This window comes from Legionella pelazae (assembly GCF_052527395.1).
In genome coordinates, this window is sequence record NZ_JBNVZS010000009.1 from 1 (window position 1) to 115,343 (window position 115,343).

The window sequence follows — 115,343 nt, forward strand, 5'->3', positions numbered from 1 at the left end:
TAGAATAAGCTATTGTTTAAGTTGATTTCTTTGTTATAATCCTCGCACGTGCCGGGGTGGCGGAATTGGTAGACGCGCCGGATTCAAAATCCGGTGGTGGTGACACCGTGTGGGTTCGAGTCCCACCCTCGGTACCAAGCTAATGCACTAACTTCAAACCAGCTAATTCTAATTCGTTCTCTTGTACTTTAGTGTGTTCCTTAATTTTAATTAAAAAAGGAATAAAACCTAAAGCCAGAAAAAATGACAGTTGATATAAACCTACCCAACCAAACCACATTTGTAATAGAGCAGCAACAGGGCCTGATAAAATACGCGGTAAACTAGAAAGAGCAATGAGTGCTGCAAACTGCGTAGCAGTAAACTGTTGATTAACAAGTCGCATAAATAATGCGACTAAGGCAGTTGATCCCATGCCAGCAGCAAAATTGTCAAATCCTACCGCAATAGCAAACAAAACAAAATTTTTACCGACCATTGCTAAGGCAATAAATAAAAGATTGGTTAGCGCCTGAATTAGACCAAAATAAAATAATGCCTTAAATAAAGATGAGCGCATAAGTACCAGACCTGCTACTAAACCGCCGAATAAAAGAGCGCTGATACCCAGTAATTTATTGACATAGCCAATAGTATCGAGGGAGAAGCCTACTCCCTGAATTAAAAAAGGCATTACAATACCACTTGTTGTTGCTGTAAATGCCTCTCCTAATTTATAGAAAAAAATAAACCATAAAAGAGAAATAATATTAGGACGATGCATTAAATCTTTAATGGGCTTAAGGCAAGATGATAGTAAATTATCAAGCTTATTAAATCGATTAGCTGGCTCTTTGCTCCACAGCGTTGTGACTATTCCTACACCCATTAGCAAGCCCATACAATGATAGGTAATAGGCCAGCCAAAATAGGGAGCCATGATTAAAGCGCCCCCGCCAGTAATAAGTAAAGCTAGCCTATAGCCGAATACGGCAAACGAAGCGCCGAAGCCATGCTCCTTAATAGCAAGATATTCAACCCGATGTGCATCAATAGCTGTATCTTGGGTTGCTGAAAGAACAGCTAAGATTAAGGCTAAAAAAGCTAACGTGTAAGATGAATCTACTGGCTTAAATAAGGCCATTAAATTAAACCCGATGCATAAACCAATTTGAGTTATTAAGATCCAACCTCGCCGCTTACCTAATGGCAGAGGCGTATAGCGATCAAGAAACGGCCCCCATAACACTTTATATAAGTAGGGAAGCCCGATTAAACTTAACATGCCAGTTGCTAATACAGACATGCCACTATCAGCAAACCAGGCTTGTAATGTACTTGTGAGTAAAGCCAGAGGGAGACCGGATGAAAAACCTAATAAAAATACAGTAACTATTCGTTTATTCATCCTAATTAATTTTGATTAAAGTAAGTAAATTAAAAAACACTTATAGCCAAAGCTATAAGTGTTTTTATTGTATTAAGCATCTGTATCAGAAGATTTTTTGACAGAAATTAAATGAATTTTGAAAATTAAAGTTTCATTGGGTCCAATAGCGCCACCAATACCTCTTGGGCCATAGGCTAGAGAAGGTGGAAGATAAACTTCCCACGTTGAACCAGCAGGCATTAATTGCAACACTTCAGTCCAGCCAGGAATAACTTGAGATACTTTAAACTCAGCTGGTTTGCCAGACTTCTCTGTGCTATCAAATACTTGACCATCAATGAGTTTACCTGTGTATTCAACTGTGACTGTATCGTCTTTACCTGGTTTTGCACCTTTACCGGTTTCAAGTACTTTATATTGTAAACCGCTAGGCAAGGTTACCACGCCCTCTTTTGTTTTATTTTGATTTAAAAACGCTTCACCTTTTGCTTTATTCTCATCAGCCTTTTTAGTAAATTCTGCGTTTCTTTTTGTCATTAGATCTTTCTGAAATTTGTTTAAAACATCTTTCATTTGCTCATCAGTTAATTGCAGTTGGCCGCCACTCATGCCATCTTGTAAACCCTTAGCCATAGCGGCTGGACTAATATCAATGCCTTGCTTTTTAAAATTCCGTCCTAAATCAGCACCTATACTATAAGATAGTTTATCCATGTCACTGCTTAGAGTTGTACTAGTGTTAGATGTTGTTGTGGCACTAGTATTAGTACTATTAGCACCAGAATTAGTACTATTAGTAGCATTAGTAGAGTCTGTTGCAGCAAATGCAGTTGAGACTACTAAGCTTATCGCGGCAGCGACTAATTTCATCTTCATAAACAATTCCCCTTGTTAACTTCGTAAGATTTAAAATCGTGAAAAGTGCCTGGTTATTTTGCCTAAATTTAATTTAAATTACCAGTTATAGAAGAATTACAATTATTTAATTTAAAAATACTGTAAATAAAAAACCAAAAAGTAACTTTATTTGACTTGTATGATATTTTTTTAACTTTTTTGCAATCAAAATTTAACTAAATTAAACTTTTTTTACTCTTTTTAGCGTATACTTATATTGTTTATAACACGCTTTCCTTCTACACTTATTATTTTATTCCTCTACTTAAAAAACCATGAGTATCAGTCTCTTTGATTTATTTTCTATCGGTATAGGGCCTTCCAGCTCACACACAGTTGGCCCTATGCTTGCTGCTAACACTTTTATTAAACAAGTTGATTTACAGCAGAGTTTATTAAAAGTTAGGCGAATTAAAATCGAATTATATGGTTCATTAGCCTTAACAGGCAAGGGGCATGGTACTGATAAAGCTATTCTTAATGGTCTTGAGGGAGAACTACCTGACACTGTAGATCCCGAAAGCATGGTTCCAAGGATGCGTGAAATTATTAGTGCTCAAAAAATAAGATTAAATGGCAGTCATGAAATTCCCTTTAATGACACGCTTGATTTCTTGTTTCTGCAAAAGGAACTGCTGCCAAAGCATAGCAATGGTATGCGTTTTACTGTTTATGATGATAAAGATAATATTCTTTTAAGTCAGGTCTATTATTCAATAGGTGGGGGTTTTATCACTACTGAAGAAGAAATGGAGCATGTTTCTTTAGTAAAAAACAATTTACCCTACTCTTTTTCTACAGCTGATGAATTGCTGCGCCATTGCCGAGAGAACAATTTGACCATTGCAGAATTGATGATGATAAATGAACAAACTTGGCGGGACACAGCAACAATTAAGCAGGGTATTTTAAACATTGCCAAAGTAATGAATGATTGTATAGAAAATGGCTGTCATCATGATGGTATTTTGCCTGGCGGCTTACTGCTAAAAAGGCGTGCTCCTGAACTTTATAAAAAATTAACAAATCATCAAGGAATCAAAAGTAGTTTTGAACATGCCGATATTATGAATCGCCTAAATTTATATGCCATGGCGGTTAACGAAGAAAACGCCGCTGGCGGTCGTATAGTCACAGCCCCTACGAATGGCGCAGCGGGAATCATTCCTGCTGTTTTAAAATATTGTCAAGAGGCTCATCATAAGTTAAGTGAACAAGATATCTATAGTTACTTCTTAACAGCAGCGGCCATTGGTATTCTTTATAAGAAGGGAGCATCTATTTCTGGCGCTGAAGTAGGTTGCCAAGGTGAAGTTGGCGTTGCCTCGTCAATGGCTGCTGCAGGGCTTGCAGCAGTCCTTAGCGGTACAATCGAGCAAATTGAAAACGCTGCTGAAATTGCTATGGAACATCACTTAGGTATGACTTGTGATCCTGTTTTAGGACTAGTACAAATTCCTTGTATTGAGCGCAACGCTATGGGTGCAGTTAAAGCAGTCAATGCTGCCCGTATGGCATTAATAGGTGACGGACGTCACTATATTTCTCTAGATAAAGTAATCAAAACCATGAAACAAACCGGTCTTGATATGCAAACTATCTATAAAGAAACCTCTATGGGAGGCTTAGCAGTGAACCTTCCTGAATGTTAATTCCTTACTCAGAGTCAAGTGCACATTCTCCCTGTGCACTCATTGGGTTAGTCTCTAACTAGTAAAGAACCTTTTTTGTATTGATAAACTAACACTAAACTAGTTACAAATATCCATTCGCCAATTAATAACTCTACAAAAGCTAATAATAAATTAGTAGTAAGTCTGCTGATAATCATCACGGCTATTGTAGCACTACCCATGTTAATAAAGCTCATCATGGCAGCGCCACTCGCTTTGTCTGCTAAGGCATTAGAAGCAATAAAAGAGGCGCCAGCTAAAACTACGCTACTAAAAAGATATAAATGGGTCGTGCTTAAGAAAAACCATAAAGCTGAATTAGACTTCATTTCCCACATGAGAAATAAACTTATAATACCCAGTACACTCATACCTAGCCCTATTAAAACGACTTGAATGGGCTTATATGCTGTAAGAAGCTTTCTTGACCATACGCCACCCAAAAGCATGCCAAGCATATTAAGGAAATTCCAACTCCCATATTGAGCAGGCGATAAATACAAATAATCATTAGCAATCTGAGGAGCTACAGCAGCAAAACAATAACCAACAATGGAGCAAAATCCAACAGCTAATGCAAAAACAATAAGTGTTTCACTTTTTAAAGCTTCCTTATAATTATAAAAAATAGTTTTAATATTAATAGACTGCTTTTGTGTTAGTGTTTCGGTAAACAAAAAAGTTCCAATGAACATCACAATATTTTGCATTAATAAAAGTATAAAACAGCCTGACCATAGCCAATATTCTGTAATCATTCCACCTAAACTAACTGCTATACCGATACCTATTGTAAAGGAGATAATTGCATAAGCCATGGCTATTTTTTGTTGCTTAATCGGTAGCAATTCATTAATCAATATATAAGTACAAGATAACCCACTAGCCGCGCCTAGTGCACTTAATAAACGCCCTAGTTCAAATAATTGATAATTAACACTGTAAGCAGCAAAGAGGCAAAATAAAATACCAGCTAAATAAACTAACAAACCTGTCCGTAGAGCAAAAAGGCGCCCAAATCGATTTGCTATTGGGCCATAAATTAATTGGCCTATAACATAGCCTATTAAAAACAAACTAATTAACCACTCCACTTCACTTGGATTTAATTTAAACTCTGCCTGAATAATTGGTAGAGCTGGAGTAATAATAACTGCTGCAATAGAAGGTAGAGATAAATAGGTTAGCAGCAAAGCTAATTTAAAGCGGGATACCATAACAATCTTCCTATAGCGACTTAGGTATACTATAGATAAAACTATTTTTAAGATAAACTCAGTTAATCGTTAATGCATGTTAACTATTAGTTAACAATCTAAGTGAAATTGATAACAGTTATTTCCTGATGATTGATAAAAATCATCACTTATGGCATAGCCAACTACAACTGCTAATTGTTGATTTATATAAATTAATGGAATTTGATCGCGCAGCCACGGTGGAACGTGCCACTCTTGCCATAACTTCTTTAAAGTTTTTGTCTGCTGACGCCAATTAAAACGCTCGCCTCCTTGGCGAAAACGAATAGTAATACGAGCCCCTTTAGGGACCATTACGCCTTCTTGTGCTAAATTGGCTTGCAGAGTACCTAGAGAACCAGGTAATTTTAAATCGTTAGGAAAATTAACCCATTCAATAGAACTTATATTTTCTCGCTTCTTTTTTTCTATTAAATGGAGTGTGTCTTTATAGCGATAAACACAAAAATTTCCCCAAGTAAGTTCAGGTATACTGTCTTTTCTGGCTTCAATTACTTCAGGCAATAATCTATTAAAAAGTTTAGTCTCAGGAAGATGAAAAGTATTTCTCTTAAGCCATACTCTTAAAACATTTTGCTTTCTAGCTTTATTGAGGCCTTGCAAAGGGGCAAGCAAAAGTTTATTACTTGCTTTATTTAAACTTGGGCAATCAAGATAAGCTAAATCATCAAGATTATTCTGGGCTTGCTGGCAATGAAGTGCTGTACGTGCCAAATTAACATTAATCGTTGGCCAACGTGTTTGAATCAGTGGGATAACTTCCTGTCTTAAAAAATTCCTTGCATAAGAGCAATCAAGATTGCTTTCATCCTCAATCCAATGCAAACCATGATGCAAAGCATAAGATTTTAACAAACTACGAGAATAAGCTAGTAAAGGCCGCGCTACATAGCCTTGGCCAAAAGGTCGCCAATCAATCATTGCAGATAGACCTTCAATCCCTGCGCCCCGAAACAATTGTAATAATACAGTCTCAGCCTGATCATCTTGATGATGCCCAAGGACTAGTGCATCATTTTCCTTAACGATTGAATGAAAAAAATCATATCTTGCTTGTCTAGCCCTTCCTTCAACATTAGCATTCTGATTAAAAGTTACTTTGTAAGCTAAAAACGCTGCTTTAAAACGCCGACAAACCGTCTCACAGTGTGCTTGCCAATGCTCTGCATTGGGACTTAAGCCATGATTAATATAAATTGCTGTTACTTTATTAGCGAGCAAAGGCTTATTACTTAAGACATGTAACAATACTGTAGAATCAAGGCCACCACTAAAACCTACATATAAAGCATTACAATACTTAAGTTGATTAACCCAATTAGCAGTTAAAAGCGCGTCAATTAGAAGCTCCCATAGCCATAAATTTTTTGTAGCGCTGATCGAGTAGTTCATTCATTGGTAATTCTTTAAGCGCCTGCAACTCTTCTAAAAATAAGCTTTTTAAACGTGCTGCCATCGCTTCAATGTTACGATGCGCACCTCCTAAAGGCTCTTTAATAACTTTATCAACTAAACCATGCTCAAAAATCTTATCAGCGGTAATACCCATAGCCTTAGCTGCTTCACTCGCTTTACCTGCATCTTTCCATAAAATGGAGGCACAACCTTCCGGAGAAATGACCGAATAAATGCCAAATTGCAACATCATAACACGATCCCCGACGCCAACTGCTAAAGCACCACCAGAGCCCGCTTCGCCTGTTATCGTACAAATAATAGGCGTTCTTAACTTAGCCATCTCTAGCAAGTTTCGAGCTATTGCTTCTGACTGATTGCGTTCTTCAGCACCAATACCAGGGTAAGCACCGGCAGTATCAATAAAAGTAAAAATGGGTAATTGAAATTTTTCGGCCATTTTAAATAAGCGTAAAGCCTTACGATACTCTTCAGGCCTTGCCATACCAAAATTACGATAAACTTTTTCTTTAGTTCGCTTTCCTTTTTGATGACCTAATACTAAAACTGGCTCGCCATTTAAACGAGCAAGCCCACCAATAATAGCAGGTGCAGATGAATAATGCCTATCGCCATGTAACTCTTGAAAATCGGTAAAAATATTTTCAATATAGTCTGTCGTTTGCGGGCGAAGAGGATGTCTTGCCATTTGGGCAATTTGCCATGGCTCAAGGTTTGCAAAAATAGAAGCAGTTAATTCTTCGCACTTCGCTTCAAGTCGGGCAATTTCCTCACTTAAATTGACTTCATTATCATTTCCAACCATGCGCAATGCTTGAATTTTTTGATTTAACTCTTCAATAGGTTGCTCAAAATCTAAAAATTGTAGGCTCATACATTACTCGTTGGCGAATTACTTCTCGTACGCTATGATACCTTTAACTGTCTCTTGATGCTACCTTTGACACAATGAACTCTTCGTTATTTGAAGTCATGTCCATTTATGATTACGAGCTAGCTCCTAATCGTATTGATATTTGGCAATTTTCTCTGACCCAAGTAGCTGATAGTATGGATACTATTTTAAATAAGGAAGAATTAGCTAGAGCAAATCGATTTTATTTTCCTCACCATAAGCGACAATTTTCAATAGCCCGTGCTATGTTACGTCTGATTCTAAGTCGCTACCTGCAAATACCCCCAGAAAGGGTAAAATTTTCATACAATAAATACGGCAAGCCTTCTGTAGTTAATAATCAGCAACTAGAATTTAATATAAGTCATTCTCAGGACTTAGCGCTTTTAGCTGTCGGCCAGCAATTTCCTTTAGGCATCGACTTAGAATTCTTTTCGGCAAGACCATATAAGGGCATTGCTAAAAATTTATTCTCGCTTAAAGAACAAGAAGAATTAGCCACCTTACCCAGCTATCTTCAGCCTCTAGCTTTTTTTAATATCTGGTCTCAAAAAGAAGCCCTTATTAAAGCTTGTGGCATGGGACTTAGTTACCCTACTGAACAAGTTTCAGTAAATGCCATACCATGTAGCCAGAAAATGATATTTGATCCCCTCCATCAACGCTTTCTTACTCTAGTGTCGTTTATGCCTGCCACAGCCTGTTGTGCAGCGCTATGTCATGATCCCAAAATTTCATTACTTCGCAAAACAACCTTAATCCATAACCAAGCTTTTTAGTTTAAAAATTTATTAAAAAGCAATGTAGTAGCCTTATAATTGAGTTATTTGATTATTAAGTCAATTTGTTGTAGACAAAAGTAATGATAAAATAAGCAAGGTTTTATAAATCAAATCATTTCATGAAACGACTTAGTCCCATTCAACATCAATTACTTCATTTTCTTGCTGACGGTGAGTGTAAAAGCGGTAACGTCATAGCAAAAAAGGTTGGCGTATCTCGTACTGCTATCTGGAAACAGATTAGCCAATTAATAGACTATGGCTTAGACATTAAACGTAATGCAAGACAAGGTTATCGATTAACACATCCTTTTATTGCTTTAAATGAAACAGCAATACGTCATTATCTTAAGGAATTAGATTATAAAAAAGAATTAGACTTACATTTGTTTGCCGAGATTGATTCAACCAATCGCTACTTAAAAGACTTACCCAACAACTTAATTACGACTGTTTGTTGCGCAGAAGCTCAAACACAAGGCCGTGGGCGCTTTGGACGTAAATGGGATTCTCCTTTTGGAGAAAATATTTATTTTTCTGGACGCTGGCAATTAAATTGCTGTATATCTAAACTTTCAGGCTTAAGTTTAATCATAAGCTTGGCTATTCTAACAAGCTTAAAATCTAATAACATTCAACAAGATATTTATTTAAAATGGCCGAATGATTTATTGTGGCAGGATAAAAAATTAGCTGGCGTTTTAATTGAAGTGATAGCTGAGGCTAATAGCTGTATAGAGATTATTATTGGAATTGGTATTAATGTTAATACTAAAAATAAAATTTTACCTGAGACACCTTGGTGCTCTTTATATGATATGACGGGTATTTATTTTGATCGTAATCAATTAATTGCATCCTTAGTTAAAACCCTAGACTCATCTTTAAAACAATTTCTAGATCAAGGATTTAAATCCTTTCATGACCAATGGCAGCAAGTTGACTATTTAGATGGCCAGTATATTACAGTTTTTCAGCCTCACTCATCTTTAAGCGGCTATGTGTGTGGTGTAAATGATTTAGGACAATTATGCTTAATTGATGATAAAGGACAGTGCCATTACCTTTCCTCTGGTGATACAAGCTTAACAAATAAATTTGCCCCAAGTTAATCTATTTTACTCGGGGACTGGATGACTGCGAGGAAAATCGGGTTAGACAGATTCTTCGTTATCTGTGGATTCTTTTTCTTGCTGAATGCGCAAATAAATTTCTTCACGATGAACGGAAACATCTTTGGGGGCATTAATACCTAAACGCACCTGATTTCCTTTTACTCCTAATACAGTGATGTTGACATCATCACCAATAATTAACGTTTCACCAATACGCCGAGTCAAAATCAACATGACTAATCTCCCTTAATTGCAGCTATCAACTTTTCCATAGATACATCCATGGCGCTCAATATAACTGCAGTTTGAACAACAAACAATCATTTTTAATTGTTTGATTGTAATTCTACACAATTTTTCTTAACGAAATATTAAGAAATTATGATTTTTATTTAACCGAAAATAGATAAATTATACGTTTTCATTTAAAGTAACAGCCTATGTAAATTCTCTAACTACGGCCAAATTAATTATTACACCTGTAATAAAAGGAATTAACTTAGCATGAAACATTTAACTGAACTAAAAACTTGGTGTGCATTGAAAGAACATGCACAGAAAACCAGCGCTAGAAGTTTTAGTGACTTACAGAGAAGTTCTGTACGAGATAGAAACTTATACATCACTATACCTGAGCTTACTATAGATTTTACACACCAAAAGGTCGATGATACAACCCTTGAATTACTATTTAATCTTGCAAATGAAAAAAAACTTTCAGACAAGATCAAATCATTATTTAATGGTGAAATAGTTAATCAAAGTGAAAAAAGGCCAGCCTTACATACTGCCCTTAGACAGCCAAACGATCAGCCAATTTTGGTTGATGGTTATAATGTTATGCTTGATATTATTGAAACTCGTGAAGAAATGCGTGTCTTATCAGACCAAATCCGCAAAGATCAGTGGCTAGGCTATACACATAAAGCAGTTACAGATATTGTTAACGTTGGTATTGGTGGTTCTGATTTGGGGCCTCGTTTTTGTATTCATGCATTAAAAGATTGGACACTAAAAAAATTAAAGTATCATTTCATTCCGGATGTTGATCCTCATAGTACCAAGCGAGTTTTAGAAAAGCTAAATCCAGAAACCACACTCTTTATTATTTCATCTAAATCATTTAAAACACCAGAGACACTACATACTTTAACTAAAATTAAATCTTGGGGCGGATATAAAGATTTTGACGAGCGACATTTTATAGCCGTTACTGCAAATTCGACGAATGCCAAAGCCATGGGATTTAAAAAAATCTTACGTCTTTGGGACTGGGTAGGTGGTCGCTTTTCTATTTGTTCAGCAATTAATTTTATTACTGTTATTGCAGTAGGCTATGAGTGCTTCATAGAATTGTTAGCTGGCGCTCACACGCTTGATAAACATTTTTATAATGAAGCATTTCCCAATAACTTACCCGTTTTACTTGGCCTAATTGGCATATGGAATAATAATTTTCTAAATATTAACACCCACCTTATACTAGCTTATGCTAGACAACTGGAATATTTTATACCTTATGTTCAACAGTTAGACATGGAAAGTAACGGCAAATCAATTGATAATGATGGAAAACGCGTTAATTATGCTACAGGACCCATTGTCTGGGGCGGACTTGGAAATCAGGCTCAACATAGCTATTTTCAATTACTCTGCCAAGGAACACATCGGGTTACAGCTGACTTTCTAAGTCTTAAATCCTCTCAAGACGAAATGATTAATTACTTTTGTCAGGCAAAAATAAAAGTTTTAACTCACGGAATACGAGATAAACATCATCTTAATAATGATATTCCTGGCAATATGCCCTTAAATCATATTAGCTTAACTTCATTCTCACCATTTAATATTGGTCAATTGATCGCTCTTTATGAACACAAAATATATACGCAAAGTGTTATTTGGGATATTAACCCTTTTGATCAACCAGGAGTAGAAAGCGCAAAAAGGCAATATAATAGCAAATCAACAAAATTAACTATGACGACATCGTCCAATTAAATAACAGTAATAGGCAAGGAAGATCATCTAAAAATTTTTTAAGCTAACGTGAGTTCGATATAAAGAAGAGGAAGACTTCTTATCGTTCAGCCAACGTTTTGCGCCTGTTTTCACTTAAAAATAGAGCCATTAACACAATAAAGAAATAACCTGAACCTGAATAAAATAATAGAGAATCAGATAAATTACCTATTGATATTAAAATTAAAAGAGCAATTGCTGGAAACCGCCATTCCTTTAATTCTAGGGATTTTTTAAATAAACTTAAAAATAAAATTGCAAAGCTTAATAATCCTAATAAGCCAAACTCAGCCGCAGTTAACCAGTATTGACTATGAGGTTCTAATAATTTATGTCCCCAAGCAGGAATAGGATCTTCTTGGCTAAAATAATGGATAAAACCTCCTGTTCCATTACCTACTAGAGGCTTCCTTTTAAAAAGTTCTTTAGCATAATTGTGAAACTGTAAACGAAAACCAATGGACGTATCTTTAGATTTTTGAAAATATTTAAAATCATTACTTAGAGCTGTTAATCCTAATTGCATAGTAGGACTTAATTTATAAGCAAAACTAAATAACAACAAGATGAAGAGAATACCAACTACTGCTTGTCGCTTATTTAACATCTGGATAGCCAAAAGAGACATTAAAACAACATACAGCACATATCCTAACCGCCCAGCATTAATAAACAATATTTGATAGCTATAAATAGCGATCAGGCTGCCATAAGCAAGCCGTATGCGCCCTTGTCGTTTAAAAAATAAATAACCAGCTAAATAAGTAGCGAAAGCCATCATCATGCTAGTCATAATATGATTGCGAAAAACATGATCTGCAACAAGATTTGTTGCAGTTAAAATATTTAACTCTCTTCCAATAGATAAAAAAGCTGTAAGAAGCATAGCTAGTAAAAAAGCATGCAAACCAATATTGCGAGCTCTTTCATTTTGAAAGCCGACTAAGAAAATAGGAAGATAGAGTAACTTACTATATTTTTCGATAACAAATAATTTTATTTTGATACTTGCAGGGCTCCAAAGGCAAGCAAGTAAAACTATGAAAACAAAAAGTAATAAAGCTCTACACCAAGTTTGTGCTAAGAGATTTTTGATCTCAGCACGTAAAGCTGTTGAGGCAAGAATTGCAGTAATAGCAAGGCCTACAAAAATACTTTTTCCACTCGAGCTAATTGGTATTGCAAACACCAATGCAGTTAATAGAAACATTATTGTTTCTTTAGCGAGATATTTAGGCCGAGTAAATTGAGCTATTTCCATATTTTAAGCTTATTAGAATAAAAACCCTAAATAGTAATATAATTAAGGAAATAAACAATATATTTTCTCTTTCACAGCGGTTTAAATTCATTTTACTTAAACACTCGGCACTAGAAAACTTTTTAGTAGCTTTAATTTATGGCTATGATATTGAAGGGAAGGTTTTAAAAACTAGTATCGCCAATTTAAGTAAATTCGAGATATACTAGCTTGATGTTTAGAAGGTGGATTACGAATGCCTTTTAAGGCTCAATACAATAATATTACTGATAACTATGCTACTGCTGACATGTTTAAATCGATCAGCCATAGTCATCAGGAGGCGATTAAACAAATTAAAAAAGCGCATTTAGGCAATCAAGCAGGTTATAAAGTGCTTGATTTTGGCGTTGGTAATGGTGCCTTTTTAGCAAAGTTAAAACCTTATATGCCCAATGCTGACTTCACAGGCATTGATATTTCCAGTAAAAGATTAGCTTTAGCAAGAAAAACATTACCCTTAACGACAATTGAAGCGAGTGCAACAGAAGCAAGTCGCTATTTGCCCCACCACAGTCAAGACTTAGTCCTTGCGCATTTTATAAATGCTTATATTCCTATTCACACTTTATTTAGCCAGGCAGATTTATTAACCCATGAAAATAGCTATTTTTCTTTGATTACGACAACCTATGAATCATTTCCAGTTGCTCAGCAACAGTTAGCTAATTTTATTGCCGAGGATTCATTAGTAAGTACTGTGGTTGGTCATTATTATAAAGCAATGGTCAAAAATACTACTGTTTCTGCTGGTTTAGACGAGTTATTACAAGTATTTAATCAATATCAATTTCAAGTTGTTGAACACAAACGTCTACATATACCAATTAAATTAAATAATGTTGAGGAATTAGCTCGTTTCGGTGTTGAAGGCACTTGGTTTTTAAATAGTATTTCGGTAAGAATGCTACCCAAAAATTTTCTGCTTGAGCGTTTAAAACGTTTATTTAATAGAATATTTACTTTTCCGTATCACGATACGCATATTATTGACATTATTCTGGCAAAGAAGTAATGATTTTAGGCGAGCCATCTTGCTAGGTGGTATTATGTTAGCCTTAGCTTATTATTCGTTAGTTAAGTGGTTATAGATAGCCTAACAAGCTTTGGTGATAAGCTCTTTATTATAAGCTTATGCACTGATCCCCGCTACTAATTCCCGAAAAAGCTTCATCTGTAGTTGAAGCATTACCAACTTATATTCATTATTACCTTTGGTTAGGTTGTTTGCACTAATTTCGGGAACATTCATGAGTTTCGGTGCACAAATTATGCAAAGAAAACTTAAGCGAACAAATATTGCTATTTATTAACAGCTTCTAAGCTTTTAGATAAACTAAATACGGGCATTAAATTGCCTTCAGTATTAGAGATCTAGATTGTTTCTCTTAAATACTTTATCAGCACGATAACTAGAGCGAACGAGGGGTCCTGAAGCAACTTCATAAAAGCCTTTCGCCAAGCCAATTTCACGAAATTCAAGGAATTTTTCTGGTGTTACGTAACGTGCAACGGGTAGGTGATTTTTGGTAGGCTGTAAATACTGCCCAAGAGTGAGTATATCAATATTTTGGGTGCGAAGATCGTCCATGGTTTTAATGATCTCTTCATCTGTTTCACCTAAACCAAGCATTAAACTTGTTTTGGTTAATACATCTGGCCGATATTGCTTAGCAAATTTTAATACATTTAGGGTTCGCCAATAACCGGCTCGGTTATCTCGAACTGGATGAGTTAAGCGTTCCACCGTTTCAACGTTTTGAGCAAAAACGTCAACACCACTATCAAGCAACGTGATAATATCTTTTTCAACGCCCTGAAAATCTGGCGTAAGCGCTTCTACTTTTGTAGATGGACAACGCGCTTTAATTGCTCGAATTGTATCTGCATAATGTTTAGCCCCGCCATCAACTAAATCATCACGATTAACTGAGGTTAAAACAACATAATCTAAATTCATTAAATAAACAGTATTGGCTGTGTTATTAGGCTCATCTTTATCTAACCAACCATGCGGATTACCTGTATCAACAGAGCAGAAACGACATGCTCGGGTACAAATAGCGCCCATCAGCATGATTGTTGCTGTACCATGTGACCAACACTCTCCAATATTTGGGCATTTAGCTTCTTCACAAACTGTTGCCAGACGATGTTTAATAACTTGTTCTTTTACTTTACTGTAGGCAGGTGTTGTTTGATTAACTATCCTTAACCATTTTGGTTTAGGTAATCTCTCTACATTTGTAGCACTCGACTTAATACCATCTTTAATAGCCGTTATACCCTGTTTGGTTTTATATTTATGGCCACTTTCAACTACAACAGGAATATCGATTAACTTACTCATGCTAATACCTATCAATACAAGTGCACTGATAATCCCAAATCGTACTCATAAGATCAAGTAGGAGTTTGTTTATCTTGCTTTTTACGTTCATCAAGTAATCTTAATAATAATTTAGCATGTGATCCATCACAAAAGGGCGGATCTTTTGTTTGTTTACATCCACAAAAGTAAACTACATCGGTAAAAGGAGCATAATATTCAACAGCCAAGTCACAGTCTGTCCGATCGCATAAAGGCTGAGTTTGACTTGCACCACAACCACACCAACGATAGGTTTGTCCCCCCTCTACTTCTACCGCTATCGGAAAGTAATTATGGCCTAAATCATCTTCCATAAAGCATTCCTTAGTTCGCATTTTAATGATTTATCTTAATTACTATAGATAAAATTTTAAAAAATTTCCCTCATAAAGCTTAACTTAGGAAATAACCACGTTATTAAGACACTTAACGCCAAAGCAATAAAAATGAAAAATAGATGATTTAAACTGTAAGGATAAATAACCAATAGAGCTCCAACTATTATGAGAAGAGATTTTTCTAGGCGCTTTAATGCCATTAAGTACTTCTGCCAACGTGTGTGCTTAAATAAGAGAGTTATAAGTAAGGATATTAATGCTAATGATATTAAATAAATAAGAATATAAATTAACTGGTAAATAATTTGATTTCCTATACTCAATTGCTGGCTAATTAACCATTGTTTAACAATTAAGGCGAAATTAGGTAGGCTATTAAGCTGTATATAGCTTTGGATAGCGAAGGCTGTTAATAATGCAGTCATGGCTGTAATGCCTACAGGCAAATTAACAATGGTTTTTTTAAAGAAGATTAAAGTAAAGGTTATTAACCCTAATCCAATTAAAATAGCTGGTATTCGGAACAGTTCCATAAAATGCTGAAAAAGCGATAAGTATGCTATTTGAAAATAATGTGCAAGCCCAGCCCCTAATAGAAAACCAAATAAGATTGGCAGTATTAAACTCTTTTTAGGAAGTAAAATTAAAAACCCAACTAAAGTAAGAATTAAAAAAGTTGCAGAAGGGTTTAATGCATCCATTGCTGCCATTATAAATATAAAGAACGGCGTTGAATTTGTTGTTTTAATACTCTCCTCATACCAATTTGCTAAAGACATCTGTTTTAATGTTTGTATGGTTGATTCAGATAATTTACCGTGCTTGGTAATTTGTTCATAACAATAGTTTAAACCTGCAGCAAGTTGAGCCCCTGATTGTTCAACATTTTTAAAGCCAACCCAGCGGCTATTACAAAAGAAAATAGCAGGAACTGAAAAGTCATCGATATTTTGCTCTTGCAGAAAATTATTAAATATAATTAGAGATTGTTTATCTTTATTAATTACGTAATGATTAATTTTAACCCAGGAATTTTGTTTGGCAAAATCATTGAGAAATGCTTGCGCATGCTGACAGTAGGGACAAGTTGATATTGTAAATAAGTTAACTTGCAGAGTAACTTCTTTACCATTTATTGTAAACCATTGGTTTGGTACGTTATTAGCCCAGCTTAATAACATAAAAAAATAAAGTAAGCAGCTCAAAATTAACTTTTTATACATTCTCTATAGCCCTTAGGTGCTTTACCTAAAATTATAATAATATTTTTGCCTTAGCGAGATTTAAATTTAAAATTAATTACATCTCATTATTTTAATGGTTTTAACTCAATAATTTACCTTCATTTAAATGTTTTTATTTTAAACATACAGATAAATATTGCATAACTTAAAAAAGGCTGAAATAATTCGCAATTTGTATCATCTTGCTACTAATGCAATCTTCATGAAAAACAACAGCAGCTATTACCTGATAGGTATCCTTTTACTCATTTGTGCTCAAACCATGGTAGGTATGAATATCGTTCTGTCAAAAAAACTGGTAGATGCTATCCCTACTCTAGTATTAATCAATATTCGTTTTGCATTAGCAAGTATTATTTTATTACCTCTTCATTGGCTAACGCCAGCAAGGAAACAACGAATATCTGCTCACCTTTCAAATTTGAGCACTAAAGATTGGCATTTTATTTGGGCTCAAGCTTTATCTGCTGGGGTTTTATTTAATCTCTTTATGTTGCTAGGCTTACATACAACCGATGCCAATATAGCTGGAATTATTACCAGTACGCTACCAGCAATTATTGCTATGATGTCATGGGTTGTTCTAAAAGAAAAATTGTCTGCTAAAACTAGCCTATGTATTTTATTTGCCACCTTAGGCCTTTTTGTTATTGCTTGGGAGAAATTTAGCAAACTCAGTAGTGATCACTCATTTTTAGGTGATTTTATTATTTTTATCGCCCTACTTCCTGAAGCTGCTTATTATGTGCTATGCAAAATGCATCATTATCGCTTGCCTGTTTTCTTACTTTCAGCAATTATGAACGGTATTAATGCCCTAGTACTGTTACCCTTTTCGCTTTTTCAGTTTGGTAGCTTGTTTAATATTACATCAGCCAGTTGGGAAGTATTAATCTGCCTGGGACTTAGTACTAGTTTATTTTATATCCTTTGGTATTTTGGCTCTCAGCGTGTTGAGGGGGTTATGGCTTCTCTATCTACCGCTGTTATGCCTATTGGCACAGTTATTTTTGCCTGGGCTTTATTAGATGAACAACTTACTAGATCACAATTTTTTGGTATGGGATTGGTCATTATTTCTATCGCCTTTTATACAAGGCGATAGCTAGGTTATGAATGAATGTAAGCTTCTAGATGCTCTATTAAACGTGATTTATCTTCAATTAATGAAAATAAAACATCCCCAATAGAAATGATAGCCACTAATTTATTATCTTCATTAATCAAAATATGGCGGCGTTTAGTTACTGTAATAACTTCCATAGCTTTCTCAATTGTGTCATTAACATCTAAAACACTTACATTTTTATACACAATATCAGCGGCGGTAGCTTGCCGCGGATCCAAACCTCGATGTAGACAATCACGTACAATATCTCGCTCACTGACTAAACCAAGAAGTTCAGTGCCATCGTGCACAACTAAGGCACCAATATCTTTAGTGACCATTAAGTTAACACAATCCATAACAGTAAAAGCTGGCTCAATATACACAATTGGACGACGTGGTTTTGGTAAAATGGAATAAATTAGATTAGCCATAATATCCTCATAACAAGCCCAATTTAATATCAGTATAGTTGATGAATATGAGTTATGACATTTTGGATAGAGAATTTAAAAAAGGAATACTAACTATAAAAATAATTAGTATTCCTAAAATTTAAAATTATTGAATTACACGCCAAGAACCATCAGCTTGACGACAAGCTTTACCATAAATTTCTTGACTCTTTCCACCAATGATAGCGCGTGTAGTATATTCACGACATGGTTGTTGATTATTAGCGTAATAGGTACGTGTTGTTTTAACAGTATATCTATTACCGTTATCTGGATTTCTCCAAGTTACAGGTCTACCAGTTGGCGCAGTTTCTAGAGCCCTTTGCATCTCTAAGCGATCGAGTCTATCCATAGTGCGGCCAATATTCCCGCCAAGATAAGCACCAAGTAATGCGCCACCAGCCGCTGCAGCTACTTTGCCTGAACCGCCACCAAATTGACTACCAACGAGGCCGCCAACGACTCCACCTGTCAACGAGCCAACTCCTTCATTATTTATTGGAGCACAGCCTGATAACAAAACGGATGTAGCAAGTGTTGCTAATAGTATTTTTTTCATGCAATTTCACCTGTATAACGTTTGAAATCGGTTGGTATTCTAACATCAAGGTTAGATATTATCCACAATTCCTTTAATTTTATTCTGATGCACTCGTGGTGATAATTGGCAAAGCAATTCATAAGGAATTGTATTAGCAGATTTTGCAATCGCTTCTACTAATACATGTTTACCCCATAGTTCTACTAAATCACCAATTTTAATGTTAAAACAATCAGTTAGATCAATTGCTAACATATCCATCGATACGCGTCCTACAATTGGGGCAAAAAAACCATTAATCCAAACAAAAGTATTGGGACTAATGTGGCGGGGAAACCCATCGCCATAACCTGCAGCAACAATACCAATAATTGATGTCCTCGTTGTCTGCCATGTTCCACCATAACCAATTGATATGCCAGCCGGGTAATGATGAATCGCGCTGATTGCAGAAATAAAACTTAAAACTGGCTTTAATCCTAAGTCTTTTGATGTTTGACTAGCGAAAGGAGAAACACCGTATAACATAATTCCTGGCCGAACCACATCTGCTTGGGCCTCTGCAAGAGCAATAATGGCTGCCGAATTAGCAATACTTGTAATAAATTGACCTTTAGGCAGTTTAAGTTCACGATAACTATTTAATTGGGCTTGATTAGCAGGATTATCTGGCTCATCAGCACAAGCCAGATGAGTCATTAAGCCAATTTCAGAGTCTACCCACGAGCAATTTTGTAATGCTTGAATAATGTCGTATACTTGCTCTGGTGCAAATCCTAATCGATGCATGCCTGTATTTACTTTCACCCAAACTTTAATTTTAGACGCGAGCGGGTTATTTAATAACCATTGTAATTGATAAGGTTGATGCAGCACACATTGCAACTTATATTGACTAACCTTAATTAGCTCATCGGCACTAAAAACGCCCTGAAATAAGATGCACTCACTACTTATTCCCAGTTTACGTATAGCAATAGCTTCTTCAAGGCATGCAACGCCAAATGCATACACATGATCAGTTAAAACAGGCACAACTGATCCTAAACCACACCCATAGGCATTTGCTTTAACCATAGCAATTATTTTTTTGCCAGGCGCATAATATTTAACTTGATTTAAGTTGTGCAATAAAGCTGCTTTATCAAATTGGACATAAGTTGGCCTTGTCACTGGTAATTACTCCTGATAACCATTAAAAGCCAAATCCTCAAAGCGTGTATATTTCCCTAAAAAGGCTACCTTAACTCGGCCAATTGGACCATTACGTTGTTTTGCAATAATGATTTCAGCAATACCTTTCTCAGGACTATCCTCATTATAAACTTCATCTCGATAAATAAAGCAAATCACATCTGCATCTTGCTCTATTGCACCAGACTCTCGTAAATCAGACATGACTGGACGTTTATCATGTCGCTGCTCTAAGCTACGATTTAATTGTGACAATGCAACAACAGGGACCTTAAGTTCTTTTGCAAGTGCTTTTAAGCTACGAGATATTTCTGAAATTTCTGCCGTACGATTCTCAGCCTTAAACCCAGGTACTTTCATAAGCTGAAGATAATCCACAACAATGAGTCCTAATTGACCATATTCCTTAGCCACTCTTCTTGCCCGTGCTCTCATTTCAGCTGGACTTAAACCAGGCGTGTCATCCATAAAAAGAGGCGCTTCCGATAACATATGTACTGCAGAAGTTACACGTGGCCAATCATCATCCGTTAACTTTCCAGTACGCAGCCGATGTTGATCAATACGACCTAAAGAAGACATCATACGCATAGCTAAAGAATCAGAGGGCATTTCCATGGAGAAAACCAGCACAGGCTTACCTCCTCGAATAGCTGCATGTTCAGCCATATTCATAACGAGCGTTGTTTTACCCATTGAGGGCCGCCCGGCTACAATAATTAGATCTGATGGTTGTAATCCTGAAGTCAGTTCATCTAGGTCAGTAAGACCCGTTGCTAAACCTGTAATGGCATCACCATTATGATAAAGGGCATCTATTCTCTCCACCGCTCTTACTAAAATTGACTTAATGCTTTCAGGCCCGCCATCACCACCCGTTTGCTCAGCAATAGCAAATACTTTTGTTTCAGCAAGATCAAGTAATTCAGCCACCTCACGACCTGCTGGATTATATGCTGCATCGGCAATATCACCTGCTACACCAATTAATTGGCGCTGGACTGACTTTTCACGAACAATATCAGCATAAGCTAAAATATTAGCAACACTGGGGGTATTATTAGCTAATTCAAATAAATAAGTCTCTCCACCCGCTTGATCAAGCTCATTACTGGTTTTTAATGTATTGAGTAGAGTAACTACATCAAAAGGCTGGCCCTTTCGAGCTAATTCAACAATAGCACGAAAAAGAGTCCGATGTTCAGTACGATAAAAATCTGCTTCACATAATTTAGTACTTATCTTATCCCAAGCTTGATTATCAAGCATGAGGCCACCAATAATTGACTGCTCTGCTTCTGCAGAATGAGGAGGTCGTTTTAAAGGATCTATTGATTGCTTATTATTTTTTCGTGCTAATGCTTCAACCATAATTTTCTAATTTAATTTATATAAGTTATACCTAGAAATACTTTATTTAAGGATAAAATTGGTTTAACGCTGTTAAAATAGCTCTTAACTTTAAGCTGTTTACCTACCCTTTATTTAAAATTTAGTAGATGACACCCTAGTTAAACGCTATTGTAATGCTGAAAAGAAAAAAAGACACACTCTTTGTGTGTCTTTAGTTAAGTTAATTTTATTTAAGTAATCGTTTTATCTAACCCATACTTGAGTACGACCTAGTGCAGAAACACCTACATAACCGCGTACATACAATCTGTTACCTTGCATAGTAATTTTAGCGCGGTAGATTTTTCCTGTTTTAGGATCTAAAATCTGGCCCCCGTCCCAAACACCATTACCTCTATCTTTTAAACCCCAAAGGAAGGTCAAACCTGTAATAGGTTTATTTTTAAATCTTCCTGGGCAGTTCTTGCATACACCAGTATCACCAGGTTGTGGATAAACCTTAACAATAGTTCCGTTTAAAGTGCCGCCTGAAGTTGATAACCTAACAACAGCTCTTTTTTGTCCAGTTTTATCATCAATAGTTGTCCATGTTCCAGCTGGGGATTGAGCAGCTATTGCAAGAGGCATAAATAACGCCATTAATATAATCGCAGCAAAGGATTTCCATTGGCTCATTGTTATTCTCCATAGTGTGTATCCTTAAAAAGAATAAGCTAGTAATTGATGCTTTGCAAATTTAAAATCAATAAGAAGTAAATTACTAAATCTTTGCTTTTTATAGTGAATTAAAATTAATTAAAGTGGGCGAAAAAATTGATCAATATCTTCTTCGGTTAATGCACTTAATCCGTTAAGATTTTCAGTTAAAATTCCTTCAAAGAGTTGTTTTTTCTTATTTTGAATAGTTACCATTACTTCTTCCACGGTTCCTAAAGTAATTAACTTATAAACAAAAACTGTATTTTTTTGTCCAATTCGATGACTTCTATCCGTTGCTTGATTTTCAACCGCTGGATTCCACCATGGATCATAATGAATAACAGTATCAGCTTGGGTCAAATTTAATCCAGTCCCACCTGCTTTAAGACTAATTAGGAAAATAGGAATATTACCTTCTTGAAATTTATTAACTAGGAATAGACGATTTTTTGTTTGGCCGGTCAGTTTAAGATAATCATAGGAACAACCAATTAATTTCTCTTCAATAAGCTTTAACATCGATGTAAATTGAGAAAATATTAAAATACGCCTATTTTCAGCCACTAAATTATCCACCAAAGTCATAAGGGCTTCTAATTTAGCTGAACTATGATAAGCAATTTCTGCTCCGGGCGCTGAAACCAGTCTTGGATCACAACAGACTTGCCTTAGTTTAAGTAACGCATCTAACACAACAATATGGCTTCTTTTTAATCCCAGCTGTGCTATAGCTGAGCGAACTTTTTGCTGCATGCTAATGCGAATTGCTTCGTAAAGATCCCTTTGTGCGCCAAGCAGCTCTACTTTATGCATGGTTTCAATTTTTTCGGGTAATTCCTGTGCGACCTGATTCTTTGTTCTACGAAGCATAAATGGACGAATACGATTCATTAATAACTCAGCACGTTGTCGATTAGATTGCTTTTCAATGGGCACTTTAAAAAATTTACGAAATTGCTTTGCATCACCTAATAAGCCCGGCATCAAGAAATGAAAAAGTGACCAAAGTTCACCTAGATGATTTTCAAGAGGCGTACCTGATAAACATAAACGATAGGAAGCTTGAATTTGTAAAACAATTTGTGTCACTTTTGCACGATTATTTTTAATAAATTGTGCTTCATCAAGGATAAGATAATAAAAATTCGTCTCTGCAAATTTATCTTTATCGCGTTGAATTAAGCTGTAAGTAGAAATAATAAGATCATAATTGGCAAAATTTCTCTGCCTATTACTTCCATGAAAAATTAAAACTTTTAACTCAGGCGTAAACCGCTTAGCTTCCTCACTCCAATTCGTAATAACACTCGTTGGAGCAATAATTAATGATGGGCGTATCATACGCCCTTGTTCTTTTTCTAATTGTAGATGTGCAAGTGTTTGAATAGTTTTTCCTAAACCCATATCGTCTGCTAAAATACCACTAAATTTTCCCGCACGTAATGATTGTAACCAAGTTAAACCTTGCAGTTGATAATCTCTTAGCTTTGCTTTTAAACCATTGGGTACAGTTGTTGTTTTTATAAAATCATTTTGTATAAGTTTCTTTAGCTGCTGATAAACCTCGCTATCTTTTTGCCAGCGTAGAGATACTGCAGACATAGCTTGCTCTGCTTCATACATCAACATAAGCTGATAGCGTGTTATTCGTAATTGGTCTGCATCTGTTGTAATGGCGGTATGATATTGCAACAGAAAGCGCAGGAGAGGTTTAAGGCGGCCTAAAGGAACCTGCAGATGATTTTTGCTAGGTAAAGATAAGATAATTTTTTTATCATCATCAAGCTCTTCTAAATCAACATTTTTTAGTTTAGGTAGCAACTTAGCAACAAGAGGAATAATACTAACAGGCTTACCCTCAATTAAAATACCTAAATGGTAAGAAAAAAAATCATGCTTGTGCTCATTAACTTGAGAGAACCACTCTATAGAGTCTAGTGTCAGAGCCTCTTCAAAAATAAGTTGGTCATATTGAACTAACCAACCTTTATTTTTAAATAAAGAAATAATTTCGTTATATAACTTTGGCAAATCCGGTGCATAAATATCATTTTTAAATAGTCGTAAATTTTTAAATTCTTCACTTGCGGCCAATGTTTTAAAATTTAAATTGCGATTTAAGGTTAAATTAAAATCAGCTAATATTTGTTGCTCTAAATTTAGGTCCCTCTTTACTTCTATTAAAGAAGAATCGGTTTCGTAGAATAAGCTAAGAAAATCTTCCTGCCCGGTAATTTGTATACCGGCATAATCATAAACAAGGTTACATGTAACACGATAATTTTTTAATTCAAATTCATTAAGTACATTTAAAGTATCTGATATTACCTCTTGTGCATTTAGAATAATGACAGGTTTTGGTTTTAAATTCTGAATTACTTTTTTTGCATAAATTTTGGGTCTAGGTAGATTTTCATTAACCTTAGCTATTTCTGCAGCAAGAGACGCTGCTTCATTTAAATTGACAGGCGGTAAGGCAAAAAGCCATTTTAAATGTTCAATTTGAATAAGATTTTCAACTATTCCTAAAGCCTGGTTGAACTTATCATAATACCAAAGCTTATCTAAAAAGAGAGGCCTTAAAGCTGTTTCTTTTTTTCCAATAAGAAGCTGTTGAGTACCATCGATATTTAGATGCCAATCCATCTGAACAGGCTCTTTATTGAAAACAAGCGGTCTATCAGTTTTTTCTCCAATATATACTCTTTGGGTTGATAGCATTTTATCCAATAGAAAACTGGTATGAATAATCAATCGATCAAACCAGCCCTGTATATGGTTTTTTAAGGCTAAAGTTGTGATAATTTCATCATCGACTTGCATAAAATATTGTTTTCGAGCCGACGTGAGTATGTGAAATATAGTCTTTTTATCTATATTATGTCGCTTTAGCCGTTTTGATAGAGCTAAATTAACCATAACACGGTCTCTAGATTCTAGATCAATTAGGTAAGCAACTTCATAAGCATTATCATTATGGAAAATTGGTACTGAATCGCTACTTAAAGAATCAGAGCTAAATGGTAATTTGTTTATTTTAATATCGATATTTTCTTTTATTTTTAAGGCGAAAAGACTAGCTGCAGCATGTTTGCAATTCTTTTTAACCGGACAATTACAACATGCAGGTTGTTTTGGCCATACTTTTAAATCAATATAAACATTATAAATATGCGATGATGTATCTTTTACTCGCGCTTTAAGCAAACCTTCACTTAAACGAATATTAAGTACAAACCCTTTCTTTTGGTATTCTAAACCTTGCATTAATACGGAAGGTAAGAAAATATCGGCCATCCGTGATAACGCATCCTTCAACATAATTTACGTCACATAAAGATAAACAGATCATTATAATAAAATAGTAAGAATTTTAAAATTAAATAGAACTTTTTTTTAAAAATACTTAGACTTATCTATTAAATTTATTTAAAGCTTCTTGCAAAAAAATTCTTTAGAACTTGCAATAAGTATTTTCTTATAGCAGCAAAAGTTAATTATAAAACCTACTGCTTAAGTTTAGTACTTTTGATTCAATATTGCAGACTACTGACTTCTGCCTCGTTTTTTAATTCCAATGAATATAACTATCATTTCAAAATAGAGAATATATTTTACTTGCGCAAGTTTAAAACAAGTTATATTGTTCCATATAAAATTAAATATACAGGGCTAAACTATCTCTATATGACTATGATGACTAAAGAATTAACAATATTGATGGCGCAAATTAACACAACTGTCGCTGCAATCGATGCTAATGCCGATAAAGTCATTGATACTATTATTCGCTATCAAAATGAGCATGACATTATTGTTTTTCCTGAGCTGGTTATCTCTGGCTATCCAGCTGAAGATTTGCTTTTAAGGCCTGAATTTCATAATCAAATTGCACAAGCCCTCGAAAGAGTTGCTAGTGTGGTAGGGGATTGCTATGTGATTATTGGTCATCCTACTCAACAAGGCGAGAAGTGCTTTAATTCTGCAAGTGTTTATTTTAATGGCGTAAGAATTGCTACCTATCATAAGCAAGCGCTGCCTAATTATGGTGTATTTGATGAAATCCGTTATTTTATTTCTGGTCAGCCCAACCCCTGTATTCTAGCAATTAAAGGTTATCAAGTAGGTGTCTGTATCTGTGAAGACATTTGGCTTAAACAACCTGTAAATGACTTAATAGCAGCAGGCGCTGATACAATTATTTGTTTAAATGCCTCCCCCTTTGAGTATAATAAATATCAACTACGGGAAGATTTAGTTCGTGAGCATACCCGAAAAGGCATATCATTTATTTATGTTAATGCAGTTGGCGGTCAGGATGAATTAGTTTTCGATGGTCAATCGTTTGCAATAGATAATACGGGCAAAATATGTGCTCGAGCAGCAGCCTTTCAAGAAGAATTTTCAACAGTTATATGTCATGGAAATGAATTAAATGGCAGGATAACACCTTTGCTTGAGTTAAATGCATTAATTTATAATGCGCTGATTTGCGGCACTAAAGATTATGTTGAAAAAAACAACTTTTCCAGTGTGATTTTGGGCCTTTCAGGTGGCATCGATTCTGCCCTAACCTTAGCAATTGCAGTAGATGCTTTAGGACCTAATCGAGTTCAAGCCATTATGATGCCTTCTCGCTATACAGCCGAAATAAGTATTGTTGATGCTCAGCAACAAATTAATGCGTTAGGAATTAAAAGTGAGCTTTTAACAATCGAGCCAGTATTTAAAAGCATTTTAACAACACTTAAACCAGTATTCGCAGGTCTTGCCCCTGATATTACTGAAGAAAACATCCAGGCACGTATTCGAGGCTTATTTTTAATGGCTTTATCAAATAAAAAAGGCAGTCTCGTGCTAACAACCAGCAATAAAAGTGAAACAGCTGTTGGCTACGCTACCTTGTATGGTGATATGGCCGGTGGGTTTGCCGTATTAAAAGATGTTTTAAAGACTCAAGTCTATGCGCTAGCTCATTATCGTAATCAATTATCACCTGTCATACCGAAACGGGTTCTTAACCGCGCTCCTTCAGCTGAATTAGCCACAAACCAAACCGATCAAGACAGCTTACCTGATTATCCAACGCTCGATAAAATCATTACAGCGTATATGGAAAATAATTTAGATACCCAAGCATTAATTGCGCAAGGGCACAGTGCGGACATGGTCGATAAAGTTATTCGCCTCATAAGAAGAAATGAATATAAACGTCGCCAAGCAGCGCCGGGTATTAAAATAAGCTCACGTGCATTTGGCCGTGACTGGCGTTTTCCTATAACGTCAGGTTTTAAATAAAACGGATACCTTAATGTTTAGGTATATCAACCTTAAGGCCTAATAACAAGAATAACATAAAGCGGCTCGAAATTTTTTTGCTAAATTATTAGTCTACTTTATCATTAGCTCTTATGGTTGAAGCATTCTAGTTGATTGCAAGGAAATAACAGCTAACTCATCACAAAACCTGCTTGCAAAATAAAAGTAAATCGCTAACATGAGATGTCTTAAAGAAAATAATAAGAAGGGATGTCATGAAAATTGCATTTTTCTCAAGCGCTTTGCTTGTAACCAGCACAGCAATGAGTGCGATACCAATCAACGGTTGGTATTCAAGTCTTTTTAGTGGTGGTAACTATTTGTCTGATAATCTTAGCGTTAGTCGACATGGTTTTATACCAACATTTACGTATCCTTTTTATCCTACAAGTCATAAACTCGCATTAACGAATGCTTCCTATGATCTAGGTTATCATGCTGGTGTAAGATTTGGTGTTCAAAATAATCCCATACGCTATGAAGGGGAAGTAACTTACCTTACTGAAAATGTTAAGCGATTCTACATTAATAAAATTCGTCAAAATCGTGGGCATGGCGAAGCAAACGCTGTATTTGCAATGGGAAATCTCTATTATGATTTTCCTGACATGGTTGAAGGTGTTTCACCCTTTCTGGGAGCGGGCTTAGGCTATGGCTGGATTGAGGGGACATTTAGTACTCGAACTTTTTACTATTCTCCTTTCCTCCCTCCAAGCCACTATCCAGTGTATCATCGAGGTGCCAATAGTGTTTTTGCGTATCAAGTTACTGCTGGCTTTACTTATAATTATGCTGAGAATTATGCCATTAATCTTGCATACCGTTATATTGGAACTGATCGAGTAGAATCCCTTGGTAAGGTTTTTCAAGCTAATTTAGTAACCGTTGGCGTTCTTTACCGTTTTAATGAAAATTGTTATAAGTAAGGGCTAAATTATGAACTTTATTATGCGATTTGGTATTGTAAGTGCCATGCTTCTCAGTAGTACAGCCTATGCGGTAGATCCAGATGATGGCTGGTATGCTGGTTTTATAGTTGGAGGTAGTTATTTAGAAGGTATCGATGTTAATTTAGTTAATATACCTTCTCTTCCCTTCGTAAGCTTAATTCCTCTTACTCTAACCCCACATCCTCTTATTCCCCTCCTTCCTCTAATCCCCGCGAATTCTACAAGTACAGTGACTTATAGAGTGGGCATTAACGGCGGTATTCATGTTGGTTATCGTTGGTGCGAAAATTATCGATTTGAGGGCCAGCTGAACATTAATGGCAATAAAATTCAGAAAGTACAAATTCCGGGAATAGGGCCTGTTAGAAGGCATCAAAATATATATGGCTTAAGTCTAGGCGGAAGTACAGGTATGCTTGCTGGCCTGTTTAACGCCTATTATGATTTTTATACACCCGGTAGTGAGACAAGTTTTATACCCTATGTAGGTATAGGAATAGGTTATGCTTATTTTCGTACAAATTTTAGTTTGCAGCAGTATGGAAACTATATCAGCGGTAGTCGTGTTAAGGATTCAACAACAGCGCCTGTTGGTCAAGGTATTATTGGTATTAGTTATTTTATTGATGAGACCATCTCCGTTGGCGCAGATTTTCGCTACTTAACAAGCAACAATATTAGTAATTTTAATGGCCGGGTAGCGATAGCATCGCTAAATTTTGTCATGAATTTTAGTTTTGATCAGCCTGAGCAGGCTTCTTGAATAAAATTTTTACCCATTTTTCTTGTAGAAATGGGTAAAATTAAATATTATTTACACAAATTATATTGCTTAAAGTTACTTAGTTAGTCTAAGATTGTCCTAATTCTATTCTATTAGAGTCATCCCTTGCATTAAAATGCTAGTTTTTTACCCTGTCAATAATAATAATTAAACGTTTTATATTAATAAAGATAGCTATAGGAATAATGAGTTTACCTAACTTATAAGATTTCATTATGACATTTTTGATTGCACCTTCTTTACTCTCAGCTGATATAACTCGCCTGGGCGAGGAGATAGAAAACGTCATGGCTGCTGATGCAGATATGATTCATTTTGATGTAATGGACAATCATTATGTGCCTAACTTAACACTCGGGCCCTTTGTTTGCCAAAGCATTTTGCAGCGATTTCCTGAACTAAAAATAGATGTTCACTTGATGACCAACCCCGTTGATGAACTTATTAGACAATTTGCTAAAGCAGGTGCTAGACGCATTAGCATTCATCCGGATGGGACCATTCATTTAGATAGAAGTTTAGCCTTAATTCAGGAGCTTGGTTGTGAGGCTGGCCTTGTGTTAAACCCAGCAACCTCCCCTGAATGGATTAAATGGTGTATTAATAAACTTGATTTTGTCTTAGTTATGACTGTCAACCCAGGTTTTGCAGGACAAAAGCTTATTCCCGAAGTGATTAAGAAAATAGCTTTTATTAAAGATCAGTATCCTGACTTACCTATTTCTGTAGATGGAGGTATCACAGTAGAGAATATAAAGGCACTCGCCCAAGCAGGTGCCACTCATTTTGTTGCTGGGTCGTCTATCTTTAATAGCGGCAATTATCAACAAGCAATTAGTAATATGCGAACTCAACTGGCGTCATTATAAATCTTTATATGAAAATATTTTTTTTCTTATTAGTATTACTCTCATCCTACCTAACTTATGCAGCTTCAAGTGAAGCTTATATGGCGAGGTTTGATACTTATACTAAATGGAATCAGAATTTACCAGAGCAACCAGAGCAAGATTTTTTAAATTTTATCAATAATGATACGCCTCTTGCTAAGAAGCTTAGAGAAAAATGGCTCTATCAACTGGCCAGACAAAAAGATTGGGTTAATTATGGACTATATTATAAGCAAACCGAGGATGTTAACTTACAATGCTTTTATCATTTAGCAAACTATTATCAAGGTAAAACTGATACTGCTTTTAGTGCGGCTAAAGCGCTGTGGCTTACAGGTGACTCTCAGCCGCCTGCATGTAATCAGTTATTTGAATTATTACTTAAAAGTGAAAATTTTAATCAAAGTTTAATTACTGAGCGTATTATTTTAGCACTTGATAAGCGCAATTTACCTTTGGTGCGCTATCTTTTGAAGCAATATAAAGTTCCACGTCTAAAAGATGAGCAACAGCTGATTGCTATCTACCAAAATCCTTTACGTATTCAGCAACTTCCAGTTAATGATTTATATAGCCACTTTTATTTATTTGGCCTTAAACGTATGGTTTCCCTCAATATGCCTCAAGCTCTTAAATTTTGGGAAAAGGTTAAAAATAATAACTTATTAAACAATGGTCAGAAGCAAACTTTTCTAGCACACGTTGCTCTATATAAAGCAATGCGTAACCAAGATGATACATGGGAATGGTTTACCAAAGTTCAACCTGCTTATTACAATGATGTATTATTAGATTGGCAAATTCGTTTTGCGTTAAAGCATAAACAATGGAAACAAGTTGCATCATTAATTAATCATTTTCAAGATCAACAAAACCCTTGTTGGCAATACTGGTCAGCACGTGCTAAAGAAGCTCTGGGGCAATTAGAGCAAGCAAAAGATATTTATCAAGAACTGGCTAAATCAAGACAGTATTATGGATTCCTGGCTAGTTTACGTTTAAATAAAAAGTTTTCTTTTGAAAATGAAAATCCCATTGATGATAGAACTATTTTAAAACCTTACGAATCCTTTATTGACAAAGTAAAACTACTTTACCAAAATCATCAAACCCTAGAGGCATCTCGTTTATTAAATGATTTCGTTAGTGAGTTACCTAAAGAAGAAAAAAGTGCTCTTCTTTCCTGGGTTGCCAATGAATTACAGTGGCATGGAAAATCAGTAGCGTTAAGTAATACGCAAGAATTAAATAATCAACTTTCGCTTCGTTTTCCAATTCCTTATAGTTCTGCAATTAACTCCTATGCCAAAAATTATCAAGTTCCGCAAGAATTTATCTATGCAATCATTCGCCAAGAAAGTGGTTTTAGAGATGATGCTGTTTCTCAAGCAGGCGCGCGCGGTCTTATGCAAGTTATGCCAACTACTGCTAGTAGCGTAGCTAAGCAAGCGAGAATTGATTATAAGGATAAAACGCAACTTTTTTCTTGGGAGAAAAATTTAAACATTGGTGTTGCCTATTTAAAACACTTATCAAAGCGCTTTAATGATCACCCTGCATTAATTGCTGCAGCGTATAATGCAGGTCCTAGACAAGTTAATTATTGGCTTAAAAATCATCCAGCCAATGACATGGATATCTGGATTGAGACACTGCCCTGGCGGGAAACGCGCAACTATTTAAAAAATGTTATTGCTTTTTATGCTGTTTATCAGTACCGCATGCAACAAAAACCTAATATTGGAAAATTTTTAAAGCCTATTTAGCTTCAACATGAATGAAAGATATCTGCTTTCATTATTAAAATACTCAATCACCTATACGTAAATTAGTTAAACTTTGTTTAACTCATAAAAGAAATTAAACTCATCTATCAAGAAAAGAAACTAATTCATAATTTAGAAGCCAGAAAAAAGTATTTCTCCTTCATTTAAATTAGAATTCGACTATGACTATCCTAGTTAAGCCTCATTTAATCTTGAGTTAATCAATTAAATTTATGAAACTGTTATAGACCGTCTAGCTGTTTCCTCGGTAACCAAATCTATAGCTTCTGTAATTTCCACCTCATCAAATAAATTAAATAAATCGTCATTATCACCCTCTTCAAGCGTTTGTTTTACTTCCTTTAAGTTTTTACCAGTTACTAAAGTATGAATTTTTTCCACTAATTTATGTGATGAAACCAAAGATAAATGCCCGTGCCTAGGAAAAACAGTCATAGAATCAGGGTATTTTTCCACATAGTCTTTTATGAATGCCCCTGAGCGGACAACTTCATCATTACCAGCTACCATAAAGTAATGAGGTATCTCCGATCGTAAAATTAAATCACCTAGCTCTTTTAAATAGGTATTACCAACCTCCATTTGTTTTATTGAGGCTGAAAACCATGTAAGAGGAGGAAGGGCTAAATGAGAGCCATTAAAAGGAGTAGCTAAAGTAATTACAGCTTTAACTTTAATGCCTAGTTTCGCTGCTTCCAATGCTGTTTTCGCAGCAATCAAGCCACCACGGGAATGACCAATTAAAATAATACTTTCCACCTGATCCGCTTTAATTTTATCTAATAGTTCCTGCGAAAAATCGTCAATACTTTTACCTTGAAAACGTTTAAAAAAGGAAACGATAGTAAAAGATTTAATGTCATTTAATTTTCCTTTAGCGAGTATACGGTCCACCATTCTGAAAAGGGAAAATGGAAAATCAGCAGTTCCTGGAATCACATAAGCTCGAGTTTTAAGCTCATCTGTTGAATTTAAATTTGATATATCACAAACATAATCGTTTGATTTAGACATTAACCAATAATAAGGATGAATTAAGGCACCTGTTAAACTTACAGGCTGATTATCTTGAATAAATTGCTTTGCTGTATTAAAAAATCCTCGAATATTTAACATAGCCTTCCTCCGTAGCAAATCAATCCTTACTTTATGAAAATAGTCGATGAGGATCATCATCTTATTAACTCTTACTATGTTAAAAGGAATTACTCAAGCATGTTAGATTAATTTATTTTAATCTTACTTAAAAAAAAGCCATTTAAATATCATAAATGGCTTTCTATTCGATCTAATTGAAAATGCTTATGAACAATTACCCGCTTTATGTGCGCAAATACTATTAAGCAGACTTGTAAATCGGCTGTCAGGAATTGAACTTCCTTGCGCTTTAGGATCAGGACTTACATAGCCATAGGAAGTAATCCCTATAATTCGGTTAAGACCAGGATTTAAACCACCTGTTTGTCCTACAGAATAAGCACCAAAGTTTTGCACCCATGGTCCACCACTAGAACCACCAGCCATATCAGAACCATATTCTGCATTATTAGGCGCAACCAAACGTTGACTTTGTGCTGTAACCTGATGCATCTTTTGGCAACTATCAAAATTACAAGGATAACCAAGTAAATGCGCATGGTTAGGCCGGAGTGATTGTGTTTGATAGCCTAAGTAACCGGTTACAGTACCGATGCGACGTACAACATTATTGATTGTATTATCTCGCATTTCAAGCATACCGTAATCTGCAGCATTAGGTACTGTGCCACCACCCGTTGCCCAGGTATTTGTTACTAAGGCATACGACCATGTCCAAGTTCTAAAAGGCGCTGATCCGTCTCGAAATGCTGGGACAAACCGCCAATTAGTATAATAGCCGCCAACACCGCCAGAACCTCTATGTAGGCAATGACCAGCAGTTAATACGATTCGATGTCTTAAGACAGATGCAGAGCAAACAAAATCCCCTTGCCCAGGAATTGTAAAAAATAACTTACCCACTGTTCGATAAGGATAAGCTAAATCTGCTGATAAAGGAATTAACCGAGAGCTTGAAAAATGATAATTTAAAGTTCCTCTGTTGAAGTTGGCAAGGTTAGTTTCTTGGGGTAAGGTATTTAAGAGAACTTGGGGTGTATAAAGTTGCCTTATTTCAGGCCTAATATCCTTTCCCTCAGGTGGCGCCCCATCGCCCGACTCAGAATCCTCAGATAGGCTTTGTCCTTCGTCTATAGGTATTTCCTGAGTACTTTTAAAATCTACTAAGGGTAGAGGCATTTCTTTAGCATTCTTCATACGTTCTGGTGTCCAATAATCAGCCAAAGATTGTTGTTCATTATTTTCTTTCGCTAAAAAATCTTCAGCGTAACTCACTATAGACACTGAACTCATAACTAACAAAGTACAACTTGTTAAGGCCGCTTTTAAACGCATATCTAACTCCTTTTAAATAACTGTTTAAACACTCATTCATATGACACCACATCCACTAAGTGCGTTTTACTAAGGCAGTTAAAATGATTGGCTATACTTCAGCGCTACATATCATTTTTACTCTGATTAACGCCAAAATACTTTGGTAGAATATGGGTATATAAATAGCCCTTTTTGTTAAGAAAATAAACTCTCAACAAGTTTAAACGTAGAGTAGCAATGTATTAAAGTCAAAATTAAATTTTTAAAATTTAACCAATTTGATAAAAAATTATATCATAATCAAGGAACTTAAACAGTATAAAAAATTGCTTAAACAGAATTATGGATTATAAATTTCTCCAAAAGATTTTTTTCTAAATTTATTTGAGTGAATTTTATAGGAAGGTAATAAAAACAAGCGCATGTCCATCTCTGGCCATACGCTTGTCCAACTCAGTTACACTTGCTTATTGGGCTGCTTGATTTGAAGCTGCTTGATTTGCAGCTGCATATTCAACGGTATTAGCAGCATTTTGTAATTCTTGTTCTCTTGCGAGCTCAAGACGACGGTTGCAAGCGATAAGTAAACCATCGAACATCTTGCTAAATGCATCATAGCAACGATCAATCATTTTCAATGCTTCACGACGTGTTTCTACTGGTATTGTTCTTGAAAACAATTGTCGTTCCATTTCTTGTTCAAATAATGCATGTGCCATTTCAACTTCTAGGTGAGAACTTGAGAAATATTTTAAGTTTTTATCTTCACCTGTTTTTTGGACTTGTTTAACCACTTTTTCAAAGAATACATGACCAGATGATTCTAAGGTGAGTAACAAGACAATATTAAGAATCTCATCATCAGCTTTATATATTTCTGACATGATAGCATAAGCTGCATCACGTGTTAGCTGAGATTCTTTACTGTACAGCCAAGATACATCATCTTTGCTACAGGCTTTATTATCACTTATTTTACCTAAATATTTTTTATCATGTATAAACCATTTTTCATGGCCTGCATCTTCTAAGCGATGGTGGCGAGCCACTTTCTTTAAATAGGGATCAGTTACTCTTTCTTCATTGAGCCTTAAGATATCTTGGAAAGTCATCGCCCAGAAAGTTAGTTCTGGTACAAAATAACTAATTTCTTCAATAGTATCTAATTGCTCTAAAACTTCGAAAAAAGGATGATTCATAAACTCTTGCTGTTTAGAATCAATATATGCTTGTATAGTTTTCATAGCTGTCTCCGCGACATAATTTGTTGGACAATTTTAATATTGCAGGAGCCATGCCAGTTTTTTAGTCAACTTTAAGCAAAAAAGTACCTTAAAGAGGTGTTAAAGTTGTTATTTTTACTCTTTTTTAAGCACAAAAGGATCTAAAGCGACAAAATATTGTCCCCAAAATCCATACTTTTGACAAAGTTTTGACTAAAATGTCATTGTATTTAAGATGTATTTTTAATGAAGCTTAAAATTCGCCAATTTTTTGTCATAATCCTCCATTAAACTATCAACTCGTTGCCAATCTAGCTCTTCTATGGTATTTAAATGAGCACAAATTTGATTTAAAAACTCATTTTGAATTTGGCCAATGGCTAGCGCCTCTGCATAAGGAGTATTTGTAAACATAACCAGCGCATGCTTTGAAATATAACGTTCTGGATAGCGATTCATTAGAATATGCTCTAACTGCTTTTTTAAATTAAATTTCTCATCACATATATCACTTTGTATTTCATGAAAATTATCCATTGACATTTTTGCAACAGCATCTGCATTGACTTTCCGTTCTTGGAAGAACGCAGGTAAGGCTTTATTCCAATTATCTCGATACTTATCTAATGTCTCATTAAAAATTCGACAATCCTCAAAAGCACTATTCATCCCTTGGCCAAAAAAAGGAACTAAGCCATGCGCAGCATCACCAATCAAAAGACATTGATCTTGATAATACCACGGGGAACATTTGATCGTGCTCATATTACCGGTAGGATTATGAAAAAATTCTTCAATTAAATTTGGCATTTCATCATAAGCGTCTGGAAAGAATTGCTTAAAAAAGGTTTTCACCTTAATTTCATCTGTTAAATTTGCAAAGCTATTTTTACCTTCATGTGCTAAGAATAATGAGCCCGTTATTGAATGATCACAGTTTGGATTACCTAGTAAAAGAAAAGAATCACGCGGCCATAAATGAAGATGTTCTCGAGCCATTTTCTCAGGTGAGGCACCGCTTATTGAAAGCTCTTTATAGCCATAATTTAAAAAATCCCTTTGAAATTTAATCATTTTTTTTGTAAACATAGATTCACGAACTACTGAATTGGCGCCGTCAGTACCCACTAAGTGCTCATAAGATTTATGCAACTTTTGCCCTAATTTATTTTCAAAAAAGATGGATTTACTATCAAAATTTATTTCTAATAAACGGGTTGAGAAATTCAATTTAATATTCGGTAGAGATTCAATTTCATTTAGAATAATTTTATTTAAGTCATGTCTTTGAATAGCATTAATATATTCATTAGCATGCCGGCCAAAAGGTTGGTACTTAATATTGCCATCTATCTCATGAATAGCACGAGCTCGCATAGGCACCATAATTTTTGTAACTTTGGGCATTAATCCGACACTATCTAGGCTTGTTAAGCCTCTACAAGACATAGCAAGATTAATAGATCGCCCCCTATCTACTTGCGCAAAGCGAATATCCGGACGCGATTCAAAAAGTTCAACATAATAGCCCCGTCTAGCCAAATATAATCCTAATAATGCGCCTGATAATCCTGAACCAATAATGGTTACATTTCTCATCCTGCTCTCCTCTCAAGTAGGACTGACTGCGGATAATTACTTCCTAAATTAACTCAATCATTATTTAAAATATATAAGAATATAATTACTCATAATCTTTAAATTATTTATATAAAAATATAATAATCAAAATCTTAAAATAAATTTTTATACATCTAATAGTTCTCCATATTTTATAAATTCATACAATCTTTAACTTTCATTAAAGCCTATAAAGAAAGTAATTATTTAGTAATATTTAAGAGCAAAAATCGTACCCATTCTTAGAATAGGGCTTAACGATTGACAAGACTGAATTGCTAAGCAAGGTTTGTTGAGTTACAAAAGTAGATTAAGTTTTATCAAGTTGTGGCAAACTATTTTGTTCTAGAAATTCTTTAAGTTCATTAGGTCTATTAGGTGGTTTAAAATAATACCCTTGAGCGTAATCGCAGCCATGTTTTACTATAAATTCCTTTTGCAGCTCATTTTCCACACCTTCTGCAAGTACTTCTAAATTAAGGCTGTGTCCTAAGTTAATGATTGCTCTAGCAATAGCAGCATCATTTTCTTTATTAACTAATTCGCTAATAAAAGAGCGATCAATTTTTAATTTATTAACTGGAAATTGTTTTAAATAGGATAAACTTGAATAACCTGTACCAAAATCATCAATGACTAATTTTGCGCCCATCTCTCGTAATTGATACATGGTTTCTACAGCATGCTTCACATCATCAACTAATAAGCTTTCAGTGAGCTCAAGTTCAATATAGGATGCAGGCAATCCAGTTTTCATTAAAATTTCTTGAATTAATTCTGGTAAACGTGTTTGCCTAAATTGACGGCCTGATATATTTACAGCCATGCTTAGGTCTTTATAACCTTCTTTATGCCAAGCTACCAACTGTTTACAGGACTCTTCTAATACCCACTTACCAATATCTACAATTAAGCCGTTTTCTTCTGCGCTACTAATAAACTCAGCAGGTGAAACTTGACCTAGTATATGGCTATGCCAACGAATTAATGCTTCAAAACCAACAATACTATTCTTGCGCAAATCCATAAGTGGTTGATAAAGTAGATAAAATTCATTGCGCTTTAAAGCATCTCTTAAAGCATTATCAAGCTGCATGCGGTTAACAACGCGTTTATTCATTTCTTGCTCAAAAACGCGATAGTTATTGCGACCACTATCCTTAGCATGATACATCGATAAGTCAGCATTCTTCATGAGTGTTTCGTAATCGAGCCCATCTTTAGGATAATAACTAATACCAATGCTGCCGGTAATTTTTAAATTGTGCTGGCCAATTTGGAATGGCTTTTCAATTAAGTGTAATATTTCATTCGCTGTTTGTTCAGCTTGTTTTTCAGAATGAATATCTTGAAGAAGGATTACAAATTCATCACCGCCCAAGCGGGCTACTGTATCAAAATCATTCGTTGCAATGAGTAGGCGATTTGAAACCGCTTGTAACAACTTATCACCAACACTATGGCCTAATGTATCATTAGTGAATTTAAATCGATCTAGGTCAAGAAATAAAAAAGCAATGATAGAATTTTTTTTCTTTGCTTGTAAAATGGCTTGCTCTACCCTATCCATCAATAAAACGCGATTAGGTAGTTCGGTTAAGGAATCATGCGTTGCCTGCATAAGAAGTTGCTTTTCCATTTCACGGCGTTCTGTTATGTCATTGATAATACATACATAATGTTTAACATTTCCGGAAATATCAGCTACTGGAGCTACACTCATTTCACACCAATACACTTCACCTGAACGCCTTGAGGTTTCAAGCTCAACTGTTTCTTCCCGTAATTCTTTCACTGCTAAGGTAATTCGCTTATAGTTAGCTTGATCAATCTTTTTACCATGAATGTAGGCCAAATTCTGACCTAAGACTTGTTTTTCATTAAATCCTGTAATTCTTTCAAACGCTTTATTGACATAAATAATGGGTAGATTCTCTTTAGTAATATCAATAATTGCAACACCATGCGTACTTGCTTCTATCGCGCGTTCGCGAACTCGCAGATCCTCATCAGCCATTTGTCGTTGCGTAACATCACGAAAGCTATAAACTCGACCAACAATTTCAGAGCCAATACGTTGTGGTTGCGTATAGCGCTCAAAAATTCGGCCATCCTTAAAATAAATTAAGGGTAGTTCGCCTTGCCATTCGGGATTTTCATATAAGAATTGCACATCAGCAATGACTGCTTCTGGATTACTTAATTGATCTAAAATATATTCAAATCCAATACTTTCTGTACCCGATTCAAGCATGTAAGAAGGAATGCGCCACATTTCTACAAATTTTTGATTCCAATCAACTACTTGGCCTTGGCCATTGACCATCATAATACCATCAGTAGTACACTCTAGCGTTGCACGTAATAAAGAAAGTGACTTTTCAAGCTCAACATTTTTTTCAAAAATAGCACTTGTATTAACTTTAATATTTTCTGATAAAGGATTTAGCTTTTTTCGTTGAAATTCAGGCTGAGAATGATACCACTTCTCTAACAAGGTAGGTAAATTCGGCGTGATAGTAACAATACCCAACTCTTCACAAACGTTGGTTAGGGAAGGCTCTATACCGCGTTTCTTTACTGTCTCAGCTGCTAAGGCAACTTTTTGGTAGTCGATTTCTTGCCTACGCATCGATCCCTCACTAAAATAACAACCTTGTTAGCGACTATTAAATAATTTTTAACAAGATACGCGTTCACTATATCAATTAAAGTATATACTGCATTCACAAGTTTTGCTTTATTCTAAAAATAGGAATATTAATGGACAAAAATCACTTCGATACGCGTGCCATCCATGCAGGGCAGCAAGCTGACCCTTCAACGGGTGCCGTAATAACCCCCATCTATGCAACATCAACTTACAAACAAGAAGCGCCTGGTATTCATTTAGGTTATGAGTATTCACGTACAAAAAACCCTACTCGTTTTGCTTATGAAGCCTGTTTAGCTAGTTTAGAATCCGGTAAGCAAGGCTTTGCTTTTGCCTCTGGTATGGCTGCAATTAATACAGTTATTGATCTTTTAAATCAAGGCGATCATGTCATTGCAACGAATGATTTGTATGGAGGTACTTATCGCTTATTTGATAAGGTAAAAACCCGCACCTCAGGTCTATCTTTTACTTTTGTCGATATGACAGACTCGCAAACAATTGCAAATGCCATTCAACCTAATACGCGTATGATCTGGGTTGAAACGCCTTCTAATCCTATGCTTAAGTTAGCAAATCTTACTGAAATTGCTCAGTTAGCTAAAAAACATCATCTACTTTCAGTGGCTGATAATACCTTTGCTACCCCTTGGATACAAAGGCCGATAGAATTGGGTTTTGATATTACCTTACATTCAACTACAAAATATATTAATGGTCATTCAGATGTTGTCAGTGGCGCTGTCGTTGTTGGTGATAATCCAGAATTAATTGATAAGCTTGCTTTTTTACAAAATTCATGTGGCGCTATTTCTAGCCCCTTTGATAGCTTTTTGCTATTACGTAGTTTAAAAACGCTTTCTATTCGTATGCAGCGGCATTGTGAAAACGCCATGGCCCTTGCCCAATGGCTTGAACAACGCCCAAAGATTAAGCAGGTTATTTATCCGGGCTTACCAAGTCATCCGCAATATGAACTTGCCCAAAAACAAATGCAAGCTTTTGGTGGTATGATATCTATTATATTAGATGCAGATTTAGCTTCTACTCAGCGTTTTCTGCAACGATGTCAAGTTTTTACTCTAGCAGAGAGCTTAGGAGGCGTAGAAAGCCTAATTGAGCATCCAGCTATTATGACTCATGCCTCAATTCCTCCTGAAACAAGAAAGATTCTAGGCATTGTCGATGGTTTTGTACGTTTATCCGTAGGTATTGAATATATTGAAGATTTGATTGCAGATTTAGATTTTGCATTAAGTTAAAAAAGAAGGAGTAAGATTAAATGCGGCAGAAAAAAGGTAGCCGGTGGCATGGTATTTTAGCTATTTTGCTATTAATTTTATCGACAATTGTTTTTTTTATACCCGTTCTTGTAGTTGGCATATTAAAACTCTTTCCCAATTTTCGCTGGCGTATTTTTTGTACTAGGCTTATCGACAGGATAACCACTTATTGGAGCAGTGTTAATAATCGATATATTGACTTAACTAACAAAGTAAATTGGCAAGTAAGTGGTTTAGAAAATTTAACCAACGATAACTGGTATTTAATTGTAGCCAACCATCAAAGTTGGTTAGATATAGTCGTTTTACAATATTTATTAAATCGAAAAATTCCTGTTTTAAAATTCTTTATTAAAGATCAATTAAAATGGGTTCCTCTATTAGGTTTTGCCTGGTGGGCAATGGGCTGCCCGTTTATGAAGCGTTATTCTAAAGAATATTTAGCCAAAAACCCTAAGAAGCGCGGTAAGGATTTAGCCTCTACCAATAAGGCTATGACCTTATTTAAGAACACGCCTTCAGCCGTTATGAATTTTATTGAAGGCACACGATTTACTTCCGAGAAAAAAAACAGTCAAAAATCGCCCTACAATTTTTTATTAAAACCAAAAGCAGGCGGTATAAGTTTTGTAATTTCTGCATTAGAAAGCCGTATTAAAACGATTACCGATCTTACTATTGTGTATTCTTCCAAAACCCCTACGTTATGGGATTTTCTTTGTCATCGTATTGATACGATTTATGTTAAATTAAGGCAAATTCCTATTCCTACTAAGTTTTTTGATCAATCTTTAGCTTATGATGAACATAAACAGTTAGAATTTAGAGACTGGTTAAATCAGCAGTGGGAAGAGAAAGATAAGTTAATAGGTAAAGTGCAAACCACATCCTTATAAATTGGGTTTAACAGCAGGTTCTCACTAAACTAAGGTGAGAATCTAATTTTTATCAATGCAAAGGATGTAATCCAATTTAAAAAATTTAATAACAATTAAGTTAATAACCCTACTTCATTCTTAAGAGAGATTAAGTATACTAACTAAACCTCTAGTTCTTATAATTTTTATCATGAATTCATTAGAAAAAATGATTACCGAAGGATTCGAAAAACGTCAACAGCTAACGTTAGATAATGTACCAAGAAATCTTTTATCTGCAGTAGAGGAAGTCTTAAATGGGCTAGATCAAGGTTATTATCGTGTAGCTGAATGTATAAATGAAGAGTGGATAACCCATCAGTGGCTAAAAAAGACTGTGTTATTGTCCTTTAGATTATATCCCAATCAAATAATTGAGGCTGGGTTTTGCCAGTTTTATGATAAGGTGCCGCTTAAATTTGCAGATTATAATATTGGCCAGTGGCAGGAAGCACAAATTCGTGTTGTACCACATGCAATGGTGCGTAAAGGCGCCTTTGTTGCTAGAAACACTGTCTTAATGCCCTCCTATGTTAATATTGGCGCTTATATTGATGAAGGTGTTATGGTAGATACTTGGGCGACCGTTGGCTCTTGTGCCCAAATTGGTAAAAACGTTCATCTATCAGGTGGTGTGGGTATTGGTGGCGTATTAGAGCCTTTGCAAGCTAATCCTACTATTATTGAAGATAATTGCTTTATAGGAGCACGCTCTGAAGTAGTGGAAGGTGTTATCGTTGAAAAAAACTCCGTTTTATCAATGGGCGTTTTTTTAGGTCAAAGCACTAAAATCTATAATCGTCAAACTGGCACAATTACCTATGGAAGAATCCCTGCAGGTTCAGTCGTTGTTCCTGGTAATCTACCTAGTGAGGATGGTAGTCATAGTTTATATTGTGCTGTTATTGTTAAACAAGTTGATGAAAAAACAAGGGCAAAGGTAAGCATTAATGAATTGTTGAGAGATTATCAATAATGACCTTAATTCGCTCTTTATTAACTGAACTGGTACGATTTAAATCAATTACGCCTGATGATGCTGGCTGCCAGGCGTATATGATTAAGTATTTTAATCAACTTGGCTTTACCTGCTTACAGTTTAATAATCCTCCTGTTGCTAATTTCTTTGCCTACTTAGGTACACAGGCTCCTTTATTAGTTTTTGCTGGACATACTGATGTCGTTCCTATAGGTGATAGAGAGCAATGGCATACCAATCCCTTTGAACTGGTTGAAAGCCATGGATTAGCTTATGGCCGAGGGACCGCTGATATGAAAGGAAGTTTAGCTGCAATGATGGTTATGGCAGAACACTTTATTGCTAATAATCCTCACTTTAGAGGTAGTCTAGGTTTTTTGATTACCAGCGGTGAAGAAGGGAGTCTATTTAATCAAGGCACACCTTATGTCATGAGTGAATTAAAAAAGCGTAGCATACACCCTACTTACTGTATTGTAGGCGAACCCTCAAGTAGACATACCCTAGGCGATGTTATTAAAATTGGCCGTCGCGGTTCATTAACTGGTCAGCTTACTTTACAAGGTAAGCAAGGCCATGTTGCTTATCCACATTTAGCGCAAAATCCTATTCATCAACTTGCGCCTCTTTTAAATGAACTGGTACAAGTACAATGGGATGAAGGGAATGAGTTTTTTCCCCCTACTTCTTTTCAAATCACTCATATTCACTCAGGTGGCCATGCCGAAAATATTATTCCAGGTGAATTACTGCTGCAATTTAATTTTCGCTTTTCAACCGAGCAAACAGTCCAAAGCCTTAAAACTCAAGTAGCTAACTATTTTAAAAAACATGGTATAGATGCAGTGTTAACATGGCGTTTAAACGGTGAACCCTTTCTAACTTGCCAAGGTAAGCTACTTGATAGTTGCATTCAAGCCATTACTGAATTAACTGGAAAACCGCCTGAGCTTTCCACAGATGGAGGAACTTCTGACGGACGCTTCATTGCACCGTATGGGGTAGAAGTTATTGAGCTAGGCCCTCTTAATAAGACAATTCATCAAGTTAATGAATGTATATCTCTTAGTGATTTAACGATTTTAAGTCAAATTTACTACGCTATCTGCAATCAAATATTAAAATAAATTATTCGCAAGTATTTGATCATATTATGAATAGTTAGATTGCAGCTTATAATTCTCGACCTGCATACTTAGATTTTGAGCTTAGCTAATAAGTCCGTTTGATGAGCTTTTACTTCACTAGCAAAAACATTTTACCTGGATTAATTTTTAGTGAATATAGTTAATTCTTAAGGTAAATTTGAAGATTATTAATGATAGCCGATAATAAATGATTTACTTTTTCAATATTCTCTTTTTTAATATTTAGGGTTGCAACACTGTGCATTTCATTAGCTTGTTCTTCAAGCTTGTGGCAAGCTTTTTTAGCTTTTTCCGTAAGATAAAAATTGAAAGCTCTTCTATCATCTTTATTGCGAACACGTAGAATTAAATTATCTCTTTCCATTCGATCGAGTATGCGTACTACGCTAGGTTGCTTTAACCCAGCGCTTTTTGCTAGTTCAATTTGTGTTTGACCATCTTTCTCCCATAAACGAACTAAAAAAATAGTTTGCGAATAAGTTACCCCCAACTCATTAAGTTTTATATTGGCAACTTGCTCGAAAAGCCTGGCTGCTTTTTTGATTAAAATGCCTGTATGTTCATCAATTTTAAAAGCCATAAACTATATCCTAAAAAAATATGATTGACTATTACATAGCTAGCTATGTATATTTAGCTGTAACGAAAATTTATCTAAATTAATAGAGATATTAAAGAGGTATTAAATTTTATGATAAAGTTATTATTAATCAAAATGATTTTGAAGCCATCTCAGAAGACTTTCACTCAATATCTATATAATAGAATCCAAAATCAACTAGGGATTCAGGAAGATAGAAGCCTTTATGTTAATTATCCTAATCCTTCAATAAAAAAGATCTTGCCGAAGGCTATTAGATTCACATCTTCATTTAATGAGAAGTTCATCAAAGTTGAGTAGTATTTAATCTTTCTGACCAAGAAAAGGCAAAATATTGAACACCTAAAAATTATATTAGCCACTCTAGAAAACCTAAGAATACGAATAGGATATTTTAAATCAAAGGAGTCTTATGATAACCAAGCTAAAACTTACTCATGAAATCGATTACTTAAACCATCAATTTACATCTTCCATAAAAAATCGATTAAGCGACCTTGAAATATTCTCTGAATCAGCTCTAGAATGGCTTATGCTAGAGCACTATCAATTTTCTGCAAGAAATCCCGAATTTTTATCAATAGCAACTAATACCACTAGGCAATTTAAAAATACAGGTATTGCAGAAGAGCTACAACATAATTTTAATGAAGAAAGAAATCATGCTGCAATATATAAAAAGGCACTTTTAGAAATAGGAACCGATGTCAATAAGCGTATCGAATTCACACCAACAACAGAATTTTTTAATAATATTTTAAAATTAATTTCCACCTGCCCATCATGTACATTAGGCGCTATGTATGCTACGGAAACAGCAGCAATATTTGAGCACGAAATATTTCTTAATATTTCATTTGAAGTTATTAAAAGAAGAAAAAAAACATGGGTAAGGTCCAGATTGAAAGCTTTTCATGATATGCATCTGAATGGAGTAGAACAAGGACACAAGGATGGCCTCGGTATGTTTGTTGATCTCGCTTCGAAAGATACCGCTAGTAAACAATTTATTCAAGAAGGACATATTATAAAAGGAGCAAAACAAGCTATTAACTCGATGATGATTTGGTGGCAGGCGTTACTTAATCAGGCAGAAATGAGTAATGAATAATATAGTTGAGCTTAGTAAAGAGACTAAATATAAAATTATCAGTGGCGCAAAGCAATTAAAATTTTTTAATAAAATTAGTGAATTGAGAAAACAAGTCTGGCCAAATTTTATTCGTTTACCTGATGATATTGTTTTTAAACTATATAAGTTATATCCTGAATTTCAAATAAGCCTATTAGCGCCTAATAAAGAGCTTATAGGAGTACTGAACTCCATACCTATAACCTGGACAAAAAGTCTTTCTGAACTTCCTAATGAAGGAGTAAACTGGGTCATTAATACTGGAATTAATGGCAACCCCGATACTGAAAAAGCAAATATTGTATGCGCAGTATCCGTTACTGTTGCAGATAATTACCGTAATAGAGGAATAAGTAAAATCCTTCTTCAGCATCTTAAAGAAATCTCATTTAACAAGAAATTTACTTACTTAATTGTACCTGCCAGGCCCAGTTTAAAAAGCCTATATCCATTAACTTCCATTGATAAATACATTACATGGAAGAATAGAAACGGAGAAATCTTTGATCCTTGGTTACGAACTCATATCGATCTTGGAGCTCAAATTTTAAGCATTTGTTATTATTCTGCTTATATTTCCGCTGATATTAAGCAATGGGAGCAATGGACTGAGATGAGCTTTCTTGATGACGGAGCATATATTGTTAAAGGCGCATTAGTCCCAGTAGAGATTGATTGTAAAAGCAATCTCGGAAAATATATTGAACCTAATATTTGGGTATATTATTCATTATGAAGATAAAAGGCTTATATTAATACTAATTAATATAAGTCTTTATCTTATCTAGATAGGGTAAGTTAAACAACTTTTAATTTTAAATTTGCTGCAGTAGGAATATCAACCTTAGCTAAGCGTAATTTTTCATCTACAACTTTAGCAACGCAGGAATCTGACCAAACATTTAAAGCAGTTTCTAACATATCGATTAAGCTGTAAAAGGGTAAAATAATACCCATTAAAGTAATGGGAACATTCATACTAGCAAGTAAGCTTGCACTTAAGAAAAAACAACCCATAGGCACCCCAGCATTCCCGATGGCTGCCACCGTCGCAATAACTACCCAAAGTGCCATGGTGGGTAAAGAAATAGCGATACCATGATTTTGCATTAAATAAATAACTGTTACAAAAATAAATGCCGCACAACCATTCATATTTAAACTAGTGCATAAAGGTAAAACGAAACGACTTACCTCAGGCTTAACAGCTAAATTCTGTTCTGCGGTTTTCATAGTGACAGGCAATGTACCAACAGATGATTTGGAAAAAAAGGCAACTGACAGGGCTGGTAACATGCCTTTCATGGCCTTAAAGGGTCTAATACCTTGTGATTTTAACCACAAAGGCAAAATAATAAGACCTTGAATAAGGTTAGCTAGTACAATTATTAATAGATATTGTCCAATTCCTTTAATGGTCATACCATCACGTAATTGAATAACGGTGGTTGTTATAAATCCATAAAGCCCAAGCGGAATAATTCTAATTATCCAACTTGTAATAACCATAAACATACTATGCGCACCTTTAAAAAATGCGGTGATGGCTTGGCGCGATTCAGGTTCAGGAATAAAGCGAATAGCAATTCCAAAAATAATGCCTAGTAAAAGTACGCCCAGCACCTGTTGTTCCAAAAAAGGCGAAAGAATATTAGATGGAATTAAGTGGCTAACATAACCTAGATAAGTTATTTGATTATTGTCTTTAGCTAAAACTGGCTGTGTAAAAGACTCTACCAATCCGGGCTTAATTAAGATATATAAAAGGCAACTTATGGTCGCAGCAACAAATGTCGTTCCCAAAGTGTATGTCATTGCTCGCTGCCATACAGAGCGCATTGAACCATCTGTACGATAATTGGATAAAGTTACAATAATTGATAAAGCAATAATGGGAAGACTTATACATTTAAATATTCGAATAAAAACATCAGAAATAAATAAACCGATTGCTTTTAATTCAGGATTACCAGACCAACCACTTAATAGTCCTAGAATAATCATTAAAGAATATAAAAAAAGAGGACTTAGCCAGAAGTTATGTTTTTGAGTTTTTGTGCACATGAAGATTACCTACAACATTGATAAATTAATTAATGACTTAAGGAATTAGCAGCAACAACAGGAACAAAAACAACAATTAGCATGGGTGCAAATAAAATACCTTGTCATTAAATTAAATTTATCCATAGATACCCTCTTGATTTCTTTTTGAGCATTAAGGACATATTTTAACACAATTAATAGGCAAATCAAGAGGATTTCTAAGCAGTAATAAACCGAGCTTGCTTTAAGTTCAGGATGCGCTGATATGATTCATCAATTCGAGCTATAGGAATCGCTTTTTCAGTAACTAAACAAACTATCATATCAATGATCTCAGAAGCATCATTGTTATCTAATTGATTAGCGAAAATAAGCATATCAGCCCCTGCATTAATACTCAGACAAAGCCTCTCTTCCATTGAAAAATATTGACTAATAGCTTGCATCTGTAAGTCATCACTTACAATCACACCATTAAAGCCAAATTTCTTGCGCAACAAGTCATTTAACATAAGCTTAGACAATGTTGCCGGTAATCCACTTGAATCTAAATGACGATTAATAACATGTGCGGTCATAACCATAATGGGTGTGAATTGTGAAGTAACTAAAGAGTGGTAAGGATAAAGCTCCTCTTCTTTAAACGTAGCAGTAACATCAACAAAATCTGTATGCGTATCGCCTATAGCACTACCATGTCCTGGAAAGTGCTTATAGCAACAAGTAATATTAGACTCAGCAAAAGTAGTTACAAAAAGCTTTGCATACTTAACAGCTTCTTTGGGGTCAGCAGAAAAACTTCGACCTAATTTTCCAATAATCCCTTCTTGTTTGTTAAGATCTAAGTCAACTATAGGAGCAAAATTTAAATTAAATCCTAAGTTTTTTAAAACTTCTGCCATTTGAAGAGCTTGTTTAATAAATTCTTGCTCTGATAGCTTAGCCATTTGTTCTGGCGCTAATGTTAGAGGACAGCCAGCAACATTTTTTAACCTATCTACGGCCCCACCTTCATAGTCAATTCCTATAAATAAAGGGACATGAGCAAGATCCTTATTTACCTTAGCATATTTTTTTAACTGCTGCGTTAATTGTTTAATCTGCTTTATATCGGCTAAGTTTTTTTCAGGAAGATTAGTTGCAACATCTTTATCAAAAAGGATAACGCCACCTAAACTCTCATTAGTTAACCATTTACTAACTGGATTTGATAAATCTATCTGAAGGCCATTAAAACCCATAATAAGCATTTGGGCAATTTGTTGTCTTAATGTAGGCAAAAGCTATCTCATTTGGTAACTAAGTTCAGAGAATAATACCTAACTCTCATAAATAAAGCCATTAGAGCTCTTGCCTAACCAGCATCTTTTACTTTATTGCTGCGTTACAAACGTTTCTGCGGTGCTCATTTACTCTCTGTAAACTCTGCTCCTCGAAACCTTTGCGCCTTGCACTCAAGTAAAATCTACAAGTTAGACAAAAGCTCTATTCTAGAGAGTTCACCTTTAGTCAAGTTTTTTAGGCGGTATAGGTGGAACTTGACTGAAGTTACAGACACAATTATTAGTTGCCTGCGGAGGAAGCGGTACTTCTGAAAAAGCTTTAGGGTAACAAACTGGGATCTCCCAAGCTGATTCTCCTGGCTTTGCAGCGCTAGGTAAAGTCCAATAACTAATAGCATTATAAACAGTGTTCTTTTGATTCTCCCATATATAAGGTTCAAAAGTAGCTTGATAAAGCAGCTTCTGATTAGGTTGACAAGTAAAAGGCTGCCTTCCCCAAGATTGTCCTTTAGGCACAGTGAGCGTTGACAAATTTACATCATTATTTTGCGCATCTAATACCTTTACTGTAACAGCATAATCCGTCCAACAGGTATCCTTTACTAGCGTAAGGTAACACTGAAACGCCAGAAGCTGACTAGAAAATAATATTCCGCTTAAGCCTAGAAGAATTTGTTTTTTCATAAATATGATCTAAATATATTTTATAAATTAAGTATAAACTATAAGTAGTTAGGAAGTTTACCTTTTTAATCTAATTTACTGAATAGTTTAATTTGAGTTGATATAAATTATTAAGCAAGTGTGCTTCATGCAATATTAACTAAAGTTTAGTTAACCTAAAGGTAAGGATATAGTATCTAAGTTAGACCTTAGACTCAATTTAAGAATTGATTTTAAACATCTAAACAGCTATTCTTGCGGCAAAGGAGAGATGGCCGAGCGGTCGAAGGCGCACGCCTGGAAAGTGTGTATACGGTAAAACGTATCGAGGGTTCGAATCCCTCTCTCTCCGCCATTCCTTGACTTCCTAAATCTACCAGTTAATTAATTACATCGTATAGCCTTTTTTTATAATAATTTTGTATAGTTATTCCTAATCTAAACATTTTAAAAATAAATCTTGCCTTCTTCAGGTTTTTCCTATACAAATCACTTTTTATAGCCGTAAATTTTTAAAAATCTAGACAATTTTGTTAATTATTAAACAATTTGATTTATCAACCCTGAGATTATACAGTTAGTGATTGACCAAAACATATCTATTAAAAAACCACTTAATGATGGTGGTTATAAACGCGGCTTAAAAGACCGGCATGTACAATTAATTGCCCTCGGAGGGATTATTGGCTCAGGCTATTTTTTAGGTACTGGCGCTGTAATCAATCAAGTTGGTCCTTCTGTTTTTATTGCCTATATCTTAGGTGGATTAATTATCTATTTAACTATGCTCTGCATGGGTGAACTGGCTGTAGCCATTCCTATCTCTGGTTCATTTATTACCTATACTGCTGAATTTATTTCACCGGCAATTGCCTGTGGAGTAGGCTGGTCTTATTGGATAAGTTGGGTAGCTTATATTCCTGCTGAGTGCATTGCTGGCGGTATAATTATGGAGCATTTTACGGGTATAAATGGTTACCTTTGGGCAGTTTGTTTTGGGTTGATCATTACTTATGTCAATATTGCCAAAGTGGGTACTTTTGGTGAAATAGAATTCTGGTTAGCAGTTATTAAAATTGTTGCTCTTATCGCTTTTGTCTTTTTAGCTATCTTAATATTTTTTGGTATTATTCATGGCCCACAGCCAGCTAGTATTATTGGTACTAAATTTATACTTGATCAAGGCGGCTTATTTCCTAATGGTATTTTTGCCTTATTAACCGCAATGGTGCTTTTATTGGTGAATTATCAAGGCTCAGAAATTATTGGTCTTGCCGCTGGTGAATCTATTGATCCAGCCCGCATGATTCCGCGGGCAATACGCAATGTAACGTATCGAATTTTATTTATCTATATTATTCCTGTTTTTTGCTTAGTGCTAATCTTTCCCTGGCGTAAAGCAAACATCGATAACTCTGTATTTGCTGATGCACTTAATTTTTATGGTTTACATTGGGCAGGCGCTGCTACGAGTTTTGTAACCTTAAGTGCGGCCTTATCATGTTCTAATTCTGGAGTCTATGGCATTGTACGCTCACTCAATGCCCTAGCACGAAATGGTATGGCACCTCATCCACTGAGTAAGTTAAATCGTAATTTTGTTCCTCAAAATGCCGGTATTGTCACTTTAATTTCTATATGGATTTTACTTGCGACAAGTTATTTCTTCGGACAATCTATTCTCTATATTGCTTTACTACTTGTCTCAGGTTTTACAGGCGCAACAGCTTGGATTTCTTTATGCTGGGCACAAATTAATTTTCGCCGACGCCTGTATCAAGCAGGTTACACAACCGATGATTTACAGTATAAAACCCCGGGTTCCCCATACACAGGTATTATTGCCATATTATTAATGGTTGCTTGTTTAATTTTCTTATGCATGAACAAAGATCCTACTTATAAAATAGCCTTTGTTATGGGCGTTGCTAGCTTTGTTGTCCCTATTCTCATTTATGTTTTAGGTGGATTTCATAAGCGAAGGCCAGAGGCAATGGAGCGTAATCAACATATTCAATTTAAAGATATCTTTCCTAAGAAAAATTAGGCAACGTTAACAAACGCTATTAAGAGTAGCTTTGAAGAAGTGGGACTATTTATAATCACGTACTTTCTTAGGCCATATTTTTTCTTTCTAGCCGCCGTTCACGTAAATTTTCAATTATCACATAAAAAACAGGTACAATTAAAAGACTTAAAATTGTTGCTACAAGCATTCCACCTAAAACTGTCGTGCCAATAGAATGGCGGCTTGCAGCACCTGCACCTGTTGCGACTGCTAAAGGTAAAACACCTAATATCAATGCAAATGCAGTCATTAAAATAGGCCTCAGGCGCAAACGCGCAGCTTCTGTTGCAGATTCGATAATACTTGCACCTGCTTTTCGCTTCTCTTTAGCAAATTCGATAATTAAAATGGCATTCTTAGCAGCAAGACCGATTAGTAAAACCAAACCAATCTGCGCATAAATATCGAGCGCTAAAGAACGTATCATTAAAGCAAGACCTGCTCCTAATAATGCTAAAGGAACGGCAAGCAAAATCATAAAAGGCATAGCCCAGCTTTCATAAAGCGCTGCTAAAAAGAGAAATACAAAGACTAAACAAAGCATAAAAATTAGCGCTGCTAAATTTCCAGCCTTTAGCTGCTGGTAGGTAATTCCAGTCCATTCATAGCCTATGCTCTCAGGAAGAACTGTTTTCGCTACCTCCTCTATTGCTGCTAATGCTTGTCCTGAACTATAGCCCGGAGCAGGGCCGCCTGTAACGGTAGCAGCAGTATAGAGGTTATAATGGGGAATATTAAAAGGCCCATTAATTAATTTAACTTTAACTAAACTTGCTAAAGGTATCATCTTATTGGTATTACTTTTAACATACAATTTGGAGATATCAGCAGCATCAGCTCGTGCGTTTCCTTCAGCTTGAACCAAAACACGATAAGTTTGGCCGTATTTAGTAAAAGTATTTACATAATAGGCGCCTAGATAGGTTTGCAATGTGGTAAGCAGATTCGTAATTGAGACATTAAGCGCTTTTACTTTTGTTCTATCAATATCTAAATATAACTGGGGAACCTTTGTATTTAAATCAGAAAATACCCCTTTTAACTCAGGACGCTTATTACCCTCTACTACGAGTTGATCAACAGCATTAGCTAAAAATTCAACGCCTTTATATCCTCTATCCTCAACCTCAAGTTGAAATCCGCCTACTGATCCTAAACCAGGGATAGCCGGCGCATTAGCAGTAAAAACCATGGCATCATTAATTTGAGCTAATTGATTTTGTAATGTTGCCATAATACCTGTGACGCTTAATTCTGCCGTTTTGCGCTCCGCCCAAGGCTTTAATATAACAAAAAGCACTGATGAGTCAGGTTCATTAATGGAGTCAATCACATTATATCCATTAACGGCAATACTACTCGCAATACCTTCTGTCTTGTCTAATATATTTTGCACTTTACTTATTGTTTGTTCAGTACGATAAAGTGATGAGCCATCCGGACCCTTTACAACGACCATAAAATAACCTTGATCTTCTTCTGGAATAAACCCCGTTGGAAGATAATAAAAAATTAAACCAGTTATTAAACCAAGCAAACCAAAGATAGCTAAAACTAACTTTCGATGAGCTATACAATATTTAACGCCATATTGATAGTATTGCAGTAATTTTTGATAGCCAATTTCAAACCAACGCAGGATAAAAAATTTATTTTCTTTTTTTTGTTTTAAAAGAAGTCCGCATAAAGCTGGTGTGAGCGTTAAAGAATTTATTCCTGATAAGGCAACCGAGAATGCGATAGACAGAGCGAATTGATTATATAAGCTGCCAGTCATACCGGGAATGAACGCGACAGGTACAAACACTGCAAGTAAAATTAAAGTTGTAGCAATAATTGGACCTTGAACTTCCTGTGTTGCTTCAAGCGTTGCTTCACGTATATTCGTAAAATTCTGTTCTAGTTTTTTTTCAACATTTTCAACTACAACAATCGCATCATCTACAACTAACCCAATTGCTAATACTAACCCTAGAAGGCTTAAAATATTAATAGAAAAACCAAAAACCTCGAATAGCGCAAAGGTGCCAATTAATGATACAGGAATAGCAATACAAGGAATTAACGTAGTGCGCCAATTTTGGAGAAAAAGAAAAACAACAATAAACACTAATACAATTGCTTCAAATAAAGTGATAATTACTTCTTTAAGTGATTCACGTACGAAATTTGTCGTATCATAGGCAATTGTATAGGTCATCCCAGCTGGAAAACTCTTTGATAATTCCTGCATTACCTTTCTAACGTTATTAGCTACCTGTATAGCATTTGACCCAGGTAATTGGTAGACGCCAATACTTGCAGTTGTCTTACCACTGAAATTCGACGTAGTCATATACGTTTCAGCGCCCATTTCAACTCGACCTAAATCCTGAACCCGTACAAGTTCGCCATTGTCTTTTACTCGTACAATGATCTCTTTAAATTGGTCGACCTCATCTAATTGTCCAAGCGTTGAAAGCTGATATTGAAAAGGCGTATTTCTTGGTACTGGCGGCTGGCCAATAACCCCTACTGCTGCTTGCTGATTTTGTTCTTCTACAGCCTCAATAACTTCTTGAGGTGAAATTCCCATACTTGCTAATTTATTTGGATCTAACCAAATTCGAATAGAGTATTCTAATAAACCGAAATTAACTACGTTACCTACACCCGGTACTCGCTGTAGGGCAGGTGTTACTTGAATTTGAGCATAATTACTTAAAAATGATTCGTTAAGACTATTATCTTTACTTAATAGGTTAACAACCATAACCATACTAGTTGAGGCTTTTTGGATAGTAACGCCAGATTTAGCAACTGTTGACGGCAATAGAGGCGTAGCTGTATTTGTATTATTTAGTACGTCAACTGCAGCAATATCAATATCATAGCCTACATCAAAAGTAACACTGATATTTGAATTACCATTGTTAGTGCTAGAAGAAGTCATATAAATCATTCCTTCAACGCCATTAATATTTGTCTCAAGTGGTGTTGTTACGGTATCAGCAACCACACTGGCACCTGCACCTAGATATTGAGCACTGACTTGTACAACAGGGGGAACAATTGAAGGATATTGGGCGACTGGCAAAAATAATATACAAATACCGCCGATTAATACCATCAAAATAGCAATCACCATGGCAAAGATAGGGCGGTAGATGAAAAATTTAACCATGGCTTTTGTCCCTACTTACCTACTAATTGAGGTATAATTTCCATACCGGGTTTAAGTTTTTGTAAACCATTTAAAACAACTTTGTCGCCATCTTTAAGGCCTGAAGTAATAATATAATTTTCATCTTGTTGGCCTGAAATCGTAACTGTGCGTGACTGAACTTTATTATGGTCATTAACAACATAGACAGAACGCATCTCTTGAGTTTGTATAACAGCGGCAATCGGTATTAAAATAGCAGGTCTCTTATTTGTTAAAGTCAATTTCACATTGACATAAATACCTGGCAGTAACAAATTCTTTGGATTATCAATAACAGCGCGCATTAAAATAGTTGAAGTTGCGACATTTACTTGATTATTAATTAAATCCACCTTACCAAAGAAATGGGTATTTTCGTCATGTGACAATGTAACCTCGACTTTAAAAGGCATATTTGAGCGGTATTTAAGAAATTCTGTAAGATCACTGGTACTAGGATTAAATTCCACATAAATAGGATTAAGCTGAACCACATTAGCTAATAATGTATTTTCTCCCGCACCTACTAAATTTCCAACATCAACATACTTATGACTAATAATGCCATCAATAGGCGAATACATCGAACTATAACCTAAGTTAATTTTCGCTTGTTCTACTTGCGCTGTTTGTATCTCTACTTGAGCTATAGCTTCTCGGTATTGTGCAGTTACCTGATCAAAGCGAGCTTTTGCTACATCGCCTTTTGCGACAAGCGCTTTTAACCTTAAGAATTCAAGTTGTTGAAATTCCTTTTCAGCGATACTGCGCGAAAGCTGCCCTTGAGCCAATTTGAGCTGCGCTTCAAATGGTTTGGGGTCAATGACAAATAATAGTTGATTTTTTTTAACCAGCCCTCCTTCAATAAAATTCATTTTAATTAAAAAGCCTTCTACCCGAGCACGAATATCTACACTAGCTATTGCTTGTGTAATACCGATATATTCCTTGTATAGAGGAATATAAGAAGTTTGAACTTTGATGACCTGTACTTTAAGTTTAGGTTGAATAGATGGCGGCTTAGGATCAGAGCAACTTGTAATGACTATAAATAGTAGAGCAATTTCAGCTAACCTTCTTAATTGCCAATCAATTTGAACTCTACCTATCATATGATATATTCCTTGAGTTACTCAAATCCCTTATTTATAAAGCTTTCTTTTAGGTTGATATATATCAATTATCACATCTTAACCATTATAATCTAACAATTATCTAAAGCTTGCAAAATTTTTTGACTATAAAACTAATTAAAATTAATCTTAAAACACAGTATCCATTTGTGATTTAAATTCAGGTACTAGACTTTTTAATAAAATGTGTAGCTCATCATTATTATTCTTATCACAAGCAGATGCTAGCAAACGAATTGTTTGATTTAATTCATGCCAATCGAGTTTACGAAATTTTGCTTTAAATAATTTTTCATGCTCAGTTTGAGTTAACTCTTCAGATTCATGAAATAATTCTTCAAATAATTTTTCGCCAGGCCTTAAACCCGTATACTTTATTTGAATGTCTTGCCCTGGAACCTTTCCAGCCAAACGAATTACTTGCTCAGCTAAATAAGTAATTTTTATTGGCTCACCCATATCCAAAACAAAAATTTCACTTCCTGTGCCATTAATCATTGCCTGTAGAATAAGTTGGCAAGCTTCTGGAATGGTCATAAAATACCGCTGTATATCTGGATGAGTCACTGTCAAGGGCCCCCCTTTCTGTAGCTGCTTTTGAAAGAGCGGTATTACACTTCCTGCTGATCCCAATACGTTACCAAATCTTACTGTGATGAATTCGGTTTCTACTCGTTCATTAAGATTCTGACAATAAATCTCAGCAACGCGTTTTGTAGTACCCATAACATTGGTAGGATTTACTGCTTTATCGGTCGATACTAAAATAAATTTTTTCGCGCCGGCATTGACGCTAGCCTCAGCTACAATTTGTGTTCCTAAAACATTGTTTTGAACAGAAACCCTAATTTGATCTTCAAGCATAGGAACGTGTTTATAGGCTGCGGCATGAAAAACAATATAGGGCTTAAACTTATTTAAGTGAAAATTCACTGCGACATTATCTGTTATAGAGATTAATACTGGCATAATAACAGCATGCGGATAAGCTTCTCTAAGCTCTTGTTCAATACTGTATAAATTAAACTCGGAATTATCTATTATAAGCAGCTTACTTGGCTTTAATTTCAGAATTTGACGGCACAATTCAGAACCAATAGATCCGCCACCGCCGGTCACAGCAATAGGCTTGTCATAAATAGCCGCTCCAATTCTACTCCAATCTAACTGAACCTGATCTCGCCCTAATAAGTCTTCAATATTTACTTCACGCAATGCATTCACTTTAACTAAACCAGAAGCTAAATCAGATAAACTAGGTAGTGTCTGAAAAGGAACTGTACATTCCTCACAAAGACTAACGATTCGCCGCATGGCCGCTGAGCGGGCTGATGGAAGAGCTATAAAAATTAGATTAACCGCATTAGCTAATACAAGTTCTGGTAGTTCTCTAGATGAGCCTAAAACTCTAACCCCATGAATTTCCATACCTCGCTTACTAGGATTATCATCGACAAAGCCAACAGGTGTATAATTGGAATTACGTTTCATATCTCGCGCTAAGCTCTCGCCAGCATGCCCTGCGCCAATAATCAATACGCGATATATCGAATGGTTAGCTAAATTGTGATTACCTCGCTCACGATAAGCACGCATAAGTAAACGCCCGCCACAGAGCAAAGTAGTCAAAATAATACAATATAGGGGTAAAACAGAACGTGGAATGTGCCCAAGAAGAGACGTTAGATAAAGACCAGGCATTGTTAAAATAACCGCAGTAATAACTGCCTTAATAATTCGAATTACATCATTAACTGACGAAAAACGCCATAAACCACGATAGACCTTAAAATAATAATAACAGCCTACTTGAAAGAAAAATAGAATAGAAAGCGCCGCTACAGAATGCTCACTTTTAAAGTGACTTGGCATTGGATTCATGTTGTACCGTAACCAGTAAGATAAATACCAAGCTATAGGAATAGATAGAGCGTCAAATGTAATTACTGGTAATTTTTTATAAATTTTAGTTAAAAGTGCGCTTAGGGTCTGCATTCGTTATTCAATCCTTTTATATTATTTAATATTCAGTTACCTTATGATTGCTTTAGTTAGAAGTTTAAATATTTCTAATCCGAACCCACAAAAGAATAAGTCTACCTTACTCTATCGTTAATGCAATGCTGTATAAATATCGTAACGATATGTAGTATCTGACTCAGAAGTTTGAAAACCTATTCTAAAAATGTAATCTTTGCTTAACTTTATATATTTATATAAGCAAGCGTCCACAGAAGGATAAGTTATTTCCTTCTCTATAAGAGATGTCAAAATAATAACCTCAGGCTTTTTCTCAATGATTCTTTTACATTCTTGTATTGCCATCATTTTACTAGGCTGCCTTGTCATCTCTCTATTGTTTAAGCAAAAAGAATCAATAAAAGATAGAGAGCTATAATAAGGAATTAAGCCGCTATCGGCTAGCACAACATGACTTTTGGCTGGTATATTTTTTTTAAGCCATTGTAGCACATGCTTCCTTAAGACCTCCCCTTTTTGAGGATTTAGAGTAAAATAGTTTAAATTAGATAAGTTTAATGTTGGTATAAAAAAGAACCCTACCCAAATGGCGGCAATTGTTAAAACAAATTGATAATAATTACTCTGCTTTTTCTCCTTAAGGCAGTAAGCAATTATTATACCGAGTCCTTTTAGGCTTAATGGTAAAAGCAAAGCAAACGCAGGTAGGAACAACCTATTTTCAAAGGCAACAATAGGATCTGCACTGATTAAGAGCAATAGATAAAGGACACTTGGTGACCAAAAATAATAATGACGATGATCAGCTGCTCGCCATATAGCAGGTAATGCCAATAAAATAAATGGCCAAGCTAACTTTAAATAACCCTTATCAATTTGGCCAAAATAGGAACCAATTAAGCCTTTACAATAAATTGGATTAGGAAATAGCTGGCCATAATAATATAAACGCCAAACAAAATAAGGAACATAAATGATAGAAAAAGTTAAAAGGCCAATTAATATACCTTTTGTTTGAGATTCAATATTATCCTTTCTATCGAACCAGGCAATACTGTAAAACAATATTACTAAAAAAGGTCCTTCCGGGCGGGTTAAGCTTGCCAGAGCAAGTAATAGACCACTAATCATAAAACTTAACCGACTGCCTTTTGCCCTTGGTTTAGGATATAATTGATAACCTAATGCGCTAAGTAATGTAAAAAGTGAAAGGTAAATTAGGGCTTGATAGACTGTTGTCTCAAGACCACTTACAGACCAGATAACTTGCCCTCGGTAAAAAAATATCGCTAAGCAAGGTAGTAAAGATAAAATAGGCGTAAACCACAAGCGAGTAAGTGAATAAATACTAAAAATTATAAGTAGTAATCCAATTAAACCAGCAATTTTAAGAACAACAACTGGATTTAAGCCTAATTTAATAGCTAAAGCTGCTAGTATTACAAAACTAAAATTAGAATAACCTTCTACAGGCGGCTCATTAATATTCCATAGTAAACCTTGCCCGGTTGCTAAATGCTTTGCATAGCGAAGACTAATATACATATCATCAATGGTAAAGGGCCAAATAGCCTTTATCTGTAAAACTACCAAGTAAATAACGATAGTAATCGCCAATAATAAAAACCATTTTCTATTAGCCATTTGCCAGCGCCAATAATGTTAACAGCAAGAAAATTAATAAATTTAGTCGTGATAACGGATCATGAAAAAAGACAGAAATAGGATCATCACTACAAGCTGGGCGAGTAGAGAGCCAGGTAAAACGCCAAATTCCAATTGCTGCAAAAGGCAATGTTAGGAGAAAATAAAATGCTTCTTCACGAGCAAGTATGGTATAGAGTAAATAAGATAGAAAAGAGCCAGCAGCAGTAAGGGTAATTAAGCCATCAAGCACTGCTTGAGAATATTTTTTTAACACAATCCTTGTTTCAGTATTTAAATTTAATTGTTTCTCAAGACTTCTTTTACAAAAAGCAATAAATAAGCTTATTAAGGTAGCAGTACATGTTAGCCACACTGATATGGGCAAACCGATACCCCATGTACCTGCAAGAACTCGAAGCATAAAGCCACTCGCTATACATAAAACATCTAAAACAGGAATTTTTTTCAAAATATAATTATAAACAAAATTAATAATTAAATAGCAAACCAAAATTACAACAAGTAAATTTGAAATACTCCAGGCCAAAATCATCCCTATTAATAAGAGAAAAGCTAAAAGAGCTTGAGCTAAACTTAGAGAAATTTCACCACTTGCTAAAGGCCGTTTACATTTTTTAGGGTGTACTCTATCCTGCTCAAGGTCTTGTAAATCATTATATATATATACAGCACTTGATAATAAACAAAAAGCAAGCGCAGCTAAAAAAGCATGCAACAAGTAGTTTGGCAATCCTGAATAGATAACGCCTAAAAAAATAAATGCAGCTTTACTCCATTGAGGAAGTCTCAATAAGTAAGCAATCTTTTTGAATGGCGGCATGCTTTTACCTTCTTCTAGGGGAAATTAACTATATCATTTGTTACATTTTTTCAAAATATTGCTCTAAAATTTAAAGAAAGAAATAATTAAATTGCATTTTTTAAATAAACACTCGTAATATAAAAAAGACTCATCTCAACCACGGACGTGAGGTAAAAATGCATCTAACACTTACTGATAGTTTTTTGACAAAGCTACGAACCCTTCGCACTGATTATGAAAATCGTACAAAGTTAAATTTAGAGTCGTCGCCGCAGCCTTATAAAGTTTCGTTATTTTTTGGTAAAAAAGATGTAAAAACTCGCCTTAAACAAATAACATTTATCGAAAACTGGTTAACAATACTTAACACTAAATTAAAACCTGACTTAAATTTCAATTCTGAGGATGAATTTCAAGAGCATTTATTAGGTTTAAGAGTTTTAGCTGCTATAATTTTTTATGTTCGCAATCAAATTGATGAAACTTATACAATGCGTAGTGGCAGTAATGCAATACTTATGCAGCTATTAGACGAGGCATTATCTTTAAGTCACAACAATGTAGTAGATGAAGAATCATACGCCTGTTGTCTATTAACTACACAAAACTTTATCTCTACAATGCAATTATCTAAAATTAATAGCTTGTTATCGACTGCAACGACTAACTCTAAAAACGGATATATAAATGAGCTAGAATGGAATAAATTTACCCTATTTATTAATAAACAATGTACTCCTTGTGTTAAAAATAGATATAAAGATTATCCTATTACTGCTATTACCGTACCTTTATTTTCCCTACCTTTGCAGGCCACAGGGACTTCTGTAGGATGGCTGTTAGGTGATCTTACTTCTAAATCTTACTCCCTACTACCTATGCGCCAGACTTTTACAACTATTTTTGCTAGTGGTTTAGTTTTATTTTTAGGCTCAACATCAAGTATGGGTATTATGTTAATTGCACCAACTTATGCAGGTAAATTGCTAGATACTTTTTTTGGCGTCTCATTTGCTTATCTTTTAGGCTCTGTCATGGGCTTATTAGGAAAAGGATTAGGTTGGAGTATCGGCATGTCTCTCGATTTAAGTTGGAAGTTACTTGGTAGCGCTTGCTCATTAATTGCAGCAACTTATAGTGGTAAAGCGAACGAGCTTCTTACCGGTTTTACGTTAACAAATGGCCATCGTGTTATTAATGGTATTGAACTCCAATTTATAGAATTACCAGAACTTGAAAAAATGATTACCGCTAATAATGAACAGAGGCCTATTATAATTAATTCCACAAAAGAAGGTTTTGTTATAAAAATAGGGGATGAAGAAGCCAAAATAAAATGGGTAACAACTTCTGAACCAGCTCTACCTCATTTACAGGAACTAGTAACTAAAATAAAAGAAAAACAAACTATTACTATTGAAGAAATTCCTGATGAAAAAGAACAAATTTTAAATGAAAATAAAGTGGTAGGACTTTTAACACCATAAAATTATGTTTTAAAACCTTCTACCTAATCTTAAATCAACCGATCCAGAAAAAACTTTTCTGGATCTTAGTTCTGCAAAAAATTAAAATTTATGTGCTTTATGTTAGGGCATGTTATCAATTAGTGTTTTCGGCTGTAAATCGAACTAATTTGCTCAAATTTTAACTTAAGCTCGTTAAATAGAGTCAGCTATCCGCCCCACTTAAGTTAAAATTTGAACTAAATTATCTCAATTTTCGCTGCGAAAAACTAATTGATGACACGCCCTAAATAAAATTTTCTGTATCAATAAATTGGTGCGTTAAATTAAATTTAACCGCAAGATGTTGCCCTAAAGCTTGAATACCATAGCGTTCAGTCGCATGGTGACCACAAGCAAAATAATGAATACCTAACTCTTGTGCTTGATAAAAGGTTCGCTCAGAAATCTCGCCACTTAAATAAGCATCTACACCTAGCGCATGAGCTTCTTCTATAAAATCCTGAGCTGCCCCACTACACCAAGCAATCGTTTTAATCGATTTATCATTACCAGCCACATAAACTGGTTTTTGCTTTAATTTTTCAGTTAATAAAGAAATAACTTCATCGTTTGTTTTATTTAATGCAAATTCTCCTGACCATAACAGGTTAGGTGTATTTTGTATTCGATGCTGTTTTATTGCTTGCATATCAAGTAGCTGAGCTAAGCAAGCATTATTCCCTAGCTCAACATGACAATCTAAAGGTAGGTGATAAGCAAATAAATTAATGTCATAAGCGAGCAGCTTAGCAATTCTTGCACGCTTGATACCTGTAATAGTTAGCTTTTCGCCACGCCAAAAAAACCCATGATGAACAAGTAGTGCATCAGCCTGCAATCGGCTTGCCTCTTTAATTACACTATCAGAAGCACTTACTGCGGTTATGATAGATGCAATTGTGTCTTTGCCTTCTATTTGCAAGCCATTGGGTGCATAATCATTAAAATCTGAACAAGCTAATAACTGATGAATATACTTTTCTAACTCCTGGCGTAAAATCATCTAGCTGGCTCACGTTTAATATCTGCACCTAACATTGATAATTTCTCTTCAATATGCTCATAACCTCTATCAACGTGATAGACTCGTTCTATACATGTCTCTCCTTCAGCAACTAAAGCAGCCAGAATAAGGCTGGCTGAAGCACGTAAATCAGTAGCCATAACAGGCGCGCCCGTTAAATGGTCAACTCCGTTAATTAACGCTGTGTTGCCATTAAGTTGTATTTGAGCTCCCATACGTTGTAACTCTTGTACATGCATAAAGCGGTTCTCAAAAATATTTTCAGTAACAGAAGATGCCCCTTCCGCAATGGCATTCAAAGCCATAAATTGAGCTTGCATGTCCGTAGGAAAAGCGGGATAAGGCGCGGTAATAATATTGACTGACTGAGGCCTTAAGCCATGCATATTTAAAGAAACCCAATCTTCACCTATCGTTAAATCAGCTCCTGCCTCTTCAAATTTACATAACATTGATAATAAATTTTCAGGTTTAACTCGTCTTACTGTAACCCTACCACGCGTTATTGCTCCTGCAGCTAGATAAGTCCCGGCTTCAATACGATCAGGCATAACAGAATAAGAACCGCCGCCCAGGACTTCGACACCTTCAATTTCTATTGTTGCTGTACCTGCCCCAGAAATTTTAGCGCCAATTTGATTTAAAAAATTTGCTAAGTCGACTATTTCTGGTTCCCTAGCAGCATTTTTTATCGTTGTTTTCCCTTCAGCTAAAACAGCCGCCATAATGATGTTTTCAGTGCCTGTTACAGTGACTGTATCAAACAATAATGGTCTACCTTGCAGACGCCCTCGCTTACAGCGAGCTTTAATAAAACCATTTTTAACCGTAATGTCTGCACCCATGGTTTTTAACGCTTTTAAATGCAAATCAACAGGCCTTGTACCAATAGCGCATCCGCCAGGTAAAGATACGTCTGCTTTACCGAAGCGAGATAATAAAGGGCCTAATACTAAAATAGACGCTCTCATAGTTTTAACTAATTCATAAGGCGCAATAATCTTATTAACATAACTTGAATCTACCTGAACACTCATTTCTTCATCAATAACCACTTCTGCCCCTAATTGCTTAAGCAGTGCAATCATGGTATTAACATCACGAAGTCGAGGTACATTACGAATTGTAACATTATCTGTAGCGAGTAACGTGGCAGCCATAATGGGAAGTGCTGAATTTTTGGCGCCTGAAATAAAAACTTCACCATTTAATGCTTTATTGCCATTAATAATCAACTTATCCACGTTTTTTCTCCCATTCTTCTTTTGTCCAGGTTTTCATGCTTAGAGCATGCAGTTTCCCAGAGGTAATATAATCTTTTAATTTTCCATAAACCCATTGTTGCCGCATAACAGGAGATTTATCTTTGAAAACATCTGATACTACAGTTATCTGGTAATGGTATCCATCACCTTCGACCTTGGCATAATGGATATCTTCGATATTACGTAATTGTTTTTCTAAAGCATCATTGGTCAACATAACATCTCACTTACTGGTATTTTTATTATTATCAGCCGAAAGCTGCCCAAGTTGCACAGCAAGAAAGTTATTGTCTATCTATTTCTTTGCTGCTCTTACATAAGAACATCGGCAAACAATCTAAAAGACTTGAGATTAATTCATAAAAAAGTTAGCAAGTTTATGCTGTAAAATTAATAAAGTACAGGTTCTCTTTATAACTATAATAGAAAAGCAATTAAAGTGTGAATTTTGTGACCAAAACAGAGAAATTAAGGCTGAATGCCGCGAACAAATCGCGGCATGTAGGTATGGGTATCATGGCATATAGATATTGGTATCTAGCATGCAAGTATGCATAGCTAACTCTGCATAGACATAACATTGTAGCACATAGTGCGAAGATGATATCTACTTGCCTTAAGCTTAACTACCTTCATTAGCTAAGAGTTCAGCAACTCCACAAAACTCTGCTAATGCACAAATGGACTCTGTTATACTTTCTATCTTGCTTTGTTTTTTATATTTTCGCGCCAATCTTTTAAATTCAATTAAAAAAGCAAGCCCCGCACTATCGCATAAAGAAACTTCTTTAAGATTAAGGACTAGCATTAAGCCTGTATTAGCATGACAATAATTTAGTAAACGTTTTCTTTCAGCTTCAATAGTTAAAAACGTTAAACTCTCAGCAGCTTTGAAAGAGGAATCTGTCATTTTTAGGCAGCCTTTCTACTACGTTCTTGCATTTCTTTAATTAACGCTTGCATATTAGAAGATTGTAGCGCTTGAGCAAATTGCGAGCGGAAACTTTGTAACAAACTTACCCCTTCAACACTCAAATCATAAATTTTCCAATCACCATTTTTAGCCACTAAACTATAATTAAGAGGAATATTCTTACCATTAGGACGAATAATTAAGCTATTTACTCGAATAAAGCGTTTATCTAGAGAACCTTTAATAGGTAAGAACTTTATTGTTTCACTCGTATATTCCGCTAATGGATTTGAATAAGTACGAATCACCAGCTGCGTAAAAGCTTGTGCAAACTGACTACGCTCAGCAGGTGTCGCTTTACTCCAGGCCTGACGTCCTAAAACAGACCGAGCCATTCCATTGACATCAACCTTTGGCAAGAGATGACGCTCTACGGCCTGATAAATAATAGTATGATCCTTTTTAAGATTTGCTTTGTTCTGCTTAAGAGTAGCAAGAATTTGATCAGCTGTATCTTGGAGCATAGGAATAGGCGAAGACTGAGCCCACAAACTTTGCGCAAGACATATGCAAAGGCCTAAGAAAATTAATTTTATTATTCTCATATTCTCCACCTATTTTTTGATATTAAATAAAAGTTGACCAATTAAATTTTCAAGAATAATTGCTTCTTGCGTTTTAGGGATTTTATCCCCTTCTCTTAAATAAGGATGATTAGAACCACTATCATCATCAAAGCCAGGTACAATACTAATATAATTAGAACCTAATAAGCCTTCTGTTAAAATGCGTGCTGTTGCATCTTCAAAAGGAATTGGCTTATCCGCTCGCAATAACATAGTAACCTTAGCATTAAGCTCATTAGGCTGTAATTCAATTTTTGTGACTTCGCCTACCTTCACACCTGCTATAGTCACTGGAGCTCTTACTTTTAAACCACCTATATCAGTAAACTCAGCAATCACATGATAGCCCTTACCTGAAGTAAGCTCTGTAATTCCACTTACTTTCATTACCATAACTAATAAAGCCAGTAAACCAAGCAGCATAAAAAATCCAACGCTGATATCAATATAACGTTGTTTACTATTCATTTACCAACCTCCAATCATCATGGCCGTTAAAAGAAAGTCAAACCCCAAGACTGCTAACGACGAATATACAACTGTTCTAGTTGTAGCTTGACTAATTCCTCCTGCTGTGGGAATACATGTAAAGCCTTGAAAGACGGCAATCCAAGAAACGATAAAGGCAAAAACGATACTTTTAATAATGCCACTAAGCACATCGACTCTAAAACTTACAGCAGATTGCATATTAGACCAAAAACTTCCTGAGTCTACTCCTAACCAATCCACACCGATAAAATAACCACCATAGACTGCTACTGCAGAAAAAATTAATGTTAATAAAGGCAGTGAAATTATTCCTGCTAGTAAGCGGGGATAAATAATGCGGCTTAATGGATCGACGCCCATCATATCCATACTAGCTAGCTGCTCTGTTGCTTTCATTAAACCAATTTCTGCAGTGACAGCCGAACCTGCTCGGCCTGCAAAAAGCAACGCGCTAATAACTGGGCCTAATTCACGAGTAATACTTAAGGCCAGTAATTGTCCTAATTGGCTAGCAGCACCAAATTTTTGTAAGGTATTATAACCCTGCAAGCCGACTACCATTCCTATAAAAAGTGCTGAGACAATAATAATTAAACAAGATAAAACGCCAACAAAATGAATTTGGCTTATAAGATTAGGCCACAGACGGCGAACATCAGGATTACGAACAAAAACACCACATAAAAAACGTCCTGAACTACCAATACTCTGCAGAATAACTATGCTTCGCTGCCCTGCCTGTGCTAATTTATTAAGCATCTAACAGTTCCTCAATAAATGGTTTAGCCGGATAATGAAAAGGCACCACACCATCGGGCTCACCATGCATGAATTGCCTAATCTGTGGCTCAGTTGATTCTTTTAACTCCTGTGGCGTCCCATACCCTATAAAACGGCCCTCAGAGATTAAATACACATAATCTGCAATGGAGCAAGTTTCCTCTACATCATGAGAAACAATAATTGTTGTTGTATGTAATAATTCGTTTAATCGTTTTATTAAACGCACTAACACGCCCATTGAAATTGGATCTTGACCTGTAAAAGGCTCATCATACATCATAAGTTCAGGATCAAGTACAATTGTTCTTGCTAATGCTACACGTCTAGTCATACCACCTGATAACTCAGCAGGCATTAAATGAGCGGCACCTCTTAATCCTACGGCCTCCAGCTTCATAAGTACGATGTCACGTATCATATCTTCATTAAGCTTAGTATGCTCCCTTAAAGGAAACGCTACATTCTCAAATACAGATAAATGGGTAAATAATGCGCTTGATTGAAATAATAAGCCTATTTTTCGCCTTACTTTATAAAGTTCTTTCCGCGGTAAATGATGCATATTTAAACCGTTAATTAGTATCTTTCCTGCATCCGGCTTAAGCTGTGCACCAATTAATTTTAATAATGTGGTTTTACCACTGCCACTGGGTCCCATAATAGCAGTAATTTTACCACGCTCAACTGCCATATTAATATTATTAAATATGATTCGAGCGCCTCGACTGAATGTTAGATTGGTGATTTGCACCAAACTATTCTGCATAATGAAACTCTCTTATTTAATTAAAGAATAAGTATATAGTTGCTAAAAAAAAAATACTATTTTTATATTAATTATTTTAAGTAATAAGTGCTTAGATTTGTGTGTAAAAAAATTATTAAAATTTCGATCAATCATCAACATTATTAATCTCTTTTTTATAAAAAAGTTATCAATAAAATAGGCAAACAGAATTTAAAAAAAGCAGTTATAGTCTTTGATTAATTAATTAATTTTTCCTCAAATTAATTTTTGTTAGAGATTAATTTGTATGATAAGCTCACCAATTTGCTTATTAGAATAAGAAAATGAATTTTAGCAAATTAGCATTAGCTGTTATTGAAACGGAAGCACAAGCAGTCCTTGAGTTAACCCAACGCATTGACAAGTGTTTTGAGCAAGCTTGCGAATTATTACTTAATTGCTCCGGACGTGTTGTAGTCACAGGAATGGGAAAATCAGGACATATTGCTAATAAAATTGCTTCTACATTATCAAGTACTGGAACACCTGCATTTTTTTTACATCCGGGCGAAGCAAGCCATGGCGATATGGGAATGATTACCAGAGATGATACAATCATTGCTATTTCAAATTCAGGGAACACTAATGAGATTATTACATTGTTACCTTTACTCAAACGGTTAGAAGTGCCTATTATTGCATTAACTGGTAATTCAGAATCAATACTAGCAAAAGCTGCAAACGTTTCCTTAGATATTAGTGTTAAACAAGAGGCATGTCCACTTGGCTTAGCGCCTACGACAAGCACTACTGTTACATTAGTAATGGGAGATGCCTTAGCTATTGCCTTATTACAAGCAAAAGGGTTTAGTGAAACAGATTTTGCTTTGTCACATCCAGGTGGTACCTTAGGTCGACGGCTCTTATTACGCATTGATGATCTTTACCATCAAGGTGACGCTTTGCCTCTAGTTGAAGAAACAGCAACAATTAGTGAGGCATTAATTGAGGTTACTGCTAAAAAATTAGGTATGACCTGTGTCATTGATAGACAAGGATATTTGCTTGGTGTTTACACCGATGGTGATATTAGGCGTACCTTAAATCAGCATATTGATATTAATACGACGCCAATTACTGAAGTCATGAGTAGAAACTGTAAAACTATTACTAAGGGGATTTTAGCTGCTGAAGCTTTAGCCCTTATGCAGAAATTTACTATTACCTCATTAGTTGTTATTGATGAATCTAATCGTCCTTTTGCAGTACTTCATTTACATGATCTTCTTAAAGCAGGCGTTTATTAATTTTTGTAAGTGTTCAGAGGAAAAAACTGAATCTTAGTGAACAGTCGGATTTGAGAGCAGGTTGTGAGAAAAACTGGCAAAAAAAGCGCAGCATAGCTGTCTATGTGAGTATTTTTTTGTCAGTTTTTCTCGCAAGATGCGCCAAATACGGCTGTTCGGCGAATAGGGCTGAACAGTTACTAATTTTTTTGTTAAAATTTTCTGCTATAGTTCTGCACAAAGCAGGTTATACATTTATCGAAAAGTGAGAAGTAATGACAATGACTAATTTAATAGAAAGAGCAAAAAAAGTTAAATGTTTAATTTGTGATGTGGATGGTGTTTTAACAGATGGTCTCCTTTATTTAGATAATTATGGGAATGAGTTAAAAGCATTTCATGTTCAAGATGGGATGGGTTTAAAATTGCTTATGGCAGCAGGTATTGATGTAGCCGTTATCACGACTGCCCGTAATCCTGTAGTTGACTTTCGTATGGAGCAGCTTGGTATTCAACATTATTTCAAAAACCAGGTTGACAAGCGTAATGCCTACCTCCAACTTAAAGAGCGCTTGGGATTAACTAATGAGCATTTTGCTTATATTGGTGATGATTTACCTGATTTAGCAATTATACAGCAAGTAGGTCTAGGCATTGCTGTGGCTAATGCTGTACCACAAATTAAAGAATTTGCTGTCTGGCAAACAGAACAAGATGGTGGAAAAGGTGCTGTACGAGAAGTTTGTGATCTTATTTTAAGTGTCCAACAGAAACAAGAAGAAGCTTTAACGAGGTATTTGTTATCATGAATGCTGCTAAACAATCTGCCTGGAGCTTTTGCTTACTTATTATTTTATCATGCTCAGGTTGGTACTATGCAAGCTCTTCATCCCAAGAAAAATTAGATGATAATATATTGGCAAAAATGCCTGACTCAATTATTAGAGGGCTTAAAGTTTGGCAATTTGATTCTAAAGGAGCGTTAGCTCATTTCTTAGAAAGTCCTCAAGCAAAACACATTCCCGAGAATAATACTTATTTATTTGATAATCCACACATTATCCTTAGCCAAGAAAATGAATCTAATTGGGATATTCGTTCACAAAAAGCATTAGCCTTGGATAAGGGAAAACAAATTAATCTAGTTGGTAATGTCATTATTCACCAAGGAAAAGGCTTAAAAAACCCTGAGAGTACTTTAAAGACTGAAGAACTTATCTATTTCCCTGAACAAAAATTTGCCACCACTACCCTTGCTGTGATATTTGAACAACCTGGTAGTGTCATTCATTCTCAAGGGATGAATGCTTATCTTGATCAAAAACGAGTTGAGTTGTTAAATAACGCTCATGCAACTTATGAGCCGAATCATGTTTAGTCTAAAATTTATTTTTATATGTTTGCTTAGCTGTATTAGTTTTCAAATCCAGGCTTTAGAAACTGATCGAGCTGCAATTGCGCAATTATCAGCAGATTCAGCCGATTTAAACCAATCAACTCATCGTGGCGTTTATATAGGAAATGTTCAATTTGATCAAGGAACAACTCATTTAAGAGCAAGTAAAGCCATTACAAAAGGTAATCAAGAAAATAAGCTTATCTTTGCAAAGGCAGTGGGTTCTGCAGAAGCACCTGCTCATTTTTGGACGCAAACAGATACCGATAAACCACCTCTTCATGCTTACGCATTAGAAATTCGCTATTATCCTGAGAAACATTTAATTATATTAATGGGTAATGCACGCGTTCTGCAGGGTGACGATTCTCTATCTGCTCCTAAAATTACCTACGACACTGAACAAAAGCATGTGATTTCCTATGGTGACAAGAAAGTGCGTACTACAATTATTTTTCATCCAGGTAAAAAAACATGAGTAGACTTTTTTCAAAACTCACCTTAGTGACTAAAATATTAGGTTCTCGTGTTTTAAGTCTTAGCAAACGGAAAGTCCAAAACAATTTAGGTATTCTAACTCAACAATCAGCTACTACATTAGCGATGCGCCAAAAATTTAATGAATTGTCAGCATTTCATTTAAAAAAGTCTTTTAAAGGGCGTGTCGTTGTCAGTGATGTTAGCATTACAATACGCCGCGGAGAATGTGTAGGCTTATTAGGTCCTAATGGTGCTGGTAAGACTACCTGTTTTTATATGATAGTTGGCTTACAAGCCTGCGATGAAGGAAAAATTTTTTTAGATAACCAAGATATTACTTTAGCGCCTATGCATCAACGTGCCCGCCTTGGCATAGGTTATTTACCGCAGGAAGCCTCCGTATTTCGCAAGATGACTGTTGCTGATAATATTGATTCTATTTTGCAACTACGTAAAGACTTAGATAAAGAGGCTCGCCAACAAAAGCTAACTCAATTATTGGCAGAATTTCATATTTCTCATCTTGCAAATAACTTAGGTTTAAGTCTTTCAGGAGGTGAGAGGCGTCGAGTTGAGATAGCACGAGCGTTAGCTATTGAGCCAGCCTTTATTTTATTAGATGAGCCCTTTGCAGGCGTTGATCCTATTTCTGTTATCGACATCAAACGAATTATTTCTCATTTATGTAAAAAAAATATTGGCGTTTTAATTACAGATCATAATGTCAGAGAAACATTAGATATTTGTGAGCGCGCCTATATTGTTAATCAGGGTAGAATTTTATGTGAAGGAACGCCAAGTGAAATTTTAGCTAATCAACAAGTGCGAACTGTCTATCTTGGTGAGGAATTTTCCCTATAGGTTTAATATGCTGTTATTAATTGATAATTATGACTCTTTTACCTACAATTTAGTACAATATTTTCAAATATTAAATCAAGATGTCCGCGTATTTAAAAATAATGATTTAACTATCACTGACATTGAGCAATTATCGCCTTCCCATATTGTCATTTCTCCAGGTCCTAAAGGGCCCCTAGATGCTGGTATTTCTCTGGCTACTATTGCCCATTTTTATCAAACTATACCTATCTTAGGTATTTGCCTAGGTCACCAATGTCTTGCACATGCATTTGGGGCAAAAATTATTCAGGCTTCAGAAACTATCCACGGTAAAACATCACCCATCATTCATCATAAACGAAAACTCTTTCAGGATTTACCTAATCCGTTTCAAGGTATGCGTTATCATTCTCTTGCAATTGATATCGCCACACTGCCTGCAAGTTTTTCAATTGATGCTTGGGCAGATGATACAATCATGGCAATCTCTCATCGTCAATATCCTCTTTTTGGGCTACAATTCCATCCTGAATCAATTTTGAGTGAATATGGCTTACAATTATTAGCTAATTTTTTGAATTATGAAGCTTGCAAAAATTTTTGAACGTTTAATTAATAGAGAGCATTTAACCTTTACTGAAATGCAGGAAGTCATCTCAGCTTGTATTGAGGATAAACTCTCTAATGCAGAAATTGGCGCTTTTCTAGTCTTAATGCGCGCTAAAGGCGAAACAGCGAATGAACTTACTGCTGCTGCTAAAATAATCCAATCAACCATGCATACCATTGATCTGGGTGATGATGTCATTGATCTTGCAGGAACAGGCGGCGATGGCAAGCATACCTTCAATATTTCAACAGCATGCAGTATTGTCGCTGCTGCAGCAGGTGCCAAAGTTGCTAAACACGGCAATCATTCCGTTTCAAGTTCAAGTGGCAGTGCTGATTTATTATTAGAAGCGGGGTTTAATATCAAGTTATCCGATGAACAATTGAAACGTTGTCTACAACACAATAATATTTGTTTTCTCTTTACGCCACACTTCAATCAAGCAGCACACCGTGTCAAAGAAGTACGTAAGCAATTAGGTATAAAAACTTTCTTTAATTTATTAGGGCCTGTATTAAACCCAGCTAAAGTTAAAAGGCAAGTCATTGGGGTGTTTGCGAAAACCTGGCAAGAAAGGTTATTAAACGTATTAGTTAATTTAGGTAGTAAGCGGGTAATTATTCTTCATTCGGAAGACGGTTTGGATGAAATTAGTATTTCAGCGCCTACCCATATCCTTGAATATTATGATGGTAAACAATTCACTTGGTCTGTAAATCCAAATGAGTTTAATTGTTACCATTCTAATCTAAATGATATTATTGTGAACTCTTCAGCACAAAGTTTAGAACTGATTGAAAATGTATTTAAAGGCATTAAAGGGGCTGCGTATGACAGTATCCTATTAAACACTGCTATAGCATTATATTGTGCTGATATAGTTACCAATTTTAAAGCTGGGGTTGAAGTAGCAGCAGCCACTATTAACAATGGCACAGCTAAACGGCATTTTTTACAATTTAGAGATTTTACCAATAACGTTATTTCATTATGACCACTAGCATATTAAAGAAAATAGCAGAGCATAAATTATTAGAAGTACAAACAGCAAAAGAAGAAATACCTTTACAGGAACTCGCTCTTTTAAACCCTGATCCGCCGCGGGATTTTATTGCTGCACTTAAGCGCTCTCGTCCAGCCATTATTGCAGAAATAAAAAAAGCCTCCCCCAGCAAAGGTATTATTCGTGAAGACTTCGATGTAGCAACAATTGCTAAAATCTATGAAAAAAATGGGGCCAGTTGTTTATCTGTACTGACAGATAAACAATTTTTTCAGGGTGATAACCATTATCTATCACTGGCTAAAAAGAATACTTCCCTACCTATTTTAAGAAAAGATTTTATTATTGATAATTATCAGATTACAGAAAGTCGCGCGTTAGGAGCAGATTGTATTTTACTGATTGTTGATTTACTAAGTGATATGCAACTACTGGATTTCTGTCAGGAAGCACAGGCCTTAAATATGGCTGTTTTAGTTGAAAGCCATAGTCAAGATGAATTAGAGCGGGCTCTTAGACTTCCAACGCCTTTAATGGGTATTAATAATCGTAGTCTACATACCTTCGTTACAGATTTAACGACTACACTTGAATTAGCAAAAGAAATTCCTGCAGATAAAATGATAGTTACCGAAAGCGGAATTAACACGCCTGATGATATCATTCTCATGCAAGAAAATAATATCAATACTTTTTTGATTGGTGAAAGTTTAATGCGTGCAGCAGATATTGGTAATAAATTACAGGAATTAATTCAAGCAAAATAATACTTTTTTTAGTTTAAGTTCTAAGGCCTAACTATTCTAAATTGCCATATATTTGTCTTACTGTGCTAAATTTAGCATAATACACTTTTTCTTTCACTCCATGATCAATGTCTAAAAGTATCTCATTAAATTTATTAAAAAATATTGTTGAATTTGCCCAAGTAAATCAAGAAGGCCAGACAGCGAATTATATTCCTGAGCTTGCGAATGTAAATAAAGACCTGACAGGCATAGCTGTAGCGGTTTTAAATGGAAAAAGTCTCTCTTACAGTAATATCTCCCTTTCTCCAATCACCTTACAAAGCACAGGAAAATTAATCCCTCTTATTGGCCTATTAGAAGAACTAGGACCTGATAAAGTTTTCCAGTGGGTAAAAGTAGAGCCTTCGGGTGACGATTTTGCCTCCATTACTCGGCTTGAACAATTTGGCCCGAAACCCTCAAATCCTATGTTAAATGCAGGTGCAATAACACTTTGTTCACATATTCCGGGAGTAGGAGAACAGCAATTTGCCTGGTTAGAATATTGGGTACAAAAACTTTTTAATCAGCGTTTAAGTATCAACCCGCTTATTTTTGCTTCAGAAAAAAGAACGGGTAATCGCAATCGCTCTTTAGCTTACTTATTGAAAAGTCGCAATAACCTGCGTACTGATGTTTATGAAACACTGGATTTGTATTTTACCATCTGTTCTTACGAAGCACAATTAGAACAAATGACATACCTACCTGCCTTGCTCGCTAATGCCGGTCGTGACCCTTTTACTAATGAGAAAATTATTTCACCTGAAACTTGCAAAATAACTTTAGCAATTATGGCAACCTGTGGATTATATGATGAAACGGGAACTCATATGGTAAAAACGGGGATGCCAGCTAAAAGTGGCGTTTCAGGATATACTATTGCGGTTGTACCAGGCAAAGCAGGTATAGCTGTTATTAGTCCACGCGTAAACTCTAAAGGCAATAGTATACGCGGTGAAATTATGTTGCAAAAACTATCTGAAGAGATGAATTGGCATTTTGCTTTACCTTATGGCTTTGACTCTTCTGAATTAAAATAAGAAATAAGGCCAGTTCGCTTATATAATAGGAGCATTCGTCTAACTTCTAGATTTTAGTGCAAGGCACAGAATTTATAGAGAGTAAATAAGCACCGCAGAAATGTTTGCAACGCAGCAATGAAGTAAAAGATGCAGGTTAGACAAGAGCTCTAATTATATTTTCCCACTAAGTTGAGCAGTTGTATCTTTATAGAAGTTTCCATGTAAACCGAAAGGTAGATGCAATGGTAAACATACCTCTGCAACTAACTGCATTGACAATGCATCTATTACTATTAATGACGATAATTGAGTAGTCACATCGAATGCGATAGACAGTAAAACGCCCTCATCTTCTAATTGACTATTAGGTCTTGCTACAAACACAGCTTCGCCAAGATAATAATTCTTTCTATTCCAATGTTGTATGCTGCCCTTTTGGGTATTCAGTTTTTGTATTGCATTAAAAAACTGATCTTCTGGGTTAGCAATCAAATTAGTATACATAAATTGATAATCATTTCCGTTATACCTCATATAGTTAATCCTTGGAAATTCATGGGCGCTGTTTGAAAAGGCTTCCTGATTACAATGTCTTGAATCAATATTGATGACATAACGCCTTATCTCACCTGTGGGTAACGATGGTTTGCTTGAGCGAAGATTTGACAAGTATAATTTATCATAAGGATTTTCTAATTGATGACACACTAAATCCAAAATTATTTCTTTTCTATGTTCATAAGCATTTACACTATGCAAACAAATAAATGGCTCTGTTTCTATTTCGTGTATTTTTCCACTTCTTCTATCAAGAATAACAAAGAATGATGGCAGATTTTCTTGATAAGACAAAGCGTTATTAAAAGGCAATCCTAGTATTAATTTAAATTTATTTATAACTAAGGGTGATTTAAATAAGATGATGTAGTTTTTTGTTATGCTAAAACTATGAATATAGAACAAACTATTAGATGAGTATGTCTGAATGATTTTATGTATTCTACTTAAAGGTTCTATTTTATAGATATGGTACTTAGTGGCCTTCCCAACTTCAATTAAAATATTAATTAACTCGCCAGTCGTGATGTCAAAATGAGGGTGAGCTGTAGTAAGATGCCCTTGAATTTTATCAATAAAATTGAATTTACCTATTGTACTTAGATCTTTAATATCAAAAGAAACAACATTCTTACTTTCTGTCATTGCGACATAGTTTTTGTCAATGCAAGTTGTGTTTACAATGCAATTGTCATGTAAGTTACCGATAACTAATTCCTTCATAGAGGAAAATAGACGTCCTAGTTTAGATTTGCTTGCATAAGTGCCAAACTCATTATTATTTAATTTACCAAGTTTATTGCTTTCTACATATTCCTTTGACTGTAAAAAGCGATTTTGAAAACGGACTGAGCCAGACTTAAAATCAAATTTTTTAAGCATAGCAAAACCGTCAAACCAATGATTAAAATGAGCTGCTCCAATTTCAAACTGGCCGGGTCCAATGCTAACAAAGCTGCCTGATAGCCATGTTGGAACTTTGCCAATGATAGGAAGGTTATCCAAGGTTACTTCATTATACTGAGAAGAATAGGCTGTAAAAAGGGTCAACTTTGTCTGCATCCTGATATACGGCTAGTATAGTAACTTAATAAGTATTATAGACAGGAATGCTAACAAGGTGATGCCACTAGATAAAGTGGCAAGATAATTTGCTGTAAACGTGATTAACTGGCCATATATTGATTCAACTTATTAAATAGGCTGATGCAATAATTTTGTCTCAAATAGAATTTAGACCTAAGCAAATTCATATTTAAAATGAATTAAAGCACCTTGGACATTAGCAATATTTCTTAATTCTTTCATACTAATAACCGCATGTGGTCGAAAATCATAGGGGCCAATTAATACTGAAGTACCTTGAGTAAGAGGTTGTATAAGCACTTTAAATCCTAATTTTTTTAAACGGCTAACAAGAGCAACAGCGTTAGCTTTTGTTTTAAAATGGCCTGCAGTAATATACCATTTAACGCTTTCTGATAATTTGAATGCAGAATTTTTATTAATTTTAGTTCTATTTTCTTGTGTTAAAAGAGGGTTATTTAGAGACTTTAATCTTAAAAACTGCTCTTTATTAAATGAATTAGTTATTTTTGCTCGCCAATCAAGCAATTTAGGGCTATCTTCAAGAATTGCTAAATTCTCTATCAGCATTCCTTTAGAAGACGCTATAGCAGCTGAATGAAGAGAAGGGCTATTTTTTTGTGTGCCTTTAACTTGATAAAAATTTAGCGAGTTTAAATAATCCTTATCTAAGGAAGATAAGGTGGCTGGCGTAGCCTGCTCTTTCAAATTAAGAACAGTTGTGGCTGCATTTATATTTTTAACAAAAAGAGGTAAGGCTAAAAAAATTACTTTTATTAACTTCATTGTTTATCACCTATCCATGTAAATATTTATTAAATTAATTAAAAGACTTTTAACATCAACCAATTATGTATAAATTAGTTCTTACTTCACTTTAACGTTTTAGTAGAAAAAATTGACAATTTTAAAACAAGAATTAGCACCTATTACAGTGACTGAGCTTAACCAGCAGGTTCGAGCTTGGTTAGAGCATGAACTTGCTAATGTTGCGGTACTAGGCGAGCTTTCTAACCTAACTCAACCAACATCAGGCCACCTCTATTTCACCTTAAAGGATCAAAACGCTCAAATACGATGTGTCTTTTTTCGCAATTATCAAACATACAACAGCAAGCGATTTAAAGACGGGCAACAAGTCATTGCTCATGGTAAATTAAGTTTATATGAAGCAAGGGGTGATTATCAACTAATTGTTCAAAGTTTAACCGAGGCAGGTATTGGTGAGTTATATCAGCAGTTTGAACAACTAAAAAAAAGGTTAGAACAACAAGGTTTATTCGCCGAACATCTTAAAAAACCTCTTAAACGCTTTCCAGCCACTATTGGTCTTATTACTTCCCAAACAGGGGCTGCTATACGCGATATTTTATGTACTTTAGCCAGACGCTTTCCCTTGGCAGATGTTATTATCTATCCGTGTGAAGTCCAAGGAAAAAGAGCAGCCGTTCAAATTATTCATGCGATTTCCCAGGCTAACACTGATAAGCATGCAGATGTGCTTCTACTAGCTCGCGGTGGAGGTAGCATAGAAGATTTATGGCCTTTTAATGATGAGCAACTCGCATTTGCCATTAATAAAAGCCAAATACCCATTATCTCTGGCGTTGGTCATGAAACAGATTTTACCATTGCTGATTTTGTAGCCGATTTACGCGCAGCTACCCCTACTGCTGCGGCCGAAGCAGCCACACCTGATAAAGTGGAGCTCCTTAACTTACTAGCGACTTTTGAAAAACGAATGTATGCCGCTATTTGTCGGATTATCCAGCAGCAGCGTCTAATTTTAGCGCATAAGATAGCTACCCTTTCATCACCTGAACAGCTTATTGCTCAGCACTGGCAAACAATTGATTATTTAGAAAAACAATTAAATCAGCATATAGTCAAAATATTACGCAACTATCATCATAAGATTAATATCAATTTAGCGACTTTAATGGCTAAAAACCCTATCGCTGAAGTGCAGCATCTAAAGCTAAAAATACAGAAAGCAAAACAAAATTTAGATAATTTGATTATTCAAAAAGTGGAACAGCTTAAACAACATTTAATCCGTCATTTAGCAACACTTCATGCGGTTAGCCCTTTAGCGACTTTAGAAAGAGGATATGCTATTGCTACTTATAATGATCGAATATTAACCAATATTAATCAGGTTGACTTGGGCGAAAAAATTAACCTTCAGCTTGCTAAAGGACATTTAACCTGTAACGTCATTAACAAAGAAGATATAAAAGATGCTTGATGAAATAAGTAATAGCCTTAATCAAATTATTAGCAATACCCAAACAAACCTCCCTATTTTAATCAAAATTATGGCTGTTATCTGGGGTATTTATTTTATAAATTTACTTATTTTTCACCAACGACTCTTATATTTAGGCATTATTCCTAGACGATTAATAGGACTTCCTGGGATTTTATTTGCACCACTTTTGCATGCAAACTTTAATCACTTATTTTTTAATTCTATTCCTTTACTCGTTTTAAGTGATTTTATTTTAATTGACGGTTTTATTTACTATCTTATTGTCACCCTCATTATTACCTTAGGTAGTGGTTTACTAATCTGGCTTTTTGCTAAACCAGGCATTCATATCGGTGCAAGTTCATTAATTACTGGTTATTGGGCTTTGTTAGTCATGAATATTTACTCCCATGGAAGTGTTACAGCAGTTATCTTAGGTATCATTTCTGTTTATTATTTTGCAGGTATCTTTTATGGTATTTTTCCAGGTAAAAGAGGGGTTTCTTGGGAAGGACATCTATTTGGCCTTTTAACAGGTTTTGTAACAGGCTATTTTTTACCTTATATCATTGATTTTTTAATGCGCTTAAGCATTACCGTCCTTGGTAAGGGTTAACAACTTTTATGAGACCTTAAATCAACAAGCTTTACTTAGCTAACTTATCATAAAACTAAGTAGGTAACGCGAAATGCCTTAACTTTCTTTGCTCTAATAAAAGTAAAATGAAAAACCCCAATACGCCAATAGATAGGGTAAAAGGAATCACACTAATACCATAAATAAATGAGTGAGCTAAATTTGTTTCTTTAAAGGAATTTATTACAATACCTATTGTTGTATGAATTCCATAACCAAAACTCATAATAATCATATTGGCAATCGCTGTTGTTAAGCCAGCTACATTTTCAGGCGTATAAGTAGAAGCTTTATAGATAGCTAATATCTGATAAGCGCAACAGATACCTACAATCGTAAAAGAAAACATCATGCTCTCAGTTGTAAAGAAACCGCCTATTAAGCCAATAAAATTTAGCAACATGACTAAACCAGCTACAGTAATAACCAACAAGTAATTACCTACTTTTTCGGCAAAAAAACTTAAAGCTGGTGCGCCAAAACACATACCTAAGAAAATTAAGGAAGGCAGGTAACTTGCAGTACTACTATTTAGATTATAAAACTGCCTTAAGAATGCTGGCCCCCAAACGTCTGCAAATCCTTCTAAAGGGCCCACCATAAATCCTGCAAACAAACATAGCAAAATTACATTTTTATTAGTAATAACAAGCTTAATATCACTAAGAACTGTAGTTTGCTGTGCCTCTTTTAAATCAGGCACTATAAAATAAGTTAATAATGCTAATAGGGCCCCGAAAAGTGCAAAAATTTCGATAATATTGTAATAACCTACTAAATCATATAGATAACGAAGTGGCCCGCCACCATAAATAGCGCCTAATAAACCAATTGTGACAGAAAAACTTAACATTCGCGTAAAATGCTTCTCATTAAAAGTCATGCGGATTATCTTAAAGATACCCAGTATCGCAGCTGACGAGCCCACACCTATAAGTGCTCTTCCTAGAACAGGATAAATCCAGTTATCGCTATAAATTAAAGGCAACAAACCAATAACGCTGATAAGTATGCAGCCTGTTAGAACACGCCTTGGACCAAAACGATCAAGCATGACACCTATAGGTAGATGCATTAAAGAGTAGCCAATATAATAAATACCTGAATATTGACCATAAATGGCAGTATCAATGTGAAAACGATGAGTAATATTATCAAGCATTACACTTGGCATCACTCTTAAAATATATTGATAAGCATAAAAGATGGATGCTATTAACCAAACAATCCAGGCTATTGAACGTACACGCATGAATTATTCTCCATACTATGGATTGACTTAAGAGTTTTTGAATTAGAAATTCAACATTTAAAGATGTAAATAACGCTTATTTATTATCCGCCGCAGCGGAGGAGAATATTCAAAGATAATAAAATTAACAAAAATGCATTAGCTTTTTTTAGCTCCTGATAATGCATACTTAATTCCTAAGCCAAACTACTAACAAAATTTAACGCAGTTTAACCATAATAAATTCATTTCATAAAAAATGCAACTATAAATATAAGTAATTATTATTACTCATTTACAAATTGTTAAATTTTAAATTTTGCCTCAATCTGCAAAATTATCCAACTTAAAATTAAGCTTAATGTAATAAATACAGCAGCCTGAGCTATGTTGCGAAAAGGCAAGAATGCAATTGCTATAATATTAAGCGCTAATGCTAGCCAAGGAACAATGATAGGAATATAAAATATTTTGTTACTTTTTTTCTTCTTTTCTTTTGATTTGATTTTTATCAAAGCAATATTGCTGAAGGAAAATACCATTAGGACTATTGTACTAGTTGCACCAGCAAGCTCTGATAAATTACCTACAAATCCTAAAATTAGCACGATAGGAAATATAATTAAAATAGCGATGTAAGGTGTATGATACTTGGGATGCACTACTTGCAAGAATTTTGGCATAAGATTACTTTTGGACATCCCATAAAGTAAACGTGAAGCCGTTATATAATTTAATAAGGTTGTATTAGACACAGCAAAAATTGCGATAACTGAAAACAGATAAAGAGGAAAAGCGGGATAGGATTTTTTAACTACGGCAAATAAAGGTGCATCTGATTGACTAAGTTCGCTACCAGGAATAATCGCTGTTGCCATCCAACTTACACCTAAATATAAGAATCCAGCCACACCAAGAGAAGATAAAATAGCGCGAGGTATATTTTTTTCTGCCTCTTTTGTTTCTTCTGCTACATTGACAAGATCTTCAAAGCCTGTAAATGCAAAAAACGCCAACGCTGTACCCCTAAGAACATCTCCCATGCCAGGTAATTTGTCTAAGCTTGTCAGACTAAAGGATTGATTGGAATTTAACAGAAACCAAAAACCACAGACTAAAACAATCAAAAGACCACTTATTTCTACAAATGTACTTATTATGTTGGCTATAGAGGATTGTCTTATACCGCGAATATTAATTCCCAGTAGGATACTTAAAAAAATAAAGAGGCCAAGCCATTTTGTAACATTAAATCCGAAAGTTTTAAGATAACCTATGAATGCTTGCGATAATGTTGACATTGAGAAAATGGTCGCGCTAAACAAAAGCAAACCTACAAAAATCGATATCCACTTCTGGTCGAAGGCTTCTTGTATATATACCGAGACTCCGCCACTTTTTGGAATACGACTAGCAAGCTCGCTGTAACTAAGTGCTGTAAGTAAAACAATACCCATGGCTATCGCAAAAGACAGCCATGTTAAGGAGTCAGCATGGCCTGCTATTTTTCCTACAATAGAGTAAATTCCTGCCCCAAGAATGTCGCCTACGCCGTAAATAACTAAGGCGCCTAAACCTAGAGCTCTGACTAGACCATTTTGAGGCTCACTCATCTTTAAACATCCCTATTCCAATTTAAGAAAAATACTACTTTGAGATAAACTTATTTACCTATTAAATGTCAAGAAAAGTAAAATTTAATTTTAACGTCTTAAATTTATCTATTAATCCCAGTTACTTTGGAACATTTTAAGTGAATGAAAAGCCATTAAAAAAATTACGGTTTTTTGCGCCATTAACAATGCGTCCAATTTGTTGCCTATTATACTGATAAAGTTACGGCAAGCTTCTCTTAACTACTGACTGTTATTCTGACTCGATATATTGCAATTTAAAGTCATTTTGTTGAAATATTATATTACTTGATCATTTAATTAATACTTCCTTAAGTTATTTCAGATAAAATTAATTACACTTTAACCAATTTGATTTATATTTATCATGTACAAGAAATTTGAAGTTATAAAGAAAAAAGCCATAGGATTATTTACAAATTCTCAAGTTAAAAAATTAGACACAAAAGAAATGGCATCTAGCTCACCTCCAGAACAGAAAGGAAAAGATGAAGGTGACACTAAAGTTTTGCTTGATTCTGCAACGAAAATACAGGCTTTTGCTAGAGGCTTTTTAGCCCGAAAAGCTTATGGGATTCGGCAATTACCTAAACAAGAGCTACAATTGTATCCCATTTTGATAAAGGGTAACGATCCTGAGCTTTCTAAAGAGCAAGCAAGTGAATTGCCTAGGCATCACAAAGGAGAAAAGATTGCTCTAATTGGGACATCTGGTATGCGCTCAGTTGAATTTGCTTGTCAGTTAAGCGCAGGTATTCCAAAATTAATTATTCTTGATAACAGTATACAAGTCACCCTCTTTTGGCGTAAAACAAGAGAAATAATAGCTGAGGCTACAAATCAAGCTGATTTCCTTAAAGCATTAGAAACTTACATATCGCAAGATTGCGATAAACTTGATTTAACGCTCTATCCATTTGGCCACAGATCATCTAAGAAATTGAATAAACCTAGCCATACTATCGAGGAATTTGCCTATTTAGAGTACCTTTTTAATAAATATGGCTTTGAGCGAATAAAAGAAATTATTTCAAATATGTCTATTATTAAGCAATCTTGGGCTGATAAGGATGTACTCGTTAAAATAAAAAATATCCTAACCTATAGTGATATAACCACTATTTATGCTTATCCATCTAATATCGTTGCATATATGAATGATGACAGAGAGGAAGCGGAAAAAATATTACAAAACATCCAACTGCTTAATCCAGAGATAGCTTTTCATACTGACTCTGTTTATTTCAATGGTGAGGGTAGTAGGCCTGAAAAATTTTATTTCGTGCCTAAAGGCAAGCATGATCCTGAAAGGGTAAGAAAAGTGCTTAAAATTGAGGGCACGTTAGAAGATCCAAGCTTTAAACTTAGAGTTTAATCAAGTGTGAGATAGGAAATTTTACTTGCTTGGCCAAGTCTCCGAGCAGCTTAAGTTAATAGATTCTTCTCTTAATACTTTCCCGCCTGAATAGGACCTGGATAGGAAACTGTTTTACAGTCAGTTTTGTTGCACCTTGTAGGATGGATTCCCGCCTGCACGGGAACGACATTCATTATCTACGCAACCATGCCTTCCTGCGAATTTTATGTCATCCCCACGCAGGTGGGGATCTATTCATCAATTAGTACTGAGGTTAATTTTTAGATGGGTTCCTGCCTGCGCGAGAAAGACATTCATTATTCACGCAACAATGCCTTCTCGCGCAGGCGGGAAACTATTTTATAATCAATTTTATTTTACCTTTACAGGATCGATTTTCGCTGCATGGGAATGGAGATTAAAAGCAGCAGTTGATTTGATTTCCAAAATAGATGAACTAAATTATATTTGAGCAGAATAGTATAAGGAAATGTTATGAAAGTAAAATTAATGACAAGCATAGCTGCTGCTTTAACATTCATTACCTTTTCAGCCCAAGCAAATTGGATATGTAATGTTACTAATTTAAAAGGTCAGCACTGGACTTTCGTTGCGCCTACTCAAGCGAGTGCGCAAGCAATGGCAAAGAATGCCTGTGACGCAAACAGTGTTAATCCAAATAATTGCAATCCTACTTGTATTGATAATGGTGTCAGTGGTGGTCGTTGGCATTGCGTAGTTAGTAATTTAAAGGGCGATCACTGGTCCTTCTTTGCGCCTACTCAAGATCAAGCTTTTTCCATGGCTAAGAATGCTTGCGATGCAAATAGCATTAATCCTAACAACTGTAATCCTTCTTGCTTGCCTGAATAGAGCAAAAGCTTAGCTCCCACTTAAATATTGAATAAGTGGGAATTTCATCTCCTAAGTTATTTACAACAATTTCTTACAAAAAATTATGATATTTATAGTATACTGCTTGATTATTTTTTGCTTAACAGTAGTACTATGCTGACATCTATTCCAAAATCTGGCAAAAAACAAACCTGGGGCCAACTGTATGGTTCTAGCCTTCCCTTAGTATTAGCCCAGTATTGTCAACATCACAAGGGAGTTAAATTAATTATTACACCAGATAATTTAACTGCTACTCAATTACTAGAAGAGTTACAATTTTTCCTTAACTCTCCTAATCAACCAGAGGTACTTCTTTTTCCAGATTGGGAAACGCTTCCTTATGATCATTTTTCACCACACCAGGATATTATCTCTGAACGCTTATTGACTTTAAGTCGCCTACAGCAAACGACTGATGCTATCGTTATAAGCTCTATTGCAACCTTAATGCATCGCCTTGCGCCGCCACAATTTCTTAATCAATATGCCTTTATTCTTAAAGAGCAGCAAAAGCTAGATTTGTCGCAATTTCAATACCATCTTCAGGAAGCTGGTTATTATGCTGTTAACAAAGTACTTGAACGTGGTGAATTTGCCATTCGAGGCTCTATTATTGATGTTTTTCCTATGGGCAGCACGCATCCATTTCGCATTGAACTTTTTGACGATTATATTGATAGCTTACGTCGATTTGATACCGAGACACAGCGTACTATCGCTAAAATCGAAGAAATTAAATTACTCCCTGCAAAGGAATTCCCTTTAAATGAAACAAGTATAACTTTGTTTCGTCGCGCCTTTAGAGAGCAATTCCCAGGCAATCCAAGCTTAAGCCCGATCTATGAGTCCATCAGTAATGCGCAGTTTCCTTCAGGCATTGAATATTATTTACCCTTATTTTTTACCACTACAGTTACTTTTTTTAATTATCTTCCAAGTGATGCCACTATTTTTACAGTTGGCGATATACCCAATCAAGCAGAAACCTTCTGGCATGAAGTCACTTTACGTTATGAGCAACGTCGCTATGATCTGTCTCGTCCCTTATTACAACCTGAACAAGGGTTTATTTCACCTAATGAAATTTTAACCAAAGCCAATCTTTACCAGCAAGTACATTGCTATTCCAATCAAACAGAGAAGAAAAATGCCTATAATTTTCCTATTCAAGCAGGCCCTTCTTTATTTATCGATCGTAAGGCAGCTAATCCTTTAAAAAAATTGACCGACTATTTAGCAAATCCAGATTACCGCTACCTTATTGTTGCAGAGAGCGCTGGGAGGCGGGAGGTATTGCTTGATTTAATAAAACAGCAGGATTTATCAGCAACCCAATATACTACTTGGCAAGACTTTCTAACTAATACTAACCGAATTGGTATTATTATTGGCCCCTTGGCAGATGGTGCTGAATTAATTGAAGAAAAAATTGCACTGATTACAGAGGCACAACTATACGGTGATTATAGTACGCCACAACGACGTAGCACCACTAAGTCGGTTGATCCTGATTTAATCATACGCGATTTAGCAGAACTCCAACTGCATGCGCCGGTTGTACACTTACAATTTGGCGTAGGCCGCTATCAAGGTTTGAAAACAATTAATAATGAGGGTACCGCTAACGAATTTCTAGTTTTATCTTATGCAGGTGATGATAAAATTTATGTGCCTGTTACTTCTTTGCATCTAATTAGCCGTTATACCGGCTTAGATAGTGAACGTGCACCGCTACATCGTCTAGGTAGTGATCAATGGCAAAAAGAAAAAAGAAAGGCTGCTGAAAAAATTCATGATGTTGCCATTGAATTACTTGAAATCTATGCTAAACGTGAAACAAAACCTGGGTTTATCTACCAAATTGAGCAACAAGAATATCAACGCTTTGCCAGCGGCTTTCCTTTTATTGAAACGCCTGATCAGGCACACGCTGTAGAGCAAATCATGCAAGATCTGCAATCTCCACGTCCTATGGATAGATTAATTTGTGGCGATGTGGGTTTTGGTAAAACCGAAGTCGCTATGCGCGCTGCCTTTTTAGCAGTACAAAATAGCAAGCAAGTGTGTGTTTTAGTCCCCACAACGTTGCTTGCGACACAACATTATGAAAATTTCCGTGATCGTTTCGCTGACTTTCCTGTCAATATTGAATTGCTCTCTCGTTTTCGCAGTAATAAAGAAACAACCAAAATTATTGAGTTATTAAAAGATGGTCGTATTGATATCGTCATTGGTACTCACAAGCTTTTCTCTAAAGATATTCAATTTAAAAATTTAGGCTTATTAATTATTGATGAAGAACATCGTTTTGGCGTAAAACAAAAAGAACATATTAAAGCATTACGTTTAAATGTTGATATTCTATCCATGACTGCAACACCGATACCTCGAACATTAAATATGGCTATGGCCGGTATTCGTGATATTTCTTTAATTGCAACGCCTCCGGCAAAGCGATTAACAATCAAGACATTTTGGCAAGAAAAAAACGATAATATTATTCGTGAAGCATTGTTGCGAGAAATTTTACGGGGTGGCCAAGTTTTCTTTGTTCACAACAATATTGAAACCATTGATAGAATCGGCCAAGAATTACAGCAATTAGTACCTGAGGCTAAAGTTCGTGCAGCACATGGACAAATGAGGGAACGTGAGCTTGAAAAAATTATGTCTGACTTTTATCACCATCGTTTTAATGTTTTAGTATGTACAACCATTATTGAAACAGGAATAGATATTCCTACTGCCAATACTATTATCATTGACCGAGCAGACAAGTTTGGCTTAGCTCAACTACATCAACTCCGAGGCCGAGTCGGTCGTTCACATCATCAAGCTTATGCTTATCTCCTTACGCCAAATCGAAAATTATTAACACCAGATGCCATAAAACGCTTGGAAGCGATTGTCTCTTTAGAAGATTTAGGGGCAGGCTTTACCCTAGCAACTCATGATATGGAAATCAGAGGCGCAGGCGAATTACTAGGTGAAGAACAAAGTGGTAATATGCAAGCCATTGGCTTTAACCTGTTTATGGATATGCTAGATAAAGCAGTAGAGGATCTAAAAGCAGGCAAAACGCCAGAACTTACCGCTCCAATTCAACAAGGTCCTGAAATCGATTTACGAATTAGTGCAATTCTTCCTGAAGATTATATCAATGATATTCATACCCGTTTAATTATGTATAAACGGATTGCAAATGCAAAGGATAAAGATCAGTTAAGAGAATTACAGATAGAAATGATTGACAGGTTTGGCCTTTTACCACAACCGGCTAAAAATTTAATTTTAATTACCGAACTTAAGTTATTAGCTGCAAAGTTAGGAATTAATAAAATTACAGCGACTCAGCAACAAGGCAAAATTGAATTTAGTGAAAATCCCAAAATTAATACCAGCGTTTTAATCAACCTAATTCAAGTCCATGCAAAACGTTATCAGCTAGAAGGTTCAACTAAATTACGTTTTATGCTAGATAAAACCTCTACTGAGGAACGTATTTTTGAAATTCAAAATATTTTATTGGAATTAGCATAGGTATTTGTCGGGCCAAGGCCAACGCTTCAAGATTTTTTATTATTTTACCTAATAAAAATTTCTTATAAACTCTATTTTCTTATCAGCAATTCATAAACTAATTACATCACCCAACCTAAATTCTAAAGCCTAATTATCGGAGCTTAAAATTATTTAACTTTTACCTAAATAAGCCGATATAGACAAAAATTTCTAAAGGAATAAATATGAGTTATCGTGATGGATTAAAATTTAGCTATACCAAAATGGATGCTTTAGCTGTTTTAGGACAACCTGTTTCAGCCTTGTTAGGCGTATCTGATAAGACAGAAGAAACGTTAAATAAATTAGGTATAAAAAAAATTTATGATCTTGCCAGCTCTCCTCTTTTTAAATTAGCCTTTGAAATTGCTAACGCTGCTTATGGCGGAGGAAACTCCATTACAGCGCGTCTAGGACGCATACCAAGCAGCTTTATTGATTCTGATTCGCCAGCAACGCCTGCCTCTTTAGTAGAAGCAGATATTGCCTTACTAAGAGAGATTGATAAACCACTTGCTACTGAAATTAAAAAGAATTTACAAATAGAAACCGTTGGTGATTTAGGCAGATGGCCGCCTTTTTGCGCAGCGCAAGTTATATTAAATGCAGCAATACCTCCTCTTCATCAAGATGAAGAGGCTAGCGAACTTGTACCACGTTTAGGTGAATACCCAACAGAACGGCATTATTACCAGAGTGTCGTCATTGATCATGTTACACCTGGAGAAACCACTGATTTAAATTCAGCAGGCCCCATTGATATTTCTCCTACCGTTTCTGCGGATTTTGGCTTTAAAGCACCTGCTGTTGGCGCAGTACTTACCTTCGCTCAATCTTGGTTTGCACAAGGCATAACACTTGGAAACTTATTACATAGCGTAGCGCTGGCTCCTGGAGAAAGTACACGTATTGCTGTTTTAAATTGGGCTCGCCAAACTCGTGCAGCAGGTGAGGAAGCTATTTCTGAAAGTGAAAAATTAACGAACACCAGCACACATAATCGTGCTATCAGTGAAGTCCAAGAAGCGGTTGCTTCAGAAGTTCAAACCGGGTTCTCACGGACAAACGCTAGCTCAACAACCAGTGCAGGTGGTGGTGGATTAGGCTTGAGCTTAGGCCCATTGACTTTAGGTGGCAGTGGATCATCAGCGACAACCACTTCAAACGCCGAGAGCTTTTCCTCCTCTGCAGGAACTCGCAATCTAGCAGCAACTATGAATCAACGTGTTTCTGACGCAACGCAACAAGCAGCCTCATCTGTCCGTGATCGGAGAGCATCAATAGTGAAAGAAGTTTCGGAAGAAGAGCATCAAAGTGTTTCAACACGTATTATTGCTAACTATAATCACATGCATGCCTTAACTGTACAATACTTTGAGGTCATCGAAATCTACCGTGTTAACGTTCAATTACATCAAGTTGAACGCTGCCTATTTATTCCAATGAAATTAGTGAACTTTGATAGATCGATTATCGAACGTTATCAAGGAGTATTAGCCGATGCTGCTCTAAATCGTCGTGCCCACGAATTATTAAGAGCAGAATTTGGTTCGGTTATGATTAAACCTTCTTTGCCTTTAAGACCAACAAAAACAATTTTTGATAGAGTTTCTAGACTCGATCGTTTAGCGGCGAGAACAGCAACGACAGCTATTGCTCGCGCTATCAATTTATCAGAAAGCGAAAATGCTTCTACAGAGAATATAAATAATGAGCCAGCTATAACACCTACGGCGACAACTCATTTACATGATCACCTTTCTTGGGTTAAAGAAGAATTAGTAAGAGCCTCTAGAATTACCTTAGGAAATATAGTTAAGCCCGGAACAAGCGATCTATTTTTACCTGGCGAAACCGAGCTTAGTGGTGTTACTTTTGAGTTACGTGCTCAAGGCAATTCGCCTATTACAATTAGTAACGTAAAAATACAACTCCAATCTGGAAGCTCAGTTAATCTTTCAAGCATAAATATTTTAGAATGGATAATTAATGATGCAATTCCTATTCAAGAGATTAGTGACGTTCGAGTATCTTCTACGAGCACAAGTTATCTAGTTGGAAAATTAACTCTTCAATTAAATTATGGCAGTGCTAAATTTCCAATTAGTATTCCTATTGAAGTTGCGCCTAATGCGATAGATTTATCATTATGTCGTTTTATAGCCAATGAAGGCGAAACAGAACTAAGCATTCATCTTGAACAAAATAGGCTACATTACAGTCAAGCTATTTGGCGTACATTAGACCCATCTAGTATCGCCTTGCTTCTTTCCGCTTATACCTTTGAAGGCAGGCCTATTGCAGATTTAATTGATCCGAATCCTATCATGATCGCTAGTAATTATTTAGTATTTCGTATGCCTAGCTTTGTAGAAGCAGCTGGTATTCAAGAAAGAAGCGAAGAGGATAATTTAGATGAGTCACACAAAAATTGGAAAGCCTGGCTTAAAGAGCGTGGCTTAGTCTTAGGTGCTACTACCGCTGCCGAACAGCTTGTTCCTATTCCTACTGGCGGTGTATTTGCCGAAGCAGTATTAGGCCGTTCTAACTCTGCAGAGAAACTTGACGCAACTCGATTCTGGAATTGGCAGGATTCGCCTATTCCTTTACAACCACCTGAAATTGCAGCCATTCAAATGGAATCTAGGGCACAGCCTGTTGACGCTACACCAGGTCATTTAGGCGCGCCTGTATTAAACATCATGAACCCAACTCCTTTACCTGATCCAACTGGTGTCGGTGCCATTATCAATGCGGTACAAAATGGTAATATGTTCCGTGATATGGCAGGGCTTGCAGCTACCTCTTCGTTAGCGCAAACTCTAGCTGGTCATGCAACTAGCGCAAGTACCGAAGCAGGTAGACAAGCAGCTGCCAATTTAGCTGTTGCAGCTCAAAAAGATATCGAAGAAAAAAGAATAGCTGCTCAATTAGCACTTGCTGCCATGGGACTTCCTGCTGGTAATGCAGGTTCTGCTAAAAATGTCTCTGAAAGTGGTGCTTTATTAAACACAGCCACTGAGATGGACAAGCAATCACCTCGTACTGGTAATTCATCCGTTAATGGCGAAAGCGGTGGTGGGTTTGAGGGATCAACTTCACCTGGGCCTGGAGGTAATGGAGGAACAGAATCAGGTGAGCCTTTTGATGACTCTTATATGCCTGGCGTTCCTGAAGAATACCGTAACATGTTTAACAACACTAGCCGAGCAGATGAAGTACTTTCAAAAATGAATTGGGGAAGCCTTGGCCAATCGGGTGCTAGTATCATTCCTGCTACGAAAGGAAAGGGCCGTGGCTCTTCAAGGGTAAGTGGCGTGATTAGCTATGAACTTGCTTGCTATGCTAATTTTCCTAGCCCCTGGCCTGACGAAGCTGCTGAGGTGCAAGGTTTAATGAATGACAAATGGCTTCCAGCTGCAGAAGATTTTGATGCAATTAGCCCTGCTGCGACAAGTGCTAATAATCAAGCTACCAAACCCTATGGGCAAGTTATGAATTCACTTGCAGATTTAATTAGCTCTGTGACTCATTTTGCCCCTAAAGTAGCTGGATTTGGTAAAAGTCATCCTTCAAGAGTAGTTCGTCTTAATTTATTTTTATATGCAGGAACTAGCAATATGGGCTTTATGGGAACTTTAACAACGCAAGGTAAATGGGGCACTACTATTCCTGCCAATGCAGATATTGATTCACCAGGTATTGACGCTGCCGTTATTGCTGCAATTAAGAGCAATGCTGCTAATAAAACAGCTTTAGCAAATCTAAAAAAAGCGTGGGGGCCAAATGCTGAAATTTGGCTTTATACTTGTGATGGCGTGGTAAGTACAGCTTTTGGGAAAAAGTTCGCTAAGTTAATGGGGGCTAAAGTGCGAGCCTTTGATGATCCTTTTTGGGTATTACCCACTTATGATGCTACTCAGAAAATAATTTTATCGCGTAATGAATTTGGCATCGGTTCTGATTTTGCGGCAGCGGCTGCAACTAGAACTAAGGATTTACACAGCCTTGACTCTTTAGCTACTAGAACATTTAAACCATAAATAACTGCAATCTCTGCTCTTAAAGTAAAGAGCAGAGAACTTTATTTAAAATAAAACTATATCTTCAGCAAACAATCTAAATTAACCTGTTCCGCCAACCGTTAAAGCATCAATCTTCAATGTTGGCTGTCCCACACCAACGGGTACAGATTGACCGTCTTTTCCACAAACGCCAATACCCGGATCCAATGATAAGTCATTACCTATCATACTAATTTTCTTCATCACATCAGGTCCATTACCGATAAGGGTTGCTCCTTTTACAGGTTGAGTTATTTTACCTTCTTCAATTAAATAAGCTTCACTAGCAGAAAATACAAATTGACCAGAGGTAATATCAACCTGCCCGCCACCAAAATTGACTGCATACAGACCTCGTTTAACCGAGCGAATAATTTCTTGTGGATCATGTGTGCCTGCAAGCATATAGGTATTAGTCATGCGCGGCATAGGTAGATGTGCATACGATTCGCGGCGGCAATTTCCAGTGGGCTGCATCCCCATTAAACGCGCATTTAACTTATCTTGCATATAATTAACTAGCTTGCCGTCTTCAATCAATGTAGTACATTGACTTGGTGTTCCCTCATCATCAATAGTTAATGAACCACGTCTATCTGGCAAAGTTCCATCATCAACCACTGTCACACCTTTTGCTGCTACTTGCTGACCTAATTTACCGGAAAAAGCCGATAAACCCTTACGATTAAAATCACCTTCTAACCCATGGCCAACTGCCTCATGCAATAACACACCAGGCCAACCTGGGCCAAGCACGACTGGCATTGTACCGGCAGGCGCGGCTTGAGCTTCTAAATTAATTAATGCCTCACGTACAGCTTCGCGTGCATATTGCAATGCTTTTTCTTGTTGCAAGAAATAAGAATAAGCGACACGACCTCCACCACCTGAACGTGCGGCCTCACGTCGGCCATTTTTATCTTCGACTATGACACTGACATTAACACTCACCAAAGGTCTAATATCTGCTACCAATTCGCCATGTAATCCAGCTACCATGACAGCTTCATAGCAGCCATTTAGGGAAGCATTGACTTGAATAACGCGCGGATCAAGCTTTCTTGCTTCTTTATCAATCGCTTCTAATAAAGCAATCTTTTCTTGCTTTGTCATATTATCAATTGGATTAATACTGGCATACTTAGCAATAGGTGCACCCTGAATAGCAACTGAATGTACCGATTTTGCACTCGTTAATGCAATTGAACGAGCAGCATCTGCAGCCCGTTCAATAGCCGATAAGAGGATATCATCACAATAAGCATACCCTGTTTTATCGCCACTTACTGCTCGTATACCTACACCGCGATCAATAGAATAACTGCCACTTTTTACTGCGGAATCTTCTAAATACCAGGATTCATAAATACTACTTTGAAAGTAAAGATCAGCATCATCAATATGGCGACCCATAAATGATTTTAAGAGTTTTTCAATTGCTGTTTCATCAAGCGATGCAGGTTTTAAAATAATATCTTTTGCAAGAGTTAGTGCTTGAGTCATAAGAGCCTACCTATTAAAACGCCGAAACAATTAATCTAATTTTACGATTATAATATATGATGCTGGTTGCAGGGAAATCTCTGCCTTAGATTTTCTAATTGAGTTAAATCAATCAATGCACTAACTATACCGGAATTATTAGTTTGTTCTATCAATATTTTCCCCCACGGATCAATAATCATACTATGGCCATAAGTTTCTCGACCATTTTCATGTTTGCCACCTTGATTAGGCGCTAAAACATAGCATAAATTCTCTATAGCTCGGGCACGTAATAAGACTTCCCAATGCGCAAGGCCTGTTGTTGCGGTAAAAGCTGATGGAACAACAAATAACTGTGCGCCTTTTCGTTCTAATTGGCGGTACAGTTCTGGGAAACGGACATCATAACAAACTGATAACCCTATTCGGCCAACGGGGGTATCAACTACAACAATCCTATCGCCCGGCTCTACAGTAGCAGACTCAAGATAAGCCTCTTTATTAGCAACCTCAACATCAAACAAATGTATTTTATCATATCTTGCTTGACATAAACCTTTATTATCAAAAACTAAACAGGCTGAACGTATGCGATTACTATTTGTTTTAATGGGTATAGTTCCAGCAATAAGCCATAGATTATATTTTTTAGCTAACTGGCTTATATTATCTTGAATTAGACCTGAGCCAAAGTCTTCTGCTATAGCTAATTTATCTACTTCTTTAATTCCCATAAACGCGAAATTCTCTGGTAATACTACAAGACTAATATTTTGTTTAGCTACTTGCTGCAAGCATTTCTCTACTATACTTATATTAACTGCAATGGAGCTTGATGAAGTCATTTGTATTACCGCTACTTTAGCCATAATTCTTCCAATTTTTGAATTTAAAATTATAAGTATTTAAAAGCTTTAGAGATTTAACCTCTTGCGCGGTATTTTAAGTGTGTATAGACTTGAAATACCTAATAATTACCCACACATATGCTACAATAACAGTATAAATTATTTTGGAGCGATATATGAAACAGAATGATGTAACGATTTTAAGCCAGCGCAATGAATCGGTACTAGCCACTAATAAGGTATTACGTAATACTTATCTCCTATTAAGTATGACCTTTTTATTCAGTGCTTTTACAGCCTATGCTGCATTTGCATTGAATGTACGGCCAATGAATCCTATTTTGATGATAGTTGGCGTCTATGGACTGATGTTTTTAACCCACGCCTTAAGAAATAGCGCTCTCGGTTTAATCAGTGTCTTTGCCTTTACCGGATTTTTAGGCTACACTTTGGGTCCAATTCTTAATATGGTTATTGCCAATTATGTTAATGGACCTCAATTAGTGGCGACTGCCCTAGGCGGTACAGGTATGATTTTCTTTGCCTTATCAGGTTATGCACTGGTAACGCGTAAAGATTTTAGCTTCTTAGGTGGATTTTTATTTATCGGTGTTATGGTTGCTTTACTAGCTATGATTGCGGGGATATTTTTCCAAATCCCAGCTTTACACTTAGCAGTTTCAGCCGCATTTGTTTTAATTTCTTCTGGTTTAATTTTATTTCAAACCAGTGAAATTATTCATGGTGGTGAAACTAACTATATCTCTGCAACTGTTGCATTGTTTGTATCAATCTATAATCTTTTCATTAGCCTGCTACAATTACTAAGTGCATTTTCAGGCCGTGAATAAACGCTTTCTCCGCTACTTGTCCCGGCACTTGCCGGGATTTTTTATGTAATGATTAAATTTGTTGGTCAAGACCCAACCTATCAATTAAACAAACTGTGCTTTAACTATCTTATCAATTTCGATTAAAGAAGCTAATAGAGACTTAATTTCATGCAGTGGCCAGCTATTTGGCCCGTCACTTAGCGCTTTATCAGGATTAGGATGTGTTTCCATAAATATACCAGAAATTCCTACTGCAACGGCAGCGCGAGCTAATGGTGGAATAAACTCCCGTTGCCCACCTGAACTACCATTATTGCCGCCAGGGAGTTGAACAGAATGAGTCGCATCATAGACAACTGGGCATTGTGTATTTCGCATAATTTGCAATGAACGCATGTCTGAAACAAGATTATTATAACCGAAACTCACACCGCGTTCGCATACCATAATCTGTTCATTCCCACATGCTTTAGCTTTAGCAACGACATGTTTCATTTCCCAAGGCGATAAAAATTGGCCTTTTTTAATATTGACCGGTTTCCCCATGGCTGCAACATTTTGAATAAAGTTAGTTTGACGGCACAAAAAAGCCGGTGTTTGTAAAACGTCAACTACACTTGCTACTTCTAATAGAGGTGTGTCTTCATGAACATCAGTTAAAACAGGCACGCCAACAGTGTTTTTCACTTTCTCAAGAATTAAAAGGCCTTTCTCAAAACCTGGCCCGCGATAGCTTGCAATAGATGAGCGATTTGCTTTATCAAAGGATGATTTATAAATAAATGGAATTTTTAGACTAGTGCAAATTTCCTTTAAATAACCTGCAGTCTCTAGAGCCAATTCTTCACTTTCAATAACACAGGGACCTGCAATTAAAAATAAAGGATTTTCTAAGCTTGCTTCAAAATGGCATAGTTTCATAAGGCATTATCCTTCTCTTCATGATAAGAACGAGCGGCTATTACAAACTGCTCAAAAAGAGGGTGGCCATCACGAGGTGTTGATGTAAATTCAGGATGAAATTGACAACCAATAAACCAAGGATGATCAGGTAATTCAATCATTTCAACTAAAGCCCCATCTGCTGAACGACCAGAAATGATTAAGCCCTTATCGACTAAAGCTTCTACAAATTTATTATTGACTTCATAGCGGTGACGATGACGCTCGATGATTGTAGTCTTTTTATAAATATCAAAAGCTTTGGACTGCGCATCAAGTTGACATACTTGCGCACCTAGGCGCATAGTTCCACCTAAATCAGTGTTTTCATCTCGTATATTAACTCGACCATCTTCTTCTAACCATTCTGTAATTAAACCAATAACAGGATAAGGTGTATTTTTATCAAATTCTGTTGAATTGGCGCTAGTTAATCCTGACATATTACGCGCAAATTCAATCACGGCTGTCTGCAAACCAAGACAAATCCCTAAAAAAGGCGTTTTAGTCTCACGCGCATATTGGACTGTCTTAATTTTACCTTCAATACCTCGTTCTCCAAAACCGCCAGGAATTAAAATGGCATCAATATTTTGTAAAATTTCAGTGCCATGTTTTTCAATTAACTCAGCATCAATATAGACAATCTTAACGTTAGTTTGAGTGTGTATTCCGGCATGACATAAGGCTTCATTAATTGACTTATACGCATCATTAAGTTCCGTATATTTACCAACCATAGCAATCTTAACCGTCATCGTCTGGATAGCTTGTGCCTCAACAACTGCTTGCCATTCACTTAAATCAGCTGGTTTTAAATCTAGGCTTAATTTTTTTAAAACAATTTCATCTAAACCTTGATCATGAAGGATGATAGGAATTTGATAAATACTTTGCGCATCCTCTAGTGAAACAACGGCCTCTTTTTCAACATTCGTAAATAAAGCAATTTTCGCTCTGTCAGCTGCTGATAAAGATTTTTCTGAACGACAGATTAGAATATCCGGCTGTATACCAATAGAACGTAATTCTTTTACAGAGTGCTGAGTAGGTTTTGTTTTAGTCTCTCCTGAAGTAGCAATATAAGGCACTAATGTTAAATGAATAAATAAAGATCGTTGCGCGCCTAATTCAATACGCATCTGCCTTATAGCTTCAAGAAAAGGCAAGGATTCAATATCACCTACTGTGCCACCAATTTCTACCATAGCAATGTCGAAACCTTCTGCGCCAAGCTTAATAGAGCGTTTAATTTCATTGGTGATATGAGGAATAACTTGAACTGTGCCACCTAAATAATCGCCCCGTCTTTCTTTTTTAATGACCGTTTCATAGATTTTTCCTGATGTGAAATTATTGCGTTTCGTCATCGTTGTACGTACAAAACGTTCATAATGTCCTAAATCTAAATCAGTTTCTGCCCCATCAGCAGTAACAAATACCTCGCCATGTTGAAAAGGACTCATCGTACCTGGATCAACATTAATATAGGGATCAAGTTTGATTAAGGTTACTTTTAAACCTCGAGCTTCAAGAATGGCAGCAAGAGAAGCGGCAGCTATTCCTTTACCTAATGAAGAAACTACGCCGCCGGTAATGAAGATATACTTTGTCATAAGACCCCGTTTAGAACGCTAATTCGCTCAAAGCAATTTTAAATATAAACGGGATTAAATTTTAACAAAATCCAACAAGAAATAATACCTAATTTTGAAGTAAACTCGCTTTAATGCTCTAACTAGTGGTTGATCATTTTATTACCTTCAGATTCGCTAACTTTAGGAATGTGATCTTCTCTGTCAGAGTTGTTGCATGAATAACCTTGAAGCATCCTAATCAAGCGTTATTAAATGACCTAATTTAAGTTGTTTTGTCTTTAAATACTCACGATTAGTATGAGATGGTTTAATAGTTAATGGAATGCGCTCGCTAACTATTAAGCCGTAGCGTTCTAAAGCCTCCACTTTTCTAGGATTGTTAGTTAATAAACGTAGCACCTCAACCCCTAAGAGCTTTAAAATTTGAAAAGCAATAGCATAATCACGCGCGTCAGCAGGAAAACCAAGTTGAAGATTAGCGTCCACTGTATCTAACCCTTGCTCTTGCAGCGCATAAGCTTTTAATTTATTAGCAAGACCAATACCGCGGCCCTCTTGACGTAAATAAATTAAAATACCACCTTGTTCACTGATTAAGGATAAAGACTGTTGTAACTGCATACCACAATCACACTTACAAGAGCCGAAAACATCACCTGTGATACATTCAGAGTGAATGCGAACTAAAGGCACCTGATTGGCAATCTTTGGCGGTTTTATAAGACAAAAATGCTCGGCACTGTCTAACTTGTTGGTAAAGACAGTCATGGAAAAATCACCATATTGGTATAATGGAATTGTTGATTTTGCTGCTATTTGAATTAATTCTTCATGACGAATGCGATATTCAATTAGATCTTTAATAGTTACGAGTGGGATATCATGTCTGCTTGAAAAGATAGCCAAATCTTCTTGACGGCTCATACTTCCATCATCATTAATAATTTCACAAATGACAGCAGCAGGTATTAAACCACTTAAGCGAGCTAAATCCACACTCCCTTCTGTTTGACCAGGACGCTCTAAAACGCCTCTGGCTTTTGCTTTTAAGGGAAAAACATGACCTGGGGAAATAATATCATCAGGGCCACTTTGAGGATTAATTGCCACTTGTATTGTACGCGCCCTGTCTTGTGCGGAGATGCCAGTCGATACGCCACTTGCAGCTTCAATTGATAGAGTAAACGCAGTACCGTAAGGAGAGCGATTATTAGTAGCCATAAGTGGTAATTTTAACTTATCAATTAATTCTTGGGCCATTGGCAGGCAAATTAAACCACGACCAAATCGAGCCATAAAATTAATTGCGTCCGGTGTAGCAAACTGAGCAGCGATTACTAAATCACCTTCATTCTCACGATTTTCATCATCCATTAAAATAATCATTCGGCCTGCTTGTAATACAGCAATGGCCTCCTCAATGGTAGCAAAACCTGTCATGCTAAACCTCAATTTTCAATTGCCCAGAAACAGCAAGCTGATGCGCTATAATTCGGGTAAAATAATCAAACTCCACATTGACTTGTTGACCAACTTCCTTAAGGCCTAATGTGGTCTTTACTATTGTATGAGGCACTAACATTATTTTAATGCTTCCTTTGTTAACTGCATTAATAGTAAGACTTACACCCTCTACAGTAATACTTCCTTTTGGCAAAAGGTAAAGATGAGGCGGTATACCAAAATTACCTACCGTAATTTCTAAAAAGTCACCTATAGGTTGAATTGATAAAATCGCAGCAGTGGTATCGACATGCCCGCTTACATAATGGCCACCAAAACGATTGCTTGCAAGCATGGCTCTTTCTAAATTAACCTTATCACCCACCTTTAAGCTATTTAAAGTCGTTAAACTTAATGTTTCAGGTGAAGCATCAAACTGTAAACCCTCATTGGAACTCTCAGGTAGCAGAGTTAAGCACACCCCATTTACTGCAATACTTTCACCAAACTCTAATTCCTCAAAAGAGGCTCTTAGAATTAGGCGATTCGCTACTTCCCTTCTTTCATTAAGAACTACTTCTCCTTGTTGCTCGATTAATCCGGTAAACATCAATCCCCCCATACTAAACAAGCAATCATATTATCTTCTTGTTCTTGCCAAGAAATCTTATGTGGTCGCTTAAAAAAATTATCACCATAATAAGCTGAAGTCGCCTCCTCTCCTAAAAAAGTTGGCACAAGGTAGAGATATGTTTTTTGTACCAATGAAAGATGGTGTAGTGCTGAGAAGACCTTGCCTCCTGCCTCAACCCATAAATCATGATAACCCAGTAAACCTAAGTGATTAATAACCGCGCTTAAGTCTAATTGACCTTTGCATGTAGGCATTCCATAATAGCTACAATTTGGCTGCCTATCTTGAACCTTAATACTTTCATCATGATAAATATGGCAATACTCTGCTGTTTGGAAAATCTTAAGACCAATTGAGACTGACGAAAGCGATAAGTTTGCATCTAATATAGCAATCGGTTTCTTCCTTTTAATATCTGTTAAACGGACATCTAAAGCAGGGTTATCATTGATAATAGTGCGGGCTGTCGTTAATATAATATCCGTATATAAACGTTGCATATGTGTAAATTGCTTACATTTTTCATTGGATAATTGAATTTGGCGACCTTGAAATCCTGCAATTTTGCCATCTAATGTTTGCGCAAGTTTAGCTGTTACCCAAGGTTTTTTAGTATTTGTCCAATAATAATAGCTTTGATAGAACTCATCTATTTCAGGCAATGGAAAATGCTCTACTGCAATTCCTTCTTCCTTTAATATATTCGGCGTATTATTTGCTACAACCACAGGATTAGGATCACGAAACCCAAAAACGACACGATCAACTTTTGAATTAATAATAGCTGAGACGCAAGGGGGAGTTCGCCCCCAATGGTTACAAGGTTCTAATGTTACATAGAGAGTAATTTTGTCTAAATCAGTTGATAGCTGCTGTAATACAATTTGTTCTGCATGGGCCTTTCCTGCACCCTGATGCCAAGCACGTGCAACTATTTGATTGTTATGCACAGCTACTGAACCAACGCTAGGATTAGGCGCACAGACACCGCGGCCTAACCAAGCTTGTTCAAGAGCAGCAACCATAAACTCTCTGTGCATAGTTAAATCAACAAGTTAAAAAAGGGGCTATCATAGCAAAATATTCATTTTTTGAGTAGAGCAGCTCTCATTTAAATAGATTAATAATCTCATAACTGCTAATTTTGGCTAAAAGCAATCCCACTGCACAAATTGCAAGTGAGCTAATATTTGTTAATATAGTAATTTTATTACCAAAAATACTATCTTACTTTGATATTTTGCTAGATAATAAATTCGCTTAACCATGGAGAATTAACTTAGAATTAAGCTTATGAAAATAATAAACAGAATTTCTAAAAAATTAAGGATAATTAAAACATTGCTGCTTATTGTTAGCTTACAACTTTCTACCTATAGTAGCTACGCTTTAACACCTTATACTAATAAACAGCTTGAAGAATTAGAGAAAGAATTTATTCAAAAAATAAATCAATCAGATAGTATTGTACGCAATCCTTTAGCAAACCAATACATTAATCACTTAGGCAAAAAACTGACAAAATTTGACCAAGGATCGGCGCCTTATTTTTTTATTGTTAAATCAGATGAGATAAATGCATTCGCAGGCCCTGGAGGGTATATCGGAATTAACTCTCAGCTCATTTTAGCAACCGATAACGAAAGTGAACTGGCAGGTGTGATGGCACATGAATTGGCACACGTTCGTCTTCATCATCTGTATCGTTTATTAGAACATGAAAAGCAAATGCGAATCCCTTTACTTGCGTCTTTGCTTGCTTCCGTAGCTCTAGGTGCAGTAAATCCAACCTTAGGTAGCGGCGCCTTGATGGCTTCGATGTCAGGTTTTGCTCAAGATAATATTAATTTTATCCGCGCTAATGAAAAAGAAGCCGATAGAATTGGCATTAAAATGCTAATGGGTTCTGGATTAAACCCACATGGTATGGCTGACTTTTTTAGGAAATTGCAGCAACATTCTCGCTATTTTTATACAGCCAATCTCCCAGCTATATTACGTACTCACCCTTTAGATGACGATCGCATTGCCGAGGCTGAAAATCGCACTACCCATATAAAACGCAAAAATTCGACTGATACGCTAGATTATCATTTATTTAAAGAGTTAATCCGCACAATTGTCGCTCAAAATCCTCAGCACCTATTGAATTATTATCAACATGAATGTCGACGTCATAATTCTAATGTAGCTTGTCAGTATGGCCATGCAGTGACCTATCTTAGAATGGATAATTATAAACAAGCCCAAGCACGTCTAACATCTTTACTTAATGCAGATAGTAACAATTTATTTTATCAAATTGCCATGGCGCAAGCTGAAGCAGGTAATAAACAATTTATTGCTTCGCTAAAAAGATTACAGGAACTGCAACTAAATTATCCGGAAAATTATGCTGTCTTAATGGCTTATGCACAAACGTTGCGCTTAGCCGGGCAACCTAAAGATGCTGTTACTATCTTATTAAAAGGCTTTCGACAATTCCAAAATAATTTACCTTTATGTGAAGAACTCGCTCAAGCACAAGCAGCTGCCCAACAGAAAGGTTATGCTTACTTTACGGAAGCTCGCTGTCACCTGCTACAAGGAAGACAACGGGACGCACTACGGCAATTAAGACTAGCTAGAACTTTAGCTAAAAAAGATCAATATCTAATTGCTCGTGCTGAAGCTTTAATTGAAGACATAAAATACATGACTAAGAAATAATAAATTTAAAGTTCACCTAGGATACGTTCTAGTCTAGACCTAGTTTTTTTAAGCGATACCGCAAAGTACGAAAGCTTACTCCTAAGATTTTTGCTGCCGCGGTACGATTCCATTTAGTTTTTTCTAAAGCGTTTAAGATAAGTTCTTTTTCATGCTCATATAAGGAGTCATTTAAATTAGCATTGATTTGCTGAGGTGCCGAAATTGCAGGTACCGTTTGAGGTATTTGTATATCTTTAACTGTAATGGTATTGCCCTCGCACATGGCTACGGCTCGTTCTAAAATATTTTCTAATTCTCGTACATTACCTGGGAAATGATAAGCCTGCAGTTTTTGGATACACTCACGGGACAAGGGTAATATTGTTCTTCCATGTTTTCTACCTAAATTATCTAAAATGTAATCTGCTAAAATAGGTATATCTGTTAACCTTTCTCGAAGCGTGGGTACACGTAGCTCAATAACATTAACGCGGTAATAAAGATCTTGACGAAAGCGACCTGCTATAATTTCATCTTGTAAATTTTTATGACTTGCGCTAAGTAAGCGAACATCAACTGGAATTTCCGTATGTTCACCAATAGGTTTAATCGCTTTTTCTTGAATTGCTCTTAGTAATTTTACCTGCATGGATAAAGATAAATCAGCAATTTCATCAAGAAATAAAGTACCCCCGTTAGCCGCCACAAAAAGCCCAGATTTATCGGCGATAGCACCCGTGAAACTTCCTCTTTTATGGCCAAAGAATTCAGACTCCATTAATTCACTGGGAATAGCACCGCAATTAACAGGTATAAAAGGTTTACCAGCGCGTGGACCTTGACGATGGATAAGCTGAGCGACCAACTCTTTACCCACTCCAGATTCGCCTAAAATAAAAACGGGTGCTTGATTGCGTGCAAGCTTATTAATATTTTGCCGCAATTCCTGCATGACTTGGCTTTTACCTAATAGTACATCATCTTTAGTAGGAAATTTTTTTTCTTGCATCGCTAGGGCCGTATTGACCAAATCTTTAAGTTGTTTTAAATCAACTGGTTTAGAAAGATAATCAAATGCGCCAGCTTTTAAAGTATTGACAGCACCTTCTACATTACCATAGGCCGTAATAACAGCAACAGGCAATTGATTTTTCGTTTTCTGAATATATTTAACTAATTCAATGCCATCGCCATCAGGCAAGCGCATGTCAGTTAAAACTAAGGCATAAGCGTTTGCATTAAGTTTTTCAATAGCTTGTTGGTAAGTGTAAGCTAAGTCGCAGCTATACCCCATGCGTGTCAAGGTCAGTGATAAAAGTTCACAAATATCTGGTTCATCATCTATGACTAATAAGCGTGTCTTACTCATTATAATGTCCCAATCGTTTGCTCAATAATAATGGCAAAGCAACAACCCTTTGCTGATGGCTTTAAAATCAATCTTGCTTGATTGATTTCACAAAGCTCTTTTGCAATAAACAAACCCATTCCGAATCCTGTTCTTTTTGTACTGAAGAAAGGTTCGAAAATAGCCTCCTGTAAGTGAGCGGGTATGCCTTTGCCTTCATCACAGATGATAATCTCCGTATCTAAATGGGTTTCTCTAACCCTTATTATAATAGTTGTTTCACCATTAGAACTGCCATGTTGAATAGCATTTTCACAAAGTATAACTAAAATTTGCTCTAACTGACTTTTATCAAACATAAAATTGACCGATTCCATATTTGATATGTCTATAATCATATTACATTGATTATAGACAGAAAAATCCTGTTTAAACTGTTTAATGAAAGGAATAAAGTCAATAATTTGTGGATGTGCCGGCTCTCTACGGGATAATTGTAATACATTCTTAATAATACCATTCATGCGATTACAATTATTAATAATGAGTTCCTTTAAGCGTAAATCTTCTTCACTTAAGGGAGTTGCCTCGCCCATAAGCTGTACAGCATGGGAAATAGCACCCAGCGGATTTCTTAATTCATGTGCAATACTTGCAGAGAACCGCCCTAATGAAGATAGCTTTAATTGTTGGGCTTGCTGAGCAACTGCAGATAAATCATCTAAAAAAATCAAAACTGCGGTTTCTGCACCAACTGAGGAGGCAAAAAAATGAATACGCAGATGAGGAGATTCTATTATAGTTTGTACAGGTCTGTTATCAAATTGAATCTTTTGTAAGAATTGTTGGCATTTCTCATCCAGTAGACTCGATAGCTGTTTTAATTCAGAAACATCTTCAGTTGCAGATAAATTAAAAAAATGTCGTGCTGCAGAATTGATAAAGTAAATTGAACGATTTGCATTTACAAAAATAACACCTGAATGAAGGCGTTCGATGATATATTCATTCATGCGCTGCATATTTGCCAGTTGAGTGCCACGCCGATAAGCAATCGTTTCGCTGATTCGCACCCGGTATGCTAGATACCAAACCGCAATGGCAGTAGCAAAAATACTAATTCCATGTAGACCACTGATATAGAAAACAGTAAGCGAAGATGATGGGTTATAGCTGTAATCAATAAAATTGATTAATAACAATAGCGTACTAGCTAGGGCTGCAAAAAAAAGCACTAAAGCACCAGGTACAAGAATACTTAATGCAGCAACAGTAACATTTAATAAAATGGCGAAGCTTGAGTGGATATCGCCAGTAAAACTAATCAATCCGGCTACAAATACAATATCTAAACAACCAAACAGCATAACTTGTTTTTCAAAAGCGGGAAATTTAACCTTTGCGCAGATAAGGCCAATTAAGCTTAAAATTAAATAGCTTAAAAGAATAAGTAAGTATTGCCACCCTTCCGTATCTAATATAGATTTATACCAGAAAATAATTAAAAAAATTAAAATACAAAATAGGCGAAAAAAATTATAGAGCTGCAAAAGCTGCCAGCGTTTTGAATCATCCCTTTCGCGTATTTGTTGCTCCGACATCCTTGGTCTTTCCTTTGCATCGTTTAATTTAATTTTAAGTTAATTTTTGAGAATAAGTTACCTATTTAGTAAGAAAACTCTCTCTTATTAAATTTTAAATTTGCTAAATAAATTACCCTTAAAGAGCTCTGATTTTTAAGATACTGCTTTTAATGTATTTAACACTGTATTGCTATCTTCTTCCGAAATAATTAGATCAGGAACTATCTCTTTTATTTTTTCTTTGTTAGCTTCTACTTGTCTAAGTTTCTCTACTTCCATAACTATAGCTCTTTGCCCCAAGCTAGCTAAGAGTTTGGTATAGGAATCCTCAACTTTATTAATTACGCTTGTGGGATGGGCAACTACCACATTCTTTACGGCTCTGGCTGGATATAAGAATTCTCCTAAGCTACGAAAGAAATTATGTATTTTTCCAACGCCGCGATGAAAATGATGACCAGGTGACATTCCTGCCAGTCCTGCAATACGGCTTATAGCCATTCCACCAACAAAGGCCAGTACTTTAAATATGGAAGCGACACCTGTATAAATAAGCTTCACTAATTCAGCACCCGTATTAATTAATCGAGTCAGATCAGTCGTTGCCTTTATGCGTAAATCTTTGAAAGCATGCTTTACTGGGCTCCAAGGGTTAGGTTTTCCAACAGCCAAGGCACCAAAACTCATAACTATATTAATTAAGACTCTAAGTAGAGCTGGAATATAACTCGTTGGGATAGCAATTAATTGGTAAGCAATTGAATGTGTTTTTTCGGGATAAAGCAGTTTTTTTAGCGCAGCTGCTTCATTCTCGGGAAAAGCTTCGTCAATTTGCCTAGCAAGAGTAATTAAAGTTTTTGACTTAAGTTTAGGCAGATGATTTGCATTTTCAACAAGCCAAGTAGTTATAAACATTTGCTTTCGTATATGTAGGTCTTCTTTGGTTAATTCAATTTTATATTCTTCTGTTTTCTCGTTCACTTCATCATGATTATATGTTAGACGAATAGTGATGTAGGGATTGTTTTCAGGTGTATGAAATGCCTCATAGGCTGAAATTCCCACTTTAGCGCCGATGAGAGGATACCCTGTTTCAGGTACTGATCCTAAGTCGCTCTTAAAAAAATCACTAACAAAAGGAATCGTATGGCCTTTAACACCATTAACGAGGTAATACCCTAATGAGTAAGCAATAACGCAGCCTGCAGCAACTGTTATTGGATTTTCAGCGATATCCGAAATAACTTGCATTGTTGAGCTTGTTGGGCCATGTGCAACTAAATCCATTACACTAGAGCCGAATTGAGCTTGCGTAGAACCGCCTGCAATAACAGCAGCTTCCTTAGAATGACCCATACAATAAGAAGCATGTGAAAACCAATTTATATAAGCAGAAGGTAAAAATGCTTTACAAAGCGTAGGAAAGAAAATGACAGCGCCACCAATGGCATAAGTAGATAAAAAGGCAAGACCTGCAACGGGATCTTTGGCAAAAATGTTATGAGTAAAGACATTGGCAAAACCATTAATACCACGAACCATAGAGGTCAGAATATCGTTTTGATCACCTGGCGTTAAATGGTAGGGAATTATTGCTAAAGGATATTCAGATACATCTTTAGCATTAGATTCTTCTATGTCTTTTCCATTTTCTTTTAACTTATCTTTTATCGTTCTTAATGTTTTCGTTAAAAGGTTTTGTTCTTGCTCAGCAATGGTGTCAATCTCATTTTGCACTTTCTCAAGTGTGGCTGGTAACTCTTCTAATTTTTCTGTTAAATACCAATCATCTCTAATTCCAAATGAAATCTGATGAAACAATTTTCCACCTACACTAAAAACACCTTTAAAGAGATCCATAAAGGCTTCACCAACTTTCTTGGCAGACCAACCAAATTTATACCACATAGGTTCATCTGGCTTAGCATATTCGCGTAATTCTGCAGCCGCCAAATGAAAATTTTTATCTTTCCATGTTTCTTCTTCCCATGGCTTAACAGGCAATATAAAGCTTTTAAATATATTACCTATAAAGTAAGCAAAACTGATTATAAACGCTTTAAAATTACGGTGGGTTTTCCAACGAGTAGAATAAATAACACTTAAATCTTCTTCTGAATAAGTAACATTTTGATCTTCTTTTTTATTCTTTCTTTTAACTTTTGGCTTATCAGTATAATCAACCTCATCCCAACCTTCAATAAAACTAATTGCTAATAAAGCTTGACCTTCTTGTTTACCATTTAAATGCTCGGTTGTGAAATCATAAGTTATTAAATTGTCTGACTCGTCAACTTCACCTTCCTCAGCATTGGCGTTTTTTTCTGGCTCAAAATTACCCTGATGCGCTGTAGTAATCACATTGCGGGGGTCACCCTCATAATCATCTATAATCTTACGAGCGTCTTCAATATAATCATTGAGTTCACCGCGAGTGAAGGCAAAAAAGCGTCTATGACTATAAGTTAAATCTTGATTAATTCCCTGGAGCTCATAAAGATGCATCATTGTTTGTTGTTTGACAAACTCTAAAATAGAATGATGACCACGAGAACGATTGTAAGGACGTAAATTCTTTTTTTCTTTTAAACCAGCTAAATATTGCTTGGCACGTTTAATATCTTCTTCTAAATCAGCAATGCTTTCTGCTTTTTTGCCAGGATTAATCGTTTCTAAAGCTTCTAAGTTTAACTTATTCTTAATGTCTTGAATTTTTTTGATATAAGCATCAATTGCCTTTCCAAAATCTTCTTCGCTATTCTCTCTATTAACTAGCCGCTCTAAATTTTGTAAAGCTTCAATTCTATCCTGATACACATCAAGTAGTTTAAGTTTAGTATGTTGCGTATTACTCGTCATGCCCTTAGCAACACGCTCATGCGCTAAAACTCGGTATTGACCTAAACAAGCAATCACTTTACCCGTTAAAGATTCAGGCTTAATGATCCCCCAACGCACCGCTTTTTTTAAATTTTGAGGCGTAGTGGTCCAGGTAAAACCTTTAGCATGGTTATTTTTTTTAAGGAAACTTATGCGACCCTCAGTAAATTTAGGGCTAAATTTGGTATAGGTATCGAGATGAGTACCACCTAGGAGACCAGGAACTGAAGAGACGCGCGGCAGCTTAAGCCTAGCGTCTTCTTCTTTATATTTTCTCTTAATAAATTTTTTTAATTCTTCTTCATTATGCTTAGTGAGTAATTCTTTCGCACTCAGAGGCCCTGGCATTTAAAATCTCAAAAAAAAATTGATAATATCTTAACCAAATTTTATTAAGGAAATCTTAATAATGCCAAAAAAACACTTATTAGCTTTTGATGAAAAAATAATTTATTTTTAAAAACTTAGCTTAATTACATAGCCTTTAAACAATTAGATTTACTCTTTAGCTAGCTTTTTTTAATTCTAATTGCCGAATAGCTGCTAAAATTTTCTGATCATCTGCCGTTAATAGTTTATCTGAGTAGGCAGGATTAGGCTCATACCACCATTGACGATTAAAATACCGCTGCAATTTGGTATTCTCAAACGGGCGTCCATATTGCGCGTAAATCGTGTTTCTTATGAGCGCTAATTGCTCAGAGTTCATTGCACGTAAACGGGTTAAATTTTCTTCTAATAACGGATAAACCACACGATAGCGAATATAATTTCGCCCGGTTTGTAAACATACTGATAAATCTTCGTTAGGTGAGAAATTTTTTAAATTCCAAACATAATGCCTATTTCTACCTTTACCAACGATTTTCATCCCCTTAGGTTTAGGTTTTGTATAATGGGCATTCTTATTTAATTCACTACATAAACGCGTAGGTGTATTGGGAATAATATCTATCTCAGTACGCCCAATGCGCCCTCCTTGCCATAATTTACCCGTTTTTAAAACATAATTCACCCAATGATATCCCATGACATCAAATGTTGCGCCTGTATTATAATGGTGATTAATGGCAACCTTTTCGTTGGGTAAAAAGGCAAAATTCCAAATGTAAGCATCTTGATAAGATAAACCTTTTTCTTTATTAGGCGTGATTTTTTGCCTCTTTACCGCAATAGGTTTATTGCGAGCCGTAGCTATAAAATCATAAACAAGCGCCGCCCCCGGTTTAGATTGATATCCGGCAGGAATAGCAACATTACCAAATTCTTCATTATTAACAGGAAAAGGAAAACCCATTTGAATAGCGATAGGCTTATTTAAATTATTTTCAAATAAAAAGCTACATTGGTAACTCCACGAACCGCCTCTTTTTTCTTTATTAAGATCATGGCCGGTTATTATTATTTTTTCAGCTACCATTTCAATATTAGGTTGCTCAATAGGATAGGGAGAAGCCCCTGTACCACCAAAAGCAGTGTCATTGGCTTGCGCTGTTATAATAGTCCCTAAAGAGAGTAAAGTTAGTCTTTTCATAAATGCTTTAGCCATAATTTTATTTTTACCTCTTTAATAACTTAACTTTTTAGTGCTTTCCCTCGCTTTATTAAACAATAAATTAGCAGCATAAGCAAAAATAATTCGCATAAAGCTTAAAAAGATGAATTTTTTCACGATAAAAAACAATAAATCAAGGCCATTTAGAGCAATTTTTGTTAGAATAACCCATTTATCATACTACTTTATTGCTGGATAAAACTTGAAATTGTTAAAAAGATTCTTCATTTTTACCCTTGTTTTTTTAAGTTTACATAATTGTTTTGCTGAGATGAAAAAAATAGCTCTGACAATTGATGATTTGCCTTTCGTAGGTCCTAAGAAAAATTTTCATCTTAATATGATTCTGAACACACTTAAAAAAAAGGCCATTCCCGCAACGGGATTTATAATTGCGGGCGATATCGATCATTCAGGCTGGATAATGCTTAAAAGATTTTATGATGAAGGTTTTGGCTTGGGAAATCATACCGTCTCGCACGCAAATTTAAATAAATTAGACCTCGCAGCTTACCTCGAAGAAATAGAATTAGCAGATCAACTTTTATCCCCTATTCTTACCGAGCCTAAATATTTTCGCTTTCCTTATCTCGCTACTAGCAAAGGAGAGAAAAAAGAAAAAGTAATAGACTATTTAAAAACCTTAAATTATACAGTTGCTCCTATTACCATTGATAGTAAAGATTTCCTATTTAATAGAAAGTTAGTTGCTCTACCGAAAGAGGTTCGCAATATTTATTTAAACGAAGAGCTAAAACTAGAATATTTAGACTTTATTTGGCAACAAACTCTAAAAGCTCTAGAGCGAAATCGCCGCGCTCATACGCCAAATCAGGCTCAAATCCTATTAATTCATGCTAATGTAATCAATGCGTATACCTTAGCTGATATTATTAATCTCTATAAAGAACATGGATTTACATTTGTTACTTTAGAAGATGCCTTAAAAACATTTACTAAAAAACCTATAACACTTGTAAGTAGAAATAAAAATCATATTGATAGAATTATAGAAACTTATAAAGCTTGGGATTAACTAATAATCTATTTATATTTAAATACTTGCATTTTTATCTAAACGAAGTATTCTATCTATGGGCCGTTAGCTCAGCTGGTAGAGCAGGAGGCTCTTAACCTCTGTGTCATAGGTTCGAATCCTATACGGCCCATAATTTAAATCCAGCATATGTAGTATATGGCAAAATCAGGTTATTTTTTTGGCTTATTTTTACTAGCTTTATTCTTAGCTGATTTCTCCTTCCAGGCTCGATTAAAGAATTCTTCTATTAAGAAGGTTGCTAAAGCAACAGGAAACCCGCCCCTTAATAAAGCGCCCTTTTTACCAGCTAATAATTTCATTACAATTTGGATAAACTTCAATTTCATGTAATTTCTAAGTAAACTCGCAATCATTTTTACTCCTTAATTAACCAACACTACTGACAAGTCGCTTGTAATCAAAAATCCTCTCTTTTAGAGAATAAAAAGTTAAAGTATTTCTATTAGTGTAGGCTAATATAAGTATTATGCGGACAACTTAACTAATTATTTTATGGAAACACTATTTCATCTTGCTTTCCCTGTTCATGATTTCAACTTAGCTAAATTTTTTTATCATGAGCAGTTAGGCTTTGCTATTGGACGTGAGTCAGAACATGCTTTAATTTTTCAGTTTGCTAATCATCAGATTGTAGCGCATTTAATAGATGAGCCCCTACCTTTACAAACAGGTATTTATCCTCGACATTTTGGGTTGATTTTTCTTAAAGAAAAGGAGTTTATAGAATTTTACGACCAATTAATTAATAAACAAATTTCTTTTGAGATAACACTTAAAACACGGTTTTTAGGCACTAAGATAGAGCATCAAACTTTTTTTCTAAAAGACCCTAGTAATAATTTACTTGAATTTAAACATTATAAGTTTTATTCAGCTATTTTCAATGAAAAAGATTTTAAAAAAGTTGGAGATAAATTATAATAAACGGTTGTTTTTTTACACAAAAAAATATATAAATTTATTATCTAAATTCCTTAAATTATTGGTTTTTTAGTCTAAAATTAAAGAGTGTAAATTTAACTAATTTTACACTTAAATCAAATAACTTTAAGATAAATTTAGGAAAAAATTATGTCCGTAGAAACTAAGCTTGCAAAGGCTATTTATAAGCGCCATCCTATTTATTTTACTTATAACAATTTACCTCGTTTAGTTGAGCCACATCACTTTGGTATTTTAAAGGGAAAGAAGCAATTGCATGCCTTCCAGTATCAAGGTCAAAGTGTAAACGGCCCTCTACCACAGTGGCGTAATTTTAAATTACGTTTAATTAAAGACCTAACCATTAATGAAAACCAATTTTTTAATGTGCGCCATTCCTATAATCCAAATAACTGCAAATTCTCACGTATCGATAGATCTGTTTGGGATTTACAATAATTTATCTTTTCTTATTAAATTTTAAATCTTGATTCTCTATTAAATAGATTTTACTATTCTCACCTTTTTATGGAGCCAAAAACAATCAAAAGGGATTCCTAATGACTTCTTTATCAAATCCTGTGGAAAACGGAAATTTAAGACAAGCACAATTAAAAATGCTCTCTATGCTTAAATTTGTAGATGCAGTCTGTAACAAATATGGTTTAGATTATTGGTTAGAAGGTGGAACTTTACTAGGCGCTGTCCGCCATCAAGGTTTTATTAAGTGGGATGATGACCTTGATATTACTATGCCTAGAGAAAGTTTCGAGGCTTTCTTAAAGCTAGCACCTGCTGAATTGCCAGACAATATGTGGTTACAAACTGCCAAAACGGACAAGGGCTACTTTAATTTATTTGTTCCTTTAAAAATTAGAGACAATAATAGTCGCTATATTGTTAGAAGGGAAGTTGGTGTTGAGCCTTATCATCAAGGTATTTATATTGATATTTTTCCTTATGATAAAAGGCCAGTTAATCCTATAAAACGAACTTTATATAAGTTTATTTCTAAAAAAACGCTGCGGCTTTTATATCATAAATATGCACCTGTTTATTTATATCCAGGGCACAATGGCAGAGTTTATCGACTACTTAGTCAAATGATACCAAAGACATTATTAGAAAAATTATTAAGTGGCATTATTAGGGATGCTAATAAAGAAAATAGCCCCTATCTTGGTTATGGTTATGATTGTATAAATAACAATTGGTTTCATTATGATGATTTTTATCCTTTAAAGCGAGCAAAGTTTGAAGATGGCGAGTTTAATATCCCTAATAATGCTGATCGTATTTTAAAGCGTCAATTTGGGGACTACTGGCAAATGCCGCCTAAGCATAAACGGGGTATGAAACATTGCCGTGAACTTATCGCTCATATTGAAGATATTTAAGAGGAAAGGCTTAAATAAATTACCCTAAATTTAAAGAAAAAATTTGCTCATTTATGTGAGAATAACTATGGCTATCTGGTTTCAACCTTTAACTATCGAATACATCAATAAACGCAATCAAAATACACTTGCTGATTTTTTAGGAATTGAATTTATTGAGATAGGTGATGACTTCTTAACAGCAACGATGCCTGCTAGTGAACGGACTAAACAACCTTTAGGTATTATTCATGGTGGTGCTAATGTGGTTCTAGCAGAAACACTAGCAAGTGTTGCAGCGAATTCTGTAGTAGATTTAAGTAAATTTTACTGTGTTGGTTTAGAGATTAACGCTAATCATATACGCCCTGTAAGTAAAGGCTCAGTGAAAGGCATTACACATCCTATACATATAGGTCGCACAACTCATGTATGGCAAATAGATATGTATAATGAAGAGGGTAAGAAAAGTTGCGTATCTAGAATGACTGCCTCTGTTGTAGCAAGATAAAAAAGAACACTTGCTTTTGATTAACCCCATTAAAACATGGGGCTAACTCTTATTTTAGAAATTTGTAATAGATCAGGGGTATATCAATATCTTGGTGAACGGTTGGATTTAAGTGTAGGTTGCGTGAAAATAATGCTAAAAAAGCGCAGCATAGCTATCTATGTGAGCATCCCCATCTACATGGGGACAAGCTTTGAAGGATTATTTTCGCGCAAGATGCACCAAATACACCCGTTCGGCGGTAGGAGCTAATCAATTACAGAAATCTTATTTTTCTAGACCATACCCTTCATCTAGCCAGCCTTGCAAGCCTTTAGCAAGAGAATAAACTTCAATATAACCCATCTCTTGTAAAGTCTTAGCAACTAAAGCACAGCGGAAACCACCACTACAGTATACAACAATTGGTGTAGCTGAATCAGGTACGAGTTTTTCTATATCTCTTTCAATAATGCCTTTACTCATATGAACGGCAGTAGGAATATGTCCTATTGGCCATTCGTGATCTTCACGAATATCAATAAGATACATAGGTAAATGCTTATCAATTTTTTCCTTAAGTACTGGCGCATCGATTTCTTTAATTTCTTTCTTAGCTTCTGAGACTAAAGCTAAAAATCTGGGGGAATGTTGCTTTGCCACAAGTTTGCTCCTTATGATTTTGAAGTAATATTTTATTGGTATAGCCTCGCGTACTAAGCTTTATACAGTGTTGCAAGTTCACTTGGCTTCAGTCATGTATTCCTTATACACTCGCTGCCTCAATCACTTGTGCCTTGTCTAAAGCTTAATGGACGAGGCTATATGACTTTGGCAGCTTTTTTAACCAAATTAATAATATTGCCCCAACGATTAAATAAACAGGTAAAATAGTTAATGCCATACGATAACCGCTTAATGAAAATACATGTATCCCATTAACTATTTTTCCATCCCAAGTTAAATCTAATAATTTACCAATGAATGGTTCGGTTATAGCGTCTAAGATAGCATCGCTTGTATTAAGCATAGCAGCAATAGTCCCTGTTAAG

98 protein-coding genes and 3 tRNA genes (1 of these 101 running past the window's edge) are annotated in these 115,343 nt (G+C 35.7%); 45 read left to right on the top strand and 56 right to left on the bottom strand.

Annotation, left to right across the window (positions count from 1 at the left end; all coding sequences use genetic code 11):
- The first annotated feature begins 50 nt into the window (after positions 1 to 50).
- Positions 51 to 137, top strand: a tRNA-Leu gene (locus tag ACQUW5_RS09945).
- A gap of 2 nt (positions 138 to 139) precedes the next feature.
- Here the strand turns inward: ACQUW5_RS09945 and ACQUW5_RS09950 are convergent.
- Together ACQUW5_RS09950 and bamJ are read right to left on the bottom strand one after the other, a co-directional pair.
- The gene (locus tag ACQUW5_RS09950; RefSeq protein ID WP_444991094.1) at positions 140 to 1,387 is read right to left on the bottom strand and encodes an AmpG family muropeptide MFS transporter; all 1,248 of its coding nucleotides are present in this window, start codon (positions 1,385 to 1,387) and stop codon (positions 140 to 142) included.
- Between the two features lie 72 nt (positions 1,388 to 1,459).
- Positions 1,460 to 2,245, bottom strand: coding sequence for a BamJ family beta-barrel-assembly machinery protein (gene bamJ, locus ACQUW5_RS09955; protein ID WP_444991095.1), 786 nt, complete (start codon positions 2,243 to 2,245; stop codon positions 1,460 to 1,462).
- Between the two features lie 296 nt (positions 2,246 to 2,541).
- Between bamJ and ACQUW5_RS09960 the strand changes: the two genes are divergently transcribed.
- Positions 2,542 to 3,918 carry an L-serine ammonia-lyase gene (locus tag ACQUW5_RS09960; protein ID WP_444991096.1) on the top strand — a complete coding sequence of 459 codons (1,377 nt, stop codon included), beginning with the start codon at positions 2,542 to 2,544 and terminating at the stop codon, positions 3,916 to 3,918.
- Positions 3,919 to 3,965: 47 nt separating this feature from the next.
- On the opposite strand, the gene ACQUW5_RS09965 is transcribed toward ACQUW5_RS09960, so the two are convergent.
- From ACQUW5_RS09965 to ACQUW5_RS09975, 3 genes are all read right to left on the bottom strand, one after another.
- Positions 3,966 to 5,156, bottom strand: coding sequence for an MFS transporter (locus tag ACQUW5_RS09965; RefSeq protein WP_444991097.1), 1,191 nt, complete (start codon positions 5,154 to 5,156; stop codon positions 3,966 to 3,968).
- A 90-nt stretch (positions 5,157 to 5,246) separates the two neighbouring features.
- Positions 5,247 to 6,590 carry a tRNA lysidine(34) synthetase TilS gene (tilS, locus tag ACQUW5_RS09970; protein ID WP_444991098.1) on the bottom strand — a complete coding sequence of 448 codons (1,344 nt, stop codon included), beginning with the start codon at positions 6,588 to 6,590 and terminating at the stop codon, positions 5,247 to 5,249.
- Positions 6,535 to 7,488: an acetyl-CoA carboxylase carboxyltransferase subunit alpha gene (locus ACQUW5_RS09975; protein ID WP_444991099.1), complete on the bottom strand. Its 954-nt coding sequence runs from the start codon at positions 7,486 to 7,488 to the stop codon at positions 6,535 to 6,537. Before ACQUW5_RS09975 ends, tilS begins: the two co-directional genes overlap by 56 nt.
- Before the next feature lie 74 nt (positions 7,489 to 7,562).
- Here ACQUW5_RS09975 and ACQUW5_RS09980 point away from each other — a divergent pair, with 74 nt between their 5' ends.
- Both ACQUW5_RS09980 and ACQUW5_RS09985 read left to right on the top strand, forming a co-directional pair.
- The gene (locus ACQUW5_RS09980) at positions 7,563 to 8,288 is read left to right on the top strand and encodes a 4'-phosphopantetheinyl transferase family protein (RefSeq protein ID WP_444991100.1); all 726 of its coding nucleotides are present in this window, start codon (positions 7,563 to 7,565) and stop codon (positions 8,286 to 8,288) included.
- Between the two features lie 122 nt (positions 8,289 to 8,410).
- Complete coding sequence (locus ACQUW5_RS09985) at positions 8,411 to 9,403, top strand: biotin--[acetyl-CoA-carboxylase] ligase (protein WP_444991101.1); 993 nt, start codon at positions 8,411 to 8,413, stop codon at positions 9,401 to 9,403.
- A 42-nt stretch (positions 9,404 to 9,445) separates the two neighbouring features.
- Here ACQUW5_RS09985 and csrA read toward each other — a convergent pair whose 3' ends face one another.
- The gene (csrA, locus tag ACQUW5_RS09990) at positions 9,446 to 9,640 is read right to left on the bottom strand and encodes a carbon storage regulator CsrA (protein WP_444991102.1); all 195 of its coding nucleotides are present in this window, start codon (positions 9,638 to 9,640) and stop codon (positions 9,446 to 9,448) included.
- Positions 9,641 to 9,910: 270 nt separating this feature from the next.
- Here csrA and pgi point away from each other — a divergent pair, with 270 nt between their 5' ends.
- On the top strand, positions 9,911 to 11,407 hold the full coding sequence (pgi, locus tag ACQUW5_RS09995; RefSeq protein ID WP_444991103.1) for a glucose-6-phosphate isomerase: 1,497 nt from the start codon (positions 9,911 to 9,913) through the stop codon (positions 11,405 to 11,407).
- Between the two features lie 79 nt (positions 11,408 to 11,486).
- Here pgi and ACQUW5_RS10000 read toward each other — a convergent pair whose 3' ends face one another.
- On the bottom strand, positions 11,487 to 12,689 hold the full coding sequence (locus tag ACQUW5_RS10000; RefSeq protein WP_444991104.1) for an O-antigen ligase family protein: 1,203 nt from the start codon (positions 12,687 to 12,689) through the stop codon (positions 11,487 to 11,489).
- 235 nt (positions 12,690 to 12,924) lie between these two features.
- Between ACQUW5_RS10000 and ACQUW5_RS10005 the strand changes: the two genes are divergently transcribed.
- The gene (locus tag ACQUW5_RS10005; protein WP_444991105.1) at positions 12,925 to 13,743 is read left to right on the top strand and encodes a class I SAM-dependent methyltransferase; all 819 of its coding nucleotides are present in this window, start codon (positions 12,925 to 12,927) and stop codon (positions 13,741 to 13,743) included.
- Between the two features lie 351 nt (positions 13,744 to 14,094).
- Here the strand turns inward: ACQUW5_RS10005 and lipA are convergent, their stop codons facing one another.
- Genes lipA through ACQUW5_RS10020 form a run of 3 tightly spaced genes read right to left on the bottom strand, consistent with a single transcriptional unit; the run spans position 14,095 to position 16,660 of the window.
- Positions 14,095 to 15,078, bottom strand: a complete 984-nt coding sequence (gene lipA, locus ACQUW5_RS10010; RefSeq protein WP_444991106.1) for a lipoyl synthase — start codon at positions 15,076 to 15,078, stop codon at positions 14,095 to 14,097.
- A gap of 53 nt (positions 15,079 to 15,131) precedes the next feature.
- A complete protein-coding gene (locus ACQUW5_RS10015) occupies positions 15,132 to 15,413 on the bottom strand; it encodes a CDGSH iron-sulfur domain-containing protein (RefSeq protein ID WP_444991107.1) in 282 nt (93 codons plus the stop codon).
- A 56-nt stretch (positions 15,414 to 15,469) separates the two neighbouring features.
- Positions 15,470 to 16,660 carry a hypothetical protein gene (locus ACQUW5_RS10020; protein WP_444991108.1) on the bottom strand — a complete coding sequence of 397 codons (1,191 nt, stop codon included), beginning with the start codon at positions 16,658 to 16,660 and terminating at the stop codon, positions 15,470 to 15,472.
- Between the two features lie 223 nt (positions 16,661 to 16,883).
- Here ACQUW5_RS10020 and ACQUW5_RS10025 point away from each other — a divergent pair, with 223 nt between their 5' ends.
- Entirely contained in the window at positions 16,884 to 17,786 is a 903-nt protein-coding gene (locus ACQUW5_RS10025) for a DMT family transporter (RefSeq protein ID WP_444991109.1), read from the top strand.
- 5 nt (positions 17,787 to 17,791) lie between these two features.
- Here the strand turns inward: ACQUW5_RS10025 and ACQUW5_RS10030 are convergent, their stop codons facing one another.
- The 6 genes from ACQUW5_RS10030 to ACQUW5_RS10055 form a co-directional block, all read right to left on the bottom strand.
- A complete protein-coding gene (locus tag ACQUW5_RS10030; RefSeq protein ID WP_444991110.1) occupies positions 17,792 to 18,223 on the bottom strand; it encodes a CBS domain-containing protein in 432 nt (143 codons plus the stop codon).
- Between the two features lie 127 nt (positions 18,224 to 18,350).
- Positions 18,351 to 18,803, bottom strand: a complete 453-nt coding sequence (locus ACQUW5_RS10035) for an RT0821/Lpp0805 family surface protein (protein WP_444991111.1) — start codon at positions 18,801 to 18,803, stop codon at positions 18,351 to 18,353.
- 51 nt (positions 18,804 to 18,854) lie between these two features.
- Entirely contained in the window at positions 18,855 to 19,958 is a 1,104-nt protein-coding gene (gene alr / locus ACQUW5_RS10040; RefSeq protein WP_444991112.1) for an alanine racemase, read from the bottom strand.
- A 6-nt stretch (positions 19,959 to 19,964) separates the two neighbouring features.
- A complete protein-coding gene (gene dnaB / locus ACQUW5_RS10045; RefSeq protein WP_444991113.1) occupies positions 19,965 to 21,350 on the bottom strand; it encodes a replicative DNA helicase in 1,386 nt (461 codons plus the stop codon).
- 225 nt (positions 21,351 to 21,575) lie between these two features.
- A complete protein-coding gene (locus tag ACQUW5_RS10050) occupies positions 21,576 to 22,007 on the bottom strand; it encodes a DUF2147 domain-containing protein (RefSeq protein ID WP_444991114.1) in 432 nt (143 codons plus the stop codon).
- Between the two features lie 120 nt (positions 22,008 to 22,127).
- Positions 22,128 to 25,352: a DEAD/DEAH box helicase gene (locus ACQUW5_RS10055; RefSeq protein WP_444991115.1), complete on the bottom strand. Its 3,225-nt coding sequence runs from the start codon at positions 25,350 to 25,352 to the stop codon at positions 22,128 to 22,130.
- A gap of 375 nt (positions 25,353 to 25,727) precedes the next feature.
- Between ACQUW5_RS10055 and ACQUW5_RS10060 the strand changes: the two genes are divergently transcribed.
- The 5 genes from ACQUW5_RS10060 (at position 25,728) to ACQUW5_RS10080 (ending at position 31,740) form a co-directional block, all read left to right on the top strand.
- Positions 25,728 to 27,329 (top strand): NAD+ synthase, encoded by a 1,602-nt coding sequence (locus ACQUW5_RS10060; RefSeq protein ID WP_444991210.1) that lies wholly within the window; start codon positions 25,728 to 25,730, stop codon positions 27,327 to 27,329.
- A gap of 236 nt (positions 27,330 to 27,565) precedes the next feature.
- A complete protein-coding gene (locus ACQUW5_RS10065) occupies positions 27,566 to 28,276 on the top strand; it encodes an outer membrane protein (protein ID WP_444991116.1) in 711 nt (236 codons plus the stop codon).
- A 10-nt stretch (positions 28,277 to 28,286) separates the two neighbouring features.
- Positions 28,287 to 29,063 carry an outer membrane protein gene (locus tag ACQUW5_RS10070; protein ID WP_444991117.1) on the top strand — a complete coding sequence of 259 codons (777 nt, stop codon included), beginning with the start codon at positions 28,287 to 28,289 and terminating at the stop codon, positions 29,061 to 29,063.
- Between the two features lie 236 nt (positions 29,064 to 29,299).
- Positions 29,300 to 29,953, top strand: a complete 654-nt coding sequence (gene rpe / locus ACQUW5_RS10075; protein ID WP_444991118.1) for a ribulose-phosphate 3-epimerase — start codon at positions 29,300 to 29,302, stop codon at positions 29,951 to 29,953.
- An 8-nt stretch (positions 29,954 to 29,961) separates the two neighbouring features.
- A complete protein-coding gene (locus ACQUW5_RS10080; RefSeq protein ID WP_444991119.1) occupies positions 29,962 to 31,740 on the top strand; it encodes a transglycosylase SLT domain-containing protein in 1,779 nt (592 codons plus the stop codon).
- 231 nt (positions 31,741 to 31,971) lie between these two features.
- Here ACQUW5_RS10080 and ACQUW5_RS10085 read toward each other — a convergent pair whose 3' ends face one another.
- From ACQUW5_RS10085 to ACQUW5_RS10105, 5 genes are all read right to left on the bottom strand, one after another.
- On the bottom strand, positions 31,972 to 32,877 hold the full coding sequence (locus tag ACQUW5_RS10085) for an alpha/beta hydrolase (protein WP_444991120.1): 906 nt from the start codon (positions 32,875 to 32,877) through the stop codon (positions 31,972 to 31,974).
- A gap of 186 nt (positions 32,878 to 33,063) precedes the next feature.
- A complete protein-coding gene (locus ACQUW5_RS10090; protein ID WP_444991121.1) occupies positions 33,064 to 34,194 on the bottom strand; it encodes a trypsin-like serine peptidase in 1,131 nt (376 codons plus the stop codon).
- 449 nt (positions 34,195 to 34,643) lie between these two features.
- Positions 34,644 to 35,420, bottom strand: a complete 777-nt coding sequence (locus ACQUW5_RS10095) for a hypothetical protein (protein WP_444991122.1) — start codon at positions 35,418 to 35,420, stop codon at positions 34,644 to 34,646.
- Between the two features lie 222 nt (positions 35,421 to 35,642).
- Positions 35,643 to 36,998 (bottom strand): FAD-dependent oxidoreductase, encoded by a 1,356-nt coding sequence (locus ACQUW5_RS10100; RefSeq protein ID WP_444991123.1) that lies wholly within the window; start codon positions 36,996 to 36,998, stop codon positions 35,643 to 35,645.
- A 331-nt stretch (positions 36,999 to 37,329) separates the two neighbouring features.
- On the bottom strand, positions 37,330 to 39,651 hold the full coding sequence (locus ACQUW5_RS10105; protein ID WP_444991124.1) for an EAL domain-containing protein: 2,322 nt from the start codon (positions 39,649 to 39,651) through the stop codon (positions 37,330 to 37,332).
- A 131-nt stretch (positions 39,652 to 39,782) separates the two neighbouring features.
- Here ACQUW5_RS10105 and ACQUW5_RS10110 point away from each other — a divergent pair, with 131 nt between their 5' ends.
- The 4 genes from ACQUW5_RS10110 (at position 39,783) to dapE (ending at position 43,978) form a co-directional block, all read left to right on the top strand.
- On the top strand, positions 39,783 to 40,934 hold the full coding sequence (locus tag ACQUW5_RS10110) for a cystathionine gamma-synthase (RefSeq protein WP_444991125.1): 1,152 nt from the start codon (positions 39,783 to 39,785) through the stop codon (positions 40,932 to 40,934).
- Between the two features lie 20 nt (positions 40,935 to 40,954).
- Positions 40,955 to 41,851 carry a 1-acylglycerol-3-phosphate O-acyltransferase, YihG family gene (gene yihG, locus ACQUW5_RS10115; RefSeq protein WP_444991126.1) on the top strand — a complete coding sequence of 299 codons (897 nt, stop codon included), beginning with the start codon at positions 40,955 to 40,957 and terminating at the stop codon, positions 41,849 to 41,851.
- Between the two features lie 172 nt (positions 41,852 to 42,023).
- On the top strand, positions 42,024 to 42,848 hold the full coding sequence (dapD, locus tag ACQUW5_RS10120) for a 2,3,4,5-tetrahydropyridine-2,6-dicarboxylate N-succinyltransferase (RefSeq protein ID WP_444991127.1): 825 nt from the start codon (positions 42,024 to 42,026) through the stop codon (positions 42,846 to 42,848).
- Positions 42,848 to 43,978, top strand: coding sequence for a succinyl-diaminopimelate desuccinylase (dapE, locus tag ACQUW5_RS10125; RefSeq protein ID WP_444991128.1), 1,131 nt, complete (start codon positions 42,848 to 42,850; stop codon positions 43,976 to 43,978). Before dapD ends, dapE begins: the two co-directional genes overlap by 1 nt.
- A gap of 160 nt (positions 43,979 to 44,138) precedes the next feature.
- Here the strand turns inward: dapE and ACQUW5_RS10130 are convergent, their stop codons facing one another.
- Positions 44,139 to 44,579: a MarR family winged helix-turn-helix transcriptional regulator gene (locus ACQUW5_RS10130; RefSeq protein ID WP_444991129.1), complete on the bottom strand. Its 441-nt coding sequence runs from the start codon at positions 44,577 to 44,579 to the stop codon at positions 44,139 to 44,141.
- A gap of 433 nt (positions 44,580 to 45,012) precedes the next feature.
- Here ACQUW5_RS10130 and ACQUW5_RS10135 point away from each other — a divergent pair, with 433 nt between their 5' ends.
- Both ACQUW5_RS10135 and ACQUW5_RS10140 read left to right on the top strand, forming a co-directional pair.
- Positions 45,013 to 45,711 (top strand): DUF3865 domain-containing protein, encoded by a 699-nt coding sequence (locus ACQUW5_RS10135; protein ID WP_444991130.1) that lies wholly within the window; start codon positions 45,013 to 45,015, stop codon positions 45,709 to 45,711.
- Positions 45,704 to 46,468: a GNAT family N-acetyltransferase gene (locus ACQUW5_RS10140; RefSeq protein ID WP_444991131.1), complete on the top strand. Its 765-nt coding sequence runs from the start codon at positions 45,704 to 45,706 to the stop codon at positions 46,466 to 46,468. Before ACQUW5_RS10135 ends, ACQUW5_RS10140 begins: the two co-directional genes overlap by 8 nt.
- A 62-nt stretch (positions 46,469 to 46,530) precedes the next feature.
- On the opposite strand, the gene ACQUW5_RS10145 is transcribed toward ACQUW5_RS10140, so the two are convergent.
- The 3 genes from ACQUW5_RS10145 to ACQUW5_RS10155 form a co-directional block, all read right to left on the bottom strand.
- Positions 46,531 to 47,796: a dicarboxylate/amino acid:cation symporter gene (locus tag ACQUW5_RS10145; protein WP_444991132.1), complete on the bottom strand. Its 1,266-nt coding sequence runs from the start codon at positions 47,794 to 47,796 to the stop codon at positions 46,531 to 46,533.
- A gap of 200 nt (positions 47,797 to 47,996) precedes the next feature.
- Positions 47,997 to 49,058, bottom strand: coding sequence for a glycoside hydrolase family 3 N-terminal domain-containing protein (locus ACQUW5_RS10150; protein WP_444991133.1), 1,062 nt, complete (start codon positions 49,056 to 49,058; stop codon positions 47,997 to 47,999).
- 225 nt (positions 49,059 to 49,283) lie between these two features.
- A complete protein-coding gene (locus ACQUW5_RS10155; RefSeq protein ID WP_444991134.1) occupies positions 49,284 to 49,745 on the bottom strand; it encodes a hypothetical protein in 462 nt (153 codons plus the stop codon).
- Positions 49,746 to 49,989: 244 nt separating this feature from the next.
- Here ACQUW5_RS10155 and ACQUW5_RS10160 point away from each other — a divergent pair.
- Together ACQUW5_RS10160 and ACQUW5_RS10165 are read left to right on the top strand one after the other, a co-directional pair.
- Positions 49,990 to 50,079: transfer RNA gene (locus ACQUW5_RS10160), tRNA-Ser, on the top strand.
- A 225-nt stretch (positions 50,080 to 50,304) separates the two neighbouring features.
- Complete coding sequence (locus ACQUW5_RS10165; RefSeq protein ID WP_444991135.1) at positions 50,305 to 51,771, top strand: amino acid permease; 1,467 nt, start codon at positions 50,305 to 50,307, stop codon at positions 51,769 to 51,771.
- 67 nt (positions 51,772 to 51,838) lie between these two features.
- On the opposite strand, the gene ACQUW5_RS10170 is transcribed toward ACQUW5_RS10165, so the two are convergent.
- The 5 genes from ACQUW5_RS10170 to ACQUW5_RS10190 form a co-directional block, all read right to left on the bottom strand.
- On the bottom strand, positions 51,839 to 54,955 hold the full coding sequence (locus tag ACQUW5_RS10170) for an efflux RND transporter permease subunit (protein WP_444991136.1): 3,117 nt from the start codon (positions 54,953 to 54,955) through the stop codon (positions 51,839 to 51,841).
- 11 nt (positions 54,956 to 54,966) lie between these two features.
- Complete coding sequence (locus ACQUW5_RS10175; RefSeq protein ID WP_444991137.1) at positions 54,967 to 56,088, bottom strand: efflux RND transporter periplasmic adaptor subunit; 1,122 nt, start codon at positions 56,086 to 56,088, stop codon at positions 54,967 to 54,969.
- A gap of 150 nt (positions 56,089 to 56,238) precedes the next feature.
- A complete protein-coding gene (locus tag ACQUW5_RS10180) occupies positions 56,239 to 58,104 on the bottom strand; it encodes a polysaccharide biosynthesis protein (protein WP_444991138.1) in 1,866 nt (621 codons plus the stop codon).
- Between the two features lie 117 nt (positions 58,105 to 58,221).
- Positions 58,222 to 59,733: a DUF8728 domain-containing protein gene (locus tag ACQUW5_RS10185; RefSeq protein ID WP_444991139.1), complete on the bottom strand. Its 1,512-nt coding sequence runs from the start codon at positions 59,731 to 59,733 to the stop codon at positions 58,222 to 58,224.
- Positions 59,726 to 60,577 (bottom strand): decaprenyl-phosphate phosphoribosyltransferase, encoded by an 852-nt coding sequence (locus tag ACQUW5_RS10190; RefSeq protein ID WP_444991140.1) that lies wholly within the window; start codon positions 60,575 to 60,577, stop codon positions 59,726 to 59,728. The genes ACQUW5_RS10185 and ACQUW5_RS10190 overlap by 8 nt, the downstream gene beginning before the upstream one ends.
- 158 nt (positions 60,578 to 60,735) lie before the next feature.
- On the opposite strand from ACQUW5_RS10190, the gene ACQUW5_RS10195 reads away from it, so the two are divergent.
- Entirely contained in the window at positions 60,736 to 62,046 is a 1,311-nt protein-coding gene (locus ACQUW5_RS10195; RefSeq protein WP_444991141.1) for a hypothetical protein, read from the top strand.
- Between the two features lie 265 nt (positions 62,047 to 62,311).
- On the opposite strand, the gene ACQUW5_RS10200 is transcribed toward ACQUW5_RS10195, so the two are convergent.
- The 8 genes from ACQUW5_RS10200 to ACQUW5_RS10235 form a co-directional block, all read right to left on the bottom strand.
- Positions 62,312 to 63,070, bottom strand: coding sequence for a Nif3-like dinuclear metal center hexameric protein (locus ACQUW5_RS10200; protein ID WP_444991142.1), 759 nt, complete (start codon positions 63,068 to 63,070; stop codon positions 62,312 to 62,314).
- Complete coding sequence (murA, locus tag ACQUW5_RS10205; protein WP_444991143.1) at positions 63,067 to 64,335, bottom strand: UDP-N-acetylglucosamine 1-carboxyvinyltransferase; 1,269 nt, start codon at positions 64,333 to 64,335, stop codon at positions 63,067 to 63,069. The genes ACQUW5_RS10200 and murA overlap by 4 nt, the downstream gene beginning before the upstream one ends.
- Positions 64,328 to 64,573: a BolA family protein gene (locus ACQUW5_RS10210; protein WP_444991144.1), complete on the bottom strand. Its 246-nt coding sequence runs from the start codon at positions 64,571 to 64,573 to the stop codon at positions 64,328 to 64,330. The genes murA and ACQUW5_RS10210 overlap by 8 nt, the downstream gene beginning before the upstream one ends.
- 405 nt (positions 64,574 to 64,978) lie before the next feature.
- Positions 64,979 to 65,266: an STAS domain-containing protein gene (locus ACQUW5_RS10215; protein WP_444991145.1), complete on the bottom strand. Its 288-nt coding sequence runs from the start codon at positions 65,264 to 65,266 to the stop codon at positions 64,979 to 64,981.
- A gap of 2 nt (positions 65,267 to 65,268) precedes the next feature.
- Positions 65,269 to 65,874 carry an MlaC/ttg2D family ABC transporter substrate-binding protein gene (locus tag ACQUW5_RS10220; protein WP_444991146.1) on the bottom strand — a complete coding sequence of 202 codons (606 nt, stop codon included), beginning with the start codon at positions 65,872 to 65,874 and terminating at the stop codon, positions 65,269 to 65,271.
- Between the two features lie 9 nt (positions 65,875 to 65,883).
- Positions 65,884 to 66,363 (bottom strand): outer membrane lipid asymmetry maintenance protein MlaD, encoded by a 480-nt coding sequence (gene mlaD / locus ACQUW5_RS10225; RefSeq protein ID WP_444991147.1) that lies wholly within the window; start codon positions 66,361 to 66,363, stop codon positions 65,884 to 65,886.
- Positions 66,364 to 67,146, bottom strand: coding sequence for a lipid asymmetry maintenance ABC transporter permease subunit MlaE (gene mlaE / locus ACQUW5_RS10230; protein WP_444991148.1), 783 nt, complete (start codon positions 67,144 to 67,146; stop codon positions 66,364 to 66,366).
- The gene (locus ACQUW5_RS10235; protein WP_444991149.1) at positions 67,139 to 67,936 is read right to left on the bottom strand and encodes an ABC transporter ATP-binding protein; all 798 of its coding nucleotides are present in this window, start codon (positions 67,934 to 67,936) and stop codon (positions 67,139 to 67,141) included. The genes mlaE and ACQUW5_RS10235 overlap by 8 nt, the downstream gene beginning before the upstream one ends.
- Before the next feature lie 305 nt (positions 67,937 to 68,241).
- Here ACQUW5_RS10235 and ACQUW5_RS10240 point away from each other — a divergent pair, with 305 nt between their 5' ends.
- The 9 genes from ACQUW5_RS10240 to glsA all read left to right on the top strand — a co-directional run bounded on the left by ACQUW5_RS10240 (position 68,242) and on the right by glsA (position 75,346).
- Positions 68,242 to 69,204 (top strand): KpsF/GutQ family sugar-phosphate isomerase, encoded by a 963-nt coding sequence (locus ACQUW5_RS10240; protein ID WP_444991150.1) that lies wholly within the window; start codon positions 68,242 to 68,244, stop codon positions 69,202 to 69,204.
- A 260-nt stretch (positions 69,205 to 69,464) separates the two neighbouring features.
- Positions 69,465 to 69,992, top strand: coding sequence for a KdsC family phosphatase (locus ACQUW5_RS10245; RefSeq protein ID WP_444991151.1), 528 nt, complete (start codon positions 69,465 to 69,467; stop codon positions 69,990 to 69,992).
- Positions 69,989 to 70,561: an LPS export ABC transporter periplasmic protein LptC gene (lptC, locus tag ACQUW5_RS10250; protein WP_444991152.1), complete on the top strand. Its 573-nt coding sequence runs from the start codon at positions 69,989 to 69,991 to the stop codon at positions 70,559 to 70,561. Before ACQUW5_RS10245 ends, lptC begins: the two co-directional genes overlap by 4 nt.
- The gene (gene lptA / locus ACQUW5_RS10255) at positions 70,554 to 71,057 is read left to right on the top strand and encodes a lipopolysaccharide transport periplasmic protein LptA (protein WP_444991153.1); all 504 of its coding nucleotides are present in this window, start codon (positions 70,554 to 70,556) and stop codon (positions 71,055 to 71,057) included. The genes lptC and lptA overlap by 8 nt, the downstream gene beginning before the upstream one ends.
- Positions 71,058 to 71,182: 125 nt before the next feature.
- Positions 71,183 to 71,920, top strand: a complete 738-nt coding sequence (lptB, locus tag ACQUW5_RS10260) for an LPS export ABC transporter ATP-binding protein (protein ID WP_444991211.1) — start codon at positions 71,183 to 71,185, stop codon at positions 71,918 to 71,920.
- A gap of 7 nt (positions 71,921 to 71,927) precedes the next feature.
- Positions 71,928 to 72,506, top strand: coding sequence for an anthranilate synthase component II (locus ACQUW5_RS10265; RefSeq protein ID WP_444991154.1), 579 nt, complete (start codon positions 71,928 to 71,930; stop codon positions 72,504 to 72,506).
- Positions 72,484 to 73,506 carry an anthranilate phosphoribosyltransferase gene (trpD, locus tag ACQUW5_RS10270; protein ID WP_444991155.1) on the top strand — a complete coding sequence of 341 codons (1,023 nt, stop codon included), beginning with the start codon at positions 72,484 to 72,486 and terminating at the stop codon, positions 73,504 to 73,506. The genes ACQUW5_RS10265 and trpD overlap by 23 nt, the downstream gene beginning before the upstream one ends.
- A complete protein-coding gene (trpC, locus tag ACQUW5_RS10275; RefSeq protein WP_444991156.1) occupies positions 73,503 to 74,282 on the top strand; it encodes an indole-3-glycerol phosphate synthase TrpC in 780 nt (259 codons plus the stop codon). Before trpD ends, trpC begins: the two co-directional genes overlap by 4 nt.
- A gap of 107 nt (positions 74,283 to 74,389) precedes the next feature.
- Positions 74,390 to 75,346 carry a glutaminase A gene (gene glsA, locus ACQUW5_RS10280; protein ID WP_444991157.1) on the top strand — a complete coding sequence of 319 codons (957 nt, stop codon included), beginning with the start codon at positions 74,390 to 74,392 and terminating at the stop codon, positions 75,344 to 75,346.
- 153 nt (positions 75,347 to 75,499) lie between these two features.
- On the opposite strand, the gene ACQUW5_RS10285 is transcribed toward glsA, so the two are convergent.
- A complete protein-coding gene (locus ACQUW5_RS10285; protein WP_444991158.1) occupies positions 75,500 to 76,948 on the bottom strand; it encodes a carotenoid oxygenase family protein in 1,449 nt (482 codons plus the stop codon).
- A gap of 177 nt (positions 76,949 to 77,125) precedes the next feature.
- On the bottom strand, positions 77,126 to 77,758 hold the full coding sequence (locus ACQUW5_RS10290; protein ID WP_444991159.1) for an SPOR domain-containing protein: 633 nt from the start codon (positions 77,756 to 77,758) through the stop codon (positions 77,126 to 77,128).
- A gap of 112 nt (positions 77,759 to 77,870) precedes the next feature.
- Between ACQUW5_RS10290 and xseA the strand changes: the two genes are divergently transcribed.
- Together xseA and ACQUW5_RS10300 are read left to right on the top strand one after the other, a co-directional pair.
- Positions 77,871 to 79,220: an exodeoxyribonuclease VII large subunit gene (gene xseA / locus ACQUW5_RS10295; RefSeq protein ID WP_444991160.1), complete on the top strand. Its 1,350-nt coding sequence runs from the start codon at positions 77,871 to 77,873 to the stop codon at positions 79,218 to 79,220.
- Positions 79,213 to 79,839, top strand: a complete 627-nt coding sequence (locus tag ACQUW5_RS10300; protein WP_444991161.1) for a rhomboid family intramembrane serine protease — start codon at positions 79,213 to 79,215, stop codon at positions 79,837 to 79,839. The genes xseA and ACQUW5_RS10300 overlap by 8 nt, the downstream gene beginning before the upstream one ends.
- A gap of 55 nt (positions 79,840 to 79,894) precedes the next feature.
- On the opposite strand, the gene ACQUW5_RS10305 is transcribed toward ACQUW5_RS10300, so the two are convergent.
- Positions 79,895 to 81,112, bottom strand: coding sequence for an MFS transporter (locus ACQUW5_RS10305; RefSeq protein WP_444991162.1), 1,218 nt, complete (start codon positions 81,110 to 81,112; stop codon positions 79,895 to 79,897).
- 284 nt (positions 81,113 to 81,396) lie between these two features.
- Positions 81,397 to 82,704: an APC family permease gene (locus ACQUW5_RS10310; protein WP_444991163.1), complete on the bottom strand. Its 1,308-nt coding sequence runs from the start codon at positions 82,702 to 82,704 to the stop codon at positions 81,397 to 81,399.
- 388 nt (positions 82,705 to 83,092) lie between these two features.
- On the opposite strand from ACQUW5_RS10310, the gene ACQUW5_RS10315 reads away from it, so the two are divergent.
- The 5 genes from ACQUW5_RS10315 to ACQUW5_RS10335 all read left to right on the top strand — a co-directional run bounded on the left by ACQUW5_RS10315 (position 83,093) and on the right by ACQUW5_RS10335 (position 92,583).
- Positions 83,093 to 84,100 carry an IQ calmodulin-binding motif-containing protein gene (locus ACQUW5_RS10315; RefSeq protein ID WP_444991164.1) on the top strand — a complete coding sequence of 336 codons (1,008 nt, stop codon included), beginning with the start codon at positions 83,093 to 83,095 and terminating at the stop codon, positions 84,098 to 84,100.
- Between the two features lie 208 nt (positions 84,101 to 84,308).
- Positions 84,309 to 84,554: a hypothetical protein gene (locus ACQUW5_RS10320; protein WP_444991165.1), complete on the top strand. Its 246-nt coding sequence runs from the start codon at positions 84,309 to 84,311 to the stop codon at positions 84,552 to 84,554.
- A 23-nt stretch (positions 84,555 to 84,577) separates the two neighbouring features.
- Positions 84,578 to 84,955 carry a hypothetical protein gene (locus tag ACQUW5_RS10325; protein ID WP_444991166.1) on the top strand — a complete coding sequence of 126 codons (378 nt, stop codon included), beginning with the start codon at positions 84,578 to 84,580 and terminating at the stop codon, positions 84,953 to 84,955.
- Positions 84,956 to 85,090: 135 nt separating this feature from the next.
- On the top strand, positions 85,091 to 88,519 hold the full coding sequence (mfd, locus tag ACQUW5_RS10330; RefSeq protein ID WP_444991167.1) for a transcription-repair coupling factor: 3,429 nt from the start codon (positions 85,091 to 85,093) through the stop codon (positions 88,517 to 88,519).
- A gap of 206 nt (positions 88,520 to 88,725) precedes the next feature.
- Positions 88,726 to 92,583 carry a hypothetical protein gene (locus ACQUW5_RS10335; protein ID WP_444991168.1) on the top strand — a complete coding sequence of 1,286 codons (3,858 nt, stop codon included), beginning with the start codon at positions 88,726 to 88,728 and terminating at the stop codon, positions 92,581 to 92,583.
- A gap of 81 nt (positions 92,584 to 92,664) precedes the next feature.
- Here the strand turns inward: ACQUW5_RS10335 and tldD are convergent, their stop codons facing one another.
- Together tldD and ACQUW5_RS10345 are read right to left on the bottom strand one after the other, a co-directional pair.
- Positions 92,665 to 94,107, bottom strand: coding sequence for a metalloprotease TldD (gene tldD, locus ACQUW5_RS10340; RefSeq protein WP_444991169.1), 1,443 nt, complete (start codon positions 94,105 to 94,107; stop codon positions 92,665 to 92,667).
- A gap of 47 nt (positions 94,108 to 94,154) precedes the next feature.
- The gene (locus ACQUW5_RS10345; protein WP_444991170.1) at positions 94,155 to 94,958 is read right to left on the bottom strand and encodes a carbon-nitrogen hydrolase family protein; all 804 of its coding nucleotides are present in this window, start codon (positions 94,956 to 94,958) and stop codon (positions 94,155 to 94,157) included.
- Between the two features lie 155 nt (positions 94,959 to 95,113).
- On the opposite strand from ACQUW5_RS10345, the gene ACQUW5_RS10350 reads away from it, so the two are divergent.
- The gene (locus ACQUW5_RS10350; RefSeq protein WP_444991171.1) at positions 95,114 to 95,788 is read left to right on the top strand and encodes a Bax inhibitor-1/YccA family protein; all 675 of its coding nucleotides are present in this window, start codon (positions 95,114 to 95,116) and stop codon (positions 95,786 to 95,788) included.
- A gap of 84 nt (positions 95,789 to 95,872) precedes the next feature.
- Here ACQUW5_RS10350 and kdsA read toward each other — a convergent pair whose 3' ends face one another.
- The 5 genes from kdsA to ribD form a co-directional block, all read right to left on the bottom strand.
- Positions 95,873 to 96,691 (bottom strand): 3-deoxy-8-phosphooctulonate synthase, encoded by an 819-nt coding sequence (gene kdsA / locus ACQUW5_RS10355; protein ID WP_444991172.1) that lies wholly within the window; start codon positions 96,689 to 96,691, stop codon positions 95,873 to 95,875.
- Positions 96,688 to 98,328, bottom strand: coding sequence for a CTP synthase (gene pyrG, locus ACQUW5_RS10360; RefSeq protein WP_444991173.1), 1,641 nt, complete (start codon positions 98,326 to 98,328; stop codon positions 96,688 to 96,690). The genes kdsA and pyrG overlap by 4 nt, the downstream gene beginning before the upstream one ends.
- A 216-nt stretch (positions 98,329 to 98,544) precedes the next feature.
- Positions 98,545 to 99,750, bottom strand: a complete 1,206-nt coding sequence (ribB, locus tag ACQUW5_RS10365) for a 3,4-dihydroxy-2-butanone-4-phosphate synthase (protein WP_444991174.1) — start codon at positions 99,748 to 99,750, stop codon at positions 98,545 to 98,547.
- Between the two features lies 1 nt (position 99,751).
- Complete coding sequence (locus ACQUW5_RS10370) at positions 99,752 to 100,363, bottom strand: riboflavin synthase (protein WP_444991175.1); 612 nt, start codon at positions 100,361 to 100,363, stop codon at positions 99,752 to 99,754.
- Positions 100,363 to 101,427, bottom strand: coding sequence for a bifunctional diaminohydroxyphosphoribosylaminopyrimidine deaminase/5-amino-6-(5-phosphoribosylamino)uracil reductase RibD (gene ribD, locus ACQUW5_RS10375; RefSeq protein WP_444991176.1), 1,065 nt, complete (start codon positions 101,425 to 101,427; stop codon positions 100,363 to 100,365). Before ribD ends, ACQUW5_RS10370 begins: the two co-directional genes overlap by 1 nt.
- A 253-nt stretch (positions 101,428 to 101,680) precedes the next feature.
- Between ribD and ACQUW5_RS10380 the strand changes: the two genes are divergently transcribed.
- The gene (locus ACQUW5_RS10380) at positions 101,681 to 103,096 is read left to right on the top strand and encodes a M48 family metalloprotease (protein ID WP_444991177.1); all 1,416 of its coding nucleotides are present in this window, start codon (positions 101,681 to 101,683) and stop codon (positions 103,094 to 103,096) included.
- A gap of 28 nt (positions 103,097 to 103,124) precedes the next feature.
- Here ACQUW5_RS10380 and ACQUW5_RS10385 read toward each other — a convergent pair whose 3' ends face one another.
- The 4 genes from ACQUW5_RS10385 to ACQUW5_RS10400 form a co-directional block, all read right to left on the bottom strand.
- Positions 103,125 to 104,447: a sigma-54-dependent transcriptional regulator gene (locus ACQUW5_RS10385; protein ID WP_444991178.1), complete on the bottom strand. Its 1,323-nt coding sequence runs from the start codon at positions 104,445 to 104,447 to the stop codon at positions 103,125 to 103,127.
- Positions 104,447 to 106,027: a sensor histidine kinase gene (locus ACQUW5_RS10390; protein ID WP_444991179.1), complete on the bottom strand. Its 1,581-nt coding sequence runs from the start codon at positions 106,025 to 106,027 to the stop codon at positions 104,447 to 104,449. The genes ACQUW5_RS10385 and ACQUW5_RS10390 overlap by 1 nt, the downstream gene beginning before the upstream one ends.
- 135 nt (positions 106,028 to 106,162) lie before the next feature.
- Complete coding sequence (locus ACQUW5_RS10395; RefSeq protein WP_444991180.1) at positions 106,163 to 109,237, bottom strand: hypothetical protein; 3,075 nt, start codon at positions 109,235 to 109,237, stop codon at positions 106,163 to 106,165.
- A gap of 157 nt (positions 109,238 to 109,394) precedes the next feature.
- Complete coding sequence (locus ACQUW5_RS10400) at positions 109,395 to 110,423, bottom strand: YARHG domain-containing protein (protein ID WP_444991181.1); 1,029 nt, start codon at positions 110,421 to 110,423, stop codon at positions 109,395 to 109,397.
- Positions 110,424 to 110,715: 292 nt separating this feature from the next.
- On the opposite strand from ACQUW5_RS10400, the gene ACQUW5_RS10405 reads away from it, so the two are divergent.
- Positions 110,716 to 111,480 carry a polysaccharide deacetylase family protein gene (locus ACQUW5_RS10405; protein ID WP_444991182.1) on the top strand — a complete coding sequence of 255 codons (765 nt, stop codon included), beginning with the start codon at positions 110,716 to 110,718 and terminating at the stop codon, positions 111,478 to 111,480.
- A 60-nt stretch (positions 111,481 to 111,540) separates the two neighbouring features.
- Positions 111,541 to 111,613, top strand: a tRNA-Lys gene (locus ACQUW5_RS10410).
- Positions 111,614 to 111,653: 40 nt separating this feature from the next.
- Here the strand turns inward: ACQUW5_RS10410 and ACQUW5_RS10415 are convergent.
- Positions 111,654 to 111,857: a hypothetical protein gene (locus ACQUW5_RS10415; protein ID WP_444991183.1), complete on the bottom strand. Its 204-nt coding sequence runs from the start codon at positions 111,855 to 111,857 to the stop codon at positions 111,654 to 111,656.
- 139 nt (positions 111,858 to 111,996) lie between these two features.
- On the opposite strand from ACQUW5_RS10415, the gene ACQUW5_RS10420 reads away from it, so the two are divergent.
- The 4 genes from ACQUW5_RS10420 (at position 111,997) to ACQUW5_RS10435 (ending at position 114,312) form a co-directional block, all read left to right on the top strand.
- Complete coding sequence (locus ACQUW5_RS10420) at positions 111,997 to 112,425, top strand: VOC family protein (RefSeq protein ID WP_444991184.1); 429 nt, start codon at positions 111,997 to 111,999, stop codon at positions 112,423 to 112,425.
- A gap of 150 nt (positions 112,426 to 112,575) precedes the next feature.
- Positions 112,576 to 112,884, top strand: coding sequence for a WYL domain-containing protein (locus ACQUW5_RS10425; RefSeq protein WP_444991185.1), 309 nt, complete (start codon positions 112,576 to 112,578; stop codon positions 112,882 to 112,884).
- Positions 112,885 to 112,985: 101 nt separating this feature from the next.
- The gene (locus tag ACQUW5_RS10430) at positions 112,986 to 113,822 is read left to right on the top strand and encodes a LicD family protein (protein ID WP_444991186.1); all 837 of its coding nucleotides are present in this window, start codon (positions 112,986 to 112,988) and stop codon (positions 113,820 to 113,822) included.
- A gap of 67 nt (positions 113,823 to 113,889) precedes the next feature.
- The gene (locus ACQUW5_RS10435) at positions 113,890 to 114,312 is read left to right on the top strand and encodes a hotdog fold thioesterase (RefSeq protein WP_444991187.1); all 423 of its coding nucleotides are present in this window, start codon (positions 113,890 to 113,892) and stop codon (positions 114,310 to 114,312) included.
- Positions 114,313 to 114,579: 267 nt separating this feature from the next.
- Here ACQUW5_RS10435 and ACQUW5_RS10440 read toward each other — a convergent pair whose 3' ends face one another.
- Entirely contained in the window at positions 114,580 to 114,954 is a 375-nt protein-coding gene (locus tag ACQUW5_RS10440; RefSeq protein ID WP_444991188.1) for a rhodanese-like domain-containing protein, read from the bottom strand.
- Between the two features lie 145 nt (positions 114,955 to 115,099).
- On the bottom strand, positions 115,100 to 115,343 hold the 3' portion of the coding sequence (locus ACQUW5_RS10445) for an MFS transporter (RefSeq protein WP_444991189.1). The gene runs 1,034 nt beyond the window's last position; the window shows 244 of its 1,278 coding nt (coding positions 1,035–1,278); the start codon falls outside the window, past its right edge; it ends in the stop codon at positions 115,100 to 115,102.

What these genes read in the sequence shown, in the direction of transcription:
- ACQUW5_RS09950 (WP_444991094.1), bottom strand. Translation starts at nt 1,387, where the DNA reads ATGAATAAACGAATAGTTACTGTATTTTTATTAGGTTTTTCATCCGGT.
- bamJ (WP_444991095.1), bottom strand. Translation starts at nt 2,245, where the DNA reads ATGAAGATGAAATTAGTCGCTGCCGCGATAAGCTTAGTAGTCTCAACT.
- ACQUW5_RS09960 (WP_444991096.1), top strand. Translation starts at nt 2,542, where the DNA reads ATGAGTATCAGTCTCTTTGATTTATTTTCTATCGGTATAGGGCCTTCC.
- ACQUW5_RS09965 (WP_444991097.1), bottom strand. Translation starts at nt 5,156, where the DNA reads ATGGTATCCCGCTTTAAATTAGCTTTGCTGCTAACCTATTTATCTCTA.
- tilS (WP_444991098.1), bottom strand. Translation starts at nt 6,590, where the DNA reads ATGAACTACTCGATCAGCGCTACAAAAAATTTATGGCTATGGGAGCTT.
- ACQUW5_RS09975 (WP_444991099.1), bottom strand. Translation starts at nt 7,488, where the DNA reads ATGAGCCTACAATTTTTAGATTTTGAGCAACCTATTGAAGAGTTAAAT.
- ACQUW5_RS09980 (WP_444991100.1), top strand. Translation starts at nt 7,563, where the DNA reads ATGAACTCTTCGTTATTTGAAGTCATGTCCATTTATGATTACGAGCTA.
- ACQUW5_RS09985 (WP_444991101.1), top strand. Translation starts at nt 8,411, where the DNA reads ATGAAACGACTTAGTCCCATTCAACATCAATTACTTCATTTTCTTGCT.
- csrA (WP_444991102.1), bottom strand. Translation starts at nt 9,640, where the DNA reads ATGTTGATTTTGACTCGGCGTATTGGTGAAACGTTAATTATTGGTGAT.
- pgi (WP_444991103.1), top strand. Translation starts at nt 9,911, where the DNA reads ATGAAACATTTAACTGAACTAAAAACTTGGTGTGCATTGAAAGAACAT.
- ACQUW5_RS10000 (WP_444991104.1), bottom strand. Translation starts at nt 12,689, where the DNA reads ATGGAAATAGCTCAATTTACTCGGCCTAAATATCTCGCTAAAGAAACA.
- ACQUW5_RS10005 (WP_444991105.1), top strand. Translation starts at nt 12,925, where the DNA reads ATGCCTTTTAAGGCTCAATACAATAATATTACTGATAACTATGCTACT.
- lipA (WP_444991106.1), bottom strand. Translation starts at nt 15,078, where the DNA reads ATGAGTAAGTTAATCGATATTCCTGTTGTAGTTGAAAGTGGCCATAAA.
- ACQUW5_RS10015 (WP_444991107.1), bottom strand. Translation starts at nt 15,413, where the DNA reads ATGGAAGATGATTTAGGCCATAATTACTTTCCGATAGCGGTAGAAGTA.
- ACQUW5_RS10020 (WP_444991108.1), bottom strand. Translation starts at nt 16,660, where the DNA reads ATGTATAAAAAGTTAATTTTGAGCTGCTTACTTTATTTTTTTATGTTA.
- ACQUW5_RS10025 (WP_444991109.1), top strand. Translation starts at nt 16,884, where the DNA reads ATGAAAAACAACAGCAGCTATTACCTGATAGGTATCCTTTTACTCATT.
- ACQUW5_RS10030 (WP_444991110.1), bottom strand. Translation starts at nt 18,223, where the DNA reads ATGGCTAATCTAATTTATTCCATTTTACCAAAACCACGTCGTCCAATT.
- ACQUW5_RS10035 (WP_444991111.1), bottom strand. Translation starts at nt 18,803, where the DNA reads ATGAAAAAAATACTATTAGCAACACTTGCTACATCCGTTTTGTTATCA.
- dnaB (WP_444991113.1), bottom strand. Translation starts at nt 21,350, where the DNA reads ATGGTTGAAGCATTAGCACGAAAAAATAATAAGCAATCAATAGATCCT.
- ACQUW5_RS10050 (WP_444991114.1), bottom strand. Translation starts at nt 22,007, where the DNA reads ATGAGCCAATGGAAATCCTTTGCTGCGATTATATTAATGGCGTTATTT.
- ACQUW5_RS10055 (WP_444991115.1), bottom strand. Translation starts at nt 25,352, where the DNA reads ATGTTGAAGGATGCGTTATCACGGATGGCCGATATTTTCTTACCTTCC.
- ACQUW5_RS10060 (WP_444991210.1), top strand. Translation starts at nt 25,728, where the DNA reads ATGACTAAAGAATTAACAATATTGATGGCGCAAATTAACACAACTGTC.
- ACQUW5_RS10065 (WP_444991116.1), top strand. Translation starts at nt 27,566, where the DNA reads ATGAAAATTGCATTTTTCTCAAGCGCTTTGCTTGTAACCAGCACAGCA.
- ACQUW5_RS10070 (WP_444991117.1), top strand. Translation starts at nt 28,287, where the DNA reads ATGAACTTTATTATGCGATTTGGTATTGTAAGTGCCATGCTTCTCAGT.
- rpe (WP_444991118.1), top strand. Translation starts at nt 29,300, where the DNA reads ATGACATTTTTGATTGCACCTTCTTTACTCTCAGCTGATATAACTCGC.
- ACQUW5_RS10080 (WP_444991119.1), top strand. Translation starts at nt 29,962, where the DNA reads ATGAAAATATTTTTTTTCTTATTAGTATTACTCTCATCCTACCTAACT.
- ACQUW5_RS10085 (WP_444991120.1), bottom strand. Translation starts at nt 32,877, where the DNA reads ATGTTAAATATTCGAGGATTTTTTAATACAGCAAAGCAATTTATTCAA.
- ACQUW5_RS10090 (WP_444991121.1), bottom strand. Translation starts at nt 34,194, where the DNA reads ATGCGTTTAAAAGCGGCCTTAACAAGTTGTACTTTGTTAGTTATGAGT.
- ACQUW5_RS10095 (WP_444991122.1), bottom strand. Translation starts at nt 35,420, where the DNA reads ATGAAAACTATACAAGCATATATTGATTCTAAACAGCAAGAGTTTATG.
- ACQUW5_RS10100 (WP_444991123.1), bottom strand. Translation starts at nt 36,998, where the DNA reads ATGAGAAATGTAACCATTATTGGTTCAGGATTATCAGGCGCATTATTA.
- ACQUW5_RS10105 (WP_444991124.1), bottom strand. Translation starts at nt 39,651, where the DNA reads ATGCGTAGGCAAGAAATCGACTACCAAAAAGTTGCCTTAGCAGCTGAG.
- ACQUW5_RS10110 (WP_444991125.1), top strand. Translation starts at nt 39,783, where the DNA reads ATGGACAAAAATCACTTCGATACGCGTGCCATCCATGCAGGGCAGCAA.
- yihG (WP_444991126.1), top strand. Translation starts at nt 40,955, where the DNA reads ATGCGGCAGAAAAAAGGTAGCCGGTGGCATGGTATTTTAGCTATTTTG.
- dapD (WP_444991127.1), top strand. Translation starts at nt 42,024, where the DNA reads ATGAATTCATTAGAAAAAATGATTACCGAAGGATTCGAAAAACGTCAA.
- dapE (WP_444991128.1), top strand. Translation starts at nt 42,848, where the DNA reads ATGACCTTAATTCGCTCTTTATTAACTGAACTGGTACGATTTAAATCA.
- ACQUW5_RS10130 (WP_444991129.1), bottom strand. Translation starts at nt 44,579, where the DNA reads ATGGCTTTTAAAATTGATGAACATACAGGCATTTTAATCAAAAAAGCA.
- ACQUW5_RS10135 (WP_444991130.1), top strand. Translation starts at nt 45,013, where the DNA reads ATGATAACCAAGCTAAAACTTACTCATGAAATCGATTACTTAAACCAT.
- ACQUW5_RS10140 (WP_444991131.1), top strand. Translation starts at nt 45,704, where the DNA reads ATGAATAATATAGTTGAGCTTAGTAAAGAGACTAAATATAAAATTATC.
- ACQUW5_RS10145 (WP_444991132.1), bottom strand. Translation starts at nt 47,796, where the DNA reads ATGTGCACAAAAACTCAAAAACATAACTTCTGGCTAAGTCCTCTTTTT.
- ACQUW5_RS10155 (WP_444991134.1), bottom strand. Translation starts at nt 49,745, where the DNA reads ATGAAAAAACAAATTCTTCTAGGCTTAAGCGGAATATTATTTTCTAGT.
- ACQUW5_RS10170 (WP_444991136.1), bottom strand. Translation starts at nt 54,955, where the DNA reads ATGGTTAAATTTTTCATCTACCGCCCTATCTTTGCCATGGTGATTGCT.
- ACQUW5_RS10175 (WP_444991137.1), bottom strand. Translation starts at nt 56,088, where the DNA reads ATGATAGGTAGAGTTCAAATTGATTGGCAATTAAGAAGGTTAGCTGAA.
- ACQUW5_RS10180 (WP_444991138.1), bottom strand. Translation starts at nt 58,104, where the DNA reads ATGCAGACCCTAAGCGCACTTTTAACTAAAATTTATAAAAAATTACCA.
- ACQUW5_RS10185 (WP_444991139.1), bottom strand. Translation starts at nt 59,733, where the DNA reads ATGGCTAATAGAAAATGGTTTTTATTATTGGCGATTACTATCGTTATT.
- ACQUW5_RS10190 (WP_444991140.1), bottom strand. Translation starts at nt 60,577, where the DNA reads ATGCCGCCATTCAAAAAGATTGCTTACTTATTGAGACTTCCTCAATGG.
- ACQUW5_RS10195 (WP_444991141.1), top strand. Translation starts at nt 60,736, where the DNA reads ATGCATCTAACACTTACTGATAGTTTTTTGACAAAGCTACGAACCCTT.
- ACQUW5_RS10200 (WP_444991142.1), bottom strand. Translation starts at nt 63,070, where the DNA reads ATGATTTTACGCCAGGAGTTAGAAAAGTATATTCATCAGTTATTAGCT.
- ACQUW5_RS10210 (WP_444991144.1), bottom strand. Translation starts at nt 64,573, where the DNA reads ATGTTGACCAATGATGCTTTAGAAAAACAATTACGTAATATCGAAGAT.
- ACQUW5_RS10215 (WP_444991145.1), bottom strand. Translation starts at nt 65,266, where the DNA reads ATGACAGATTCCTCTTTCAAAGCTGCTGAGAGTTTAACGTTTTTAACT.
- ACQUW5_RS10220 (WP_444991146.1), bottom strand. Translation starts at nt 65,874, where the DNA reads ATGAGAATAATAAAATTAATTTTCTTAGGCCTTTGCATATGTCTTGCG.
- mlaD (WP_444991147.1), bottom strand. Translation starts at nt 66,363, where the DNA reads ATGAATAGTAAACAACGTTATATTGATATCAGCGTTGGATTTTTTATG.
- mlaE (WP_444991148.1), bottom strand. Translation starts at nt 67,146, where the DNA reads ATGCTTAATAAATTAGCACAGGCAGGGCAGCGAAGCATAGTTATTCTG.
- ACQUW5_RS10235 (WP_444991149.1), bottom strand. Translation starts at nt 67,936, where the DNA reads ATGCAGAATAGTTTGGTGCAAATCACCAATCTAACATTCAGTCGAGGC.
- ACQUW5_RS10240 (WP_444991150.1), top strand. Translation starts at nt 68,242, where the DNA reads ATGAATTTTAGCAAATTAGCATTAGCTGTTATTGAAACGGAAGCACAA.
- ACQUW5_RS10245 (WP_444991151.1), top strand. Translation starts at nt 69,465, where the DNA reads ATGACTAATTTAATAGAAAGAGCAAAAAAAGTTAAATGTTTAATTTGT.
- lptC (WP_444991152.1), top strand. Translation starts at nt 69,989, where the DNA reads ATGAATGCTGCTAAACAATCTGCCTGGAGCTTTTGCTTACTTATTATT.
- lptA (WP_444991153.1), top strand. Translation starts at nt 70,554, where the DNA reads ATGTTTAGTCTAAAATTTATTTTTATATGTTTGCTTAGCTGTATTAGT.
- lptB (WP_444991211.1), top strand. Translation starts at nt 71,183, where the DNA reads ATGCGCCAAAAATTTAATGAATTGTCAGCATTTCATTTAAAAAAGTCT.
- ACQUW5_RS10265 (WP_444991154.1), top strand. Translation starts at nt 71,928, where the DNA reads ATGCTGTTATTAATTGATAATTATGACTCTTTTACCTACAATTTAGTA.
- trpD (WP_444991155.1), top strand. Translation starts at nt 72,484, where the DNA reads ATGAAGCTTGCAAAAATTTTTGAACGTTTAATTAATAGAGAGCATTTA.
- trpC (WP_444991156.1), top strand. Translation starts at nt 73,503, where the DNA reads ATGACCACTAGCATATTAAAGAAAATAGCAGAGCATAAATTATTAGAA.
- glsA (WP_444991157.1), top strand. Translation starts at nt 74,390, where the DNA reads ATGTCTAAAAGTATCTCATTAAATTTATTAAAAAATATTGTTGAATTT.
- ACQUW5_RS10285 (WP_444991158.1), bottom strand. Translation starts at nt 76,948, where the DNA reads ATGCAGACAAAGTTGACCCTTTTTACAGCCTATTCTTCTCAGTATAAT.
- ACQUW5_RS10290 (WP_444991159.1), bottom strand. Translation starts at nt 77,758, where the DNA reads ATGAAGTTAATAAAAGTAATTTTTTTAGCCTTACCTCTTTTTGTTAAA.
- ACQUW5_RS10300 (WP_444991161.1), top strand. Translation starts at nt 79,213, where the DNA reads ATGCTTGATGAAATAAGTAATAGCCTTAATCAAATTATTAGCAATACC.
- ACQUW5_RS10305 (WP_444991162.1), bottom strand. Translation starts at nt 81,112, where the DNA reads ATGCGTGTACGTTCAATAGCCTGGATTGTTTGGTTAATAGCATCCATC.
- ACQUW5_RS10310 (WP_444991163.1), bottom strand. Translation starts at nt 82,704, where the DNA reads ATGAGTGAGCCTCAAAATGGTCTAGTCAGAGCTCTAGGTTTAGGCGCC.
- ACQUW5_RS10315 (WP_444991164.1), top strand. Translation starts at nt 83,093, where the DNA reads ATGTACAAGAAATTTGAAGTTATAAAGAAAAAAGCCATAGGATTATTT.
- ACQUW5_RS10320 (WP_444991165.1), top strand. Translation starts at nt 84,309, where the DNA reads ATGTCATCCCCACGCAGGTGGGGATCTATTCATCAATTAGTACTGAGG.
- ACQUW5_RS10325 (WP_444991166.1), top strand. Translation starts at nt 84,578, where the DNA reads ATGAAAGTAAAATTAATGACAAGCATAGCTGCTGCTTTAACATTCATT.
- mfd (WP_444991167.1), top strand. Translation starts at nt 85,091, where the DNA reads ATGCTGACATCTATTCCAAAATCTGGCAAAAAACAAACCTGGGGCCAA.
- ACQUW5_RS10335 (WP_444991168.1), top strand. Translation starts at nt 88,726, where the DNA reads ATGAGTTATCGTGATGGATTAAAATTTAGCTATACCAAAATGGATGCT.
- tldD (WP_444991169.1), bottom strand. Translation starts at nt 94,107, where the DNA reads ATGACTCAAGCACTAACTCTTGCAAAAGATATTATTTTAAAACCTGCA.
- ACQUW5_RS10345 (WP_444991170.1), bottom strand. Translation starts at nt 94,958, where the DNA reads ATGGCTAAAGTAGCGGTAATACAAATGACTTCATCAAGCTCCATTGCA.
- ACQUW5_RS10350 (WP_444991171.1), top strand. Translation starts at nt 95,114, where the DNA reads ATGAAACAGAATGATGTAACGATTTTAAGCCAGCGCAATGAATCGGTA.
- kdsA (WP_444991172.1), bottom strand. Translation starts at nt 96,691, where the DNA reads ATGAAACTATGCCATTTTGAAGCAAGCTTAGAAAATCCTTTATTTTTA.
- pyrG (WP_444991173.1), bottom strand. Translation starts at nt 98,328, where the DNA reads ATGACAAAGTATATCTTCATTACCGGCGGCGTAGTTTCTTCATTAGGT.
- ribB (WP_444991174.1), bottom strand. Translation starts at nt 99,750, where the DNA reads ATGACAGGTTTTGCTACCATTGAGGAGGCCATTGCTGTATTACAAGCA.
- ACQUW5_RS10370 (WP_444991175.1), bottom strand. Translation starts at nt 100,363, where the DNA reads ATGTTTACCGGATTAATCGAGCAACAAGGAGAAGTAGTTCTTAATGAA.
- ribD (WP_444991176.1), bottom strand. Translation starts at nt 101,427, where the DNA reads ATGCACAGAGAGTTTATGGTTGCTGCTCTTGAACAAGCTTGGTTAGGC.
- ACQUW5_RS10380 (WP_444991177.1), top strand. Translation starts at nt 101,681, where the DNA reads ATGAAAATAATAAACAGAATTTCTAAAAAATTAAGGATAATTAAAACA.
- ACQUW5_RS10385 (WP_444991178.1), bottom strand. Translation starts at nt 104,447, where the DNA reads ATGAGTAAGACACGCTTATTAGTCATAGATGATGAACCAGATATTTGT.
- ACQUW5_RS10390 (WP_444991179.1), bottom strand. Translation starts at nt 106,027, where the DNA reads ATGTCGGAGCAACAAATACGCGAAAGGGATGATTCAAAACGCTGGCAG.
- ACQUW5_RS10395 (WP_444991180.1), bottom strand. Translation starts at nt 109,237, where the DNA reads ATGCCAGGGCCTCTGAGTGCGAAAGAATTACTCACTAAGCATAATGAA.
- ACQUW5_RS10400 (WP_444991181.1), bottom strand. Translation starts at nt 110,423, where the DNA reads ATGAAAAGACTAACTTTACTCTCTTTAGGGACTATTATAACAGCGCAA.
- ACQUW5_RS10405 (WP_444991182.1), top strand. Translation starts at nt 110,716, where the DNA reads ATGAAAAAAATAGCTCTGACAATTGATGATTTGCCTTTCGTAGGTCCT.
- ACQUW5_RS10415 (WP_444991183.1), bottom strand. Translation starts at nt 111,857, where the DNA reads ATGATTGCGAGTTTACTTAGAAATTACATGAAATTGAAGTTTATCCAA.
- ACQUW5_RS10420 (WP_444991184.1), top strand. Translation starts at nt 111,997, where the DNA reads ATGGAAACACTATTTCATCTTGCTTTCCCTGTTCATGATTTCAACTTA.
- ACQUW5_RS10425 (WP_444991185.1), top strand. Translation starts at nt 112,576, where the DNA reads ATGTCCGTAGAAACTAAGCTTGCAAAGGCTATTTATAAGCGCCATCCT.
- ACQUW5_RS10430 (WP_444991186.1), top strand. Translation starts at nt 112,986, where the DNA reads ATGACTTCTTTATCAAATCCTGTGGAAAACGGAAATTTAAGACAAGCA.
- ACQUW5_RS10435 (WP_444991187.1), top strand. Translation starts at nt 113,890, where the DNA reads ATGGCTATCTGGTTTCAACCTTTAACTATCGAATACATCAATAAACGC.